At 61.9% G+C, this 103,430-nt stretch carries 90 protein-coding genes and 1 pseudogene (1 of these 91 cut by a window edge); 49 read left to right on the forward strand and 42 right to left on the reverse strand.

Features of this window, described 5'->3' with window-relative positions; all coding sequences use genetic code 11:
- The 3 genes from HHL24_RS19490 to HHL24_RS19500 form a co-directional block, all read left to right on the forward strand.
- Positions 1–647: the end of an NHL repeat-containing protein gene (locus HHL24_RS19490; RefSeq protein WP_169487057.1), read on the forward strand. The gene continues 1,555 nt to the left of window position 1, outside the view; the window shows 647 of its 2,202 coding nt (coding positions 1,556–2,202); its start codon lies off the left edge, out of view; its stop codon occupies positions 645–647.
- Between the two features lie 63 nt (positions 648–710).
- Entirely contained in the window at positions 711–2,177 is a 1,467-nt protein-coding gene (locus tag HHL24_RS19495) for a flippase (protein ID WP_169487058.1), read from the forward strand.
- On the forward strand, positions 2,174–4,621 hold the full coding sequence (locus HHL24_RS19500) for a glycosyltransferase family 4 protein (RefSeq protein WP_169487059.1): 2,448 nt from the start codon (positions 2,174–2,176) through the stop codon (positions 4,619–4,621). The genes HHL24_RS19495 and HHL24_RS19500 overlap by 4 nt, the downstream gene beginning before the upstream one ends.
- A 273-nt stretch (positions 4,622–4,894) precedes the next feature.
- Here HHL24_RS19500 and HHL24_RS19505 read toward each other — a convergent pair whose 3' ends face one another.
- Positions 4,895–6,106 carry an acyltransferase family protein gene (locus tag HHL24_RS19505; RefSeq protein WP_169487060.1) on the reverse strand — a complete coding sequence of 404 codons (1,212 nt, stop codon included), beginning with the start codon at positions 6,104–6,106 and terminating at the stop codon, positions 4,895–4,897.
- A 242-nt stretch (positions 6,107–6,348) separates the two neighbouring features.
- Between HHL24_RS19505 and HHL24_RS19510 the strand changes: the two genes are divergently transcribed.
- Both HHL24_RS19510 and galU read left to right on the forward strand, forming a co-directional pair.
- Positions 6,349–6,492: a hypothetical protein gene (locus tag HHL24_RS19510; RefSeq protein ID WP_167346791.1), complete on the forward strand. Its 144-nt coding sequence runs from the start codon at positions 6,349–6,351 to the stop codon at positions 6,490–6,492.
- 305 nt (positions 6,493–6,797) lie between these two features.
- Positions 6,798–7,715, forward strand: a complete 918-nt coding sequence (gene galU / locus HHL24_RS19515) for a UTP--glucose-1-phosphate uridylyltransferase GalU (RefSeq protein WP_169487061.1) — start codon at positions 6,798–6,800, stop codon at positions 7,713–7,715.
- A gap of 168 nt (positions 7,716–7,883) precedes the next feature.
- Here the strand turns inward: galU and HHL24_RS19520 are convergent, their stop codons facing one another.
- From HHL24_RS19520 to glcD, 5 genes are all read right to left on the reverse strand, one after another.
- Positions 7,884–10,055, reverse strand: a complete 2,172-nt coding sequence (locus HHL24_RS19520) for a malate synthase G (protein WP_169487062.1) — start codon at positions 10,053–10,055, stop codon at positions 7,884–7,886.
- A gap of 121 nt (positions 10,056–10,176) precedes the next feature.
- A complete protein-coding gene (locus tag HHL24_RS19525) occupies positions 10,177–10,581 on the reverse strand; it encodes a heme-binding protein (protein ID WP_169487063.1) in 405 nt (134 codons plus the stop codon).
- A 19-nt stretch (positions 10,582–10,600) separates the two neighbouring features.
- Complete coding sequence (gene glcF / locus HHL24_RS19530; RefSeq protein ID WP_169487064.1) at positions 10,601–11,857, reverse strand: glycolate oxidase subunit GlcF; 1,257 nt, start codon at positions 11,855–11,857, stop codon at positions 10,601–10,603.
- Positions 11,858–11,907: 50 nt separating this feature from the next.
- Positions 11,908–12,975 (reverse strand): glycolate oxidase subunit GlcE, encoded by a 1,068-nt coding sequence (gene glcE / locus HHL24_RS19535; protein WP_169487065.1) that lies wholly within the window; start codon positions 12,973–12,975, stop codon positions 11,908–11,910.
- Positions 12,975–14,474, reverse strand: a complete 1,500-nt coding sequence (gene glcD, locus HHL24_RS19540) for a glycolate oxidase subunit GlcD (RefSeq protein WP_169487066.1) — start codon at positions 14,472–14,474, stop codon at positions 12,975–12,977. Before glcD ends, glcE begins: the two co-directional genes overlap by 1 nt.
- A gap of 249 nt (positions 14,475–14,723) precedes the next feature.
- Here glcD and glcC point away from each other — a divergent pair, with 249 nt between their 5' ends.
- The 8 genes from glcC (at position 14,724) to HHL24_RS19580 (ending at position 27,153) form a co-directional block, all read left to right on the forward strand.
- Positions 14,724–15,491, forward strand: a complete 768-nt coding sequence (glcC, locus tag HHL24_RS19545) for a transcriptional regulator GlcC (RefSeq protein WP_169487067.1) — start codon at positions 14,724–14,726, stop codon at positions 15,489–15,491.
- Positions 15,492–15,651: 160 nt separating this feature from the next.
- Positions 15,652–16,527, forward strand: a complete 876-nt coding sequence (locus HHL24_RS19550; protein ID WP_169487068.1) for an MOSC domain-containing protein — start codon at positions 15,652–15,654, stop codon at positions 16,525–16,527.
- A gap of 187 nt (positions 16,528–16,714) precedes the next feature.
- A complete protein-coding gene (locus HHL24_RS19555) occupies positions 16,715–17,923 on the forward strand; it encodes a sensor histidine kinase (protein WP_169487069.1) in 1,209 nt (402 codons plus the stop codon).
- 382 nt (positions 17,924–18,305) lie between these two features.
- The gene (gene nirB, locus HHL24_RS19560) at positions 18,306–20,846 is read left to right on the forward strand and encodes a nitrite reductase large subunit NirB (protein WP_169487070.1); all 2,541 of its coding nucleotides are present in this window, start codon (positions 18,306–18,308) and stop codon (positions 20,844–20,846) included.
- A 30-nt stretch (positions 20,847–20,876) separates the two neighbouring features.
- The gene (nirD, locus tag HHL24_RS19565; protein WP_169487071.1) at positions 20,877–21,230 is read left to right on the forward strand and encodes a nitrite reductase small subunit NirD; all 354 of its coding nucleotides are present in this window, start codon (positions 20,877–20,879) and stop codon (positions 21,228–21,230) included.
- Positions 21,231–21,272: 42 nt separating this feature from the next.
- Entirely contained in the window at positions 21,273–25,475 is a 4,203-nt protein-coding gene (locus HHL24_RS19570; RefSeq protein WP_169487072.1) for a bifunctional nitrate reductase/sulfite reductase flavoprotein subunit alpha, read from the forward strand.
- A gap of 203 nt (positions 25,476–25,678) precedes the next feature.
- Positions 25,679–27,046, forward strand: a complete 1,368-nt coding sequence (locus HHL24_RS19575; protein ID WP_169487073.1) for an MFS transporter — start codon at positions 25,679–25,681, stop codon at positions 27,044–27,046.
- Positions 27,001–27,153 (forward strand): hypothetical protein, encoded by a 153-nt coding sequence (locus HHL24_RS19580; RefSeq protein ID WP_169487074.1) that lies wholly within the window; start codon positions 27,001–27,003, stop codon positions 27,151–27,153. The genes HHL24_RS19575 and HHL24_RS19580 overlap by 46 nt, the downstream gene beginning before the upstream one ends.
- 163 nt (positions 27,154–27,316) lie before the next feature.
- Here HHL24_RS19580 and HHL24_RS19585 read toward each other — a convergent pair whose 3' ends face one another.
- The 3 genes from HHL24_RS19585 to HHL24_RS19595 all read right to left on the reverse strand — a co-directional run bounded on the left by HHL24_RS19585 (position 27,317) and on the right by HHL24_RS19595 (position 30,574).
- On the reverse strand, positions 27,317–28,207 hold the full coding sequence (locus tag HHL24_RS19585; protein ID WP_329606710.1) for a nucleotidyl transferase AbiEii/AbiGii toxin family protein: 891 nt from the start codon (positions 28,205–28,207) through the stop codon (positions 27,317–27,319).
- Positions 28,185–29,051, reverse strand: coding sequence for a type IV toxin-antitoxin system AbiEi family antitoxin (locus HHL24_RS19590; protein WP_329606711.1), 867 nt, complete (start codon positions 29,049–29,051; stop codon positions 28,185–28,187). The genes HHL24_RS19585 and HHL24_RS19590 overlap by 23 nt, the downstream gene beginning before the upstream one ends.
- A gap of 365 nt (positions 29,052–29,416) precedes the next feature.
- Positions 29,417–30,574, reverse strand: a complete 1,158-nt coding sequence (locus HHL24_RS19595) for a porin (RefSeq protein WP_169487075.1) — start codon at positions 30,572–30,574, stop codon at positions 29,417–29,419.
- Between the two features lie 283 nt (positions 30,575–30,857).
- Between HHL24_RS19595 and aldA the strand changes: the two genes are divergently transcribed.
- The 4 genes from aldA (at position 30,858) to HHL24_RS19615 (ending at position 36,738) form a co-directional block, all read left to right on the forward strand.
- Complete coding sequence (gene aldA, locus HHL24_RS19600; RefSeq protein ID WP_169487076.1) at positions 30,858–32,282, forward strand: aldehyde dehydrogenase; 1,425 nt, start codon at positions 30,858–30,860, stop codon at positions 32,280–32,282.
- 151 nt (positions 32,283–32,433) lie between these two features.
- Positions 32,434–33,756, forward strand: coding sequence for an MFS transporter (locus HHL24_RS19605; RefSeq protein ID WP_169487077.1), 1,323 nt, complete (start codon positions 32,434–32,436; stop codon positions 33,754–33,756).
- The gene (locus tag HHL24_RS19610) at positions 33,757–34,974 is read left to right on the forward strand and encodes a mandelate racemase/muconate lactonizing enzyme family protein (RefSeq protein WP_169487078.1); all 1,218 of its coding nucleotides are present in this window, start codon (positions 33,757–33,759) and stop codon (positions 34,972–34,974) included.
- A 102-nt stretch (positions 34,975–35,076) separates the two neighbouring features.
- The gene (locus tag HHL24_RS19615) at positions 35,077–36,738 is read left to right on the forward strand and encodes a GMC family oxidoreductase (RefSeq protein ID WP_169487079.1); all 1,662 of its coding nucleotides are present in this window, start codon (positions 35,077–35,079) and stop codon (positions 36,736–36,738) included.
- Between the two features lie 136 nt (positions 36,739–36,874).
- Here the strand turns inward: HHL24_RS19615 and HHL24_RS19620 are convergent, their stop codons facing one another.
- The 4 genes from HHL24_RS19620 to HHL24_RS19635 all read right to left on the reverse strand — a co-directional run bounded on the left by HHL24_RS19620 (position 36,875) and on the right by HHL24_RS19635 (position 42,837).
- Entirely contained in the window at positions 36,875–37,801 is a 927-nt protein-coding gene (locus tag HHL24_RS19620; protein ID WP_169487145.1) for a LysR substrate-binding domain-containing protein, read from the reverse strand.
- Positions 37,802–37,946: 145 nt separating this feature from the next.
- The gene (styD, locus tag HHL24_RS19625) at positions 37,947–39,428 is read right to left on the reverse strand and encodes a phenylacetaldehyde dehydrogenase StyD (protein ID WP_169487080.1); all 1,482 of its coding nucleotides are present in this window, start codon (positions 39,426–39,428) and stop codon (positions 37,947–37,949) included.
- 306 nt (positions 39,429–39,734) lie between these two features.
- Positions 39,735–40,658, reverse strand: coding sequence for a hypothetical protein (locus tag HHL24_RS19630; RefSeq protein WP_169487081.1), 924 nt, complete (start codon positions 40,656–40,658; stop codon positions 39,735–39,737).
- 193 nt (positions 40,659–40,851) lie between these two features.
- Positions 40,852–42,837, reverse strand: coding sequence for a primary-amine oxidase (locus HHL24_RS19635; protein ID WP_169487082.1), 1,986 nt, complete (start codon positions 42,835–42,837; stop codon positions 40,852–40,854).
- A gap of 195 nt (positions 42,838–43,032) precedes the next feature.
- Here HHL24_RS19635 and HHL24_RS19640 point away from each other — a divergent pair, with 195 nt between their 5' ends.
- The 3 genes from HHL24_RS19640 to HHL24_RS19650 all read left to right on the forward strand — a co-directional run bounded on the left by HHL24_RS19640 (position 43,033) and on the right by HHL24_RS19650 (position 47,151).
- Complete coding sequence (locus tag HHL24_RS19640) at positions 43,033–44,031, forward strand: AraC family transcriptional regulator (protein ID WP_169487083.1); 999 nt, start codon at positions 43,033–43,035, stop codon at positions 44,029–44,031.
- A gap of 287 nt (positions 44,032–44,318) precedes the next feature.
- Positions 44,319–45,770, forward strand: a complete 1,452-nt coding sequence (locus tag HHL24_RS19645; RefSeq protein WP_169487084.1) for an APC family permease — start codon at positions 44,319–44,321, stop codon at positions 45,768–45,770.
- Positions 45,771–45,936: 166 nt separating this feature from the next.
- Positions 45,937–47,151, forward strand: a complete 1,215-nt coding sequence (locus HHL24_RS19650) for a porin (protein ID WP_169487085.1) — start codon at positions 45,937–45,939, stop codon at positions 47,149–47,151.
- A gap of 82 nt (positions 47,152–47,233) precedes the next feature.
- Here the strand turns inward: HHL24_RS19650 and HHL24_RS19655 are convergent, their stop codons facing one another.
- Positions 47,234–47,599, reverse strand: a complete 366-nt coding sequence (locus tag HHL24_RS19655; protein ID WP_169487086.1) for a hypothetical protein — start codon at positions 47,597–47,599, stop codon at positions 47,234–47,236.
- A gap of 181 nt (positions 47,600–47,780) precedes the next feature.
- Positions 47,781–48,557 (reverse strand): trans-aconitate 2-methyltransferase, encoded by a 777-nt coding sequence (gene tam / locus HHL24_RS19660; RefSeq protein WP_169487087.1) that lies wholly within the window; start codon positions 48,555–48,557, stop codon positions 47,781–47,783.
- A 145-nt stretch (positions 48,558–48,702) separates the two neighbouring features.
- Here tam and HHL24_RS19665 point away from each other — a divergent pair, with 145 nt between their 5' ends.
- Positions 48,703–49,599 carry a LysR family transcriptional regulator gene (locus HHL24_RS19665; RefSeq protein WP_169487088.1) on the forward strand — a complete coding sequence of 299 codons (897 nt, stop codon included), beginning with the start codon at positions 48,703–48,705 and terminating at the stop codon, positions 49,597–49,599.
- Positions 49,600–49,764: 165 nt separating this feature from the next.
- Here the strand turns inward: HHL24_RS19665 and HHL24_RS19670 are convergent, their stop codons facing one another.
- The 3 genes from HHL24_RS19670 to HHL24_RS19680 all read right to left on the reverse strand — a co-directional run bounded on the left by HHL24_RS19670 (position 49,765) and on the right by HHL24_RS19680 (position 53,286).
- Entirely contained in the window at positions 49,765–50,412 is a 648-nt protein-coding gene (locus tag HHL24_RS19670; RefSeq protein WP_169487089.1) for a GntR family transcriptional regulator, read from the reverse strand.
- A gap of 116 nt (positions 50,413–50,528) precedes the next feature.
- Positions 50,529–51,887: an aspartate aminotransferase family protein gene (locus HHL24_RS19675; RefSeq protein ID WP_169487146.1), complete on the reverse strand. Its 1,359-nt coding sequence runs from the start codon at positions 51,885–51,887 to the stop codon at positions 50,529–50,531.
- Between the two features lie 49 nt (positions 51,888–51,936).
- Positions 51,937–53,286: a glutamine synthetase family protein gene (locus tag HHL24_RS19680; protein WP_169487090.1), complete on the reverse strand. Its 1,350-nt coding sequence runs from the start codon at positions 53,284–53,286 to the stop codon at positions 51,937–51,939.
- 184 nt (positions 53,287–53,470) lie between these two features.
- Here HHL24_RS19680 and HHL24_RS19685 point away from each other — a divergent pair, with 184 nt between their 5' ends.
- From HHL24_RS19685 to HHL24_RS19705, 5 genes are all read left to right on the forward strand, one after another.
- Positions 53,471–54,508 (forward strand): AraC family transcriptional regulator, encoded by a 1,038-nt coding sequence (locus tag HHL24_RS19685; RefSeq protein WP_169487091.1) that lies wholly within the window; start codon positions 53,471–53,473, stop codon positions 54,506–54,508.
- A 196-nt stretch (positions 54,509–54,704) separates the two neighbouring features.
- The gene (aguB, locus tag HHL24_RS19690) at positions 54,705–55,598 is read left to right on the forward strand and encodes an N-carbamoylputrescine amidase (protein WP_169487092.1); all 894 of its coding nucleotides are present in this window, start codon (positions 54,705–54,707) and stop codon (positions 55,596–55,598) included.
- Positions 55,599–55,677: 79 nt separating this feature from the next.
- Entirely contained in the window at positions 55,678–56,709 is a 1,032-nt protein-coding gene (locus HHL24_RS19695) for a histone deacetylase family protein (RefSeq protein ID WP_169487093.1), read from the forward strand.
- A 257-nt stretch (positions 56,710–56,966) separates the two neighbouring features.
- Positions 56,967–57,590: a glutathione S-transferase family protein gene (locus HHL24_RS19700; protein ID WP_169487094.1), complete on the forward strand. Its 624-nt coding sequence runs from the start codon at positions 56,967–56,969 to the stop codon at positions 57,588–57,590.
- A 225-nt stretch (positions 57,591–57,815) separates the two neighbouring features.
- Positions 57,816–58,160 (forward strand): hypothetical protein, encoded by a 345-nt coding sequence (locus tag HHL24_RS19705; RefSeq protein ID WP_169487095.1) that lies wholly within the window; start codon positions 57,816–57,818, stop codon positions 58,158–58,160.
- Here the strand turns inward: HHL24_RS19705 and HHL24_RS44600 are convergent.
- Entirely contained in the window at positions 58,139–58,267 is a 129-nt protein-coding gene (locus tag HHL24_RS44600) for a hypothetical protein (protein ID WP_268966728.1), read from the reverse strand. The two genes, HHL24_RS19705 and HHL24_RS44600, sit on opposite strands and share 22 nt — an antisense overlap.
- Before the next feature lie 163 nt (positions 58,268–58,430).
- Positions 58,431–58,790 carry a darcynin family protein gene (locus tag HHL24_RS19710; protein ID WP_169487096.1) on the reverse strand — a complete coding sequence of 120 codons (360 nt, stop codon included), beginning with the start codon at positions 58,788–58,790 and terminating at the stop codon, positions 58,431–58,433.
- A gap of 99 nt (positions 58,791–58,889) precedes the next feature.
- Here HHL24_RS19710 and HHL24_RS19715 point away from each other — a divergent pair, with 99 nt between their 5' ends.
- Positions 58,890–59,528: a TetR/AcrR family transcriptional regulator gene (locus tag HHL24_RS19715; protein ID WP_169487097.1), complete on the forward strand. Its 639-nt coding sequence runs from the start codon at positions 58,890–58,892 to the stop codon at positions 59,526–59,528.
- A gap of 81 nt (positions 59,529–59,609) precedes the next feature.
- On the opposite strand, the gene fabV is transcribed toward HHL24_RS19715, so the two are convergent.
- The gene (gene fabV / locus HHL24_RS19720) at positions 59,610–60,806 is read right to left on the reverse strand and encodes an enoyl-ACP reductase FabV (RefSeq protein ID WP_169487098.1); all 1,197 of its coding nucleotides are present in this window, start codon (positions 60,804–60,806) and stop codon (positions 59,610–59,612) included.
- Between the two features lie 150 nt (positions 60,807–60,956).
- Between fabV and HHL24_RS19725 the strand changes: the two genes are divergently transcribed.
- Positions 60,957–63,461 carry a penicillin-binding protein 1A gene (locus HHL24_RS19725; protein ID WP_169487099.1) on the forward strand — a complete coding sequence of 835 codons (2,505 nt, stop codon included), beginning with the start codon at positions 60,957–60,959 and terminating at the stop codon, positions 63,459–63,461.
- Between the two features lie 176 nt (positions 63,462–63,637).
- Here the strand turns inward: HHL24_RS19725 and HHL24_RS19730 are convergent, their stop codons facing one another.
- Both HHL24_RS19730 and HHL24_RS19735 read right to left on the reverse strand, forming a co-directional pair.
- A complete protein-coding gene (locus tag HHL24_RS19730; protein WP_169487100.1) occupies positions 63,638–64,990 on the reverse strand; it encodes an MFS transporter in 1,353 nt (450 codons plus the stop codon).
- Positions 64,991–65,253: 263 nt separating this feature from the next.
- The gene (locus HHL24_RS19735; protein ID WP_169487101.1) at positions 65,254–66,372 is read right to left on the reverse strand and encodes a porin; all 1,119 of its coding nucleotides are present in this window, start codon (positions 66,370–66,372) and stop codon (positions 65,254–65,256) included.
- A gap of 398 nt (positions 66,373–66,770) precedes the next feature.
- On the opposite strand from HHL24_RS19735, the gene HHL24_RS19740 reads away from it, so the two are divergent.
- Positions 66,771–67,142, forward strand: coding sequence for a hypothetical protein (locus HHL24_RS19740; protein ID WP_169487102.1), 372 nt, complete (start codon positions 66,771–66,773; stop codon positions 67,140–67,142).
- Positions 67,143–67,277: 135 nt separating this feature from the next.
- Here HHL24_RS19740 and HHL24_RS19745 read toward each other — a convergent pair whose 3' ends face one another.
- From HHL24_RS19745 to HHL24_RS19775, 7 genes are all read right to left on the reverse strand, one after another.
- Positions 67,278–67,709 carry a cupin domain-containing protein gene (locus HHL24_RS19745; RefSeq protein ID WP_169487103.1) on the reverse strand — a complete coding sequence of 144 codons (432 nt, stop codon included), beginning with the start codon at positions 67,707–67,709 and terminating at the stop codon, positions 67,278–67,280.
- A 4-nt stretch (positions 67,710–67,713) separates the two neighbouring features.
- Positions 67,714–68,409, reverse strand: coding sequence for an FMN-dependent NADH-azoreductase (locus HHL24_RS19750; protein ID WP_169487104.1), 696 nt, complete (start codon positions 68,407–68,409; stop codon positions 67,714–67,716).
- 59 nt (positions 68,410–68,468) lie between these two features.
- A complete protein-coding gene (locus HHL24_RS19755) occupies positions 68,469–68,906 on the reverse strand; it encodes a carboxymuconolactone decarboxylase family protein (RefSeq protein WP_169487105.1) in 438 nt (145 codons plus the stop codon).
- A gap of 302 nt (positions 68,907–69,208) precedes the next feature.
- The gene (locus HHL24_RS19760; protein ID WP_169487106.1) at positions 69,209–70,648 is read right to left on the reverse strand and encodes an MFS transporter; all 1,440 of its coding nucleotides are present in this window, start codon (positions 70,646–70,648) and stop codon (positions 69,209–69,211) included.
- Between the two features lie 101 nt (positions 70,649–70,749).
- The gene (gene hppD / locus HHL24_RS19765; RefSeq protein WP_169487107.1) at positions 70,750–71,826 is read right to left on the reverse strand and encodes a 4-hydroxyphenylpyruvate dioxygenase; all 1,077 of its coding nucleotides are present in this window, start codon (positions 71,824–71,826) and stop codon (positions 70,750–70,752) included.
- Between the two features lie 93 nt (positions 71,827–71,919).
- The gene (locus HHL24_RS19770; RefSeq protein ID WP_169487108.1) at positions 71,920–73,068 is read right to left on the reverse strand and encodes a CaiB/BaiF CoA transferase family protein; all 1,149 of its coding nucleotides are present in this window, start codon (positions 73,066–73,068) and stop codon (positions 71,920–71,922) included.
- A gap of 7 nt (positions 73,069–73,075) precedes the next feature.
- Positions 73,076–74,023: a hydroxymethylglutaryl-CoA lyase gene (locus tag HHL24_RS19775; RefSeq protein WP_169487109.1), complete on the reverse strand. Its 948-nt coding sequence runs from the start codon at positions 74,021–74,023 to the stop codon at positions 73,076–73,078.
- 137 nt (positions 74,024–74,160) lie between these two features.
- Here HHL24_RS19775 and HHL24_RS19780 point away from each other — a divergent pair, with 137 nt between their 5' ends.
- Positions 74,161–75,066, forward strand: coding sequence for a LysR substrate-binding domain-containing protein (locus HHL24_RS19780; RefSeq protein WP_169487110.1), 906 nt, complete (start codon positions 74,161–74,163; stop codon positions 75,064–75,066).
- 78 nt (positions 75,067–75,144) lie between these two features.
- Here HHL24_RS19780 and HHL24_RS19785 read toward each other — a convergent pair whose 3' ends face one another.
- The 10 genes and pseudogenes from HHL24_RS19785 to HHL24_RS19825 form a co-directional block, all read right to left on the reverse strand.
- Positions 75,145–75,750 (reverse strand): acetate uptake transporter, encoded by a 606-nt coding sequence (locus HHL24_RS19785; RefSeq protein ID WP_169487111.1) that lies wholly within the window; start codon positions 75,748–75,750, stop codon positions 75,145–75,147.
- A gap of 115 nt (positions 75,751–75,865) precedes the next feature.
- Entirely contained in the window at positions 75,866–77,842 is a 1,977-nt protein-coding gene (gene acs, locus HHL24_RS19790; RefSeq protein ID WP_169487112.1) for an acetate--CoA ligase, read from the reverse strand.
- Between the two features lie 278 nt (positions 77,843–78,120).
- Positions 78,121–78,591 (reverse strand): hypothetical protein, encoded by a 471-nt coding sequence (locus HHL24_RS19795; protein WP_206002939.1) that lies wholly within the window; start codon positions 78,589–78,591, stop codon positions 78,121–78,123.
- Positions 78,592–78,633: 42 nt separating this feature from the next.
- Positions 78,634–79,008: a DUF3564 domain-containing protein gene (locus HHL24_RS19800; RefSeq protein ID WP_169487114.1), complete on the reverse strand. Its 375-nt coding sequence runs from the start codon at positions 79,006–79,008 to the stop codon at positions 78,634–78,636.
- A gap of 46 nt (positions 79,009–79,054) precedes the next feature.
- Positions 79,055–79,266, reverse strand: a pseudogene (locus tag HHL24_RS44085) (c-type cytochrome); the annotation flags it as partial.
- A 6-nt stretch (positions 79,267–79,272) separates the two neighbouring features.
- The gene (locus HHL24_RS19805) at positions 79,273–80,055 is read right to left on the reverse strand and encodes a helix-turn-helix domain-containing protein (protein WP_169487115.1); all 783 of its coding nucleotides are present in this window, start codon (positions 80,053–80,055) and stop codon (positions 79,273–79,275) included.
- Positions 80,048–80,479 carry a response regulator gene (locus HHL24_RS19810; RefSeq protein ID WP_169487116.1) on the reverse strand — a complete coding sequence of 144 codons (432 nt, stop codon included), beginning with the start codon at positions 80,477–80,479 and terminating at the stop codon, positions 80,048–80,050. Before HHL24_RS19810 ends, HHL24_RS19805 begins: the two co-directional genes overlap by 8 nt.
- A gap of 191 nt (positions 80,480–80,670) precedes the next feature.
- Entirely contained in the window at positions 80,671–81,318 is a 648-nt protein-coding gene (locus HHL24_RS19815) for a response regulator (protein ID WP_169487117.1), read from the reverse strand.
- Positions 81,315–83,411, reverse strand: a complete 2,097-nt coding sequence (locus tag HHL24_RS19820; protein ID WP_169487118.1) for a sensor histidine kinase — start codon at positions 83,409–83,411, stop codon at positions 81,315–81,317. Before HHL24_RS19820 ends, HHL24_RS19815 begins: the two co-directional genes overlap by 4 nt.
- 398 nt (positions 83,412–83,809) lie before the next feature.
- On the reverse strand, positions 83,810–84,646 hold the full coding sequence (locus HHL24_RS19825; RefSeq protein WP_169487119.1) for a universal stress protein: 837 nt from the start codon (positions 84,644–84,646) through the stop codon (positions 83,810–83,812).
- A gap of 551 nt (positions 84,647–85,197) precedes the next feature.
- On the opposite strand from HHL24_RS19825, the gene atpD reads away from it, so the two are divergent.
- Genes atpD through HHL24_RS19870 form a run of 9 tightly spaced genes read left to right on the forward strand, consistent with a single transcriptional unit; the run spans position 85,198 to position 91,812 of the window.
- The gene (gene atpD / locus HHL24_RS19830) at positions 85,198–86,676 is read left to right on the forward strand and encodes a F0F1 ATP synthase subunit beta (RefSeq protein ID WP_169487120.1); all 1,479 of its coding nucleotides are present in this window, start codon (positions 85,198–85,200) and stop codon (positions 86,674–86,676) included.
- Positions 86,673–87,131, forward strand: coding sequence for a F0F1 ATP synthase subunit epsilon (locus HHL24_RS19835; RefSeq protein WP_169487121.1), 459 nt, complete (start codon positions 86,673–86,675; stop codon positions 87,129–87,131). Before atpD ends, HHL24_RS19835 begins: the two co-directional genes overlap by 4 nt.
- Positions 87,128–87,445, forward strand: a complete 318-nt coding sequence (locus HHL24_RS19840) for an AtpZ/AtpI family protein (RefSeq protein WP_169487122.1) — start codon at positions 87,128–87,130, stop codon at positions 87,443–87,445. The genes HHL24_RS19835 and HHL24_RS19840 overlap by 4 nt, the downstream gene beginning before the upstream one ends.
- The gene (locus HHL24_RS19845) at positions 87,438–87,716 is read left to right on the forward strand and encodes an N-ATPase subunit AtpR (RefSeq protein WP_169487123.1); all 279 of its coding nucleotides are present in this window, start codon (positions 87,438–87,440) and stop codon (positions 87,714–87,716) included. The genes HHL24_RS19840 and HHL24_RS19845 overlap by 8 nt, the downstream gene beginning before the upstream one ends.
- Positions 87,713–88,411 carry a F0F1 ATP synthase subunit A gene (locus HHL24_RS19850; RefSeq protein ID WP_169487124.1) on the forward strand — a complete coding sequence of 233 codons (699 nt, stop codon included), beginning with the start codon at positions 87,713–87,715 and terminating at the stop codon, positions 88,409–88,411. Before HHL24_RS19845 ends, HHL24_RS19850 begins: the two co-directional genes overlap by 4 nt.
- The gene (locus tag HHL24_RS19855) at positions 88,408–88,656 is read left to right on the forward strand and encodes a F0F1 ATP synthase subunit C (RefSeq protein WP_012427417.1); all 249 of its coding nucleotides are present in this window, start codon (positions 88,408–88,410) and stop codon (positions 88,654–88,656) included. The genes HHL24_RS19850 and HHL24_RS19855 overlap by 4 nt, the downstream gene beginning before the upstream one ends.
- Before the next feature lie 9 nt (positions 88,657–88,665).
- The gene (locus tag HHL24_RS19860) at positions 88,666–89,415 is read left to right on the forward strand and encodes a F0F1 ATP synthase subunit delta (RefSeq protein ID WP_169487125.1); all 750 of its coding nucleotides are present in this window, start codon (positions 88,666–88,668) and stop codon (positions 89,413–89,415) included.
- Positions 89,402–90,970: a F0F1 ATP synthase subunit alpha gene (locus HHL24_RS19865; protein ID WP_230417515.1), complete on the forward strand. Its 1,569-nt coding sequence runs from the start codon at positions 89,402–89,404 to the stop codon at positions 90,968–90,970. The genes HHL24_RS19860 and HHL24_RS19865 overlap by 14 nt, the downstream gene beginning before the upstream one ends.
- On the forward strand, positions 90,967–91,812 hold the full coding sequence (locus HHL24_RS19870) for a F0F1 ATP synthase subunit gamma (protein WP_169487126.1): 846 nt from the start codon (positions 90,967–90,969) through the stop codon (positions 91,810–91,812). The genes HHL24_RS19865 and HHL24_RS19870 overlap by 4 nt, the downstream gene beginning before the upstream one ends.
- 60 nt (positions 91,813–91,872) lie before the next feature.
- On the opposite strand, the gene HHL24_RS19875 is transcribed toward HHL24_RS19870, so the two are convergent.
- Positions 91,873–93,495: an oleate hydratase gene (locus tag HHL24_RS19875; RefSeq protein ID WP_169487148.1), complete on the reverse strand. Its 1,623-nt coding sequence runs from the start codon at positions 93,493–93,495 to the stop codon at positions 91,873–91,875.
- Positions 93,496–93,870: 375 nt separating this feature from the next.
- Here HHL24_RS19875 and HHL24_RS19880 point away from each other — a divergent pair, with 375 nt between their 5' ends.
- The 4 genes from HHL24_RS19880 to HHL24_RS19895 all read left to right on the forward strand — a co-directional run bounded on the left by HHL24_RS19880 (position 93,871) and on the right by HHL24_RS19895 (position 96,792).
- Positions 93,871–94,911 (forward strand): zinc-dependent alcohol dehydrogenase family protein, encoded by a 1,041-nt coding sequence (locus HHL24_RS19880; protein WP_169487127.1) that lies wholly within the window; start codon positions 93,871–93,873, stop codon positions 94,909–94,911.
- A 152-nt stretch (positions 94,912–95,063) separates the two neighbouring features.
- Positions 95,064–95,300 (forward strand): UDP-glucose 4-epimerase, encoded by a 237-nt coding sequence (locus HHL24_RS19885; protein ID WP_169487128.1) that lies wholly within the window; start codon positions 95,064–95,066, stop codon positions 95,298–95,300.
- A gap of 224 nt (positions 95,301–95,524) precedes the next feature.
- On the forward strand, positions 95,525–96,466 hold the full coding sequence (locus tag HHL24_RS19890) for a DnaJ C-terminal domain-containing protein (protein WP_169487129.1): 942 nt from the start codon (positions 95,525–95,527) through the stop codon (positions 96,464–96,466).
- The gene (locus tag HHL24_RS19895) at positions 96,463–96,792 is read left to right on the forward strand and encodes a chaperone modulator CbpM (RefSeq protein WP_169487130.1); all 330 of its coding nucleotides are present in this window, start codon (positions 96,463–96,465) and stop codon (positions 96,790–96,792) included. Before HHL24_RS19890 ends, HHL24_RS19895 begins: the two co-directional genes overlap by 4 nt.
- Positions 96,793–96,832: 40 nt before the next feature.
- Here the strand turns inward: HHL24_RS19895 and HHL24_RS19900 are convergent, their stop codons facing one another.
- Positions 96,833–97,756, reverse strand: a complete 924-nt coding sequence (locus tag HHL24_RS19900; RefSeq protein WP_169487131.1) for a LysR family transcriptional regulator — start codon at positions 97,754–97,756, stop codon at positions 96,833–96,835.
- 174 nt (positions 97,757–97,930) lie between these two features.
- Here HHL24_RS19900 and catA point away from each other — a divergent pair, with 174 nt between their 5' ends.
- The 6 genes from catA to HHL24_RS19930 form a co-directional block, all read left to right on the forward strand.
- The gene (gene catA, locus HHL24_RS19905; RefSeq protein ID WP_169487132.1) at positions 97,931–98,866 is read left to right on the forward strand and encodes a catechol 1,2-dioxygenase; all 936 of its coding nucleotides are present in this window, start codon (positions 97,931–97,933) and stop codon (positions 98,864–98,866) included.
- A gap of 110 nt (positions 98,867–98,976) precedes the next feature.
- The gene (locus tag HHL24_RS19910) at positions 98,977–100,335 is read left to right on the forward strand and encodes a Rieske 2Fe-2S domain-containing protein (RefSeq protein WP_169487133.1); all 1,359 of its coding nucleotides are present in this window, start codon (positions 98,977–98,979) and stop codon (positions 100,333–100,335) included.
- Positions 100,332–100,820, forward strand: a complete 489-nt coding sequence (gene benB / locus HHL24_RS19915; protein ID WP_169487134.1) for a benzoate 1,2-dioxygenase small subunit — start codon at positions 100,332–100,334, stop codon at positions 100,818–100,820. Before HHL24_RS19910 ends, benB begins: the two co-directional genes overlap by 4 nt.
- A gap of 39 nt (positions 100,821–100,859) precedes the next feature.
- Positions 100,860–101,882 carry a benzoate 1,2-dioxygenase electron transfer component BenC gene (gene benC, locus HHL24_RS19920; protein ID WP_169487135.1) on the forward strand — a complete coding sequence of 341 codons (1,023 nt, stop codon included), beginning with the start codon at positions 100,860–100,862 and terminating at the stop codon, positions 101,880–101,882.
- The gene (gene benD, locus HHL24_RS19925; RefSeq protein WP_169487136.1) at positions 101,879–102,655 is read left to right on the forward strand and encodes a benzoate diol dehydrogenase BenD; all 777 of its coding nucleotides are present in this window, start codon (positions 101,879–101,881) and stop codon (positions 102,653–102,655) included. The genes benC and benD overlap by 4 nt, the downstream gene beginning before the upstream one ends.
- A 641-nt stretch (positions 102,656–103,296) precedes the next feature.
- The coding region (locus tag HHL24_RS19930; RefSeq protein ID WP_329606712.1) for a helix-turn-helix domain-containing protein at positions 103,297–103,430 on the forward strand (134 nt) is incomplete at its 3' end.

Below are 103,430 nucleotides of genomic sequence, written 5' to 3' on the forward strand. Positions count from 1 at the left end.
ACGAATTCACGCTCAACACGAGCGGCACGAAGCTCGCGGGCGGCTGGGGCTGGTGGGTCGATAGCGCCGGCGACATCTGGCGCACCCGCGATAACAAGGGCATTTACCGTTTCCGTTTCGGCGGACTCGATGCGAAGGGCAATCCCATCTACTCGTATTCGAACCTGACGCAGTACCCGGTGCCGCAGCCGTTCACCGAACTGCATCGCGCGATCTACGACCCCGACACCGACACGATGTATGTGACCGGCTATACGCCCGATACGCCGGCCGATCGCGGCTTCTGGAAAGAAGTGGGCCGCGTGCTGGTGCGCTACGACAAATGGTCGAGCGGCAATCCGGTGCAGCGCTATGCGATCACGCTGCCGTGGACCACGCAGACCAAACCCATCGCCACGATTATCGGCCTCACGGTCGAAGGGCAATACATCTTCGGCGTCGAGCCGGTCGGTGCGGTGCACGTGTGGGACAAGGACAGCGGTCGCGAGGTCGGGGTGATCCGCCCAGGCCCGGAGGTGGGCCGCGCGTCGGGCTGGGTCGACGTGCCCAACGGCATCAGCGCCGCGAAGCGCAGCAATGGTGAGTACCTCGTGTTCGTCGAAGAAGACGCACGCGGGAAAGTGATGATGTATCGCTGGAAGCCTTGATGACGTGCGCGTCGTGAAGGTTCCTTCGCAATACCAGGCAACTGATTTAACCCAAGGCATCCGATGGACAAAGGCATTCTCAAGAACGTAGCGATCAACTTCTTCGGGCTGGTGCTGCCGACTTTCGTCTCGCTTGTGACCGTGCCGTCGTATATCAAGCTGCTCGGTGTCGAGCGCTACGGCGTGATCAGTCTCGTGTGGACCTTGATCGGCTACTTCGGGATTCTCGATCTCGGCATGAGCATGGCCGCGCAGAACCACATCTCGAAGGCGCGCGCCTCGGGCGACAAGAGCGAGAGCGCACGCGTGTTCTGGAGTGCGACGTGGCTCAATCTCGCGACCGGCATCGTCGGCGGCCTGATCATCTATTTCGGCGCGTTTCTGTACACCGCGTACTTCACCAAGGTGTCGCCGGAGTTGCAGCATGAGGTCTATATGGCGCTGCCGTGGCTTGCGGTGGCGATTCCGATTGCCAACGTGTCGTGGGTGTTCGCTGGGGCGATCAACGGCGCGGAACGCTTTGGCGTCTACAACACCAATCAGACCATCGGCACCTTTCTGTTTCAGTTGCTGCCGCTTGGCGCTGCGCTGTGGATGGGGGCGACCTTGCAAAACGTGCTCGCCGCAGCGGTATTCGCACGGATTCTCGCCGCGATTCTGCTGGGCCGTTCCGCGCTGAAAGTACTGGAGATCCGCAGCATTCTTCCGCCGCAGCTCGGCGTGGCGAAGGGACTCTTCAACTTCGGCGGCTGGATGCTGATTGCGAGCGTCACCAACATGATCGCGGAATCGCTCGACCGCGTGATGCTCGGCACGAGTCTCGGCGCGCGCTTCGTCACGTATTACACGGTGCCGCAAAACCTCGTGACGCGGTTGAATATTGTGCCCACCGCACTGGTGCGCACGCTGTTTCCGCGTCTGTCTGCCGTGGGTCGCGCGGATGCAGACACCATTACGCAACAGTCGCTCGAGTTTCTTAACGGCGTGTTCACGCCGGTCGCGCTGGTCGCCATGCTCGTACTCGAGCCGTTCCTGCATCTGTGGGTCGGCAATGAGATCGCCACAGTGGCAGCGCCGGTAGGCCGGATCATGATCGTCGCCGTGTGGCTCGTCGGGCAGGCGAACGTTACGCGGATTCTGATCCAGTCGCAGGTCAATCCGGCCACTGCCGCGCGCGTCGGTTTGTTCGAATTACCCTTGTTTGCAGGGGCGTTGTGGCTTGGCATCACCCATTTCGGTTTGACCGGCGCGGCGATGGCCGTGGCCGGCCGGGCACTCTTTGATTACGCCGTGCTGCTGCGTCTGTCGGCGATTCGCGCGCGCCAGATCGCGCTCGACATGGTCGCCCACCTCACCTTTCTGCTGGGCAGCCTTTGGCTTGCCAGCTTCCTGCCGGGTCTCGCTTTGGCGATCGTCGCCGGCGTATTGATGGTCGGCGCGAACGTCGCCTGGTCAATCACGATGACACCCGCTTTGCGCGATCTTGCGCGTTCACTGCTGTTGCGACTGAATCCGAGGAAAAGCGCATGAACCACGAAGTCCTTGAAGAAGCCGTGCTGCAACCCACGACGCGCAGCGCACTGGCTGAACTCACCGCCGTTCCCGGTGATCAGGCGCCGCCGCGCCGCCCGGCGCAGCGCAGCGATAAGACGGTGCGTGTCGCGATCGTGCACGATTGGCTCGTCACCTATGCGGGCGCCGAGAAGGTGCTCGAACAGATTGTCGCGTGCTTTCCGGACGCGGACCTGTTCAGCCTCGTCGATTTTCTCGACGATCGCAGCTTTCTGCGCGGCAAGCCGGTCACGACCTCCTTCATCCAGAAACTGCCGCTCGCGCGCACGAAGTACCGCACGTATCTGCCGCTGATGCCGCTCGCGATCGAGCAGCTCGACGTGTCGGCCTACGACGTGGTGATCTCGAGCAGCCACGCGGTTGCAAAAGGGATTCTCACCGGCCCCGACCAGGTGCATATCAGCTACGTGCATTCGCCGATCCGCTATGCGTGGGATCTGCAGCATCAGTATCTGCAGCAGTCGAAGCTGACCGCCGGGCCTAAGTCGGCGATGGCGCGGCTGATTCTGCACTACATCCGCAACTGGGATATCCGCACATCGAATTCGGTGGACGGCTTTGTGGCGAACTCCGACTTCATCGCGCGGCGGATCAAGAAGGTCTATCAGCGCGAGGCGCAGGTGATCTTTCCGCCCGTGGATGTCGAAGCGTTTTCGCTGTGCACCGACAAGGATGATTTCTATCTGACCGCCTCGCGAATGGTGCCGTACAAGAAGATCGACCTGATCGTCGAAGCGTTCGCGAGGATGCCGGAGCGCAAGCTGGTAGTGATCGGCGACGGCCCCGACATGCAGAAGATCCGCGCGAAGGCGGGGCCCAATGTCGAGATCATGGGCTATCAACCGTTCAAGGTGCTCAAGGAAAAGATGAGCCGCGCGAAGGCTTTCGTGTTCGCCGCGGAAGAGGACTTCGGTATTTCAGTGGTCGAGGCGCAGGCGTGCGGCACGCCGGTGATCGCCTACGGCAAGGGCGGGGCGCTCGAAACCGTGCGCGATCTCTCTGAGTCGCGGCCCACCGGCATGTTCTTCGACGCGCAGAACGCTGAGTCGATCATCGCGGCGGTCGCGCGCTTCGACGATCACGTGAAGCGCTTTTCGCCGATGGATTGCCGCGCGAACGCCGAGCAGTTCTCCGCCGCCCATTTCCGCGAACGTTTCTTCGCCCATGTGCGGGCTTCGGTGCCGGCATTGCGCTCGGCGACGCTGCCGCCGTACGTCCCGTATAAAGCGGAGCCGGGTGCCAACGCGCCTCGCATTCTCGCAGTCGACCAGAGCGGCGTGCTCGGGGGCGCCGAGCTGTCGCTGCTGGAAATCGTTAAAGCCTTGCGCTCGCGCATCGAAGTCGTGTTGTTCGACGACGGCCCGTTCCGTACCGCGCTTGCCAAGGCCGGCGTGGCCGTCAACGTGCTGGACGCCGGCGCATTGCGCAAGGTCCGCAAGCAGGGTGGTTCCTTGCCGAAGGGCCAGGCGCTCAAGGGCTTGATGTCGCTCGTGCGCGCCACCGCGAAACGCGCGCGCGACGCCGAGGTGATCTATGCGAACACGCAGCGCGCGATGGTGATCGGCGCGATTGCCGGCAAGCTCGCGAGGCGGCCGGTGGTCTGGCATCTGCGCGATATCGTGAGTCCCGAGCATTTCGGCGGCAAGCAACTGGCGATCATCAAGTGGTGCGCGCGCCTCGGCCTCACGCACGTGATCGCCAATTCGGCGGCTTCCGCTCGTGCCTTCGCGGAGCTCACGCACTTCGACAAAAAGCGTATCGACGTCGTGTTCAACGGCATTTCCGCAGCACCGTTCGACGCCTTGCGCACGGTCCCGCAAGCGACGCTGCGCCGGCGCCTGAATTTGCCTCAGGACGCCTTTCTGGTCGGCTCGTTCAGCCGCCTCGCGCGCTGGAAGGGACAGCACGTGCTGCTCGAAGCGATGGTGCTCAATCCGCATATGCATGCGGTGTTGGTAGGCGCGCCGCTGTTCGGCGAGGACGCGTACGAGATCGAATTGCATGCCTTCGTCGCCGCGCACAACCTCGGCGGCCGGGTGCATTTCCTCGGTTTCCAGCACGACATACCGGCTTGCATGCGCGCGGTCGATGCAGTGGTTCATACGTCGATCACGCCGGAGCCGTTCGGCCGCGTGATCGTCGAGGGGATGCTGGCGCAGCGACCGGTGGTCGCGGCACGCGCAGGCGGCGTGCTGGAGATCATCGACGACTACGTGAATGGCGTGCTGTGCACCCCCGCTGACGCACATGGTCTCGCCGACGCGCTCGCTGAGTTGCGTTCGAACGACGACTTGCGCAACAGGCTCGTCAGGAACGGCTATCAGACGGCGTTGAGCCGGTTTGGGACATCAACGTATGTGGAAGGTGTCGAGCGGATTCTGAAGCGCGTGGCGGGGCGGTGAGGTGGCTTCGCGCGGGTGGATTGAGGCGGATGGTTGGCGTGGATGGTTAAACGCAGGGGTAGGCAGGGACTCGGCCGGTTCCTGTCGTTAGCGCAGCGGAGCGAAAGTCCTGAGGGCTTTCGCTCCGTTTTTTTCGTGCTGCGCGCCGCATGTGCAACGGGGTTGTACGACGCGGATCCTACGGCATGTTGTGTGCCCGCACACTTTTCCGAAGGAAGAAACCTGTTCCCGAACTGAACGTCGTGTTTCCCCGAGCCTTCTACCGCACCACTATCAAGCCTGCTTCACCGCAGCTTTCGGCTTGAAACTCGCCGACCACTTCATCGCCGGCAGCTCGACCAGCCGGTAGAACACGTAAGCCACCGGCACGGCCACCAGCATGTAGCCGAACGACGGCCAGATCGACATTTGCAGCGACGAGCGGAACAGGATCGACGATAGCAGCACGAAGATCGGCAGATGGATCAGGTATAGCGAGAAGCTGAAGTCGCCGAAGCGCGACAAAAAACGCACGCCGGGGGTATCGGCCTTATCAGCATTAGGGCGCTCAAGCGCCTTGTACAGGTAGAACGCGAAACCGACCGCCCAGAGCTGGAACGCACCGTACTGCCCGAAATGGAACGCCGCGCAACCGAGCGCGATGAACGCCGCAGCCAGCACGTAGAGCCAGGCCGACGAGCGCGCATCCGGAGTTGCACGGGCTTTCGCGTCGGCGATCCACGCGCCGAGCGTCCACGAAAACCAGTAGGACGTGAAGAACTGAATATCGTGGCGCTCGAGCACATAGGCGGACGCCACATTGATCACCGCGACGATCGCCAGCACGGACGTCATGCCCAGACGCCGGCGCAGCGCGAATAGCAGCGGGTAGATCGCGTAGAACTGCACTTCGAGCGATAGCGTCCAGAGCGCGCCGTTCGACCCATACGTCTTGCCGGCCACGCCTTGCAGCGAAAACAGGTTGACGAGGAACGCCTGCAGGCCGATCTCGCGGATCTTGTGATTGACCGGCGGCAACTGCAAGCTGACCCAGTCAAGTGCCAAAGTCAGCACGAGCGCCGCAAGCAGCACCGGATAAATGCGCGCAAAACGGCGCACCCAGAAATTGCCGGTGTCGAGCCGGTAGTCGGGATTTTTTGCGAGGCGCAGCGCGCCGCCACGATGTATGCAGTAACCGCTAATCACGAAGAAAATCGGCACACCGGCCGAGCCCCACGCAATCGGGAACGTCAGATAGGCAGCAATCGTACTGAGACTGAATGAATGGCCGACGCTTTGGTGAAAGGTCTGCATGCCGACCCATTCGACCTGGCGGCAGTGGAAATACGCGACCAGAAGCGCGGCGAAGCCCCGCATTGCGTCGATTACATGTTCCTTGCCGGCGCTGTCGGCGCGCGCTTCGCTCTGGGCGCGCGACGCGGCGGCCGGCCGTGATGGGGAGAGGGGCAGGGATGAGCCGGCGGCATCCAGTGCTGAGTCGCTCATGCGCGGTCCTTAATCTGAAGGAAGAAAAAGCTTATTCCCGGGCACGCCGTGCGCGCCCGCGGTGCATCACATGCTAGTGCACTGCGGCGGCAAAAAATCTATAAAAAATTGCGTACCGAATCGAATTAAATGGCGATTTTGTGACGAATTGTAATTGCGCATAAGCACTTGCTACGGCGAATTATTTGCCGGTTTTGTCGTGCTAATTTAAGGCATGGATTCTCTTGACCCGAGGTGAAGTCATGAACCTGCATTTACTCGCCGGCATTGCCGTGCTGCTGATCCTTGTCGCCGCCTCCGCCTACCGCGAGGCCCTGCGCAACGAGCCGATCCGCCGTTTTCGCATCAACCCGGGCAAACTGCCCCAACTCGACGAGAACGAATGAGCGGTGCCCGGGAGCGCCTGGACGCTTCCGCGATTCGCGTCCGGATTCGCTCGAGGCTCCCCGCTGTTCGCTGCGCCGGATGCGTAAAATTTTCGGAATTTCAGAAAATAATTTGTTCTCGATACGCAATTGTTTCCTGATGCATGTCAGGATCTGGGATATCGAAAGAGAATCGATTTATTTATTCGAATAAAAAATAATTCACGCATGAAATTGATTAATTTTTTTGTTAGTCTTTTCAGCGACATCGAGTGGCCGCCAGGCCCGCGACACACTAATTTCTAACCGATGTGGGAATGCCTACCATGCTGAAAGTCACCAAAGCCGTGTTTCCCGTAGCGGGCCTCGGGACACGATTCCTGCCGGCTACCAAAGCAAGCCCCAAGGAAATGCTGCCGATCGTCGACAAGCCGCTGATTCAGTATGCGGTTGAAGAAGCGATTGCCGCCGGCATCACCGAGATGATCTTCGTGACGGGCCGCAGCAAGCGCGCCATCGAAGATCATTTCGACAAGTCCTACGAGATCGAAGCGGAACTCGAGGCGCGCAACAAGCAGAAGCTGCTCGACCTCGTGCGCAGCATCAAGCCGGCCAACGTCGATTGCTTCTATGTGCGTCAGGCCGAAGCGCTTGGTCTGGGTCACGCGGTGCTGTGCGCCGAGAAACTGGTGGGCGAGAGCCCGTTCGCCGTGATTCTGGCTGATGACTTGCTGCACAGCTCGAAGCCGGTGATGAGCCAGCTCGTCGACACGTTCAACCACTATCACAGCTCGGTGATCGGCGTCGAAACCATCGCGCGCGAAGACAGCCGCTCGTACGGCGTGGTGGACGGCAAGGAGTGGGAAGACAATGTGATCAAACTGTCGGGCATCGTCGAAAAGCCGGCACCGGACAAGGCGCCGTCGAATCTCGGCGTAGTGGGCCGCTATGTGCTGATGCCGACCATCTTCAAGCATATCCGTGCGCTCAAGCCGGGTGCCGGCGGTGAGCTGCAATTGACCGACGCGGTGCAATCGCTGCTGACCGAAGAGCAGGTGCTCGCTTACCGCTACTTCGGCACGCGCTTCGATTGCGGCAGCAAGCTAGGTTATCTGAAGGCGACGGTGGAATTCGCGCTGCGTCATCCGGAAGTGAAGGCGGAGTTCGAAGCGTATCTGCAAACGTACATGCAGGCGAATATGCAGGCCAGCGTGCCGGCGCAGTACACGGCTGAAGCGGCTTAAAGCGGCTTAAAGCGGTTTCACGCAGAAGCAACGCGCAGCACTACCGCGCAAATTAAAACGGGCGCCACATCATGTGGCGCCCGTCTTTCTTATCGGCTTGGTTTTCAGGGCTATGACCCGGGTCCAAAAAATAGAGCACTTAGACCCGAGCCACGCCCCAAAAAGGCTTTACTGCGCCTTCTTTACTTCCAGCCGGAACTTGTGCAGCAACGGTTCCGTATAGCCGCTCGGTTGCTGACGTCCTTCGAACACCAGCGCCTGCGCGGCCTTGAACGCCAGCGTGTCGAAGCCCGGCGCCATCGGCTTGTAATGCGGGTCACCGGCGTTCTGCTCGTCGACCACCTTCGCCATGCGCCTGAAGGTCTCTTCGACCAGCTCACGCGTCACCACACCATGATGCAACCAGTTGGCGATGTGCTGGCTGGAAATACGCAGCGTCGCACGGTCTTCCATCAGGCCGACGTTGTGAATGTCCGGCACCTTCGAGCAGCCCACGCCTTGATCGACCCAGCGCACCACGTAGCCGAGAATGCCTTGCGCGTTGTTCTCAACCTCGCTGCGAATCTCGTCGGCGCTCCACTTCGCCTCGGCGACGACCGGAATCGTCAGCAGCCCGTCGAGCAGTTCATCGCGCACCTTCGCATAGTCCGTGCGTTCCAGTTCCTGCTGAACCGCTTGCACGTCGACCTGGTGATAGTGCAGCGCGTGCAGCGTCGCGGCGGTGGGCGAGGGCACCCATGCGGTGTTCGCGCCAGCCTTCGGATGCGCGATTTTCTGTTCGAGCATGGCGTGCATCAGGTCCGGCATGGCCCACATGCCCTTGCCGATCTGCGAGCGGCCACGCAGGCCCGCGCTCAAACCGACCAGCACGTTGCTGCGCTCGTACGCGGCAATCCATGCGCTCGACTTCATGTCGCCCTTGCGCATCATCGGGCCGGCTTCCATCGCCGTGTGCATTTCGTCGCCGGTGCGGTCGAGGAAACCCGTGTTGATGAACGCGACACGCTCGGACGCTTCGCCGATACAGGCGAGCAGGTTGACGCTGGTGCGGCGCTCCTCGTCCATGATGCCCATCTTGATCGTGTTGCGCGGCAGCTTCAGCAGGTCTTCGACGCGCGCGAACAGTTCGCTCGCGAACGCGACTTCGGCCGGGCCGTGCATCTTGGGCTTCACGATATAGATCGAGCCGGTGCGCGAATTCAGCTTGTGCTTGCGGTCGTGCAGCGCGCACAGCGTGGTGATCACGGCGTCGAGAATGCCTTCCGGAATCTCCTGACCGTCTTTGGTCAGCACGGCCGGATTCGTCATCAAATGACCGACGTTGCGAATGAACAGCAGCGAGCGGCCATGCAGCTTGACTGGCTTGCCGTCCGCGCCGGTGTATTCGCGATCGACATTCAGACGGCGCGTGAAGGTCTTGCCGCCCTTCGTGACTTCTTCCGTCAGGTCGCCGTTCATCAGGCCGAGCCAGTTGCGATAGAGCTGGACCTTGTCGTTAGCATCGACCGCGGCAACCGAGTCTTCGCAGTCGATGATCGTGCTCACCGCGGCTTCGACCAGCACGTCTTTCACGTGCGCCGAATCGGTCTTGCCGATCGAATCGTTCGCGTCGATCTGGATTTCGAAGTGCAGGCCGTTGTGCTTCAGCAGCACGGCGGACGGTGCACTCGCTTCGCCCTGATAGCCGATGAACTGTGCCGGCGTCTTCAGTTCGGTCTTGCCGTTCTTCAGCGTGACGACGAGCTTGCCGCCTTCGACGCTATAAAGCGTGGCATCGACGTGCGAGCCGTTCGCGAGCGGCGCGGCCTGATCGAGAAACTTGCGTGCATAAGCGATCACCGCGGCGCCGCGCACCGGGTTGAAGGCCTTCTGCTTTTCAGCGCCGTTGGTCTCGGGGATCGCGTCGGTGCCGTACAGCGCGTCGTACAGGCTGCCCCAGCGCGCGTTGGCAGCGTTGAGTGCATAGCGCTGATTCGACAGCGGCACCACGAGTTGCGGGCCGGCCTGTTCGGCGATTTCGGTGTCCACGTTGTCGGTCGTGGCTTTCACGCTAGCCGGCGACGGCACGATGTAACCGATGCCTTCGAGGAAGGCGCGGTACGCGCGCAGATCGCGCACCGGACCCGGATTGGCGCGATGCCAGGTGTCGAGTTCGGTTTGCAGGCGGTCGCGCTCGGCCAGCAGCGCACGGTTCTTGGGCGCCAGCTCGTGCACGAGGGCGTCGAAACCTGACCAGAATGCGGCGCTGTCGATACCGGTGCCGGGCAGGGCTTCGGTTTCGACGAACTGGTCGAGGTTGGCGGCGACTTGCAGTCCACCGCGCGTGTTCATCTGAGTCATCGACTGCTCCATCTCTGAATGGGACCGACGTGGGGGCATCGGTCCAAGTTGTGCTTCGTTTTTATTGCCGCCGCGTTGAACGGATTCCGAACGGACACCGAACTTAAGCGGCGATTGCTTGTTAAGCGGCGATCGCTTGAATACCCGCCTTGGCGATTTGTGCGTCCTGATCCGACTTGACGCCCGACACGCCGACCGCGCCGACCACCTGGCCGTCGACGATCACCGGCACGCCGCCTTCCAGCGTGCCTTGCAACGGCGCGCTCAGGAATGCCGTGCGGCCGTTGTTGATCATGTCTTCATATACCTTGGTTTCGCGGCGGCCGATCGCCGAAGTGCGGGCTTTTTCCGTCGCGATGTACGCGCTGGCTGGCGCGCTGCCGTCCAGACGCAGCATGCCGAGTTGATGGCCGCCATCGTCGACCACCACGATAGCGACGGCCCACTGGTTCTTCTCGGCTTCCGCGCGGGCGGCTTCGAGAATTCGGGTCGTTTCGGCAATGGTCAAGACGGGTTTGCTCAGCATAATGAATTTCCTGTTTCGTTTATGGTAGGGATGCTTCTACAAGTTCTATCCAGTGGCGCACCGGAGTGCGCCCGGCGCCGTTCAGATGTGTCTGGCAACCGATGTTGGCCGTGACGATCATCTCCGGCTTGCCGCTTTCCAGCGCATCGAGCCTGTTGCTCCGTAATCTTTCCGCAAGCTCCGGCTGGGTGATCGAATACGTGCCCGCCGATCCGCAGCACAGATGGGCGTCGGGCACGGCGGTGAGATCGAAGCCGAGCCGTTGCAGGATCGACTCGACCGCGCCGCCCAGCTTCTGCGCATGCTGCAACGTGCAGGGACAGTGAAACGCGATTTTCTGCTGCGCCTCACGTGGCAACTGCGGTGGCAACTGCCCTGGCAATTGATTCGCCTGTAACTGATCGAGCGGCTCGTTAGCCAATACCTCCACGAGGTCTCGCGTCAGCTCGCTGACCCGCTGCGCTTTTGACGCATAGCGAGGGTCGTGGCGCAATAGATGCCCATACTCCTTGACGAACGCGCCGCAGCCGCTCGCCGTTTGCACGATCGCTTCGGCGCCGGCCTCGATGGCGGGCCACCACGCGTCGATATTGCGCCGTGCCCGCGCGAGACCGGCCTCTTGCGCATTCAGATGATAATCGGTCGCTCCGCAGCAGCCGGCCCGCCGGGCATTCACGATGCTGATGCCTAGCCGGTCCAGCACGCGCGCGGCGGCCGCGTTGGTGTTCGGTGACAGCGCGGGTTGCACGCAGCCTTCCAGCATCAGCATTTTGCGCGGATGCCGCGGCGCCGGCCTCGGGTTTGTCCGAGCGCTTCGCTTGGGGATTTTACGTCCAAGCGCGGCCGGAAGAAACGGCCGCATGGCCCGGCCGGTTTTGAGCAGCGCGTCGAACACCGCCGGATTCGGGATCACCCGGCGCAAACCCTCGCGCAGCAGGCGTTCCGAGGCGGGCCGAACAATCCGCCGCTCCAGTTCGGCGCGGCCGATATCCAGCAGCGCATGGTAGGTGACACCCGACGGACAGGTGGTTTCACAGTTGCGGCAGCTCAGGCAGCGGTCGAGGTGCAACTGGGTTTTCTGCGTGACCGGCTCGCCTTCCAGCATCTGCTTGATCAGATAAATACGGCCGCGCGGGCCGTCGAGTTCATTGCCGAGCAGCTGATAGGTCGGGCAGGTTGCGTTGCAGAAACCGCAATGCACGCACGCGCGCAAGATCTGTTCGGCTTCGTCGGCGCGCGACAGGGTTTTGGCGGCGTCGCTGAGATTGGTTTGCATGGTGTCGTTCGCCTTCAGGGCTTCACAGGTCGAGGTTCACAGGCCGGCATTCACAGGCCGGCATAAAGGCGGCCGGGGTTGAAGAGGCCGCGCGGGTCGAGTTGCTGCTTCAACTGCTGATGAAAGCGCAGCAGCGCTTCCGGCAGCGGCGTGAACGGCTCGGCGTCCACACGCGGCGTGAAGCAGGTTGCGTGGCCGCCTGCGGCGTGCGCGATCTGGCGGATCGTTGCACCCGGGGCGTCGCTTTTGAGCCAGCGCTGCGCGCCAGCCCAGTCGAGCAGCGTGTCCCCTGGCAAGCGGGTCAGCGGCGAAGCATTCGGCAGCGAGAGGCGCCACAAGGGGCGCGGGTCGTCGAAAAACGCCAGACGGTGCTCGCGCAAGGCGTCCCAGAACCGCAGATCGAGTTCGGTGCCGCCGATGCGATCCACGGCCGAGGCCACTGACCCCATGCCACCTTCGAGCCGCACATGCAGACGGCCGTCGACGTGGCAGGCGCCGCTGACCGGCAACACGGCGCGGCGCCACGCCGACAGTTCACGAAGCGCTTCGTCCGCATCGAGATCGAGCGTGAGACTGCCGACCGCGCGCGGCTTCGGCAACACCTTGAGCGACACTTCGGTGATCAGGCCGAGGCAGCCGAAGCTGCCGGCAAGCAGACGCGAGACGTCGTAGCCAGCGACGTTCTTCATCACTTCGCCGCCGAAGCGCAGATGCTTCGCCTGCCCGGTGATGACGCGGCAACCCAGTACAAAGTCGCGTACCGCACCGGACCACGGCCGGCGCGGACCGGCGAGGCCGGCAGCGACCATCCCGCCGACGGTGGCCGTGCCGTCGAAGGTCGGCGGCTCACAGGGCAGCATCTGACCGGCCGCGTCGAGCACGGCATTCAGTTCAGCGACAGGCGTGCCGGCACGTGCGGTGATCACGAGTTCAGTCGGGTCATAGCTGACCACACCGCGATGCGAGCGTGTGTCGATCGGTGTGCCTTGCACCGGGCGGCCGAGGAATGCCTTGCTGTTGCCGCCGCGAATCCTCAGGGGCGTACCGCTTGCCCATGCTTGCGAGACTTCGGCGACGAGCCGTTCGCTATCGTCCATCGATATCGGTTCGATCAGCATCAGAAACGCTCCAGTTCAGGAAAGGGCAGTGCGCCGTGGTGGACATGCATCGAGCCGAATTCGGCGCAGCGGTGCAGGGTCGGCACGTTCTTGCCGGGGTTCAGGAGGCCGCCTGGATCGAAAGCGGCTTTCAGCGCGTGAAAGAAGCTCAGTTCGTCGCTATTGAACTGCGCGCACATCTGGTTGATCTTTTCGCGGCCCACGCCGTGTTCGCCGGTAATGCTGCCGCCCACCGCCACGCACAGTTCGAGGATCTTCGCGCCGAGGGTTTCGGCGCGTTCGGTCTCGCCGGGCGCGTTGGCGTCGAACAGGATCAGCGGATGCATGTTGCCGTCGCCGGCATGGAAGACGTTGGCCACGCGCAAGCCATATTCGTTTGAGAGATCCTCGATGCCTTTGAGCACGCGCGGTAACTCGCGGCGCGGGATCGTGCCGTCCATGCAGTAGTAGTCCGGCGAGATGCGGCCCACCGCCGGGAATGCGTTCTTGCGGCCGGCCCAGAAACGCTGGCGTTCGGCTTCGTCTTTCGCGAGCCGGATGTCGGTTGCGCCCGCCGCGCGCAGCAGCGCTTCGACGCATTCCACATCTTCCCGCACGTCGCTTTCCACCCCGTCGACTTCGCACAGCAGGATCGCTTCAGCATCGACCGGATAGCCGGCGTGGATGAAGTCTTCCGCGGCGCGGATCGTGAGGTTGTCCATCATTTCGAGGCCGCCGGGGATCACGCCCGCACCGATGATCTGTGCGACCGCGGCGCCCGCTTTCTCGACGTCGTCGAAACTGGCGAGCAGCACCTTTGCGCTTTGCGGCTTGGTGAGCAGCTTCACGGTGACTTCGGTGACGATGCCGAGCATGCCTTCCGAGCCCGTGAAAAGCGCGAGGAAGTCGAAGCCGGGTGCGTCCAACGCATCCGAGCCGAGCGTGATGCGCTCGCCGTCGATGGTAAGAATCTCGAGCTTCAGGATGTTGTTGACGGTCAGTCCGTACTTCAGGCAGTGCACGCCGCCCGCGTTTTCCGCGACGTTGCCGCCGATCGAGCACGCAATCTGCGACGAGGGGTCCGGCGCGTAATACATGCCATAGGGCGCGGCGGCCTGCGAGATCGCGAGGTTGCGCACGCCGGGTTGCACGCGGGCAATGCCGGCCTCGGGATCGACTTCGAGAATCCGGTTAAAGCGCGCCATCACCAGCAGAATGCCTTTCTCCAGCGGCAGTGCACCGCCCGACAAACCGGTGCCGGCGCCGCGCGCGACCACGGGAATCTTTTGGGCATTGGCGAATGTCAGCAGCGCCTCGACCTGTTCGACCTTGTCGGGCAGGGCGACCAGCATCGGCGTCGCGCGATAGGCGGCGAGGCCGTCGCATTCGAACGGACGCAAATCTTCCTGTTCATAAAGGAGTTGCAGATCGGGGATCAGCGTTTGCAGCTGCGCGACGACTGTGGATTTGTCGTGCGTCGCGAGCGCGCCGTCGATGCGTTCGTCGTAGTGATAGCTCATGGGGGGTCTCCTGGAGCCGCGCTAACCTGGCGGTCAGACCCGTGGGCACGGGCGCGCAAGCGTGTTTCAGGCTGGATTGTTGCGGCTGTGGGAGTCGCTGTCGACCGGTTCGGAAGGTGGTCGTACCAGTTTTTGATTTGATGGTTTCAGAGACGGTAGGCCGGATTGATTGATGTGTATGGGTTACAGCGGACGTATCTGGCTCCCGCGTGTTAGCATTCCAAGGTGGTCATACCAGTTGGAATTGAAATGCAGACAGTGGATCAGGAAAGCTCGCGGCAGGTGGCGGACGTCGTTGCCGAGCGTATCGAACGATTGATCGTCGACGGTGTGCTGAAAACGGGGCAGGCGCTGCCCTCTGAACGGCGCCTTACCGACAAGCTCGGCGTATCGCGCACGGCGCTGCGCGAAGGGCTCAAGCTCCTGCGGGCGCGCGGCATCATCGAGACCTCGCACGGCAAGGGCTCGTTTGTCGCCAGCCTCACCGCACAACCCACGCTCACGCCGATGATGCATCTGCTCGGCTCGCAGCCGCGCACGCTCTACGATCTGTTCGAAGTGCGCGCCTTGCTCGAAGCGGAATCCGCACGGCTTGCGGCGCTGCGCGGCACGCCCGCGGACTTCGTGCTGATCACGCGCCGCTATGAGGAAATGCTCGCGGCGCACGGCAAGGAGACGAGTGCGTCCACCCACGCGCGGCTCGATCATGCGTTTCACCTCGCGATCTGCGAGGCCTCGCACAACCCGGTGCTGGTGCATACCTTGAGTACCCTGACCGATCTGTTATTGAGTTCGGTGTTCGCGTCGGTGAACAATCTCTATCACCGCGAGCCGCAAAAACGGGTAATCGATCGTCAGCATGCGCGGCTCTACAACGCCGTGACCGGCAAGCTGCCTGAACAGGCGCGCAAGGCCGCGGCCGATCATATCGACAGCGTATGCGCGAACCTACGGGAAATCGAACAGGAAGAGCAGCGGCTCGTGCGCGCAACGCTGCGGCTGGAGGGCTGGGAATAGTGGCGCAGCGGTTTCCGCGTGAAGCCGCGAAGTAACCGGCGCAGCGTTTTCAGCGCAGGCAATGGAGACGGATGCCATAACGCCGCCGATATGACGCGCCGTATGCGCTTTACAATCGAGCATTAACACAAGAAATCGCGTGCTCCCCACGCGCCAAACCATGCCTATCATCAGCGAGCTTTTCGTCTATCCAATCAAATCCTGCGCCGGCATTGCGCTCAATGAAGCGCGCCTGCTAGCCACCGGCCTCGAATACGATCGATGCTGGATGGTCACCGACCCGAGCGGTGCAATGCTCACGCAGCGCGCGTATCCACGCATGGCGCTGATCAAGGTTGAGATCGGTGAACATGAACTCGTGATCCGCGCTCCGGGCATGAGCGAGTTGCGTACGCCGCTCGACGCCGCCGGACTCAGCGCGCCGCAAAAGGTGCAAACCGCGGTTTGGCGCGACGCGGCCTACGGGCTTGACACCGGCGAAGAAAGCGCCACATGGTTTTCAGCGTTTCTTGGCGTGCCGGCGCGGCTTCTGCGCTTCAATCCCGAACGCGAACGGATTGTCGATCCGGAGTACACCGGCAGCGTCGGCGGGGCCACCACGCATTTCGCCGATGGTTTTCCGCTGCTGGTGATCGGCCAGGCTTCGCTCGACGATCTGAATGTGCGTTTGAACAGCAAGGGCGCACCGTCGATTCCGATCGACCGGTTTCGCCCCAACGTCGTGCTGACGGGGCTCGAGGCTTACGAAGAGGATTATGTCGAGAGTCTGAGCGCCGACGGGACCGAGGATCAGGCGGTGCAGTTGCAACTGGTCAAGCCGTGCTCGCGCTGTCCGATGCCGACCATCGATCAGGCGAAGGGCGCGCCCGATCCCGATTGGCCGAACGAACCCACCGACACCATGAGCCTCTACCGGGCGAATCCGCAGCGAAACGGTGCGTTGACGTTCGGCAACAATGCAATTGTCGCGCGCGGTGCCGGGACGTGGCTGCGTGTCGGGCAAGCGGTCGAGGCCGAATTGGGCTTCGGCGATTAGGCTCAGGCTCAGGCCGGCACTGCGTTGCACGCCTGGATCGGCGCGCAGGGCGGCACGGCGCCCGGCTAAAGCCGGCGATCCCCGGTCAGCGCCGCGAAGATCACCGGCATCGGCACGGGCTTGACGATCGGGGCGCAATAGTTTGCTTTCTTCGGCCATTCCGGCAAGGTATCTGGCACCGCTTCTTATGAATAAATTACCGCTAGGGGATGATGAGGAAGCGCGAATCGCACGGGACATCGAAGCGGTCAGCCGTATCGACGCCGTGCCGGCGATCCTGCGCCTGATCTGCAAGAACACCGGGATGGGCTTTGCCGCCGTCGCTCGGGTCACGGAGCACAGCTGGACGGCCTGCGCGGTGCGGGACGAACTGAACTTCGGTCTGGTCGCGGGCGGCCAGCTCGATCTGCATAGCACGTTGTGTTTCGAGTCGCGCGCCGCGCGTGCGTCGATCGTGATCGACGATTTCAGCAAAGACCCGGTCTATCACGGCCATCACACAGCACGGATCTACAACCTGGGGAGTTATATTTCCGTACCGATCGCTTTGCCCGATGGCAGCTACTTCGGTAATCTTTGCGCGATCGATCCCAATCCGAATGAGGTCTCGGATGCGCGCACGCTGAGCATGTTCGAGGTATTCGCCGGCCTGATCGCGATCCAGCTCGTCACGGAAGAGCGCCAGCAGGCGGCTGAGGCGGCGTTGTTCGATGAACGGGAAAATTCCAGCTTGCGCGAACAGTTCATCGCGGTGCTCGGCCACGACCTGCGCAATCCGCTATCCGCGGTCAGCGCAACCGCCGAATTGCTGACGCTGCGCAAGAACGAGCCCGATCTCGTGAAAATCGGCCAGCGTCTGAAGACCACGACCTTGCGCATGGCGCACCTGATCGACGACGTAATGGATTTCGCCCGCGGCCGGCTCGGTTCCGGTATCGGCGTGTCGATCGAAGACGTTGACGATCTGGCGACCGCGTTACGGGTGGTAGTCGCCGAAGCGCGCGAGGCCAATCCGGAGCGGGTGCTGGCCGACGATATCGCGATCTCCACGCGGGTTCGTTGCGACCGCATGCGCGTGCAGCAACTGCTTTCGAATCTCCTCGGCAACGCGATGACGCATGGCGCGGCGGAGTTCCCGGTCGCGGTGAAGGCCCGGGTGGAGAACGGCGAGTTTGTGCTGACCGTATTGAACGGTGGCAACGTGATCGCACCGGATGTCTTGAACAAAGTCTTCGAGCCTTACTGGCGGCCGCCTACCAGCAAGCCGGGCGGTGGCCTGGGGCTCGGCCTGTATATCTGCAAGCAGATCGTCCGCGCACACAGCGGCACGCTGGAAGTCAGATCGTCCGCCGAAGATGGCACGGTGTTCGTGGCGAGATTGCCGATCGACGTTTAAGTTCGCGCGCCCCGCGTGCTCGCCGCTCGCACGCGCACAGTGCTGCGACGCACCATCCCTGTGCTTCGCTGCATCAAATCGTGACGCGCGCCCGGTTCGCCGCAAGCCCGTGTCATTCGCTGCAAAGGCCCACGCCACGGCGTTGAAGCCCACATTTCGCACGCTTGGCACAAGCTTTGCATTAAGCGTTGCCATCGGATCAACGTGGATCCGCCGCGAGTGCAACAACAAGGCACTCGCTGCAGCACAGGTCAGGACAACGGCGTCCCCCGAATTCAGTCATCGACTGGGTTCGCGGGACGCCGTTTTTATTTCCGGAATCGCTTTCGCACAGCAGCCAACCGGCAGCGATTCGAGCACAGCACATTGGGGAACCGCGGTCATGAAAATCATCGTTATCGGTCACGGGATGGTCGGCCACAAACTGGTCGAATGCCTGGCACTAGACGCGGCGCATGGCCTCGATATCACCGTGCTGTGCGAAGAATCCCGGCCGGCATACGACCGTGTGCATCTGTCCGAATTCTTCGCAGGCAAGACGGCGGACGACCTGTCGCTCGTCGAGCCGGGTTTCTTCGAGCGCCAGAACGTCTTGCTGAAGCTGAATGCGAAAGCAGTGGCGATCGATCGCGATGCGCGCACCGTGACGGTATCGACCGGCGAGACATTACCCTACGACAAGCTGGTGTTCGCTACGGGTTCCTATCCGTTCGTACCACCCGTGCAAGGGCGCGAGCGGGCCGACTGCTTCGTCTACCGTACGATCGACGACCTAGAAGCCATGCGGGAATGCGGCGCCCGCTCGAAGACCGGCACGGTGGTCGGCGGTGGACTGCTCGGCCTCGAATGCGCGAAGGCCTTGCGCGACCTGGGCCTGGAAACACACGTGGTCGAATTCGCGCCGCGCCTCATGGCGGTGCAGGTCGACGAAGGCGGCGGCCGCGTGCTGCGCACCAAGATCGAAGAACTCGGCGTGACGGTCCACACGCAGAAGAACACCTCGGCGATTGTCGACGGCGAGAACGGCAGGCACCGCATGCAGTTCGCCGACGGCAGCTTCCTCGACACTGACATGATCGTGTTCTCCGCGGGCATCCGTCCGCGTGACGATCTCGCACGCGAGAGCGGCCTCGCGCTCGGCGAACGCGGCGGCATCGTGATCGACAACGCTTGCCGCACCAGCGACCCGCACATCTATGCGATCGGCGAGTGCGCGCTGTGGAACGGTCAACTGTTCGGCCTCGTTGCGCCCGGTTATGACATGGCGCGCGCGGTGGCGAAGCAACTGCTTGGCGACTCGGCGGAATTCGCCGGCGCCGATATGAGCACCAAGTTGAAGCTGATGGGGGTGGACGTCGCCAGCATCGGCGACGCGCACGGCAAAACGCCGGGCAGCCGCGCGTATCAGTTCAGCGATGAACGCAAGCAGGTCTACAAGAAGCTGGTGGTGTCCGAGTGCGGCAAATATCTGCTCGGCGGCGTGATGGTGGGCGATGCGAGCGAATACGGCACGCTGTTGCAGATGATGCTGAACCGGATCGAGTTGCCGGCGTCGCCGGAATTCCTGATCCTGCCGTCGTCCGACGGTCAGGCGAAGCCGGCGCTCGGCGTCGAGGCATTGCCCGCCGGCGCGCAGATCTGCTCGTGCAACAACGTCTCGAAGGCCGACCTGTGCGCCGCCGTGTGCGCGGGCGCGACCGACATCGGCGCATTGAAATGCGCGACCCAGGCCGGCACCTCGTGCGGCGGCTGCGTGCCGCTCGTCACGCAGGTGATGAAAGCGGAGATGAAAAAGCAGGGCCTCGCGGTCAACAATCACCTGTGCGAGCACTTCTCGTATTCGCGCCAGGAGTTGTATCACATCGTGCGCGTAGAGGGCGTGCGCAGCTTCGGCGAATTGCTGGCGAAGCATGGACACGGCCTCGGTTGTGATATCTGTAAGCCGGCCGTGGCGAGCATCCTCGCCTCGTGCTGGAACGAATTCGTGCTGAAGAAGGAGCACGCGTCGCTGCAGGACACCAACGATTACTACCTCGCCAACATCCAGCGCGACGGCACCTATTCGGTCGTGCCACGCATGGCAGGTGGCGAAGTGACGCCTGACGGTTTGATTGCGGTCGGTCAGGTCGCGAAGAAATACGGCCTCTACACGAAGATCACCGGCGGCCAGCGGGTCGATCTGTTCGGCGCGCGAGTCGAGCAACTGCCGTTCATCTGGGAAGAACTGATCGCGGCTGGTTTCGAATCGGGCCATGCGTACGGCAAATCGTTGCGCACGGTGAAGTCGTGCGTCGGTTCAACGTGGTGCCGCTACGGCGTCGGCGATTCGGTAGGTCTCGCGGTCGAACTCGAGAACCGCTACAAAGGACTGCGCACGCCGCACAAGATCAAGTTCGGCGTGTCCGGCTGCACGCGCGAATGTGCGGAGGCGCAGGGCAAGGACGTCGGCATCATCGCTACCGAGAAGGGCTGGAATCTCTACGTCTGCGGCAACGGCGGCATGAAACCGCGCCATGCCGAATTGCTCGCCTCGGATCTCGATAAGGAAACGCTGGTGCGCTACATCGACCGCTTCCTGATGTTCTACGTGCGCACGGCCGACCGTCTGCAACGCACCAGCGTGTGGCGCGACAACCTCGAAGGCGGCCTTGAGTATCTGATTGACGTGGTCGTCAACGATCGCCTGGGCGTGACCGCCGAGCTCGAAGTGGAAATGCAGCACGTGGTCGAAACCTACGAGTGCGAATGGAAGAAAGCCGTCACCGATCCTGAAACGCGCAAGCGCTTCCGTCACTTCGTCAACAGCGGCGAGTCGGACAGTCATGTCGCCTTCGTCGAGGAACGCGGCCAGATCCGGCCCGCGACGCCGGCCGAGCGACGCTCGAAGCTCGCTTCGATTCCTGTGGTTGTCGAAACCGTTTGATTTTTGCGTCATTCACCGAGGACTTCCGCCATGAACCTTGACCGCCTTCCGCTTGCCTGGACGCCAATTTGCGCGCTCGACGACATCGTCCCAAACACGGGCGTGTGCGCGCTCGTCAACGGCGAACAAGTGGCGGTATTTCATGTGTACAACGGCGACGCGGACGCCGTCGTGTATGCGATCGAAAACTACGATCCGGGCTCGCAAGCGGCCGTGCTCTCGCGCGGGCTGATCGGCAATCTCGGCGAACGCCTCGTCGTCGCTTCGCCGATCTACAAGCATCACTTCGATCTGCGCACCGGCGAGTGCCTCGAAACACCGGCGTATTCCGTCAGCGCGTTTGCCGCGCGGGTGGAAAACGGGCAGGTGTGGGTCGCGATGTGAGTCACTGATTTTTATCAACCTCTTCGAACGATGTCGCCCGCCATGTCCCCTCGTAACGTAAAAACGGTGTGCCCCTACTGCGGCGTCGGCTGCGGAATGGTGCTGCACGTCGAGGACGGGCAGGTCGTGAAAATCTCCGGCGACAAGGAGCATCCGGCTAACTTCGGACGGCTCTGCACGAAGGGCCAGTCGGCGCACGTCGCGTTGCGCAAGTCGGGGCGTCTGGAAGGTGCGTTCGTGCGCCACGCACGCGACCAGGATCCGGCGCCGCTGCCGATGGCGCAGGCAATCAGCACCACGGCAGCGCGTCTGCGCGGCCTGCTCGACGCACACGGACCGGACGCTCTGTCGTTCTATGTGTCCGGGCAGATGTCGATTGAGGCGCAGTACCTCATCAACAAGCTCGCCAAGGGGTTTGTCGGCACCAACAACATCGAATCGAATTCGCGTCTTTGCATGGCGAGCGCGGGCAGCGGCTACAAGCTCTCACTCGGCGCGGACGGCCCGCCGGGATCGTACGAAGACATCGATCATGCCGACCTGTTCTTCGTGATCGGCGCGAATATGGCCGACTGTCACCCGATTCTGTTCCTGCGGATGATGGATCGCGTGAAGGCCGGTGCGAAACTGATCGTGGTCGATCCGCGTCGCAATACGACCGCTGATAAGGCCGATCTCTTTCTGCAGATCAAGCCGGGCACCGATCTGGCCTTGCTCAATGGCCTGCTGCATCTTTTGCACGAAAACGGCCATACGGATGCGTCTTTTATCGCCGAAGCGACGGAAGGCTGGGACGCGATGCCGGCTTTTCTCGCGGACTACACGCCGGAGAACGTTGCGCAGATCACCGGCCTCGCCGCTGAGGACATCCGCCAGGCCGCGCAAATGATCGGCGCCGCGCCGGAGTGGATAAGCTGCTGGACCATGGGCCTGAATCAGAGTACGCATGGCACGTGGCACACGAACGCGATCTGCAATCTGCATCTGGCGACGGGCAAGATCTGCCGCCGTGGCAGCGGACCGTTCTCGCTGACGGGCCAGCCGAATGCGATGGGCGGCCGCGAAATGGGCTACATGGGTCCCGGTTTGCCGGGGCAGCGTTCGGTGCTGGTCGAAACAGACCGCACGTTTATCGAAGACCTGTGGGGCATTCCGAAGGGCACGCTGCAGACAGAAGTCGGCAGCGGCACGATCGATATGTTCACCCGCATGGCTGCGGGCGAGATCAAGGCGTGCTGGATCATCTGCACGAATCCGGTGGCGAGCGTCGCGAACCGTCAAAACGCTATCGCTGGATTGCGCGCGGCTGAGCTCGTGATTTCACAGGATGCGTTCCTCGACACCGAGACCAACCGTTACGCCGATGTGCTGTTGCCCGGCGCGCTGTGGGCCGAGGCCGAAGGCGTGATGATCAACTCCGAGCGCAATCTGACGCTGATGCAAAAGGGCATCGAGCCGCCAGGCGCTGCGCTGCCGGACTGGCAGATCATCGCGCGCGTCGCTTGTGAAATGGGTTTCGCCCATGCGTTTACCTACGCAAGCGCCGAAGAAGTTTTTTCGGAAATCACCCGCGCGTCGAATCCGAAAACCGGCTACGACCTGCGCGGCGCGAGCCATCGCCGGCTGAGGGACACACCGCTGCAATGGCCGCTTGCGTCGGACGACGCTGTCGAGCGCAACCCAATTCGCTACATCAACGACGGCGTCAGCCAGACGCTGACGCAACGGCCCGACGGCAGCCGTCCGCGGCTCGTGTTTCCGACCGCAAGCGGCAAAGCCGTGTTCTTCGCCCGTGCCTTTGCAGCCCCCGCCGAATTGCCCGATCGGGAATTTCCGATCGTCTTGAATACGGGCCGCCTGCAGCATCAATGGCACACCATGACCAAGACCGGCAAGGTCGCGATGCTCAACAAGCTGAACCCGGGCCCGTTCGTCGAGATTCATCCCGAAGACGCCGCCATGCTCGGCATCAAGGCCAAGGATCCGGTCGAGATCCGTTCGCGGCGGGGGCGTGCCGTGTTGCCGGCGGTCCTCACGGAGCGCGTGCAAGCCGGGAACTGCTTTGCGCCGATGCACTGGAACGACGTCTTCGGCGACGACCTGTGTATCAACGCCGTCACCAGTAATGCAATCGATCCGGTCTCGCAGCAACCCGAACTCAAGTTCTGTGCGGTCGCGCTGAGCCCGGTTGCGCTCGACGCCATCGCGCCGGTTTCGAGTGCGGGTGACGAGACGCGCGCCGATGCGCCTGCCGTTGGCGTCGACGCGGCGACAGCAAGCGCGATATCGGCGAACACCAAGGAACTGGACATGCCCCGCATCAATGCACTGACTAGCCTGTTGCAGCTTCCACCGACACCCGCGCCGTCGTTCACGGAAACCGAGCGGGCGTATCTGGCTGGTTTCGTCAGTGGCCTGCGTTCGGCTGAAGGGCAGGGCATCGACAGCGTGCCGGTCCTCCCAGCCGGCGCACCGTTTGATCCGACGAACCGCTTATACGTGGACGGTTTGCTGGCCGGACTTTATAGCCGCAGTGGAACTCATGCGGCTGTGCCAGCTGGTGCGCCTGCCACGTCGCATTCCGACGCGGCGCATGCCTCCGGTGTACGTATCTTGCGCGTGCGACCCAAAGTGACCTTGCTGTGGGCCTCGCAAACCGGCAACACCGAATCGTTGACTGAACGTTATGCCACCCGTCTGATGGAGTCAGGCTTCGAAATCCGCACGTCATGCATGGCGGACTATCAGGCCTCGGCGCTCGCGAAAGCGCAATACGTGCTGCTGATGTCAAGCACCTTTGGCGACGGCGATCCACCCGATAACGCGCAGGCCTTCTGGTCACAACTGGCCAGCGACGCAGCGCCTCGTCTCGAAGGTCTGCGCTACGCGGTGCTCGCGCTGGGAGACCGCAACTACGATCAATTCTGCGGCCACGGCCGCCGTCTGGATGAACGTCTCGCCGCTCAAGGCGCGCGGCGTCTGATGGATCGCGTCGATTGTGACAGCGGGTATCAGGAGAATGCTGACGCGTGGCTCGAAAGCATCATCGTGCGCATCAAGGAAGAAGATGCGGCACTGCATGCGGTCCCGCCGGGCGGCATGATCAACGCTGTGGTGCCGGGCGGCGTGCCGACCAAAACACGTCCGGCCGCATCGCGGCTTGTCAGGAACCTGCAGTTGAACAAGCAGGGCGCAGCGAAAGATACGCGCTACTTCTCGCTGAGCACGGGCGACTCGGGCCTCGAGTACGAAGCCGGCGATGCGCTGGGCGTATGGCCGAGCAACTGCCCTGAACTGGTCGACGAATTGATCAGCCTGAGCGGATTGAGCGCCGACGCAGCGGTCAACGTGTCAGGCGCGGGTGAAATGCACCTCGCCGACGCGCTCGCCAAGCACTACGAGATCGCGCGTCCCAGCCCTGACGCGCTCGCGTTCATTGCCGCACGCAGCAATAACGGCGCGCTGCGCGATCTGCTTTCTACGGAGCGCAAGGCCGACCTCAAACAGTGGTTGTGGGGCCAGCAACTCGCCGACGTACTCCACGAATTTCCCGTCAGCCTGACGGCAACCGAATTGACCGGCATGCTCAAGCGCCTGCAACCGCGTTTATATTCGATTGCATCGAGCCCGAAGGCGCATCCCGGTGAAATTCATCTGACGGTTTCCGCGGTTCGCTACAGCAATGGCCGCCGTCATCGCAAGGGCGTGTCGTCGACGTTTCTCGCCGACCGCGCCAACGACGTGAACGTGCCGGTATTCGTGCAGCGATCTGAACACTTTCGGCCTCCTCATGTTTCTGATACGCCGATCATCATGGTCGGTCCGGGCACCGGCGTTGCACCATTTCGCGGCTTTCTGCACGAGCGGCGTGCGCGCGGTCATAAGGGGCGCAATTGGCTGTTCTTCGGCGAGCAACATGCGGCCACCGATTTCTACTATCGCGACGAACTTGAAGCGATGCGTGACAGCGGCGTGCTGACCCGGCTCGACGTCGCGTTCTCGCGCGATCAAACGGAAAAGATCTATGTGCAGAACCGCATGCGCGAGCAGGGTGCGCAATTGTGGGCATGGCTCGAAGAAGGTGCGCATTTCTACGTCTGCGGTGACGCAAGCCGGATGGCGAGAGACGTCGACGCGACGCTCAAGCATGTGGTTGCTCAGCACGGCGGCATGAGCGAAGAAAGAGCCGCTGAGTATGTGAGCCGTTTAGCGCGGGAAAAGCGCTACGTACGCGACGTTTATTGATTTTTGAAGCGGCCGGAACAGGCGCGGCATTACAGTTTCAGAGAGTACGCAGTCAAGGTTTGAAGAAGCGTCCGGATGGCGTGAAGGTTGCATGTTCATACCGGTATTCAACATCGTGATCATTCCTGTGCGCAGTGCTTCAGCGCAAAGTACCAGCGCCGCACACCAGGTTAGCAAACAGTCAGCATATTTGAGGATGCCTAATGAAAAACGTGATGAGCTCACTAAAGAGTGGAGACTGGCGCGCGCTAGTGGCGTGTTTTCTCTATTTCGACACCGGCTTCACCGTCTGGGTGCTGTATGGGCCGCTCGCGCCGTTCATCAGCAAGAGCGTTGCAATGACGCCTGCGCAGCAAGGTCTGCTGGTCGCCGTGCCGGTGCTGTCGGCGGCGATCCTGCGCGTGACGCTCGGTAACCTCTATCAATCGGCGCATGGCAAACGCATCGCGCTAATGGGCGTGCTGTTGTCGGCGGTGCCGACGATCGTGCTGCCGTTGTTGCCGTTCGTGCCGTCCTACACCTTGCTGCTGGTGCTTGGCGTCTTCCTCGGCGTGGGCGGTGCAAGCTTCGCGGTGGCGCTACCGATGGCCGGCAGCAACTATCCGCCGAAAGTGCAGGGCCTGGTGCTGGGTCTCGCCGCTGCCGGCAACATCGGTGCGGTGCTCGACGGCTTCCTGTTCCCGCAACTGGCGGCGCACTACGGGTGGCAAATGGCGACCGCCGGCGCACTGCCGTTGCTCACTATCGCTGCGATCACGCTGTACTTCTGGGCCAACGACTCCGGTATCAAATCGGGTAGCGTGCTGCGCGCGTTCGGCAGCTTTGCGATCACGCTCGTCGGTTTGATCGTGCTCGTGCTGCTGGTCGAAGCGGGCCTGTTCGGTTCGGGCAAGACCGGTGTGCTGCTGTTGCCGGTGATCGGTGCGCTGCTGGCGATTGCGGTGCTGCCCAAGCGCTATCGCGCGGTGCTGGGCGAGCGCGACACGTGGGCGATCATGCTGGTGTACAGCATCACGTTCGGTGGGTTTGTCGGCATGTCGTCGTATGTTTCGCTGCTGCTGACCAACCTGTATCAGCTGTCGAAGATCGACGCGGGTCTGTTCATGGCGTTGCTCGCCGCAACCGGCGCGATGGTGCGGCCGCTCGGTGGCCTGATAGCCGACAAGGTGTCCGGCGTGCGCGCGCTGACTTTCCTGCTCGCGATCATTTCGCTGTGCGACTTTGTCTTTGCTGCTGCGATGCCGTCGATGGTCGGCGGGATTGCGCTGCTGTTGTGCCTTTACGTAGCCTTCGGTCTGGGTAATGGCGCGACCTTCCAGTTGGTGCCGCATCGTTGGGCTGGCCGCACCGGGCTGATGTCGGGCATCGTCGGCGCCGCGGGCGGAGTAGGCGGCTTTTATCTGCCGGTCGTGATGGGCATCGCGAAGGAAAGCACGGGCAGCTATCAGATGGGCTTTGCGACCTTCGGCGCGCTGGCGGCTTGCGCATTCCTCGCGATCGTCGCACTGCGCCGTCCGTGGATGGCGTGGTCGATGCACACCAACGTGATGCACGCGCACGCAACGGAGTAGGCAAGCCGGTCGTCGATACGGCCTACGCATTTGACGAACTGCCGGCCGCGCTGGCACATCTCGAGCGCGGCGCGTTCGGCAAGCTGGTGGTCAAGGTCGGCGGTTGAGGTGGGCCGGAAAATACGCAGGCAAATACTTGCATGTCGCCGGTTGTGAACCCCATATGCAATCAGGACGCTGCGTATGAACGTCTCATCTGGCATATCAAAAGACGCATCCAGCGATCGCATCGAAAAACAGATTCTGCTGAAGGCGTCGCGCTCGTTCTGGTCAGTCAGGGTTGCCGAAACCCTTGCGAAACGCGTTGAATGCGGATTCGATGAACGCCGGCGTTTGCTCGAAAAACCGGGCCCGGTGGCCCATCATATGTTCGAGAATGCGAGGATAGTCCTCGCCGAATCCCAGTACCTGCGCAATCAATTTGCGGGTTTCCGCCGATGCGATCGCCGTGACGTCGCGCCCCAACAGCGCGGCGCCCGCGATTTCCAACTGATGTTCATATTGCTCGACGAGTTCATAGGCTTCGTCGTAAAGGCGTGCGTGGTTGCCTGCCGCGGCGTAGTTGCCGAGCAGAAACAGCAGATCCGTCGCATCCTTTCGCTCGACCGCATGACGGTCATGCCACGCGACGATTTTCAGCATGGCCTGGCCTGGCAAGGAGGCAACGGGTACAGCGAGATCCGCTTCGAGGCGCACAGTGACAGCGTCGGTCAGCGCTTCTGCGAAACCCGCTACATTCATTCGTATGGCGTGATCCGGCGGCCAGGCGATTTCACTCGCCTCAGCGCTACCGGCATTCCCCTCGATACCACCGAAAGGGACAATGTCCAGCCACATCAGCTCGCCGCTGCCGGGATCGCGGTAGTACAGCCGATGTGCCTCGCCGCGTTGTTCGAAAGCGCCCCCGGCGATCAGTGCCGCCTTGAGCGCGGCGTGGCCTGTCCAACTCTCGACACTCACGCCGATATCGACGTCGGCAGTTGCGCGTGTGGCCTCGATGCCGTGGACGTGGGTCAATATGATGTCGCGCGCAGTCGCGCCGCCGACGAACCATTCGACGTTCGAGACACGCGCTGTATCAGCGACGTGCCGCAGCAATTCGACGACTAGCGCAGGCAGTGGGCGGCTTTCGAGCATGTCAAGCGGAGAGGTATTGCTCACGTAGCATCCGTGCGGTTTCAATGTTGCGAGAGTCGCCCGTGGCGATCAGATCGGCATAGATCAGCACGGGATGCACGACCGATGGCGGCAGGTTCGTCGTCCCATCAGCCAGCACCGGCGTAACCGGTGGGATCGGCGCATGCAGTACTTCCACCTCGCCGTTAGGATCGAGCCGCAAGCGGGCGTCGACCAGCCATTTGCGCGGCATGGCCTGTTGACAATAGAGCGTCACGGCCGCCGGCTTGAGATATCCGGTGAGAAGCGCCGCGGCCACTTCACCGCCGAACTGGCATTGCTCGCTCTGCGGATCGATGTTGCGCCACCATGCCGGGTCTTCGGCGCGGTAGCGATTCACCATCAACTGGTTGCGAAGCCTGGACGGGTAGAGCGCGGCCCATTCGTCGAGCATGCGGGCGGCATTGGCCAACACGTAACCGTCTTTGCGTTGAACAATATCGCCCCGTTCGAGTAGATCGCGAAACGTCGACTGGGCCGTGCCCAGGCTGACCCCCGCGCGTTGGGCGATCACCCGTTGGCCCGCGTTGATGAGCGTTCGGTCGCAAAGCAGCGCCAGTACAACCTTCATGCCCTTGGCGGTCCAGGCCCGGTCTTTGATGCGACTCGCCGCGCTCGTGCGTTTTTCACCTGAGATCATGATCAGGTTGCCGTTGCTTTGCATGATGGCGTTGCCCGAGGTATCCAGCGCATCGAGGCCTAATTCCCGGCAATGCCGGAGCATGTTGGGCGACAGGTAGGGTGTGACGACCACGAACGGTTCGTCAGCACGGATGTGAGCAGTGGATTTGATCGCGGCGAGCGTGGCGAAACGGTCGACGTTTTCCACTAGCAGCACCGGCCGCGTCCAGCTTCTCGCCGGTGAGGCCTGAAACTGGATCTTCGCGGCATAGTGAGCGCGATGCGGCGGCCGGAGCAGTCTGGTGGACACGCCTGTCGCAGCGGAAAACGCTGCTGCGGCGGCCTGAACCGTCGGGTCGGGCACGAACGGCGGCTGGGATTTGCGTGGCATGATCCACCTTTGTTCAATTTTTACGAGTGTATACGCAACGTGAACAGCCTGCAAAATTGAACGCCTCCGGGAGGGACAATATTGTTCAGAAAATCTCGCTGTATACGTAACGTGAACATCGCGAAAAATTGAACAACCCATCGCACGACGCCGATTTCGAAGCGGCTTCGGCGTCATGGCGTTCAGAACTTGTGGCGCAGCGCGACGCGCACGGCGAGCTGATTCCCCGTCGATGAAGGCGCCTGCACGCCCGGAATGAACGCATTGTCGAGAATCGAGTGGGTCGAGTCGCCCGCGACCTTCTGGTATTCGCCCTGTACATACACATCCGTGCGCTTGGACAGGTTGTAATCCGCCATCAAACCGACTGAGTGAATCTTCGGCTTCACGCTGCCGGTTGACGCATCGTAGTTCTCCATCGTGTACACATACTGCGCGCCGATAAAGAAGGCCGGCGTGAACTGGTATTTGCCGTTCACTTCGAAATTCTGGTACTTCAGCGTGTTCAACCTGACGCCGGACGCCGCCAGCGGAATGCCGATATAGCCGTTGCCGGTCGGATCCTGATAGTTCGAGTTGGTGTAGGCAAAACCGGCGGTCGCCGAACCGAACGTATAGTTGATGCCACCGCCGAACACCCGCATGCGCCCGGCAATAAAGCTCGCGTCGTTCGCGGTGATCGCGCCGGTGGAACCCGAGCCCGGATTATTCGCCTGCAGGTACGCGGCTGCAATCAGCAGCCCGCCGTTCGCATACTGGCCACCAAAGCTATAGGCGCGGTTGTTCGCGAAGTTCGTGTCGTTGCTGAAGCTGTACACGCCGCCGAACTGGAATCCCGCGATTTCCGGGCTCGCGTACTTCACGCTGTTGCCGAGACGGAACGAGTTGTCCGTATTGTCGTTGTCGTACGGGTGCGCAAACAGGTAGCCGGCCCAGTTGCCGTTGGCCGTGGTCTGCGCGAGGTAGTCGACCACGGAGTCGTACTGGCGTCCGAGCGTGACCGTGCCGAACCGGCCGTCGCTCAAGCCGACGTAAGCCTGGCGGCCGAACATGCGGCCGCCCTGGCCGAGCCGCCCCGAGCTCACGTCGAAGCCGTTTTCCAGCTGGAATACCGCCTTCATGCCGCCGCCCAGGTCTTCCGAACCCTTCATGCCCCAACGGCTGCCTTGCGCATAGCCGCTCGCCATTTCCCAGACCGCGCCGCGCCCGGCGTTGTTGGTGTAGTCGATGCCTTCATCCAGCACGCCATACAGGGTCACGCTGCTTTGCGCGAAGGCGGACGGGGCCGCCAGCGAGGCGAGTGCGATGAAGGCTACGGCGGCGATGACATTCTTTTTCATTGTGAGCTCCAGACGTTGGTCATGAGCGGCCCGAATGGTTCAAGAGGGTTCGAACCGGTCCGGAAGGCCGCTGCTTTTGGCAAAGCCCGGATTCTGCTATTCGAGATGGGAATCGCGTATGAGGCACATCCCTGGATAAACGTGATTTTTTCGAATGTTTGTCACGCGAATTATTCGCTTGTGGGCAGCCGTGCCGCGGAGAAAAATTCCGTTCATGCACCTTTGGCATGAAAGCGATAGCCGAAGGCAATGCGCCACTGCACCCGCTTTTTCAGGAGACGACATGCGACTCGATCGGAATTTTGCTAACGGCTGCTTTATCGACGCGGCAAGCGACGAGCTCATCGCCGTCACCAACCCTGCCACCGAAGCCGTGATTGCTCACGTCACGGGTGCCACCCACGCCGAGGCCATCGCCGCTGTCGACGCCGCTGCAGCCGCGCAAAAGGGCTGGGGCAAGCTGCCTTCAGCCGAGCGCGCGGTCTATCTGCACAAGCTCGCCGACGCACTCACCGAATGCGCGCCCGCCATTGGCGCAGCGCTCGCGCTGGAGTCGGGCAAGAGCGTCGCCGACGCCACCAATGAAGCGATCTACGCCGGCCAGATCACCCGCTACCACGCCGAATGGGCGCGCCGCATCGAAGGCGAGGTGATTCCGAGCGACACGCCCGACGAAAACCTCGTGCTGCATCGCGAACCGATCGGCGTGGTGGCGTGCCTGATCCCGTTCAACTACCCGGTCTATACCTTCATGCGCAAGGTGGCGCCCGCGCTGATCGCCGGCAACACCGTCGTGGTGCGCCCGAGCAATAACACGCCGACCTCCGCGTTCGAGATCGCCAAGGCGGTTGAAAAGGCAGGGCTGCCGGCCGGCGTCGTGAACATTCTCGCAATGAATCATGCAACCGCCGAGGCGCTCTGCACGCATCCCAAGGTCGGCATGATTACGCTGACCGGCAGTGTCGGCGCGGGCCGCAAGGTGCTCGACTACTGCAAGGCGAACATCGCCAAACCGTCGCTCGAACTGGGCGGCAAGACGCCCGCCATCATCGAGGCGGATGCCGATCTCGAGAAAGCCGCGCGCGATCTGGTCGCATCCAAAACCACGCACTGTGGGCAGCTTTGTACAGCGATCGAACGTGTCTACGTGCAGGAAAGCGTGCATGACCGTTTCGTCGCACTGCTGAAAAAGCACATGAGCGCGGTGGAAAGCGGCGATCGCAGCGAACAGCCATCGCTGATGGGGCCGCTCGTTAACGACGCGTCGCGCCAGTCGATTCACGGCATGGTCGAGCGCGCGATTGCGGCTGGCGCCACGTTAGAAACCGGCGGCAGGCTACCGCAAGGCAAGGGCTTCTTCTATCCGGCTACGTTGCTGTCGAACTGCCGCCAGGACATGGAAATCATCCAGGAAGAAACCTTCGGTCCGATCATGCCGGTCGTCAAATACCGCACGCTCGACGAAGCCCTGGCGATGGCCAACGACCATCAGTTCGGTTTGTCGTCGGTGCTTTATACCGAGAACTACCGCAGCGCGATGAAGATCGCCAACGGCATCGAGGCAGGCGAGCTGTATGTGAACCGCACGCCGGCCGATCCGTATCAAGGTTTCCACGCCGGCTGGAAGCGTTCGGGTCTCGGCGGCGACGACGGCAAGCACGGCATGCTCGAATTCACGCAGACCCGTCTCGTGGTCATGAAGTACTGAAGCAGAACCGGCGCGTGCCGCGCGATTCGGAGTAGACGGCACGCGTCGCCTTGAAACCCGCAAAAACGCAGCAAACCCGCTGCACTTATAAAAAAATTTGGAGATCCGGCAGACCGGTGGGACCGGCGCTGTGTCTCTCAGGAGCCCTCACGTGTCATCTCAACCCGTTCAAACCGCCGCGTCGCTCGCCTCGAGCGACGTAGAAACCGCACTGCGAAACAGCAAGGCCCAGCGCTATATCCAGCTCATGTTGCTGGTGCTGGCGGCCGGCGCGATTTACCCGATTCTGTATCTTCGGCAGGTCTATCAGCCGACGATGCTCGAAGTGTTTCACATCACCGATAGCCAGCTCGGCTATCTGTATTCATCGCTCGGCACGATCTTTCTGCTGAGCTACCTGCCGAGCGGCTGGCTCGCCGACCGGATCGCACCGCGCCTGTTGATCTGCTTTTCGCTGATCGCGACCGGCGTGCTCGGCTTGTGGTATTCGACTGCGCCGTCGTTCCATGTACTGATGCTGATCTTCTGCGGCTGGGGTTTGTCGACCGGATTGACCTTTTGGGCCGCCGTCATCAAGCGCGTGACGATGATCGCCGGCACGCACGAGCAGGGCCGCTTCTTCGGTTTGCTCGACGGCGGACGCGGCTTGATCGAAGCCATGCTCGCGACCATTGCGATCACGCTGTTCGCGTGGTTCACGCAGACCAAAGGCGAGCCGGTGGCGGCCGGTTTCAAGCTGGTCGTCTACATGTACGCGTTTCTTTGCATTGCGCTCGGTGTGGTGCTCGCGCTCGTCAAAGACCCGCGAGGCGCTGCAGATGCCGCCGCTAACCGTGCCGCGAAGAAACGCAGCAACGTGCTGGTCGATCTGAAAACGCTCGCGTCGATTCCCGAATTGTGGCTGGTCGCGGCCATTGTGTTCTGCGGCTATCAGGTGTTCTGGGCGACGTACAGCTTCTCCGCGTATCTGCATGAAGGCGAGATCGGTTTGACGGTGGTGATGGCCGGCACGATTACCACGCTCAAGCTGTGGATGCGGCCGATCGGCGGCATCGGCGGCGGCTTTCTCGGCGACCGCTATTCGAAGGTCTCGGTGTTGGTGATTGCGCTCTTCCTCGCTGCATTGTCGCTGCTGGGTCTGATGGCGGCGCCGCGTATTTCAAGCCACGTACTGCTGGTGTTCCTCGTGCTCTTCATTGGCATTCTGACTTACGCGATTCGCGGTCTGTACTGGTCGCTGCTGGATCGCTGCAATATCCCGGTCGAAACGATGGGCCTCGCCATCGGCCTGATCTCAGTACTCGGCTATTCGCCCGACGTGTTCCTGCCGTTGATCAACGGCTATCTGACGCAGAACTTCCCGGGCGTCTTCGGTTATCAGCTTTACTTCGGCTATGTGGCCGGAATGGCGGTGCTCGGCGGCTTCGCCGGCCTGGCGCTGAGAAACATGCTTAAAAGGAAAGGGGTTGCGTAAATGAAAGTCGTCTCGCTCGAAACGCATATCGTCGCCGTACCGCCGCCGCACGTGGGCGGCATGTACTGGATTTTCGTCAAGCTCAAGACTGACTGCGGTATTGAAGGCGTCGGCGAAATCTATTCGGCGACGTTCCATCCGAAGGCGATGACTCACATCATCGACGATGTATTCGGCCGCTATCTGCTCGATAAAGATCCGCACCATATCGAGCGGCTCTGGCGCGAAGCGTATTCGAGCGGTTTCACGCAACGCCCCGATCTGACGATGATGGGCGTGGTCAGCGGGCTGGAAATGGCGTGCTGGGACATCATCGGCAAGGCGGCGAACAAGCCGGTGTACGAACTGCTCGGCGGCATGGTCAACCAGCGTTTGCGCTCGTACACGTATTTGTATCCGAAGAACAGCCGCGGCGAATACGACTACGACGATCCCGATCTCGCCGCCGAATGCGCCGTTGAAAACGTGAAGCGTGGCTTCACCGCGGTGAAGTTCGATCCGGCGGGGCCGTACACGGCTTACTCGGGCCATCAACTGTCGATGGAAGTGCTCGACCGTTGCGAGACTTTCTGCCGGCGTGTGCGCGAAGCGGTCGGCAGCAAGGCCGATCTGCTGTTCGGCACGCATGGGCAGATGGTGCCGTCGTCGGCAATCAGGCTTGCGAAGCGCCTTGAGAAATACGATCCGCTGTGGTTCGAAGAACCGGTGCCGCCGGGGCAGGAAGGCGCGATGGCGCAAGTCGCGCAACACACCAGCATTCCGATTGCAGCGGGCGAGCGCCTGACCACCAAGTATGAATTCTTCAAGCTGCTCGAAGCGGGCGCGGCATCGATCCTGCAACTGAACGTGGCGCGCGTGGGCGGCCTGCTCGAAGCGAAGAAGGTCGCGGCGATCGCCGAGGTGTATTACGCGCAGATTGCGCCGCATCTGTACAACGGGCCGATCGGCGCGGCTGCCAGCATCCAGCTCGCAGCCTGCACGCCGAACTTCCTGATTCAGGAAAGCATCGGCACGTGGGACGGTTTTCATGCGGCGGTGTTGAAGAAGCCGATTCAATGGGAAGACGGCTACATCGTTCCTTCGCAGGAACCGGGCTTGGGCGTGGAGTTGAACATGGAGGTCGTCCGGCAGCACACGCCGTACACCGGTGAGCGTCTGCATCTGCAAATGGCGGCGCTTCCCGCCGACGTGAAAGATCTCGCGCCGGCCAAGGGGTGACCTCCGGCTGAACCTGCCGGGTTCGACCTGCGGGTTTCAACCTGCGAGGTTCAACCTGTTTCTCGCATTCAATGGATTGGGCGCCGTCTGGCGACATAGAGCATGAACTACGATTACATCATCGTCGGCGCGGGTTCGGCGGGCTGCATTCTCGCCAATCGCCTTTCGGCGTCGGGCCAATATTCGGTACTGCTGCTCGAAGCAGGCGGCAAGGACAGCTCGTTCTGGTTCAAGATTCCGGTAGGTTTCACCAAGACGTACTACAACGAAACCTATAACTGGATGTACTACAGCGAGCCCGAAAAGGAACTCGACAACCGGCCGATTTATTGCCCGCGCGGCAAAGTGCAGGGCGGTTCCGGCTCGATCAACGCGATGATCTATGTGCGCGGCCAGCCGCATGATTTCGACGACTGGGCCGCGGCAGGCAACCAGGGCTGGGCGTTTCGCGACGTGCTGCCGTATTTCCGCGAGCTCGAATCACATCCGCTTGGCAACACCGAATATCACGGCGCTGACGGCCCGATCCGTATCTCGCCGATGAAGGATGCAGTCCATCCGATCTGCCACGTGTTCCTGAAAGGCTGCGACCAGGCGGGCTACAAGCGCAGCGACGACTTCAACGGCGCTCGATTCGAAGGCGCAGGTATCTACGACGTTAGTACGCGCAATGGGCAACGTTCGTCGAGCAGCTTCGAGTATCTGCATCCGGTGTTGACGCGCAAGAACCTGACGGTCGAGCGTGAAGTGCTGGCCAGCCGCGTGCTATTCGACGGCAACCAACGGGCAATTGGCGTGACCGTCACGCAGAACGGCACCACGCGGCAGTTCATGGCGAACCGTGAGGTGATCCTGTCGGCGGGCGCGGTCGATTCGCCCAAGCTGCTGCAACTGTCAGGCATAGGCGACAGCGCATTGCTGGCGAAGCATCGCATCGCGATGGTCAAGGAACTGCCCGCTGTGGGGCAAAATCTGCAGGACCATCTGTGCGTGAGCTTCTACTATCGCGCGAACGTGAAGACGCTGAACGATGAGATGCGGCCACTGCTCGGCAAGCTCAAACTCGGCTTGCAGTATCTGCTGACGCGCAAGGGGCCGCTTGCGATGAGCGTGAATCAGTCGGGCGGGTTCTTCAAGGGCAACGATCAGGAAGTGCAGCCGAATCTGCAGCTGTACTTCAATCCGCTGTCGTACCGGATCCCGAAGAGCAATAAGGCGAATCTCGAACCCGAGCCGTATTCGGGCTTCCTGCTGGCGTTCAATCCGTGCCGGCCGACGAGCCGCGGGTCGATCGAGATCGCGTCGAACCGTGCGGAAGATGCCGCGAAAATCCGCATCAACGCGTTGACCACCGAGAAGGACATCGACGAGGTGATCCAGGGTTGCGAACTCGTGCGCAAGGTGATGGCATCGCCGGCGTTGAAAGAGATCACGGTCGAGGAAATTTCGCCGGGGCCGCAGGTGAATACGCGTGAAGGCTTCCTGCAGTATTTCCGTGAGCAATCGGGTTCGATCTATCACCTGTGCGGTTCGTGTGCAATGGGCGACGATCCACGCACCTCGGTAGTCGATGCGCGTTTGCGAGTGCATGGAATCGCCGGCTTGCGCGTGGTCGATGCGTCGATCTTCCCGAACATCACTTCCGGCAATATCAATGCACCGACGATGATGGTGGCGGAGAAGGGCGCCGAGATGATTCTCATGGACGCCGCCACCGAAGCCGCCTTTGGACCGGAAGCGGCGGAGCTGGTTGCCGCGGCTTGACGGTTAGCGCTCAAGCTTTAAAGCTGTAAAAACTGCGCCGATGCGATGCCATCGGTGCAGTTTTTTATGTCATGCCAAACGCCGCATCTTGCCCGCTGCAAAGCGGCGCAATGGTGCATGGCGAGCATCAACCCTCTCAGCCTAGCTGCGCCGACTCCGACGAATCGAGCGCGCGCTCGGTCAGCCAGATTTCCTGCTGCAACCAGTCGCGGAAGAGCGCGACGTGTGGCAGTTCGTCCTGTTCCGCGCGGGTGACGAGCCAGTACGACTGATGTCCGTCGACGTGCACGTTCAGCACCTGCACGAGTTGACCTTCCGCGAGTTCACGCCCGATCATGTGCCGATCGGCGACGGTCACGCCGAGCCCGTCGACGGCCGCCCGGATCGCGTGATCGAGCAGATCGAATTCGTAGCCGCCGCGGGTGTCGACGTTTTCGATGCCGGCGGCCTTCAACCAATGCTGCCAGGTGAGATAGCGCTGATCGGCGTTCGCGAGCACGTGCAGCAGCGTGAACTGATTCAGGTCGATGGCCGCGCGGCCGGCCTGACGCGCGAGCAACGCGGGCGCGCAGACGGCGATATGCCGTTCGTTCATCAGCAGACGGTTGTCGAAGCCTTCCCACTCGCCGTTGCCGAAACGGATGGCGCAGTCGAGCACGCCCGATTCCGCTAGATTGTCGTCGACGCGGGTCGACAGGCTGAGTTCGAGATGCGGGTGCGCGTCACGCAGACGTCCGAGACGCGGCATCAGCCAGCGGCTCGTAAAGGTGGGTGGCGCATTGATACGCAGACGGTTGCGGTGGGTTTTCTCTTGCAGGCTGCGAACTGTGAGCTCGATCCGGTCGAATGATTGTTGCAGTGCTTGCAGGAGGATGCGGCCGGCGGCCGAGAGCTCCAGGTGGTGATGATAACGCTGAAGCAGCGTCTCGCCGAGTTGGGCCTCCAGTTGGCGGACCTGCCGGCTGACCGCACTTTGCGTCACGTTCAGCAGTTCCGCTGCGCGGGTGAAGCTGCCGGTGCGGCCAGCGACTTCGAAGGCTTTCAGCGCGTTCAGCGCGGGCATTTTGCGTTTCAAGATCTGACACCCAAGGGTAGGCTGACGCGCGGCGGCGCGGGTGCCTGGTATTTTACTGTGTTGCCCTTGAGGTGCTAAAGGTCTGTACGCTTGCGGCGACGCTGTCTTCGTGCCGCAAGCCGTGCATAACCCGTCAATAGGCGATACAGACCGACTTACTCTCGGTATAAGCGTCCACAATGGCCTTGCCGTGCTCGCGTCCGATCCCTGACGCTTTAAACCCGCCGAACGGCATGGCGGGATCGACCATGTTGTGCGTGTTGACCCAAACGGTTCCCGCTTCGATGCCGTCGACCAGCCGCAGTGCCTTATCGAGCTGATTCGTCCAGACACTCGCGCCAAGACCGTATTCCGACGCGTTGGCCTGAGTCAGCACCTCATCGATATCGTCATAAGGCATCGCTACGAGCACCGGTCCGAACACCTCTTCCCTGACAACGGAAAGTGGCTTGCATGCGCGATTGGCAATGACCGTCGGCCGGACAAAGAAGCCATCCGCCTCAACGGCCGCATCGCGCGACAGGATCTCGCCGCCTTCCTGCCTGCCTTGGGCAATCATTCCCATGACCTTGTCGCGGTGCCGTGCGGATACCATCGGTCCCATCTGCGTCGCGGCATCGAACCCGGAACCCAATGCAATGCTGTCGGCGACCGCCGCAATGCCTTGCACGACTTCGTCGTAAATCGAGCGCGCAACGTACAGGCGGGAACCCGCGGTACAGACCTGCCCATGGTTGAAGAAAATCGCGCCTGCAGCGCCTTCAATCGCTTTCTTCGGGTCGCAATCGTCCAGCACGATCACGGGGCTCTTGCCGCCCAGTTCCAGCGACGCCCGTTTCAGATCGTCAGCACACTGGCGGCCGATGATGCGGCCCACTTCGGTCGATCCTGTGAAGGTGACTTTGTTCACCAATGGATGCTTGACCAGCGCTGCACCGGCGGTTTCACCGCGGCCGGTGACGACGTTGAATACGCCCGGTGGGAAGCCGGCTTCGTGTGCCAGTTCGGCCAGACGGATCGCCGTTAAAGGCGTTTCTTCCGCCGGTTTCAGCACGACGGTGCAGCCGCATGCGAGTGCCGGAGCGATTTTCCAGACCGCCATCAACAGCGGGAAATTCCACGGGACAATTGCGGCGACTACGCCTGCCGGGACGCGTTTTGTCGAGGCGTTATAACGGGTGCCGGGAGGGAAAGGGATCGACAGGTCGAATGTCGTGCCCTCGATTTTGGTGGCCCAGCCAGCCATGTAGCGCAGCCATTGGACGCTGCCTGAGACTTCTAGCATCTTTGAAAATGCTATTAGTTTTCCCTGGTTCAGGGTTTCTAATGTGGCTAGTTCTTCTGTGTGTTGTTCTACCAGGTCGGCTAGTTTTAGCAGCAGGCGTTCGCGGGCGGCTGGCGGTATTCTGCGCCAAGTGTCGGATTCGAAGGCCGCTTTTGAGGTTTTGACCGCGTGGTCGATGTCGGTTTCTGATGCGTCCGGGATTTGGGTTAGTTCTTGTCCTGTGGCTGGGTTGTAGATGGGGAAGGTTTTGCCTGCGGCGCTTGGGGTTCTTTCGCCGTTGATGAACATTGTTTTTGGTAGCTTCATTGTCTGGTTTGTTTGTTCGGTCATTTTGCTGCGTCTCCGTTGGGGTGGGATTGGCGGTGCTGTCTTTCTGTTGTTGCTTTGGGGTTTTGCTTCGTATGCGTGCAGGCATTGCTTTGGGCTTTACCTTCGTATGCATGCATGCATGCGGTGGTGCTTTTCTTGTTTTGTTTGTGGTTTATTAGCGTCGCCCCTGTGCGGGGCGGCACCTACTTTTCTTTGCCTGCCGCAAAGAAAAGTAGGCAAAAGAAAGCGGCTCAAACCACTCCTGCTAAGCGGGTCTCCTAGCTCGGAAGAGGGAGTGGTGCATCTGGAATCTGTGCCCTCCCTCGTTCAACCCCCAGTGACAAAGGAGTCATACTTCCCGACTTGCACTTCGTGCTCGTCGGAAGAGTCTGCTTGGCGGTGGTGATGGTTTAAGTGCCTGAGGAACGGCTTTCTTTCGAACCTTTTGATTGCTAACGAGGCGGCGCATGTCAGGTTCGCCATCGCGCTTAGTGCATACAGCAATATGAATTCGTCGCCGAAAAAGTAGGGCGTCGTCCATAATGTCGCGCCCAATACCATTCCGATGTGGTGTGCCGCGCCAGGGCAGCCCGCGCTCATTGCGCTGCGCGATTTGCCCCGTAGTTTCATGAGCGCCGGAATCGTCAGGCAGTCGAGGACCAGAAATATCTTTGCTGCGAGAAGTGCAAGTGTCGGATTTTCTGCGGCTGCGAGCGTTCCTATTAGCGCCGCTCGTAGCATGTACAGCACAATCAACATCCGGTTGTTGTTGCCGGACCGGTCGGTGATGAGCGCCAGTGCGCAAACAGCACCCAGCGAAAACGCGATCTGCCAGATCGGTTGCGCGCCACTCATGCCGCAAATCGCATACAGTTGGAAACGCGCGAGACTGCCGCTCGATAAACCTGCAAGTAAAGCGAGCAGCGCCGTCGCACCGGTCGCGCGGATAGCTTTAGTCGACTCGTCCGCGCCCAGTCTCGGATATTTTTTTCGACTGGAGGCTTCTGCTGACGTGGCCGCCGCTGCGCCAACAAGGCGCCACCCGTAAAACAGCAATACGCCACCTATCGTCATAGCCAACGCGGCTAGCGCCGTGCGATGTTCCAACCCGCTCACATACGCCGGCACGACGCTCATCGCACTGATCGTGGCGATCAAAGTCACCGCCGTCGCAAATGTGGTGTGCCGCCTGGATATGCGCGACATCACAAGCGGCACGATCGTCATCGTTGCCAACGCCAGTGCGCTCATCCACAGCGCGTTAGCACGCTGACCAAGGCCGGCTTGCGTCACCAGGGTCGCGGCGCCGCCCACGAGCAGCACACAAGCCGCGCCGCCCACGCTCGCAATCGGCACGCATGCCGGGCCCGCAGCAATCGCGGGACGTACGCATGCCGTGCCGGCCCCGCGGACAACGGCGGCCCGCTTGCCGCGCGGCGTCGGATCAGCGCTTGCAGCAGCCATGATCCGTGGACTTGTCGTCTTCAACGCTGTTCTGGTCACGCTCGGACGGTAAGTCCATCGTCGGGTTCGCAGAGAAGAAGTTGTTCGGCTTGAGCATGAAGCCGGCGTATTCCACCGGCATCACCGGGAAGTCCTCGGGTTTGCACACGTGTGTGTGACCGAAGCTGTGCCACAAGACGATGTCTTCATTCTCAATGTTGCGGTTTGCCTCGATGTAGCGCGGCAAGCCGTCACCACCGGCATGCTGGTTCGGATAGTCGCCGCTCGCGTAGCGCTCGGTCGCGTCGAACGGTGTGACCCACACGTGACGGGTGGCAAAGCCGCCGCGTTGGCGGACCTTCGAGCGCTCGTCGGCCAGCATCAGCGGCGAGTCGTTCACGATCAGCTTGTAGCCGGGATTCGCACCGACAGCGTTCTTCACGTTAGGGTTGGTCACCTTCCAGTAACGTCCCGTGCTGCCGTTCGCAAGGCGCGCGGCTTCGCCCTCCGTCTTGAACACGCGCTTCGTCGTGTCGAAGACGTTGCCGTACGGATTCGTTTCGCCCATCGGACGTGGCACGAATTCATGTTCGGTCACCGTGTTGCGTTCACCGTCCACCATCATGTGCATCCGTGCATTGAAGAAGTGCTGGTGGGTCGGGCCGCCAAGATTCTCGGTGATCATGCCGCCCCACGGATATGTGTCGCCGTCGGCCACCGCGGACGTTTGTACGATGCCGGTGAGCTTGCATTCGAGTTGAATCGTGCCGTCCTGATACAGGTACCAGTAGAAGCCGTAGTCGTAGTTGCCGACCGTCGCGAAGAACGAGATGACGAGGCGGCGGGAACGGCGCATTTCGAAGACGCCGGTGCGAAACTCGTAGTGCTTCCACAGGGTGCCGTAGTCCTCTTCGTGCATGCACACGGCGTTCTTCATCACGAACGCATTGCCGAAATCGTCGGCGGACGGAATGTCGAAATAGCGGATCGTGCCGAGGCAATCGCAACCGAGTTCAAGTTGATTCGCCAGTTTGCCGAGGCCGTATTCGCCGGCATCGAATGCGCTCTTCCAGTAGTGATTCGTGCTCGGGTCGGAGTAGGGCACGCACATCTCCGTCACGCTCGCACGGTAGATGATCGGCCGCGTGTTCTTGCCGTCATCCCATGACAGTTGATGCAGCACCAGCCCTTCGCGCGGGGTGAAGCCGACGCGGAAGTTCCAGTTCTGCCAGCTCACATGCCAGCCGTCGATCTTGAAGCTCGGGCCCTCGGGTTGGCTGATCGACAGCGGCTTGAGCGTGCTGCGCGGCTCGCCAAGGCTCGGCGTGTCGTAGTTGTGTTTCGCGCGCGGAATCGGAATGATGCGGCCGTCGTCCACCAGTTCGATCACTTTCTTCTCAAGCAGATCGACCACCGCCACCACGCCCTCGATCGGATGCGCGTAGCCGTTATCGGTCACGGTCTCGCGGTAGTAGCTCACGCAACGTACAAGGCGCCGGCCATTCTCGTTCTCGCGGTCGAAGCAGCCGGCGGAAAACGGATCGACCTGGACGCGCTCCAGATCCTTCTCGGTGAGGCCGCGCTTCATTACCGCAACGCGCCATGCGTCGTCGTTCTTGACGATCTGCTCGGCGTTCATGAAGTCTTCGATCATGATCGGCGGCTGGCCGTAAGGCGCCTGACCGAACGGCAGCACGTTGCGCGAGGCGACTCTTTTCTCTCTAAGGTCCACGTTGAATTCAATGGTCGTCCCATTCGTGCGATCGATTGCCAGCACGAATGCAGCGCGCGAAAAATATTCGCCGGTCTTGAACGCGACCACTTCAGCCTTTGGCGGCTCGCGCAATTCGACCATCGGAAAGCGGACGTGCGCGTCGAGTTTTTCGGTGGCCTTCACGAGATCGCAGGCAAGCTGCATTTCGTCCGGACTCAGCGGATCGAGCGGATGAACCGGGGCGTGAGCGGCTTTCGTGGCATTCGTGTTCATAAGATTCCCGTAAGGAGTTTGCTGGACCGGACTGCGTGCGAGGCTGGGTTAAGCGCGACGAACGCTGAGTCGATGGCAAATCGTAGGAACCCAATAATATTTTCGCGCTTGCTTATCGCGCCAAATGAACGATAAAGTGCGCCAAGAGGAATAACACGCAGCACATCAGCGAAGACTTGAGAGGAGACGCTCAGCATGAAAAAAGTCACGCTCAACGGCAGTTTCCCGATGATCCGCGCCGCGGTCATGGGACCGGTTGTGCGCGCACTCGATGCATCAGGCGCCAATTGCGACGCACTGCTGGAGGAGTTCGGCATGAGCCGTAAGCTCCTGTCGAATCCGTACGAAATCCTGCCGCTCACGCGTTATGTGGCGGCATTCGAGCGCGCGGCCGAAGTACTCGGTGAACCGTCGCTCGGCTTGCGTCTGGGCAGCGAATTGCAATTGACGGAGCTGGGGCCGGCGGGTCTCGTGTTTCTATCGTCGCCGACCTTGAACGCGGCGATGCGCAAGTTCACGCTCGCACTCGCGTCGTGGCAGAACGCCACGGCCTGCGAGTTGCTGCGCGATGGCGAATGGCCGGTTTGGACCTATCAGATCGCCAATCCGCAGATCTGGCCGCGCCGGCAAGACGCGGAATACAGCCTGTCGACGATGTGCAATATGATCCGGCTGGTGCGCGGCGCGGCGTGGAGTCCCGTCGAACTGCATTTCGAACATGCCGCGCCCGCCGATCTCAAACTGTATACGCGCAATTTCCGCGCACCGGTGCGCTTTCAGCAGCCTTTCAATGGCGTGATTCTGCGTCCGCTGGATCTCGATGCGCCGCTCAAGAGCGCCGACACGCAAATGGCGCGCATGATGGAGCGCCATGCCACCGATCTGATTGCGCGCGATGCCGTGCCCCACAGCATCGTCGAACAGGTGCGCGATCTCGTCACGCGGCGGCTCGCGCACGAAAAGCTGATCGTCGCCGACATCGCGAAAGATCTCGGTCTCTCGCATCGTTCGCTGCAACGACACCTGACCGAGGCGGGGACTTCGGTGCGGCAAATCGTGCGCGAAGAGCGGCAGCGCAGTGTGGAAGGGCTGCTCGAGCGCGACGGACTGACCAATGCGGCGATCGCCCGGGCCGTGGGTTATGCCGACGCAACCGTACTGTGGCGCGCTACGCGCAACTGGAAAAAACAATAAACGGTGACAGCGTCGCAAATACTTTCATTCTGAAAGCACGCGCAATCGTCACACGAAAAGAAAAACTTCCGTTTCCTAAATATTCGCTGCGAACCGCCGTGCCTGACACGCTCACGAGCATTGGCGCAAATTATCGAAAATTTGGCGCAGTTCGCGAAGTCGCTTTATTTTTTAGCTACCTACCATGCGCTCACACCGAAACATCGAACGTCGTTCAACCGAGCGCCTTGGCCAGCATTTCCCGGGTTTAGGCGAGTTCCAGACTAGCCAACAAAATAGAGGCAGCGATGAATGAACCCTACTCTCCAACCCGTCTGATCGACGCGGAGAACCCTGTGGAACTGAAGGGCAATATGCTGGGCTTGTGGCAGATCGTGTTCCTCGTGATTTCCGCGGCCGCGCCGCTTACCGGCATGCTCGGTGCGGTGCCGCCCGCGATCAGCCTGGGTAATGGCGCGGGCATTCCGGGCGCGTTTGTGATTGCCGGCATCGTGCTGCTGATTTTCAGCGTGGGCTTTGCGTCGATGAGCCGGCACGTGGTGCGCGCCGGCGCGTTTTACGCGTACATCACCGCTGGACTCGGACGGCCGTTGGGCATGGCCGGCGCACTCGTCGCGCTGATGTCGTACACCTTCATCCAGATCGCGCTGTACGGGCTGTTTGGATTTTTTTGCACGGTGATTCTTTCTCCGCTACTGCACACCGCGATGCCGTGGTACGGCTATTCGCTGATCTGCGTGGCGGTGGTGCAATTCACCGGCATCCGCGGTATCGATCTGAATAGCCGGCTGCTCGGCGTGCTGATGTGTCTCGAACTGGGCATTCTGCTGCTGCTCGCAATTGCGATCGTCGTGCATGGCGGTGGCCCGAACGGCCTCACGCTCGCGCCGTTCACACCGGAGCATGTGTTCAGCGGCCACCTCGGCATTGCGGTGATGTTCGCTTTCGCGTCGTTTATCGGTTTCGAAGCGACGGCGATTTACGGCAAGGAATGCCGGGACCCGAAGGTGATCGTGCCACGCGCGACATACGTGTCGGTGATGCTGATTCTCGTGTTCTTCGCTTTCGTTACGTGGACGATTGTTTGCGCGTACGGACTGAACGACGTGGTCGCGGTCGCGACGAAGCAGCCGGGCGATTTCTGGTTCATTCAATCCGGCAAGTACCTGGGCGGTGCGGTGACGACGGTGATGAGCTTCCTGTTGCTCAGCAGTATCTTCGCGAGTCTGTTGTCGTTTCATAACACGCTGGTGCGCTATATCCACGCGCTGAGCCTCGAAGGCATACTGCCGCAAGCGCTCACTCGGGTGCACGAAAAATACCGTTCGCCGTATGTGGCGAGCTATCTGCAAACGCTCTCTGTGGCCGTCCTGCTCGGACTATTCATCGCGGCAGGCAGCGATGTGTTCAACATCGTTTTCAGCTGGAGTTCGGCGCTCGGCACGATCGGTATTGTGATGCTGCAAGCAGTGACGAGTTTTTCCGTCATCGCGTTCTTTCGCAAGACGCGCAAGGACACGCGCGTATGGCACTCGTTTGTCGCGCCCCTGGTCGGTGGTCTCGGCCTGCTGTATATCGGCGTGATTCTGGTGCGCAATCTCGATGCGCTCAGCGGCTCCGATAGCCCGATCGTCAAGTCTTTCCCCTGGATCGTATTCGCGGTGGCGCTCTTCGGCGTCGTGATCGGTCTCATCTTGCGTAAGAAGCGGCCGGATATCTACGCGCGCTTCGGGCAGTAATCGAACAGCGCGCACCGCACTCAGCGCGCACCGTCTCGTCACGTTCTAACGATCGACTGCTGCCGTTCATTCTCGAGCGGCAGCGGAGCGCTGTCGTTCGTCCGGTTCGTCCGATTCGTCCTGTTTGTTCTTGCTGAATTCACCACTCAACTCTCGACAAAAAAATATGGCAGACAAATTCGTCAAGCGCTCGGCGCTTGCGCTGGCCGCGTGCGGCCTCGCGATGGGCGCGCATGCGCAATCTTCGGTGACGCTCTATGGCACGGTCGACGCCGGCGTCGTCTATACGACCAACCAGCAGACAACGCTCGCCGACGGCAGCACCAACGGTCACGCGAATTACCAACTGGCGGGCGGCAACCTGGTGCCGTCGCGTTGGGGCTTGATGGGCACGGAGGATATCGGTGGCGGCACCACGGTGAACTACACTTTGGAGAACAGCTTTCTGATCGGCAACGGCGCGATGTTGCAATCGAACACGCTGTTCAACCGCAACGCGTGGGTCGGTTTGAACAACGGCACGTACGGCGCGCTGACATTCGGCCGTCAATACGATCCGTTCTCCGATTACATGGGCGCGTATGCATCGAGCAATAACTGGGCGACGCTATACGGCTCGCATTTCGGCGACGTCGACAATCTCAACGAAGCGTTCAACTTCAACAACTCGATCAAGTACATCAGCCCGAGCTTCGGTGGCTTGACGGTTGGCGGGTTGTTCAGCCTGGGTGGCGTGGCGGGGAATTTTTCGCAGAACAAGGGCTGGGCGCTGGCGGCGAATTACGCACAGGGTCCGTTGTCATTGAGCGCGGGGTATCTCGAGTTGAACCAGCCGTTGGAGGCGGCCTTAGGCGGTACTGCCGGGTACATCGGCGATTTCAGTTGCGCGAATGCCGACGCGTCGTATTGTCTGCTGCAGCAGGCGAGCAAGGTGAGGATTTTCGGAGCGGGGGGCTCGTATGCGTTCGGCAAGGCGAGTGTGGCGCTCACCTATACGCATACGCGTTTGTCGCAGAGCCAGTATTTCGCGAGTGCGGCGAGCCCTGGCGGGGCCGATATCTCGTTCGATATTGCCGAGTTGAATACGACCTATATGCTCGCGCCCGATTTGCAGCTCGGTCTGGCGTATATCTTCAACGACGCCAAACCGAGCAGCAGCGCGTCGACGCGCGTGCATCAGATCAACCTGGGTGCGGTGTACAGCCTGTCGAAGCGGACGGCGGTCTATGCGGTGGCGATCGGGCAGAAATCTTCAGGCGCCGGACTGGGGATCAATCCGTCGACCGGGCAGACGGAAAACCTGGCGCAGATTCCGAATATCGTCAATTCGGATACGGACAAACAACTCTCCGTGATCGTCGGCGTGCGGCACAATTTTTAATCTGTCTGCGCGCGCTGGCAAACCGATTAACGGGAGCCAACGCCGCGCAGCGAACGACCCAAAGTGCCACGCGGGGAAAAAACTAATCTGCCAGGCGTTTGTCCGCAAGCGCGTTCTGGCAATCCGCCAGCACCTGCTTTACCAGCCGCGCTTGGGGGTCAAGCTCGTCCGTATCGAGAATCTCCTCGACCGCATCCCGCGCCCAATCGGCGTCGACAAATTTCGCGTGTCGCCGCGCAATCTCCAGCGCGGTTGCCGACAACCTGGCGATACTCAACCAGTCTGCTTCCCGGGACCGATGGTCGAGCCACTTGTGGGCGGCCTGCACGTGAAACGCCGCGTCAGGCCAATCCTCATTCAGGTAATAAGCGCCAAGGCAACCGCATGTGAGCCAGCACAACAGCTCCAAACGGTCACGTGGACTCAGATGATGGCGTACATCACTCATGGCGACGCTCGCTGCTGTAATTTGCGTTCCGGTGAGGACGGCAGGCCGTCCCGCGCTTACGTTACACAATATCACGCAGAATTCACGAGCCGCAATGCCTGACTGACCCTGGCGACGCCGGCACCACAAACATCACGCGGCGGCAACTGACAACTGGCAACCGGCAGCCTGCCCGGACCCGCTAACGCGTAGCGACGATAAACAGCCGCGGGAACGGCAACAGCACGGTGCCGTCGGCCAGGGCCGGATAAGCCCGCGCGACCGCATCCCGGTAGCGTTCCAGGAAGACGCCTTGCTCGCTGTCGTCGAGCGCGGCCAGGAACGGTCTCAGCGCGCTGCCCTTGAACCATTCAACTACCGCGTCCGCGCCGCCCGCGAGCGGGTGATGGTAGACGGTGCGCCACACGTCGACCCGCGCGCACAGCGGCTTGAGCAGCGAGTAGTACCAGTCGGCGCCGTAGCGCATGGTGCGTTCCACGCCTTTGAGTTTGTTGGCCCAAGGGCCGTCCGCCGCGATTTCGCGCAGCAGACGGTGCGCGGGTTCGTCGAGGTTGTCCGGCATTTGCACGGCAAGGTTGCCGCCCGGCGCAAGTTTCTTCACCAGCGACGGAAATAGCTGCTCATGATTCGGCACCCACTGCAGCACGGCATTGGCGAGGATCAGATCGTAAGGGCCCGGCGCCTCCCACGTCGCAATGTCGCTCACCTCGAACTGGAATTGCGGCAGGCGCCTGGCGGCCGCCGCGATCATGTCGGCGGAACTGTCCAGACCGCTGACCGCCGCGCCGGGCAGGCGGGCCGCCAGTGCTTCGGTGGAGTTGCCAGGGCCGCAGCCGATGTCCACCGCCACTCGCACATCCGTTGCCGGGACCGCCGCCAGGAGATCCCTGACTGGACGCGTGCGCTCGTTTTCGAACAACACGTACTGCTTTGCAACCCAATTCGTCGATGAAGTCATCTCACGCTCCTTTATTCTGGCCGCTGGGCCGTGTTCGCTGACATCCGCTCGCCGCGTGATGCCACCCCGATCCAATCCGCTCATTCTGTGCGGCGGTGAAGGCGGAGTAAAATGAATTTATCATTCCAATTCCTTCATTTTTCTAATGAAAATCGACACGCTCGGCGTGCAGGCGTTCGTCGCGATTGCGGATCGCGGCAGCTTTCAAGGCGCCGCCGATTCACTGCACGTCACGCAAACGGCCATTACCCAACGCCTGCGTAAGCTCGAAACGTTTCTCGGCGTCACGCTTATCGAGCGGACCACCCGGTCCATGGCGCTGACCGAAATAGGGCGCAGTTTTTTGCCGCAGGCGCGCCGTTTGTTGGGCGAGCTTGCCGACGCGCTGGTGGAGATTCGGGAGACGGGCGTGGCCCGTCGCGGCGACGTGTCGATCGCCTGCGTGCCGACGGTGGGCGTGCAGTATCTGCCGCGTATTCTGCAGGCGTATGCCGCGCGCTATCCGCACAACCGCATCAAGATTCTCGATCACGCGTCGTCCGCGGTGGAGGAGGCGGTGCTGCGCCGGGAGGTGGAGTTCGGCATCAATATCGCCGGCGAGCATCATCCGGATCTCGCCAGCGTGCCGTTGACGGAAGACCGCTACGTGCTGATCTGCCATGAAGATCATCCTCTGGCAAAACGGCGGCGCATCGCGTGGCCGCAATTGCAACCGTATCCGCTGATCTTTGCCGGCGAGGTCAGCGGCAATCGCGCATTGCTCGATGTCGCACTGGAAAAGAGCGAACTGGCGTTGCGCTCCTTTTATGAAGTGCAACGCAGTTCGACGGCTGTCGGCCTGGTCGCTCAAGGAGTCGGCGCGGCCGTCGTGCCCGCGCTTGCCATTCAGAAGGGCGCGTATCCGACGGTTCGCACCGTCGAGCTCACGCATCCGGCGGTCTCGCGCACGCTGGTCCTAGTGGCGCGCAAGACGGCTCAGCTTTCGCCGGCGGCGCAGGCGCTGTACGACATGATTCTTGAACAGGCGACGTTGAAAGCGTGATGCTGGCGCCGAGTCGCAGGGTTTAATTTCCAGCGTCCGAAGCTCGAAACCGGAACGGAACCGAAACCGAAGCCGAAAGCCGAAAGCCGAAAGCCGAAAGCCGAAACCGGAAGCGTGAAGATCGTCGCCTGAGATCCTAAGCCTCGGCGCAGCCCCCAGCGCCAACTACAAACACTGCGCCCGCAAACAGCTCGCCGCATGGCTCAGATCGTGCTCGATCGCGCGTCGCACACCGGCCGCGTCGCGCGCCTTTGCGGCGTCCAGCAATTCGTCGTGCGCATCGTTGAGCGTGCCGGCAAACTGCGCGTCGTCAAACAACAGATTCGAAATCGGCCCGACCTGCAACCACACCGTTTCGATCAACTCGAGCAAAAGCGGTGAGCCGGCCGCGCGGTACAGAATCAGGTGGAACGCCTCGTTGGCATCGAGATAGCCCTTGGCGTCGGCAGTTCGCAGTGCCCGCGTCATCTCCGTGTTCAGTTTTTCCAGCGTTTCCAGATCGTGCGCGCTGAGATGCGGCGCGCCCAATTCGGCGGCCTGGCCCTCGAGAATCAGCCGCACACGCAGCACATCGTCAAATTGTTCTTTCGACAGACGTGGCACCGTCACGCCGCAATTGGGCACGTTCACCAGCGCCGATTCGGCCGCAAGCCGCTGCAGGGCGGAGCGCACCGGCATCTCGCCCACGCCGAGTTCGGCGGCGACGTGACGGATCTTGATGCGCTCGCCCGGCACGAAGCGCCCGATCGTCAACCATTGCCGCAGCGTTTCGTAAGTCTGATCCTGCAGCGTGTGATGGCGCGAAGTTTTCATAAAGCTCGATGCGAGGGCCGAAAAAGGACTGCAGAAGGACTGCAAAAAGGCTGAAAAAGCGGCCGACAGTTTAGCGGCGGCCGCGCTCGATCAACCTCCATCTGAGAACGCTCAGGTCAGGTCAGTTCGGCAAGGCAGGCGTCGAACGTGGAAACCAGTCTGTCGACGTCGGCCGCCGACGTGTCGGGGCACACCAGGATCATGTTGTGAAACGGTGTGATCAGCACGCCGCGATTGAGCAGGTACAGGTGCACGATATGTTCCAGGTCAGGATCGAGCTGGCGGCCGGCTTCGGTGCCGTTGCGCGGCGGTGTCGGCGTGAACTGGAATTCGGTGCGGGCGCCGACCCGCGTCACACACCACGCGAGGCCATGGCGCGCGATCGCGCTTTTCAGGCCGGCCTCGATCCGCTCGGCGAGCGCGAACATGTGATCGTAGGCGGCCTCGGTCATCACCTCGGCGAGCGTCGCGCGGATCGCGCTCATCGCCAGCATGTTCGCCGTGAGGGTCGTGCCGATACCGGAGTGGCCAGGCGGTGCGCTGCGCTTGGCCTGCTGCGCGCGGGCCGCCAGTTCTGCGCTGAAACCATACACCGCGCACGGAAAGCCGCCGCCCACCGGTTTGCCGAGGATGAACAGGTCGGGTTCGAGGCCGTACGCTCTCGTATAACCACCCGGCCCGCAGCTGATGGTGTGGGTTTCGTCGATGGCGAGCAGCGTGCCGTAGCGGCGCATCAGCGCTTGCGCTTGCCGCCAGTAGTCTGGTTCGGGCAGCACCATGCCGATGTTGGTCATCGCGGGTTCGGCCAGCACGCAGGCCACGTCACCGTCTTTCAGCGCGTTTTCCAGCGCGGTCAGGTCGTTGAATTCGATCACGCGCGTGCTCTCGAGCAGGTCGTGCACCTGGCCGATCAGGCTGTCGCGCTGTTGCGGCTTGCCGTCGACGAGATCGACGAACACGTCGTCCACGGTGCCGTGGTAGCAGCCGTTGAAGATCACAATCTGCCGGCGTCCGGTCGCCGCGCGCGCCCAGCGCAACGCAAAGCGGTTGGCGTCGCTTGCGGTCATCGCGAACTGCCAGTAGGGCAGCCCGAAACGGCGCGCGAGTTCTTCGCCGACCCACGCGGCATCCTCGCCCGGCAGCATGGTCGTCAGGCCTCGCTCGGCCTGGGTAGCGAGCGCACGTGCCACGGGGGCGGGCGAGTGGCCGAACATCGCGCCCGTGTCGCCGAGGCAGAAGTCCGCGTAGCGATGACCGTCCACGTCGGTAAACGCGGCGCCGCGCGCTTGATCGACGTAGAGCGAGAAGGGTGTCGACCAGTCGTTCATCCAGTGCAGCGGCACGCCGAACAACAGGTGGTGCGCGGCGCGTTCGGATAGTGCGCGAGATTTCGGCATGGCCTGGGCAAACGCGCGGCGTTCGCGTTCAACGAGCGCTTGCGCACGCCCCCAGTTGATGCCGCGGCGGGTAGTCAAATCATTCAAATCGAGCTTCTCCAATGATGCTTTCATAAACCACACGCCCTCAGACGAGCAGTTGCAGATGCTCGCGTTCCCACGCGGTAATGCCTTGCGAGAAAGTCTCGAATTCCTTCTCCTTGACCGAGCAATAGGCCTGCACGAAGTTATCGCCGAGCACGTCCGCGAGTTCGGCGCACTTCAGGAGCGCCTTGAGGGCATCTTCGAGACCGCGCGGCAATTCGTATTCGAGGTCGTAGGCGCTCTCGACCATCGGCGCCGACGCTTCCTGTTTTTCGACCATGCCGAGATAACCGCAGGCGAGGGTGGCCGCCATTGCCAGATACGGATTGACGTCGACACCCGGCACACGGTTTTCGAGCCGCCGGCCGTCCGGTCCGGAGTTCGGCACGCGGATGCCGCAGGTGCGGTTGTCGTAACCCCAGCGCACATTGATCGGCGCGGCGGTGAAGCGCGACAGGCGCCGATAGGAGTTCACGTAGGGCGCGAACATCGGCATGGCTTGCGGCATGTACTTCTGCAAGCCGCCGATGTAATTGAAAAACAGCGGGCTCGCCGACCCGTCGGGCAGCGAAAAAATGTTCTCGCCGGTTTTGCAATCGACAATGCTCTGATGAATATGCATCGCGCTGCCGGGCTCATGCTCCATCGGCTTGGCCATAAAGGTCGCGAAAATGCCATGACGGTAGGCGGTTTCGCGCACCGCGCGCTTGAAAAGGAACACGCGGTCGGCGAGATCGAGCGCATCACCATGAGAAAAATTGATTTCCATCTGGCCGGCGCCGACTTCGTGCACGAGCGTTTCGACGCCGAGATGCGTCATCTCGCAGAAGCGCGACAGGTCTTGGAAGAACGGATCGAATTCGTTGACGGCGTCGATCGAGAACGACTGGCGGCCGGCTTCATGACGCCCCGCGCGGCCGAGCGGCGGGCGCAACGGCTCATGCGGATTCTTGTTCTGCGCGATCAGGTAGAACTCCATCTCCGGCGCGACGACGGGACGCCAGCCTTTTTCCTCATAGAGCTTCAGCACGCGCCGCAACACCGCGCGCGGTGAGATGCCGATCGGCTTGCCGTCGAGCCCGACACAATCGTGGATCACCACCGCGACCTGCTCGATGGCCCACGGTACGAGCCGCACCGTGTTCGGATCGGGGATGCAGACCATGTCGGGATCGCTCGGCCCGACAAAGCGCTCGAAATCCGCGAACTCGCCGTTGACGGTGATCATCAGGAGCGCGTTCGACATGTGCATCTTGCCTTCCGAGAGAAACAGGTTCTTCGGCACGATCTTGCCGCGCGCGACGCCCGTCATGTCCGGTATCACGCATTCCACTTCATGGATGCGGTGATGTTCCAGGAATTCACGCAGGTCGTCGCGTAGGTCGCTTTGCAAGGCTGACTCCAGTCGGTTGATGAAGACGGCGCGAAGCGCGGCTGCAAACCGTGCGCGGACGAGCCTGTTCGGGAAAGCTGGGCGTTTTGCATGATGGGATTTGATCAAATCATCGCATGGATTTTTCCTTTTGGGAAATTTGATCAAATATCATCGACTCATCGAGGCAACCCGAGAGCCGCCCATGACCGATGCATCCTGTTCGCAACGCCCGTCGCCGGCCCAATGCGTCGCGACCCTGCATACGATTGCCGCAGTTGCCTCCTTGCTGGAGCGGCAGGGGATTGGCGCAGATGTGCTGCTGGCGGGAAGCGGCGTCAGCGAGGGCGATTTGCGGCAGCCGTCTGGGCTCGTCACGCACGCGCAGGAGCTGATCGTGTTCGCCAATGCGCTCAGCGCCTGCGGCGATACGCGCATCGGCCTCGATATCGGCCGCGCGATGCATATTTCGAGCTACGGCATCCTCGGTTACGCGATGCTGGTGAGTCCCACGCTCGGCGACGCGCTGCAATGTGCCCAGGACTTTCCCGTACTGCTCGGAAGCTACTTCAAGGTTTCGCTGCGCCGCAACGCAGACGAAGCAGCGATCGTCGCGGCCGATTATCACTACCGGCCGGATCTCACCGTGATCAATGCGGACATGTGCCTCGCGTCGATGTGGGCGATTGTCTGCGACGTGCTGTCAGCGCGGCGCGCGCCTTGCGCACTCAAGGTGACGTTCGGCGCGCCGGCTCACGCGGATGCCTACGAAGAGCGGATAGGCCGCCACGCCACCTTCGACGCAGACGAAAACGCGCTGATTTTTCCGGCCAGTTGGCTCGATGAACCGTTGCCCCTCGCCGAGCCGGTGAGCTATCTGATGTCGCGCCAGCAATGCGCGCAACTCGAGCGCGAATGGGCCACCGCGGCGGGCAACGACGTGACCGCACGGACCCTGCGCCTGCTGTATTCCGATCCATGCCGCTACGGTTCGCTGCGTGCGCTCGCCGATGCGCTGTGCGTGTCCGAACGCACGCTCAGACGGCGTCTGGCGGGCAGCGGCTCCGCCTTCCAGGCGCTGCTCGACCGTGTGCGCCACGATCTCGCACTCGATTACCTGGTGCGTACGCGCCTGTCGATGTCGGATATCGCCGAGCGGCTCGGCTATAGCGAAACGGCCGGCTTCCGGCACGCGTTCCGCCGTTGGACCGGCCATTGTCCGAGCGACTATCGCTGCGCGTAGGCAGCGGTTCTGTCGCGAGTCCTTTTAAACCCGCGGTGTTGGCGGCGCAGCCACGCGATGTTGGGGGTCGCGTCGCAACGTCATGTCGCGCCGGCCAGATTGGCCACATTTATCCCCTCGATGACCGCTTCTCCGTTCTCGCTCATCCGCGCACCTCGGGCAGAATTTTCCCAGACGAATACAGGGGAGACACGAGATGCGAGCAGTCAGTGTGGCGGCAATCCAGTTGGCCGTGCCGGGATGGGACCGAGCGGCGAATCTCGCCGAAGCCGAGCGCCTGGTGCGCGAAGCGGCGGCACAGGGCGCACAGGTGATTCTGTTGCCTGAGCTTTTCGAGCTACCGTACTTTTGCACCGAACAGGACGCGAAGCACTTCCGCCATGCGCTGCCGTACGAGGGCCATCCCGCGATCACGCGCTTTAGCCGCGTCGCGGCAGACTTGAACGTGGTCCTGCCGATCAGTTTCTTCGAACGGGCCGGCAACGTCTTCTACAACACGGTGGCGATGATCGACGCCGATGGCAGCGTGCTCGGCCGCTACCGCAAAACCCATATCCCCGACGGCCCAGGCTACAGCGAGAAGTACTACTTCACGCCCGGCGACACGGGTTTCCGTGTCTGGCCGACGCGTTACGGCATACTCGGCGTCGGTATCTGTTGGGACCAGTGGTTCCCGGAGACGGCCCGCGCGATGGCGCTTCTCGGCGCCGAACTGCTGTTCTATCCGACCGCGATCGGCAGCGAACCGCAAGACCCCTCGCTCGACAGCAGCGCGCACTGGCAGCGCGTGATGCAGGGTCACGCAGGCGCGAACCTCGTACCGCTGATCGCCGCGAACCGCACGGGCCGCGAGCAAGGCCGCGACTTCCCGCAGCGCTATTACGGCTCATCGTTCATCGCCGACCAGTATGGCGAGCAGGTACAGAAAGCGGGGCGCGACGAGCCCGCGATCCTGCTTCATCGTTTCGATCTGGATGCGGTCGCCGCGGCACGCCATGCATGGGGCGTGTTTCGCGACCGGCGTCCGGCCTGCTACGGCATTCTCGCGACGAGCGATGGCGAACACCGTACCCAGGAGGGTGCATTTTGAGCATCGGCTCCACGAGTGTGACCGGCGTCGGCGGGTTGAGTGACGGATTCGAGCAGCAAGCATCCTGAGGAGACATTGCATGTTGACTGTGTATAGCGATCGGCACCGGCTGCACCATGGCCATGCTGAATTGATCGACGGCGAAATGAAGCCTTGCTTCGAGATGCCGAGCCGCGCCGATTTCGTGCTGGAACAGGTGCGCGAAACGAAACTCGGCGAAGTGATTGCGCCCGCATCGTTCGGGCTCGATCCGGTACACCGGATTCACGACAAGGGCTTCATCGCGTTTCTTGGCAGCGCGTGGGACGAATGGAGCGCGCTCGGCCGTAAGCACGATGCGCTGCCGCTCGTGTGGCCGGTGCGCGGCATGCGGCAGGACCGCGTGCCGGAAGATATCGACGGCAAGCTTGGCTACTATTCGATGGATGCCGGTGTGCCGATTACCGCGGGCACCTGGACTGCCGTGAGCGATTCAGTGGATGTCGCGCTCACTGGCGCACGCCACGTGAGGGAGGGCGCGCGCAGCGCGTTCTCGTTGTGCCGGCCGCCTGGGCATCACGCCGCGGCGGACTATATGGGTGGCTACTGCTATATCAACAACGCGGCGGTGGCGGCGCAGTCATTGCTCGACGCAGGCGCGAAACGCGTGGCGATTCTCGACGTCGACTATCACCACGGCAATGGCACGCAGAGCATTTTCTATCACCGTTCGGACGTCTTGTTCGCTTCTCTGCATGGCGACCCGCGCACCGAGTATCCGTTCTTTCTCGGGCACGCCGACGAAACCGGCACGGGGGCCGGCCTCGGCTACAACGCGAATTTCCCGCTGCAACCGGGTACGGCGTGGGCGGACTATACGGTAGCGCTCGACGCGGCTTGCGCGCGTGTCGCTGATTACGCGCCGGATGCGCTGGTGGTGTCGCTCGGTGTCGATACTTTCGAAGAAGACCCGATTTCGCAGTTCAAGCTGCGCAGCGCTGACTATCTGCGCATCGGCGAGGCGATCGGACGAGTGGGGAAGCCGACTCTGTTCGTGATGGAGGGCGGCTACGCGGTCGCGGCGATTGGGGTGAATGCGGTGAATGTGCTGACGGGTTTTGAATCGGTTTAACTGACCGTCTGTGGCGACACCGGCTGACTGTGAGCGAAGGGGTTTGGCACAGTCAGCGCGGCGTTCATGGCTTTTTCATCGCAGTGAGTGCCAGAGCGCTTAGCCGATAAAGCAGCAAAAAAGGCATTGTTGACGGCGGCCCTGCGCGCAACGTGCAAAGTGTCTATGTCCGCTTTATCGCGCGATCGATACGCTACGATTCGAGCCGGATTCCCGGTGAGATTATCCATAGCCATTGAGCGAGCGGCCGCGATCCCATGCTTCAGATACTAGGCAAAGCCTCATCCATCAACGTCCGCAAAGTACTGTGGGCATGTGCTGAACTCGACTTGCCGTTTGAACGGGAGGACTGGGGTTCCGGATTCAGGACGACCAACGTGCCCGAATTCGTCGCTTTGAACCCGAACGCCATGGTTCCGGTGATCAGGGACGGCGAGTTCGTGCTGTGGGAATCCAACTCGATCATCCGTTACCTGGCCGGCCGCTATGACGGCGAGTTTCTCTATCCGAGCGATCCTTGCGAGCGTGCGAAGTGCGATCAATGGATCGACTGGCAGGCGAGCGAGCTGAACCGGGCATGGAGCTACGCGTTTCTTGCGCTGGTCCGGCACTCGCCGGCTCATCAGGACCGGCAGCAGATCGATCTGTCGTGCGCGAACTGGGCAACGCATATTGCAATCGTCGACAGGCAACTGGAGAAGACAGGTGCCTTCATCGCCGGGCCGTCGTTCTCGCTGGCGGATATTCCGATCGCGCTTTCGATCAACCGCTGGTTCGAAACGCCATTGCAACACGGTCACTTTCCGGCGCTGACCGCTTATATGGAGCGCCTCGCTCCGCGCGCGGGCTATGTGGAGTACTGTCGCAACGGCACGCCGTAAGCAGCATACTTGCTGCCTGCGTGATTCGTGAAAGTGAGCGCGGTGACTCCGGCCGCAGTGACTTCAGCCGAAGTGACTCCGACATAAGGGATTTGCACCGCGCTGGAACACTTACAAAAATATTCGCGCAATGTTTACGGATTCCTGATTGCCGGGTACTTCTGCGTACCACCACCCGACTCGCCTACAATGGCCGCTTTTGCGACACAGATTGAAGGTTTAAAGATGCGGGTATCGAAATTTGCGCTGGCCTTGCTGACGGCCTGTTTCACTCTCAATGCAAGCGCCGAGATGACGGCCTCGCAATACAAGCTCTGGGCTCATACCGACAACAACTCGGTCTACGCGGCATACATCACGGGCACGATCAACGCGCTGGGGTGGGCAAACGGCGATCTGGTGTCGAAGAAGCGTCCGCCCCTGTTCTGCCCGCCGGAAAACCTCGCCATCGGTAACCAGAACGTCTATCCGCTGCTCGATCGGTTTTTCGCCAACCATCCGGGTCTTTCAGACGACTTTCCAATCGGTCTCGCGATTCTGCGCACGCTTCAGGCGGCGTTTCCCTGCTGATCCGGGGTCGCTGCGGCATCGTCGGGAAATGCCGTCGAACCGGTGGTCTGCGCCATCGCGGCGAGAGCAGGCAGCATCATGACGGCAAGAACGAGCAGGGATTTCATCGAGTGTCTCCACGTTGTTAGGAACAACCGGTTTCCGGACGGTGTGGCATCGGTCCGTCGGCCGACGCTACACCGGTTGTGTGGATCGTGCGTGCTCTAACGAACAGACCGGCAGCGGTTCAGATGAAGCGCGCCGGGGCGTTCGTTCACTACGCCGTGCGGTTCAGGACGCCGAGAGCGCTTCCCGGTTGTAGTTCCTGGCAAAGGCGTTCTCCACGCCCGGCAGAATCTCGACGACTTCGAAGAAGCGGTCCCAGAACGGTGTCTCACGGAGCGCTTCGACCACCAATTCATATGCGTGATGGCTCGTCGCGTGCCACACCCAGATATCCGTCACGCGCGCCGAATAGAACTCGACGTCGTAGAAACGCATGCTGACCTCGTCGGCGTGGGTCTTGAGGATCGGCTCGACGTGTTCGCGCAGCAGGCGAAACCGTTCGTCGACAGAAAAGGCGAGCCATTCGGGCGTCGTTTTGACGAGCATGAATACGGTCAATACAGGTTCTTTCACAGATGCAGTCATGTTGTTCGATTCCAGTTGAATGATGAGTGGCTGATGAGGTTTCGCGAAACAGGTTTAGAATACGAGCGATCGCTCACATTTAAAACTCGCGTTTCGGCCATGTCCAAATCGACCGCTGCACAACGTCTGAAGCCCCGTAAGTCGCCCGTTCAGCGGCGTTCGGCGCAAACCGTCGAAACCGTGCTCGAAGCGGCGGCTCGCATTCTGGAGACACACGGTCTCGCTGCGTACACGACCAACGCGGTCGCGGAGCGTGCCGGCGTCAGTATCGGTTCGCTCTATCAATATTTTCCGAATCGCGATGCGTTGACGGTTGCGCTGATCGAGCGCGAAACCGCGCAGCTGGTGGCCGACATCGAATCGGCGAGCTTGGTGGAGAGTTCGCGTGGCTGCGTGCTCGCGATGGTGCGCGCGGCGGTCGCGCATCAGATGCGCAGGCCGGAGTTGGCCCGCATCATCGATTTCGAGGAACGCAGATTGCCGCTTGGCGAGCGCCACCAGCGGGTGGCCGACGTCATTCATGCGGCGCTTTTGAGGGCGCTGACCGACAAGCCCGAAGCGCCGGATCTGGAAGATGCGAGTCTGGTTGCGCACGATTTGCTGGCGATCGTGCGCGGCATGGTCGATGACGCGGGCGAGCGCGAGGAACGCGACGCCGCGGCGCTAGAAGTGCGTGTGATGCGCGCCGTAGATGGCTACGTGGCGCTGTCGAGGGGGGTGAGCGGCGAGTCCTTGTAGTGGTCGCGACCCTTGCGGGGCCCGCTGACGCACCATGGACGGAACAGGCAAAAGGCGGGGCCGCAAGGGCCCCGCGAACGCTCAGAGTTGCACGAGGTTGGGAATCTGCACGTCCGGGTTGACGTCGGCTTCATAATCCACGCCGGCGATCTCGAATCCGAAGAGACGCAGGAAGTCGGTCTTGTAGCCGCTGAAGTCGGTGAGTTCGTAAATATTGTCGTTAGTCACCTGAGTCCAGAGTTCCTGGACGCGGGCTTGCACTTCAGGATCAAGTTCCTTGTAGTCGGCGCGCAGACGGCCTTCTTCATCGATGTGCGGCGCTGTGCCGTACATGCTGTCTTTGTAGAGTCCGTAGACCTGCTCGATACAGCCTTCGTGCGTGCCTTTTTCCTTCATGACCTTGAAGAGCAGCGACAGGTACAGCGGCATCATCGGGATCGCGGAGCTAGCCTGCGTGACGACAGCCTTGAGCACCGAGACGCGGGCATCGCCGCCCTTGGCCGCGAGTTTCTCGCGGATACCGAGCACCTTCTGGTCGAGATCTTTCTTGGCCGCGCCGATCGAGCCGTTCCAGTAGATGTCGTGTGTAATCTTTTCGCCGAGATAGGTGAATGCGGTCGTCTTCGCGCCGTCGGCGAGCACGCCGGCGTCGAGCAGGGCGTCGATCCACATCTGCCAGTCTTCGCCGCCCATCACCGCGACGGTGTTGTCGATTTCGGCTTGCGTGGCGGGTTCGAGCACGGTTTCCTTGACGACTTCCTTGTCGGTGTCGATGCCGCGCAGATTGACGGCCTTGCCGATTGGCTTCAGGGTCGAGCTGAAAACTTCACCGGTTTTCGGATGCGTACGCTTGGGCGCGGCGAGGCTGTAGACCACCAGGTCGACCTGACCGAGATCGCGCTTGATGACCTCAATCGTGCGTTGCTTGACTTCATCGGAGAAAGCGTCACCGTTGATGCTGGTCGCGTACAGACCTTTTTCTGTAGCAAATTTCTCGAAGGCGGCGGTGTTGTACCAGCCCGCGGTGCCGGCTTTGGTCTCGCTGCCGGCGCGCTCGAAGAACACGCCGAGCGTGGCCGCGTCCGAGCCGAACGCGGCGCTGATGCGCGCGGCGAGGCCGTAGCCCGTGGAAGCGCCGATCACGAGCACTTTTTTCGGGCCATTGGCGATAGGGCCGCGTGCCTTGACGTATTCGATCTGTTCTTTGACGTTGGCTTCGCAGCCAACCGGATGGGTCGATACACAGATGAAGCCACGCACGCGCGGTTTGATGATCATGAAGCACCTCTTGTCAGAATTGCCGACATTATAGTGGGGTTGGGTTTTTGCCTGCGAGCGGCGGTTTGGGTTGCCTACCGCGGCGCAAAAATCGGCCGTCGCTCAGCATCTTGGTAGGATTCAGCCTTTTCAAGCAGACGGTAAGCAAGTGTGAAGCTGATCCCCTCATTCCTGGAGACCCTTGAAAAAGGGCTAACCCTGGCGAACCCGCTCATCGCCCAGGCCCTTTGGCACCTGCGCCATCCCACGCGCCGCGGCGTGGCATGGGCTTGCGCTGCGATCCCGGCGCTCTTCGTCGTGTATGTGCTGATCCTGATCCCGTTTACGCCCAGCATCGGCGACATTCGCAAGGCGAAAATCGAGCAGCCGGCGCAGATTCTCTCGGCGGACGGCAAACTGCTGGCCGAATTCAAGCCCTCGAACCGTGAGTGGGTGAAACTCAAGGACATCTCGCCGAACGTGGTGAACGCGCTGATCGCCACGGAAGATCACCGCTTCTACCAGCATTTCGGGCTGGATTGGCGCCGCACGGCATCGGCCGCGCTGCACACGTTCTCCGGCGACCGCCAGGGGGGCTCGACCATCACGCAGCAACTCGCCCGCAATCTTTATCCGGACGAGATCGGCCGCGCCCCCACGCTGACCCGCAAGATCAAGGAGGCGATCACAGCCTTCAAGATTGAAGCGCTCTACACCAAGGACGAGATCCTCGAGACCTACCTCAACACGGTGCCGTTCCTCTACAACGCCTATGGCATCGAGATGGCGGCGCGAACCTATTTCGACAAATCGGCCGGCGATCTGAACGTGCTGGAAAGCGCGACGCTCACCGGCATGCTCAAAGGCAATAGCTACTACAACCCGGTGCTCAACCCCGAACGCGCCCTGCAGCGGCGCAACACGGTGCTGGCGCAAATGGTCAAGTACGACAAGCTCACGCCCGCGGCCTACGCGACGCTCACGCGCCGTCCCTTGCGCATCGATTTCGAGCGGCAAACCGAGCCGCCCGGACCCGCGCCGCATTTTGCGCAGCAACTGCGCAAGTGGCTCGCGGCATGGGCTGATCGCAACGACTACAACATCTATTCCGACGGACTGGTGGTGCGCACCACCATCGATTCACACTTGCAGACCATGGCCACTCAGGCCGTGACCTTGCAGGGCAACCAGTTGCAGGGCATTGCCAACGCGGCGTGGGGCACGCGTGCGGGTTGTGCGAGCGGCCGCGACCTGCTGCAGACTTTCCTGCGTGAAACGCCCGACTATCGCGCCGCGAAAGACGCCGGCCTGACGGACGACGACGCGCTGAAACGCGTCTCGTCCGACCGCGACCTGGTGCAGTCGGTGTGCGAGTCCAAAACCCGCGTGCAGGCGGACTTTCTCGCGATGGATCCCCGTAATGGCCAGATCAAAGCCTGGGTCGGGAGCCGCGACTTCAGCCAGGACCCGTTCGACCATGTCCAGCAGGCGCGGCGTCAACCGGGTTCGACCTTCAAGCCGTTCGTCTACGCCGCGGCCTTCGAAGATGGCGCCAAACCCAGCGACACCTTTATCGACAAGCCCGTCGAAATTCCGCTGGCCGGCGGCGAAGTCTGGCGTCCGAGCGACGAGGATGAGCCGAGCGAGCGCGCCATCAGCCTGCGCGACGGCCTCGCTTATTCCCGCAACCGGATCACCGCCCAGTTGATGGAAACGGTCGGTCCGAACAAGGTCGCGAAACTGGCCCGCGCCATGGGCGTGCGCGACAGCGAACTCGACCCGGTGCCGTCACTCGCGCTTGGCACGAGCCCGGTCACGCTGAAGGAGATGGTGTCGGCCTACGGCACGATCGCCAACCTCGGCGGTTACGTGGAGCCGGTGATGGTCACGCGTATCGAAGATCGCAACGGCGAGGTGCTGGCCGACTTCGCGCCGGCGTCGCCCAAACAGGAGTTGCCGGTCGACGCCGCCCGCACGCTCGTCGATGTGATGCGCGATGTGGTGAGCCGAGGCACGGGTTCGAGCATTCGCAGCCGCTTCGGCGTTCGCGGCGATGTCGCGGGCAAGACGGGCACCACGCAAGGTAACGCGGACGGCTGGTTCATTCTGATCCAGCCGCAGCTTGTGGCAGGGGCGTGGGTCGGCTTCAACGACAGTCGGGTGACCTTACGCAGCGACTATTGGGGCCAGGGAGCGCACAGCGCGTTGCCGATCGTCGGCGACTTTTTCCAGCGTGCGCAACGCGCGAAGCTGGTCGACAGCCGCATCAGGTTCGCGACCGACCAGGAGCCGGGTTGGTTTGCGGAACGCTCGGGCCGGCTGCGCGAGTGGTTCCAGCATCTGTTTGCAGCGTCGCCCGCGAAAACTGAGGCACCGGTTGTCACGCGCAATACCGCGCGACACGCGCCTGCTGTTGCGGCGCCTGCGCCGGCATCTGCATCTGCGTCCACTGCGGATGTCGAACCAAAGCCGCTCCCGGCGCAGCCGCCGCTTCTTCAGGCGCCTGTGCCGGCGAGCGGGGCAGCGAACGCGGCAGTTGACGGTGAGGCGCATGGCAGCGGCGAACCGGCCTTGGCGCCGACGCCTACGCCGGACGACATGGTGTCGCCAGACGCAGGCGGCAGCGCGGCACGCCCGCCCCTGGGTGCGTCGGCGAGCGTCAGCGCATCGCCCTGAGGCTAATCACGTTGCGCCGCGTGGTTTACTCCGCGCGGCGGTCTGGCCAGTGGCCACGGCCACGTAGGACGCGGTAAGGCCGCGCGGCGTTCTTCCGGGCGGCCACGGCCACGCATCAAGCGGGCGCTGAGCGGGCAGGCAAATGGTCCCGAGTTACGCTGCCAGGCGAGGTGTCACTAGGACCTCGCCACCTTCGCTCGTCCTGCCTCGCCGGGATTCGGACGGCTGCACGATGCCTCGAGCGACGTGTCGTGATGCAGCAGAAGCACGGCCGCCACCCCGACGAGTCCCGCACCTGACAAACAAAGCAGGCCGGCGCCGAAGCCACCGGTGCTGTCCTTGATCCAGCCCATCGCGTAAGGCCCGAAGAATCCCGCCAGATTGCCGAGGGAATTGACGGCGGCGATGCCGCCCGCCGCCGCCGCGCCCGACAGGAACGCGGCCGGCAAGGTCCAGATCACCGGCAGGCAGCCGAAGATGCCGAAGCCGGCAATCGACAGCGCGATCATCTTCCCCACCGGATTGTCGAGCCCAGCCGCCGCCGCGATGCCGCCGGCCGCGACCAGCAATGCGATCGCCACGTGCCATTTGCGTTCGAGCTTGCGGTCTGAATGGCGGCCCCAAAAGATCATGCTGATCACGCCGACGATGTAAGGCAACGACGTCACGAAACCGGTCTGCAGGTTGGTGAGACCGAAGGACTTGACGATCTGCGGCAGAAAGAAACTCAGGCCATAGTTGGTTGCGTTCGCACCGAAATAGATGAGCGCGACGGCGAGCACGCGCGGATTGAACAGCGCTTCCTTCACGCTGAAGATATGCACGGCCTCGCGATGCTCGCGTTCCTGAGCCTGACGGGCGACTAGCCAGTCGCGTTCGTCATCGGCAAGCCAGGTGGCGTCCGCCGGTTTGTCGGTCAGATAGAACAGCACGGCGAACGCGAGCAGCAGCGCGGGCAGCGCCTCGATCAGATAGACCCACTGCCAGCCGGCCAGCCCGCCGTGTCCGTCCATTGACAGGAGGGCGCCGGAAATCGGGCCGCCGATCACCGTGGACAGCGGAATGGCCGCCATGAAATAGCCGACCACACGGGCGCGATAGGCGGCGGGAAACCACAGCGTCAGCAGGAAGATGATGCCGGGGAAGAAACCCGCTTCGGCCACGCCCAGCAGGATGCGCAAGCCGTAAAACACGTGCGCGGGCGAGAAGCCGGTGAAGCGGGCGATGTCCGGAATGTAGGCCATCGCGCCGGCGAGGATCCCCCATGTGAACATGATCCGGGCAATCCAGCGTCGCGCGCCGAATTTTTCGAGCAGAAGATTGGACGGGACTTCGAAGAAAAAATACGCAATGAAGAAGATGCCTGCACCGAAGCCGAATGCGCTGGCGGACAGGCCAAGCGCCTTGTTCATCTGCAGTGCAGCAAAGCCGACGTTGACCCGGTCGAGATAGGCAATGAAATAACAGACGATCAGGAACGGCACGAGCCGAACCGTCACGCGCGTTATGGTGCGTGCTTCGATATCCATCGACGTCTCCTCCGGTTCAGCGTCCGGTTAGTTGATTGATGTGGTTACAGACTAGTCGGTGGAGGGCGAATCTGAAAGTGTTTTGCCATGGCTGGGCCGCCATTCTCATGCTGGCAGAATTAACTCGAACACGCGGCGCCAGCGCGAGGGCGCGTTCATCGCAAAGCGCATCGTCACGGCGATAGCAATGGTTCGCGCGGGATTCTTCGGGAGCGCCCGCCGCCAGGCGAGGCTCCCGCGCCACCCGGCGGCAGCGGTTCGCCTTAGAACCGATGCGTCATACCCACCGTCGCAAGAATCTGCTTGGTTCCGGGCGCGGTCACGGTCACGCCCGGCCAGCTCACCGTGGCTGTGCCGTTGTTCTTCATGTAACCCGCCCGCATGTACAGACTCGTACGTTGGGATATCAAATGGTCTACGCCCAGTTCGAGGCCCGGCGTATTGTCATGCGCGCCGCGCACGTTGCGCTGAACGCCGGCAATCGCGATTACGTCGGCCGGGGTGGCCTGGATCGTCGCGCCCAACTCCGCAATGCTCAGTGAATGCCCGGTGCCCAGATGCGCGGCCAGCGAGCCTGCCGCCGGATCCTGCGCGCGGTTGTACGAATAGTTGAACTGGAAGTTCACGATGCCGATCCGGTAAGCGAGGGCGCCGATAAAGTGCTCGGTGCCCAGCAAGCTCAGCGAAGCGGGCAGGCCGGCAATCGTTTCCTGTCCCGGATGCTGGTTCACGTACGCAAGACCCGCGTAGAAACCGTAGCCCGAGTAAGTGGCCGCGACGTTCAGCATGTTGCCCGTCGTGGCCGGCACGGGCTGGCTCACCGTGGCGGCGAACGCATACATGCCGTAGAACTTCAGGCCTTTCAAATCCGGCGATGCATACATGATCGAATTGCTGGCGCGGCCGGAATCGTACTGCGTCGACAGCGTGTTCCGATCAACTGCGAGGACGGTGGCCGAAAATGGCGACAGCACTTCGTTCGCGCGAAACGGATCGGACGGATAGATCACCCGGAAGCTCGGATCGTACTGGCGTCCCATGGTCAATGAACCGTATTGGGCGTCGCTCAGACCGACCCATGCCTGACGATAGAAGAGCGCCGAGGTGTCGGCGAACAATCCGCCGTTGTTCACGTTAAAGCCCGTTTCGACGTTGAACTGCGCCTTCAGGCCGCCGCCCAGGTCTTCGGTGCCCTTCAGGCCAAACAGGGAGCCGGTCGAGCCGCCACTCTTTTCGGCATACGAATGGACGCCGCCGTTGTCCAGATACTGGATGTTCGCATCGACGACGCCGTACAAGGTCACGCTCGACTCGGCGGCCGCGGCGCCACCGGCGGCAAGAATCAGCGTGGCTCCGCAAACGCCATGATTGATAAAACGCATGCATGTCTCCTCTTTTTATATCCGCCTGTTGCGGACTTGATTGCACAGCCTTGCTGCGGGGCGAGTGCGGGCGGGGTTCATCGACCCCGTCCGGTCGCGGCAAAAATCGAATGGCCGTGCTAATTTCAAGTCAACTGGCGGGATAAAGCTAGTGCATTGTTTTTATGAGAAGAATGCAGACATTGCATGGTAGAGAAAGGCCGTGGAAACCTGCCTCAACCCGACGGGATCACGCTGTGCGTCCATCACGCCGCGGACTTGCGAAGTCCCGCCCAGGCACGGCCCGCCGCCGATTATTCGTTCGTATGCAACAGTGTTTTCAGATGACGAGGCTGATCTGGCGCGCCTGATTGCGCATAATTTCGAGATTAGTAAAACGGTTAAAAATGTAGGTGAATATGTCCAACCATGTTTCAGATCAGATGCTCGATCAGGAGCGGGCATCCGTAGCGCAGCAGCGCCGAAGCCCACTGGTCGGCCGGGCGCGTGCGCTCGTCGCGGCGATGGCCGCGTGCGCGAGCCTGGTGGGATGCGCATCGGCGACCGACGTTGTCGCCACCGACAAACCCGGCACTTACACGGTAGCGGCGAGCGCGACCGGCGGCCGGCTGGCCTGGGCTCGCGCGCACGAACACGCAGTCAGCGAGGCGCGCGACTACTGCGAGCGGCGCGGCATGCAGAGCAGTGTCACGACGGAAACGGTGAGCGGCGTGCAGACGATGACCGCGCATGCATCGGAAGTGAGTTTCGAATGTCATCCGACGTTCTAGAGGGACGGGGAAACTAACCACCGAAGCCGTGTCGTCGATCAGAGTGAACCATGCTCATGGCTGCCTTGACGGCGAAGCCACCGCGGGCAGTCCACGCGGGAAGCGCATGAACCACCTGCATCTGACGTTACGTGCTCACTGCTTGTCGAACGTGACCAGGTTCTTATCTTTCGTGTCCGCCACAAAAATGGCCAGCAGCTTCGCGGGTTCCGTATCGCTCGCGTTTTCGCTGACCCTATGATGCGCGCCGGGCTTCTCGGTCCAATATTCGCCCGCGTGAAAGACACGCGCCTCGCCGTCGTTGACACGGCTGCGGATCGCCCCCGACAGAACATAGCCGACCACAAAGGCCTGTCCGTGCCGATGCCATGGCGACTTGCCTCCGGGTGCATAGTCGACGACAAGTGCCGTCATCGTTTTGCCCGGCACGTTGGCGATCGCCTCAGTGAACGCGGGCGTAATCGTCTCCCGTGCAGCGGCAGTATCGGCAGCGAATACGGTTTGGGAGGTTCCCGCTACGGAGAGACCGGCGAGCGCTGCTGACGCGATAAGCGTACGAATTTTCATGCGATTACTCCTGGCTCAATGCCATGGCATCGTTGTTCAGTTCCAAAGCTGAGGCCGACGCGGGGTTAGCCGGGTTGGCCCAGTGCGCCGCCAGCGCGGCGAGTTCGGTGCGCGCGCGTTCGAGCGCTTCGATCCGCGCGGCCTGGTCTGAAAACTGCAGCGGCTGCGCGTCGACGAAAGATGGATCCGCCACGCCGAGAAATCCGAAAGCAGCCTTGAGCGCTGGCGTCAACGCATCCATCGACGCGTAGGGCGTGCCGGCGCGCAAGTCAGCACCGCGACTCGTGATGAAAATCACCTTCTGCCGCGCAAGCTGGCCTTCTATGCGCCCGTCTTCCGTGTTCACATAGGTCAGCCCGGTACGCGTGATGCTGTCGACGAACGCCTTGAACGCGGACGGCATCGACCAGTTGTACATGGGCATGGCAAAGACCAACGCGTCGGCTTCGAGGAGGCGCTTGCACAGCGCATCCGATGCCGCCAGCGTCGCTTTCATGGCGGGTGTGCGCTCGTGCAACGGTGTGTAGGTCGCGATGGCGAATGCTTCGTTCACATGCGGCGGCGTATCGACCGTGACGTCGAGGTAATCGACCTCGATATCCACACCTTCCTCACGCAGGCGCTCCAGAAAATACCGGCTTAGCGCGCGCGAGTTGGATCGCTCGCGTTTGGCGCTCGCGTCGACGTGCATGATTTTCATGGGTTCATTCCTTCAGGGTTTATGCGGAAATGGTTCGCAGGAGCACGGCTACGGTGCCCTCAGGACGGCATCTTGCGAAACGCGATCGCAAAGCGGTTCCACGCATTGATGGCGGAGATCAGCAGCGTCAGGTCGACCAGTTCCTCGTCGCTGAAGTGCGGGCGTACCGTTTGCCACACGGTGTCGGGTACGTGTTCTTGCGACACCAGCGTGAGCGCTTCGGTCCATTCGAGCGCGGCGCGTTCACGGTCGGTGAAGAAGGGCGTTTCACGCCACACCACGACGGTGGCCAGCCGCCGCTCGGATTCGCCGCCTTTGCGGGCGTCGGTGGTGTGCATATCGACGCAGAAAGCGCAGCCGTTGATCTGGGACGCGCGCAGGCGGACCAGCTCGGTCAGTGATTTTTCGAGGGCCGATTTGCCGATGCGCTCTTCGACGCCGACTAACGCCTTGATGGCGGCGGGATTGGCTTTGTAGAAGTCGAGACGTTGTTCCATGATTCACTCCTTGACGGGTTGGACCCACTCAGTGGTTCGGTGAGTGAAGATTAGGGGTTCAACTGGCCTTAGGAAATAACCGATTTTGACTAATTTTAGGTAACCACTTTTCGGAGAATGAATCTGCCCGGCGTATCAAGGCGGCGGGGGTATTGCGGCATCAAACCTGCGGCCCGTCAAAGCAGGTTCCAGGAATCCCGGCAGTCGGACATCGTGCGTACCGGCGTTACGGCAAAGCCATCAGGCGATCGACTCGCCGCGCAGCCGGCAACGTCTGCCAGCTCCTTGGATGCCGGAAGCGTTCAGTGGTTGATTTCTTCGAGTCGCAGTCCGTTGGTCTTTGGGCCGAACGCACCAATCGAGATCATCACCACCGCCATGCATCCCGTGATGCCGGTAAACACCCCGGCCACGCCGAAGTCGCGCAGCAGGAAGGCAATGATGAAGCCCGACATCATCGCGCCTACGCGGCTGGCCGAATACACGATCCCGTTGGCGCGGCAACGGACCGCGGTCGGGAACAGCTCCGACTGATAGGCGTGGTAGCACACCGAGATCGTCTGGCCGGCAAGGCTGATCAATACGCCCAGCACGATCAACGGTCCGGCCGATTTCATCTGACCGAACATCAGCCCGAAGATGATCACCGCCACGGCGGCGCCGACGATCAGCCATTTGCGCTGCACCTTGTCCGCATACAGCATGGTGATCATGGGCCCGACGGGAAGGGCAATCGCAATCACGAACGAGTACAGCAGGCTCTTCGTCACCGTGATGCCTTGCCCGATCAACAGCGTCGGCACCCAGTTAGCAAAGCCGTAGTAGCCGATCGCCTGGCAGAAGTTGAAAACGACCAGCATGATCAGGCGGGAGCGATAGGGCGGCTGCAGCAGCTCGGCGAGCGACGCGCGGCGGTGAGCCGGCAGTTCGACAGCAGGCGCAGGCGGCAGCAGCGGCCGGCCCAGTTGCTTCACAGCCTTCGCTTCCATCTTCTCGACAATGCGTTCAGCTTTCTCTTCGCGGCCATGCGACGCGAGCCAGCGCGGGCTTTCCGGCACGGCGCGGCGAATCACCCATACGAGCACGGCACCGATCGAACCCACCAGCACAACGCAACGCCAGCCGTCGATGCCGAAAACGGTCGTGGGCACCAGCCAGTAAGACAGGATGGCGGCCACCGGCGCGGCGGCGAACATGACCATCTGGTTGAAGGCCATCGCCCGGCCGCGCATATGCTGAGGGACGATCTCGGTGACGTAGCTGTCGATCGTGACGATCTCAATCCCCACGCCGATGCCGGTGATGAGGCGCCACAGGATCACGCCTTCGGGCGTGGTCTGGAAGGCCATGATGGCGGAGCCGATGGAATACCAGAGTAGCGAGAAGGTGAATACGGAACGGCGCCCGTAACGGTCAGGCAGCCAACCGAAACAGAACGTGCCGACAAAGAGACCGGCAAACGTCGCTGCGATGAACCCTGCGATCCCCTGAAAGCCGAAGAATGCTGAAGTGGTGGTTTTCAGCAGGCCGCTCTTCGCCATGCCCGGTGCGATATATCCCGTGAAGATCAGGTCATAGACTTCGAAGAAGCCGCCGAGGGATATGAGGAATACCAGCATCCAGATATAGCCTGTAGCGGGCAGGCGGTCCATCCGCGCCGAAAGCACTGCGGCGGTACGTGCTTGCACTCGGGTATCGGATGACGCGAGCGGCGGAATATCCGTAGTGATGACGCGTTGCATGATTGTCTCCTTGATGTGTCCCGCGGCCGATTTGTCTTATGAAAGCCTGACGGGATTTAATTCGCCGGATTCCGTTTGAGGCATACCGGCGATTTCACGAACTATTCTTTGGCTAGCACTCCACGACGAACCTGATCGCGTTCGATCGACTGGAACAGCGCCTTGAAATTACCTTCGCCGAATCCGTCGTCGCCCTTGCGTTGAATGAATTCGAAGAACACCGGGCCAAGCAGCGTGTCCGAGAAAATCTGCAGCAGGAGGCGAGGCTGCTCTCCCGAGGTATTACCGTCGAGCAGGATGCCGCGTGTCTGCAGTTCCGCCACCGGTTGGCCGTGCCCAGGAAGACGCTCTTCGAGCATCTCGTAGTAGGTTTCGCCCGGTGCCGTCATGAGCGGCACGCCGGCCATGGCAAGGCTGTCGATCGTCGCCAGCAGGTCGTCGCTCAACAGCGCGACGTGCTGGATGCCTTCGCCGTTGAACTTCATCAGGAATTCTTCGATTTGCCCTGCGCCTTTCGACGATTCTTCGTTCAGCGGGATGCGGATTTTGCCGTCGGGCGCTGTCATCGCTTTCGACGTCAGACCCGTATATTCGCCGGAGATATCGAAGTAGCGAATTTCACGGAAGTTGAACAGGCGCTCGTAAAAGTTCGCCCAGAACGACATGCGGCCGCGATAGACGTTGTGCGTCAGATGGTCGACCAGCTTCAGGCCGTGACCGGCCGGGTGACGATCCACACCGTCGACAAACTCGAAGTCGATGTCATAGATCGATTTGCCGTCTTCGAAACGGTCGATGAGATAGAGCGGCGCACCGCCGATGCCCTTGATCGCGGGCAATCGCAATTCCATCGGGCCGGTGGCCATCTCAACCGGCTGGGCGCCAAGTTCAAGAGCGCGGTCGTAGGCCTTGTGCGAGTCTTTCACGCGGAACGCAAGGCCACAGGCGGACGGGCCATGTTCGGCAGCAAAATACGCCGCCGGACTTTTTGGCTCGCGGTTGACGATGAAGTTGATGTCGCCTTGCCGGTACAGCACGACGTCTTTCGACCGATGACGTGCAACCAGCGTAAAACCCAGCTTCTCGAACACGGGTTCCAGCGTATTGGGAGTGGGTGAGGCGAATTCGACGAACTCGAATCCCATCAGGCCCATTGGGTTCTCAAATAGATCAGCCATCACATGCTCCGCAATTCAGGAAAACGTTGATCTCAGCGCTGAGCTCAGCCGACATGGCGAAGTTCACCGCGATACAGTTCCGCACGACGCGCATCAGGCAGCCGCACGGCCGGTCAGGCGAGCAAGAATTTCCTGCGTATGCTCGCCGACACGGGCCAGCGCCTGACGTACGCCAGGCCGGCGTCCGCCCATCAGCAGCGGCAGCAGCACGACCTGCGTCATGCCGTCCTCGGTGTCCATTTGCGCCAGGCCACCGCTTGCTTTCAGATGCGGGTCGTCGAGCAACTGGTCGGGGCGTACGATCGGCGCGTAAGGAATACCGGCGGCTTCGAGTTTTGGCGAGAGCTCGTCGGCACGGTGATGCTTGAGGATTTCACCGAGCCGGATCAGCAGTTCGGGTCGCAATGCAACACGCAGCGCGTTGTTGGCGAACTGCGGTTCTGCGGCGAGATCGGGCCGCTCGAGCAGGTCGCACAACGTGATGAACTGCTTGTCGCTTACGGCGCCGATGAAAAGCTGCTCGTCGTCGGCTAACGTGAAGACGTCGTAGACGCTCCATGCCGAGACGCGAGAAGGCATCGGCGGCGGCGGTTCGTTTGTCATCGCGTATTGCTGCATGTGCTGCCCGCTCAGGAATACGCAGTTCTCGAACAGCGCGCTTTGCACTTCCTGCCCGCGGCCGGTCGTGTCGCGCTCGCGTAGTGCCGCGAGCACGCCGATGGCGCCAAACATGCCGCCCATGATGTCGTTGACCGAGGTGCCCGCGCGCAGTGGACGGCCGACCGGTCCCGTCATATAGGAAAGACCGCCCATCATCTGCACGACTTCATCGAGTGCAAGGCGCTTTTCGTACGGGCCAGGCAGAAAGCCTTTGTGCGAGACGTAGATCAGCTTCGGATAAATCTTCGACAACGTTTTATGGTCGAGACCTAGCTTCGTCATCAGGCCCGGCCGGAAATTTTCCAGCATCACATCGCACTGGCCAATCAGTTCGACAGCGGCCGCGTGCCCGTCGGGGGTATTGATGTCGAGTACCACGCTCTTCTTGTTGCGATTGAATGAGCGGAAAAAGCCGATGCCGAGACCCGGCAGCTTGCGCGTCTTGTCGCCGCCCGGCGGCTCGATCTTGATGACTTCGGCACCTAGATCGGCGAGGATCATGCCGCAGGTCGGGCCCATGACCATATGCGTGAACTCGATGACGCGCACGCCTTCGAGGGGAAGCGGATTCGGGGTATTCATAGCGGCCTCAGGCGTTGAGTGTTGCGGTCGAAGCGTGCGCGAAGGTTTTCGGCAAACCCGAAAGCCACAAGGCGCCGTGAAGCGTTTCGCTGGAAAGCCATTGCGCGACTTTTTCCCGCAGAAGAAGCAGGCGAGGAATATCGATGCCGGTGGCGATGCCCATATCGGCGAGCATGAACGCGAGGTCTTCGCTCGACGCGTTACCGCTCGCGCCCGGTGCATGCGGGCAGCCGCCGATGCCGGCGAGCGTGGCGTCGAAGCGGGCCACGCCGGTTTCCAGCGCGGCGAAGACATTGGCGAGAGCAAGGCCGCGCGTGTCGTGGAAATGACCGCACCAGAATTTTTCGCCGGCGAGCGCACGGGCCTTGCCGAACAGTTCGCGCACGGCGGCAGGGCCGCCATAACCGACCGTGTCTGCGATGCTGACGCGATCCGCGCCCGCATCGAGCAGCCCTTGCATGCAGCGCAGTACTGCGGCCTGGTCGACGGCGCCCTGGATCGTGCAGCCGAACGCGGTACCGATGCCGCCTTCAATCAGCGTCTTCGAACCGGCGCTGTCACGTGCAGCGCGAATGCGCGCGACTTCGGCGATTACTTCGTCCGGGGTCTTGCGCAGGTTGGCGAGGCTGTGCGCATGGCTGGCGGACAGCGGCACCAGCATCAGATCGGCTTGCGACTCGATTGCGCGTTCGGCGCCTTTGAGGTTCGGCACGAGCACCGAAACGAGAAGACCGGGCAGGGTTTTCGCATAGGCGACCAGCTCGGCGGTATCCGCGAGTTGCGGCAGGAGTTTGGCGGGGACGTACGAGCCGACTTCGATTTCGCGCTGTCCGGCGGCATAGGCGTCGCCGATCCATTCGATCTTGCGTTCTGTCGGAAGCATGGTCTGAATGCTCTGGAGGCCGTCCCGCAGACCGACTTCGCGAATGACGACGTTCGAGGGGAACGAGGACATGTGTGTCTCCTGAATACCTGCCAGTCATGTGTGCTGGCGATGGTTTCACTTTAGACTTTCCACGTTTGCCATAAAGAGGTATTTTGGAACGGGTGAGATTCCGATCTGGAAACTAAAGGACGGGTGAGGAGACAAGAATGCGGGACATCGATCTCAAGACGCTGCGGCTCTACGTGGCCGTCTGTGAGCACCGCAACATGGGCCGCGCGGCTGAGGAAGAACACATCGAGCCGTCTGCGATCAGCAAGCGGATCGCTCAACTGGAGACCGACCTCGGCGTTCCTCTGCTGACGCGCTCTCGCCGCGGTGTCCAGCCGACGCCGGCGGGGCTGTCTCTATTGGAGCATGCGCGCAATGTCCTGTTCACGATGGACCGGATCGCGAGCGATGTCGCGGCCTTCGGCAGCGGTCTGAGAGGCAGCGTCAGCGTATGCGCGACGGCGTCGGCGATCGCTGAAGTACTGCTGGACGACATTGCATCCTTCATGCGCGAACCGGATAACCAGAACATTCGGGTGGATGTGGAGGAGCGCCTTTCCGTCGACCTTGTCCGCCAACTGCGGGAGGGGGCGGCCTCAGTCGGTGTCTGCTGGGACAGCGCGGACCTTGAGGGCCTGCAACATTTGCCATATCGTCAGGACCAGCTGGCGCTCGCCGTGTATCCCGGGCATCCGCTGGCCGGATTGAAGTCAGTGTGCTTTGAGCAGACGCTCGAGCATGACCACGTCGGCATGCCGCCCTCAACCGCGGTCCATGCGATGTTGCAGCGCGCGGCGGCCAAAGTGGGGCAGCGGGTGTCGTATCGCGTGATCGTGTCCAACCTCGATGCCGCGTTTCGGGTGGCCGCCGCCAAGCTCGGCATCAGCGTTGTGCCGCTCGAGGTGGGGGAGGCTTATAAACGCATTTTCGACGTCGAGACGATTCCGCTGACGGACTCGTGGGCGCTCCGCCAGTTCGTGGTGTGCTTCCGCGACCTGGAGGCGCTGCAGCCGGCTGCCCGGCGCATGGTCGAGCATCTTGCGAGTCATTCCGAGCGGCAATGAGCCGGAGCGTCGAAGATAGTCGATCGGCATGCCGAAATTTAATCCGTGTGAACGGCGGCGCGATGCCGCCGCTTGCTTTCAGGCGCCGCGGAGTCCCTCGGTGACCGTCACGCTCACGTCGAGTTTCCGACCGACGCTACCCACCGGCAGCACCATGCGCCCATGTGTTTCGTTGATGATTTCAGCCGCCGACAGGTAGAAAGCCAGCACCGCTGTCACCAGACCGAGGTAACCGCCGGCGTGGTGCAACCACACAAGACCGGTCCATTCGCTCGCTGCAAGCACGAAGAAAGTGATCCACAAAGACAGAAACACCAGTTGCAACGCGCGTGGCGCACGCCATGTCGCGACCCACATATAAAGCGTGAACGTGCCCCACAGGAACAGATACCAGCCGATGAACGCCGCGGGCACGGTGCCGTGCAGGAACAGTACGAAGAGGGCGAACGACCACCAGAACGCACCATAGCTCAGAAAGGCCGTTGCGCCGAACGCATTGCCGCGCGGTATTTCCATGAGTCCGGCTAGCATCTGCGCGGTGCCGCCATAAGCGAAAGCGACGGCTAGCACCATGCCCATCGAGTCGCCGCTGAACCAGCCGGCGTTGATCATGCTGAGCAACCAGGTCGTCAACGCGAAACCGGCGAGGCCGAGGGAAGCGGGATTAGGGGCTTTGATATTCATGATGAATTCCTCATGCAAACATTAGTAGACGTAGATTGCGCGACTGTCGTGAAGACCGGCGCCGCGCAAAGGTCGCATTGCAATTGAATGCCGGACCGCCGGACCACCGGACCGCTCAGATCGAATCCGCGAACTGGGAAATCACGGCGGGATTCTCGACGGTCGACGTGTCCTGTGAAATCGCCTCGCCTTTCGCGACTGAACGCAACAGGCGGCGCACGACCTTGCCGGAGCGCGTCTTGGGCATTGCGTCGCCGAAACGGATGTCTTTCGGTTTCGCTATCGGACCGATTTCCTTGCCGACCCACGCGCGCAACTCGTCCGCTACGCGCTTTGCCTCAGCGCCGGTGGGCCGCGCCGCTTTCAGAACGATGAAGGCGACGATGGCTTCTCCGAACGTTTCATCCGGACGCCCGACGACCGCGGCCTCGGCGACGAGCGGATTGGCCGCCAGCGCCGACTCGATTTCCATCGTGCCCATGCGGTGGCCGGACACGTTCAGCACGTCGTCGATACGACCCGTGATCGTGAAATAGCCTGTGTTCCGGTCGCGAATCGCACCGTCACCCGCGAGGTACAGCTTGCCGCCGAGTTCGTCCGGGTAATAGCCGTTGCGAAAGCGCTCAGGATTGCCCCAGATGGTGCGGATCATCGACGGCCACGGCTTGCGAATGACGAGCACGCCGCCTTGTCCGTTGGCCACTTCATGGCCGGTTTCATCGACGATCGCCGCATCGATGCCAGGCATCGGCAGCGTGCACGATCCCGCCACGAGCGGGGTGGCGCCCGGCAACGGTGAGATCATGTGGCCGCCTGTCTCGGTCTGCCAGAACGTGTCGAGCACCGGACAGCGGCCACCGCCGACATGTTCGGCGTACCAGTTCCATGCGCTTGGGTTGATCGGCTCGCCGACCGTGCCGAGAATGCGCAAGCTGCTCAGATCGAAGCTGCGTGGATGCACAGCGGTGTTAGCGTCGGCGCTCTTGATGAGAGACCGGATGGCGGTCGGCGCGGTGTAGAAGATGCTGACCTGATGGCGCTGGATCATGTCCCAGAAGCGGCCTGCATTCGGATAGGTGGGCACGCCTTCGAAGATCACCTGGGTTGCGCCGACGGCGGTAGGGCCATAGCAGATATACGTGTGACCGGTGATCCAGCCGATGTCGGCGGTACACCAGAAGACATCGGCCGGCTTGATGTCGAAGGTCCACTTCATCGTCACGGCCGCCCACAGCAGATAACCGGCGGTGCTGTGCTGAACGCCCTTGGGCACGCCGGTCGACCCTGATGTGTACAGCACGAATAGCGGATGTTCGGCGCCGACCCATTCCGGCTCACAGGTCTCAGGCTGGTTTCGTTCGAGCTCGTGCAGCCACGCGTCGCGTCCCGCGACCCAGGGGATCCGGCCCCCGGTACGCCGATAGATGACGACCGTCTTAACGGCTTCGGCGCCGCCCATCGCAAGGGCTTCGTCGACGATCGTCTTGAGTGGCAGTGTCTTGCCGCCGCGCGCCTGTTCGTCGGCCGTAATCACGGCCACCGCGCCGACGTCGACCATCCGTTCATGCAGGGATTTGGCGGAAAAACCGCCAAACACGACGGAATGCGGCGCGCCGATGCGTGCACACGCCAGCATGGCGGCGACGCCTTCCACCGACATCGGCATGTAAATCACCACCCGGTCGCCTTTCTTCACGCCGCGCGCACGCAGTGCGTTGGCGAGTCTGCACACGCGGTGATAGAGCGCCTGGTAAGTGATGCGCGTGACTTTGCCGTCGTCCGCCTCGAACACGATGGCCGTTTTATCGGCGAGTCCGTTCGCCAGGTTGCGATCGAGACAGTTGTACGAAGCGTTCAGCTCACCGTCTTCAAACCATTGATAGAAGGGTGCGTTGGTATCGTTGAGCACTTTCGTGAATGGTCGGCGCCACTCGAGATGCTCTCTGGCAAGGCGCGCCCAGAAGGCTTCGTGATCGCGTTCGGCCTCGGCCACGAGCGCATGGTAAGCCTCCATGCCGTCGATGCTTGCGTGCTGGAGCGCGGGGATCTGCGGCACCGTAGTGTTGAGTTGATTTAGCTCGATGGTAGACATCCAATGTCTCCTCACATGAAAGTCAAGGATAAGACGACGCCTGAAACGGCGAGTCGCCTGAAGGAAGGCTCTTGATGGCCGTGGTGCGGGTGCGTGCGTGTAGGTTGACTATGACCGCTCGGCCGATCGTGCGGTTGATACACATCAAGGGAATGAATGAGGGGAGAGCGGCCGGCGCTTGATGCAAATCAATCGCAATACCTCCGGCGAGGGGGCTGGGATAGCGTGCGGTGAGCCGGAATGATGTGGATAGTCGCGGTTTGTGCGTGTTGACCGCTTCAGGCTTTGACCGTGTTAGATGCGGGAGCCGGCGAATCTGATGACGCCGCGCGCTCACCTGGTTCGAGCCGCAAAGCGCCCCAGCCGAGCGGCGCAAAGACGTGACCACCCGCGAGTTCGACCTGCTCCACAAATGATTCGAGTGTGACGCCCGCCATGATATGAATCGGTGCATTGCCGACAAAATTTTGTGTACGCAGCCAGGGCATCTCGCCGCGATTGATTTCGTTGACGCTGCGTTCCTTGCCGTCGTAGCCGAGATCGGGCGTATACAGCGGACCATCGAAGGCGACAGTCAGGATCTGCTCGGGACCGTCGGTATAAGGGGCGCCGGCGAGTTGCTCATAAGGCGCGCGTTCCCAACCGTCGCCCCATTGCTGGTCGAGCTTCAAACGCGTGAAATAGGCCCAGGGCGCACGCACGAAGCACAGTCCATACGCGTGACGCGCGCCGTCAAGATTGGCAGTCATTCCCACAGTAGCACCTCATACTGGTGGCAGTGTCGACAACGTTCACGCGTTGTCGTCGGCTGCGAAGATGCCGTCTTCCGGCTCGGTGTTCTCGTTGTCGACACATTGCACATGCCAATGGCCCGTCTTCAGCGATCTGCCCGCATCGGAGCACCATTGTGCGCGTCCGGTTTCGCCCTCGAATGGTCCGGACGTAGCATTCAGGTCGAGCCCTTCCAGTACGCAGCAGGGCGTCAAATCGTGCGGCCCGCAGACGAGCGTGTTGCCGCAATCGACGTGCAACGCGCCCCATTCGGGCAGATCAAGCCCCATATGACCCTCGCGCGACCATTGACGTGTTTTATTGTCGAGCCACAGGATGGCAAATGCCATCGGATTGACACGATCGAACGTGTCGAGGTGGATGGTGAGGCGCATGAGGTTCTCCGTAGATTTCACGAACATGTGCATACAAACTGGGGGGCTATTGACTCAAAACCCACTGGATCAACGTGTGAGCATCTTCGGGTGTCAACGGCCGCCGCGATCCGCCGGCAGCGGCATTGCCATGTCGCCCCGGTGGGCTTTCCCGCCGAGTCGCAGCTTGTGCTCGAGCATTACGCTGGCGTTTGGCACGTCGCGATAACGATCCGCAATCTGCTGAAACGAAGGTGCGAGAAAAGGTGCGTCCCGTGTCTGGGACTACACGCGCGCGAGGCCTTCGAGGTCAAGAATCGTGATCTGCTTGCCACGCGTATCGACCAAACCGTCTTTCTGAAACTTCGAAAACATGCGGCTGACGGTTTCGAGTTTCATCCCGAGGTAGCTGCCGATCTCCTCGCGCGTCATGCGCAAATTGAATTCCGCCGGCGAGTAGCCGCGTGTCTTGAGCCTTCCTGACAGGTTCAACAGGAAGGCGGCGACCCGCTGGTCGGCGGACATCGTGCCAAGCAGCATCATAATTGTCGCCTCGCGAACGATCTCGCCGCCCATCAGACGATGGACGTGCTGCTGCACCACCTTCACCTCGCGGCACATGACTTCGAGCAGATGAAACGGGATGATGCAAACGTTGCTGTCCTCGGTGGCGATCGCGTCGCAGCTGTGCTTGCCTGAACATACGCCGTCGAGGCCGAGCGAATCGCCGGGCAGATGAAAGCCGGTGACCTGTTCGCGACCGTCGCGATGCATGACGATGGTCTTGAACGAACCGGCGCGGACCGCATAGATACTATGGAACGCATCGTTGGCGCGGTATAGCGATTCACCATGCTTGATCGTGCGCGAAACGCACATCAGCGACTCCATGCGCTCCAGTTCGGCCGGTGTCAAACCTTGTGGCATGCAGATCGCGCGCAGCGAGCAGCTCGAGCAGCGCGCGGCGGGGCGGCCCGAGGGTGACGATGCGAGCGCGGAATGGCCTGACGCCGGCAGTGGGGCACGTTGCAGCGGCATGATCTCAGCATATTCGGCAACGTCAGACATGATGTGCTCCTGTGTAATTGAGGCCACGTGCGCAACGCTCGTGGACAATCCGCTTGATCGTGTTGCATGCAAGATCGAATTCGCTCGTCTTGTCGAAGAAGTACTGCGCGCCGGCCGCGAGGCACGCCTGTCTGAACCACGCGCCTGAATGATTCGTCAGCACGATTGTGATTACCGGCGACGTGCTCCGCCCGAGGCTATGCAGCAGTTCCATACCGGTGCCGCCGGTCAGGCGAAAATCCACGACCACGACGTCGGCTCCGGTGCCGTCGATACCGGCGAGCGCGGTGCCTGCTTCCTCGGCTTCGCCGACAATCTCGACACCGTCAATTGCGCCGAAGCGCGCCGCCATCCGTTGTCTGATCGGGATCGTGTCTTCAACGAGGAAAACGCGCAGTGCTTGCTGGGACGGGCTTGAGTTCATGGCTCGAAGTATCGGCCGCGCCGTCTCAAAATAAAATCGGCGGCGAACGAACTTCGGGTAGGCGAGCGCGAAGGTGTGTAGGGGATTTCCTACACACGGCAAATGCGAAGCTGGAGGCAGCCGCGCGATCGGCGGATTGATGTGACGATTGAATCTAGCCCGGCGGCCTATGCGCCGCCCGGGATCCAGATCTAGATTTCGTCGTCTTCCCCAAGCAGTTTGTGGCGCAGCGCGTAACGCACCAGCGCAGCTTCGTGCGGCATCTGCATTTTTTCGAGGATGCGCGTTTTATAGGTACTCACCGTCTTGCTGCTGACACACAGCTCGGTGGCGATTTCGGTGAGGGTCTGGCCCGCGGCGATGCGGCGGAATACATCGAACTCACGGTCGGACAGGCGCTGATGGGGCAACGTGTCGGCGGGCTCGCCCAGGCTCTGTGCAAAACGTTCGGCCATCGCGAGACTCACATAGACGCCCCCAGATGCAACTTTGGTGACCGCGGCGACCAGTTCTGCGCTGGCACTTTCCTTGGTTAGATACCCGGATGCGCCCGCCTTGAAAGCGCGTACCGCGTACTGCTGCTCTGCATGCATGGTGAGCACGAGGATCCGCAGTGCCGGCTTTTCGTCCTTGATCTGCTTGATCAGTTCGACGCCGTTTCGGCCGGGCATCGACAGATCGAGCACGAGCACGTCGGCAGCGTTGGCGCGGGTCAGCGCAATTGTGCTGACGCCGTCATTGGCCTCGCCGACGACCTCGAAACCGCTTGCGCCTTGCAGGATATGCCGCAGGCCATCGCGCACCAACGTGTGGTCGTCAGCGATCAGCACTCGAATCATGTTTGCATCTCCTGCTGTTGCACCGCCAGTACCGGAAAGGTAACGGTCAGTGCAAAGCCCTTGTCATTGGACGTGTGGATTTCGACGGTGCCGCCCAGCATGTGCGCACGCTCGCGGATACCGAGCAGGCCAAACGATTTCTCGCCGGAGGCGGGCGAGCGGTTCGCACCACGGCCGTTGTCCGCGATTTGCAATACACAAACGCCCCTTTCGACGCGCACCGTCAGCGTGACGAGCGTCGCTTCCGCATGCCGGGCGACATTGGTCAGCGCTTCCTGCACGATACGAAATAGCGTCGTCGCGCCCGTCGGCGTAAAGCGGGTGTCGCCGGCTTCGATCCGGCGCTCCACATCAATGCCGTAGCGGTTTGTAAAGTCATTGGCGAGCCATTCGATCGCCGGAATCAGACCGAGATCGTCGAGCATGACCGGGCGCAGATCGGCAGCGATCCGGCGCACCGACGCGACTGTCGCATCGATCAGCCGACGCATCGCACGCAGTTGCTGCAGCAGACTCGGCTCAGCCGTGTTTTCAAGCTCGTGTTCGACAGACGAAATGTCCATCTTGAGGGCGGTCAACTGCTGCCCAAGGTCGTCGTGCAGCTCGCGTGCGATGCGGGTTTTTTCTTCCTCGCGAACGTTTTGCAGATTCGCCGAGAGTTCGCGTAGTTCCTCGCGCGATTGCCGCTGCGCATTTTCCGCTTTTACCCGTTCAGTGATGTCGCGCAGCATGACCGTATACAGCTTGCCATCACCGTCGCGGATCTGCGAGATCGACGCTTCGATAGGAAATTCTTCGCCATTGCTCCGTAAGCCGAACAGCACACGCTGCTTGCCCATCTGCCGGTCGGAAACACCGGTCACGCCGAACTGTTCGACATGCCGCTCGTGTCCCGCGCGAAAGCGCTCGGGAATGAAGCGCGAGAGCGAGGCGCCGACCGCTTCCATTGCGGTGCATCCAAAAACCCTTTCTGCCATTGGATTGAAGATGACGATGTTCTGCCGTTCGTCGACGGTAATGATGGCTTCCATCGACGACCGGATGATGCCCATCATGCGTGCCTCGTTCACGCTCGACTGGCTGCGCGCCTCGCTCGTCGCGGCAGATCCGGCGCGGCGCCTGCTGGCGATCAGGAACGCCATGGCGCTGAACAGGCATGCTGCCGCAACGCCGGCGATCAGCACCGTGGTTTCTGCAAATCCGTCCTCGGCGCGCAGATAGCGACCGCTCGCTGTGTAGGACAGCGTGATAGGTACACCGCCGATGCGCAAGGTATCGGTTTTACGGATCACAGGCGCCGTCTCCGCCAGGTCGTCGTCTGCCGCGGCGGACGAATAAAGCAGCGTGGCAGGGGTTCCGCTGAATACCTGCAGATCAATGCGCCGTTGCCGGGCGAGGGCGTTATCGAATACACGGCCGGTGTCCAGCGCCGCTACCAGCAGCCGCTTGATGCCCGCACGGCGCGCTTGTGGCGTCGACGGCAAGCCGGCGTCCGAATACATCGGTAAATAGAGGTAAAGACGAGGGTGGGGGCTCGAGCCGATATCGCCGAACGGCGCTGCGTCCGCGTCGAGCGCGCTTGCCCCTGTATCGATGGCGTGCAGCAACGCCGTACGGCTCGCGGGAGTGCTAGCCAGGTCGTAGTCGACTGGCATCGCATCGGCGGTGGCCGGCGCCATCTGGGTAACCGGCGCGACCGGTTGCGGCGCGGCGGCTTGCCCGGCCCGGTTACCGGTGCTGCCCGTCAGGCGGGCAACACCGGCGGCGTCAATTTCCGCATAGCCAAGCGCACGCACCACGGACGACGTTTCGTCCAGATCGAGTTGCGCGACATAGCGGCGCCAGGCATCGGCATCGGCTGCCGGCGCGGCGGAGAGCAAGCCGCGCGCGCCGCGCAGCAGCGATTCGCCGGTGGTGAACTCGCGCTGCAGATCAGCGGTGATATGCGCCGTATTCTGATCAAAGCGGCTGTTGGCAGCGCGCAATGACTGCTCGCCGACCCAGCGCCACGCACCGAGCGCAGCCACAAGAACGACAGCAAATGCGACTGCCGCGACAAGCGCGGGGCGCCGCTCAGGCGGGACAACCCGCATGGGCAAAGGCCATTTTTTAGCGAAGGGCGTCTCACCGCGAAAGGGCATGTGCGCCTCATTGGATGGTGGGCAATCCGCCACGCGGGCTGACGGTGCAGACGCGGTGCGGATCGGGAAACATCACCGTGATTTTTGTTACTTGCGGCCAGCCGGAACGACGCGTGCGTTGGCCATTGTGCGCGGTTTGCACGGATCGTGTCAGTATGCAGCCAACTCACCATGGAAGCCACGCCGTGCACGAATGTTGACGGACAGCGAGCTGTCAGCACTTGATCCGTATCAAGCGCATCCTGAGCTGCGAACCGGCGCGCCGGTGGCGTCAAAAAAAGAAGCGCCCCGACAACTGGGCGCTTTAAATTGCACGAGGGCTTTTTTCGCGCAATTCCTGAATTGTCAGATCAGTGCGACATCAGTACCGGCACGGTCATCGATTTGAGGATCGTGCGGGTCGCGCCGCCCATCACCAGTTCCTGCCAGCGGGCGTGCCCGTAAGCACCCGTCACGAGCAGATCCGCGCCGATCGCGGATGCCTGCGACAACAACGCGTCGCCGATCGACGCGCCGCTGCCGGCCTCGATATCTTTGACCTCGACGTTGACGCCGTGCCGGGCGATGAGCGTGGCGATATCCGCGCCCGGAATGCGCGGGCGCGATTCGCCCCGCGTACCGTTGACGGTGACGACCGTGGTGGTCTTCGCCACGCGCATGAACGGCAGCGCGTCGTGCACCGCGCGGGTGGCTTCGCGGCTACCGTCCCAACCGACCATCACGTGCGTACCGGGCGACGTGACGCTGCTGGCGTACGGCACCAGCAACACCGGCCGGCCTGCGGACATGATCAGGTTTTCAGGAAAAAAGTCGCCGACGTACGATTCCGAATCGTGCGGGTCGTCCTGGCTGGCGATGATCAGATCGGCGCATCGGCCGCGATGCGGCACGGCGAGGTTAGCCGGGGCGTCGACGGCGATCCACTCGCCAGCAACTTCCGCACGACTCAGTTCCGCATGAAAGAGCCGTTCGAGCGCGCCCCGGCGTTCCGCCCGCAGCTGTTCGTGCGTACCGTAGTATTCGGCGGTTCCGGCCATCACATAGAGCGAGCGCGGATCGGGCGTGAACACGGCAAACACGCCGGTCAGATGGGCGTCGAACTGCTTGGCGAGCCGCAGGGCGAGTTCGAGCCTGGGATGCGCGCGCTGACTCGTATCCAGGTGAACGACGATGCTCTTGTAGGTCATTGCAACGCTCCAGAAATGGATGAGTGGCGCATGAACGCGTGATGTGAGTCTAGGGGGCGGGTAGTCGCCGGCATTGATTCAGATCAACGGCGCAGCGGCGCGCGACACGTCATCTGGGTGCGGCGACGGCGATGCGGCTGAGCCTCGCGTAGGGTGTCCTGCGCGTTTGTCGGGAATTTCCTACACGTCATGGCGTGCTAATGACGCTCAAGTTCATCGCTTGACATGGATCATGAGAACGCGCCCAACCCCACCTATGCTCGTGGCAAGCACTGCGCGAATGCAAAGTCACGGCGAGCGAGGTTCATCACGGCGCACACACCGCGCTTTCGGCTTTTGTCAGTGGACTTAAGCGGCACCTCGCCAAATCCCGGAGTCTCGAATGGGCGTGCTGATTCGTCGAGGCTTCGAGACGATGGGCGGGGCGTAGTCGGCCTGCCCATCAGATATCGCGAGACGTCATTTCTCATACGTTTGATGGAAGTCACTTTATCGATCGATTGCGCCGGTATCGTGCGACTATCAAAAAAGCGGCCGCAGGAATCCTCGATATGTCGACTCATTCAACAGCACCGTCACCAGCAAGCCTGCCGGCCGTAGGCGACGGCTGTGTTGTTGCTGTGCGGGGTGCCGTCGTCGACGTCAGGTTCGCGGGTGATCAGCTTCCGGCCATCGACGACGCGCTCGTCATCCTGCCGGACGATCTCGCGCCGGTGCTGGCCGAAGTGCAGGCGCATCTGAGCGAAACCATGGTGCGCGCGCTGGCGCTGCAATCGACGGCGGGATTGCGGCGCGGCGCGCGCGTGCGGGCCTGCGGCGGTCCCGTCGAGGCGCCGGTCGGCGAGGCGGTGCTCGGCAGGCTGCTCGACGTCACGGGCGCGACCCGCGACGACGGCGTGGCGCTCCCCGCGCAGATCGCGCGCCGTCCGATTCATCGTGCCGCGCCACCGCTCGCCACGCAGACCGGCACCACGACGCTGTTTTCGACGGGCATCAAGGTAATCGACCTGCTTGCGCCGCTCGCCCAGGGTGGCAAGGCGGCGATGTTCGGCGGTGCGGGGGTCGGCAAGACCGTGCTGGTCATGGAACTGATCCATGCGATGGTAGAGCGCTATCAGGGAATCTCAGTGTTCGCCGGCGTAGGCGAACGCTCGCGCGAAGGCCACGAGATGCTGCTCGACATGCGCACGTCGGGCGTGCTGGCGCGCACGGTGCTGGTGTACGGGCAGATGAACGAGCCGCCGGGCGCACGCTGGCGCGTGCCGTTTACGGCATTGACGATCGCCGAGTATTTCCGCGACGAACGCCGCCAAAACGTGCTGCTGCTGATGGATAACGTGTTTCGCTTCGTGCAGGCGGGCGCCGAGGTGTCGGGCCTGCTGGGGCGCATGCCTTCGCGAGTCGGCTACCAGCCTACGCTGGCGAGCGAAGTCGCGAGTCTGCAGGAGCGCATCGTGTCGGTCGGCAATGTGTCGGTCACGGCCATCGAGGCCGTGTATGTGCCGGCCGACGATTTCACCGATCCCGCCGTCACCGCGATCGCCGCACATATCGACAGCATGGTCGTGCTGTCCCGTTCGATGGCCGCCGAAGGCATGTATCCCGCCATCGATCCGATCGCGTCGTCGTCGATCCTGCTCGATCCGCTCGTGGTCGGCGAGGAACACGCAGCGGTCGCGACCGAGGTGCGCCGGATCATCGAGCACTACCGCGAGCTGCAGGACGTTATTTCCTTGCTCGGTATCGAGGAACTGGGCGCTGAAGACCGCGCCCTCGTGGGACGTGCGCGACGCCTGCAGCGCTTCCTGACCCAGCCGTTTGCCGTGACCGAAGCCTTCACGGGCGAAGCAGGCCGTTCCGTGCCAGTCGCCGACACGATCGCCGGCTGCAAGGCGATTCTCGCCGGCGAGTGCGATACATGGCAGGAAAGCTCGCTATACATGATCGGCGCGCTCGACGAAGGCCGTCGCAAGGAAGAGGCTGCCGCCTCGCAGGACGTGGCGGCGCACGGCACGGAGCCGGTGCAATGAGCGCCGCGCCTTTGACGCTGACTGTGGCGACACCGTTGCGGGTGTGGTTCGACGCTGTCGAGATCGTCTCCCTGCGCGCGGAAGACGAAAGCGGCTCGTTCGGCATCCGCGCCGGACATGCCGATTTCGTGACGCTGCTGACGCCGTCGGTAGTCCGCTGGACCTGCGCGGACGGTACGGCGCGCTATTGCGCAGTGGATGGCGGCGTCCTGCTGGTATCGCGCGGCGTCCAGATATCCATCGCTTGCCGCGAAGCAATCTCCGGCGATTCGCTGGAAAGTCTGGAAGCGGGGGTCCGCAGCCGCCACGCCGAGGAGGACGATGCGGCGCGGCGTGCCCGTGTCGAGCAATTGCAACTGCATGCGCGCGCCGTGCGTCAGATGTTGCGCTATCTGCGTCCGCGCCCGGGCGTCGACGGCACCGACGGACCGGGTATGGGAGCCAACCCACGATGAATCCACACCAGATCGACCAGCGCAAACCGCCTGACGACAGGATGGCCGGCGCGGCCCGCCAGGCCGCCGAGCTCGATTCGCGCGGACGCGCTGAACCGGAGCCGTCGCTGGGTAGCAGGCTGGGCCAGATTGGCATCCTGGGGTGGGCCATTGTCCTGCCGACGCTGATGGGACTCGCGCTCGGACACTGGCTGGACCGGACCTTCGGCACGCGCGTGTTCTTTTCGGCACCGCTGCTGATGATCGGCGCCGCGATCGGTTTCTGGTCGGCATGGAAATGGATGCACCGTCAGCAACGGGGGCGCGATGATTAGTCCGCTGCCGTTGATCGCCCAGTTGTCCATGGGACTCGCGCTCGGCACGTTGGCCGGCGCGTGGCACTTCATGTCGCTGCGCTGGAACTGGCCGCTGTTTGCCGAGGGCCGCGCGGCAGCGGCGCTGGCGTTACAGCTTGCCCGCTTCGCGCTCACCGGTGCGCTGCTGTTCATGCTCGCGCACGTCGGCGCATTGGCGCTGCTTGCCGGCATGGCCGGCTTTCTGCTCGCACGCACTATCGCGATGCGCCGCCATGGAGGTCAACCATGATCGCTTCGCCGCTCGCTACCGCGCCGCTGCTGCATCTCGGTCCGCTTTCAATCACCGAGCCCGTTCTCGCGACCTGGGCAATCATCATCCTGATGGCCGCGGTGTCCGCCTGGCTGACCCGCAACCTCTCGCTCACGCCGGGCAAAGTGCAAACCGTGCTGGAACTGCTGGTCGACACGATCGATCAGCAGATCCGCGACACCATGCAAACCGGTCCCGCCACCTATCGCGCGTTGATCGGCACGCTGTTCCTTTTTGTGCTGATCGCCAACTGGTCCGCACTGGTGCCGGGTGTGACGCCGCCCACCGCGCACATCGAGACGGATGCCGCGCTCGCCCTGATCGTGCTGGGTGCGACGATTTTCTACGGCATTCGCACGCGTGGCACGGCGGGCTACTTCGCTGCTTTTGCCGAGCCGAGCTGGGTCATGATTCCGCTCAACGTCGTCGAGCAGATCACGCGGACGTTTTCTCTCGTGGTGCGCCTGTTCGGCAACGTGATGAGCGGGGTGTTCGTGATCGCCATCATTCTTTCGCTCGCCGGGCTGCTGGTCCCCATTCCGCTGATGGCATTGGACCTGCTTACGGGCGCCGTGCAAGCCTATATTTTTGCCGTTCTGTCGATGGTGTTCATCGGTGCGGCGATCAGCGATACCCATCATCCCGTTAGCGTCAAAAAGGGCGAAGCCTCATGAATAACCTCATTGAAATCGTCAGCATCGCCGCCGCGGCGCTTGCCGTGTCGTTCGGCGCGATTGGCCCGGCACTTGCCGAAGGCCGCGCCGTCGCAGCGGCGATGGACGCCATCGCGCGTCAGCCCGACTCGGCCGGCACTGTGTCGCGCACGCTCTTTGTCGGGCTGGCCATGATCGAGACGATGGCGATCTATTGCCTCGTGATCGCCTTGCTCCTGCTGTTTGCCAACCCGTTCGTGAAATAGGCGGCGGCCATGCGAATCGACTGGTCGACGCTCGCGCTGCAGACGATCAATGCGCTGGTCCTGATCTGGCTGCTGGCGCGCTTCCTGTTCCGCCCGGTTGCAGGGATCATCGCCGAGCGACAGAAGGCGGCGCAGACGCTGATCGCGGACGCCGACGCGGCGAAGCGCCAGGCGGTTCTCGAGCGCGACACAGCGGTTCGCGAGACGCAGCAGCTTGTTGCCGCTCGTGGCGACGCCATGAAAACGGTGGCCGCGGAAGCAGCAGCGGAAAAGGCCGCATTAATGGCCGCCGCGCAAGCCGATGCAGACAGGCGGCGCGTCGCAGCCGACACCGAGGCCGAGGCCGCGCGCGTCGAGCAGGACAAACTCGTCGCGGTCCGCGCCACCCAGCTCGCCGTCGACATCGCGGCAAAGCTGCTCGCGAAGCTGCCGGAAAACGTGCGCGTGAGCGGCTTCGTCGACGGTCTCGCCGAGGCCATTGCACAACTTCCCGAGCCGGTCCGCGCGCAACTCGGCGCAAACGGCGCGGCGCTCACGCTAGCCGCGCCGCGTGCACTGAGTCCGCAGGAGCTGGAGCATTGCCGCGCTGTGCTCACGGCTTGCCTGAACCGGACCGTGTCTCTTGAGATCGAGGTCGATGCGCGACTGATTGCCGGGCTGGAACTGCGGGCCGCCCACGCCGTGGTGCGCAATAACTTCGGGGCCGATCTCGCGCAGATCAGGGCGGCGCTGCTGGGTAGCGAGCATGTGCCCAGCTGACATGGCCGACGATCCGTGGCTCGCGGCGCAGCGCAACACGCTGGCCCGCACGGCTGTTACGCCCCATGCCAAGGCGCTCGGACGCGTCGAGCGGTGCGGTGACGGCATCGCGTTCGTCTCGGGACTGCCGGACGCGGCCCTCAATGAACTGCTGCATTTCGACAGCGGTGCGACGGGCTTTGCCCACACGCTGGACGCAGACCTCATTAGCGTCGTCCTGCTTGACGAGGGGACCGCGGTCGAAGCGGGCGCGCGTGTGACATGCACCGGCACCGTGCTCGAGGTGCCGGTCGGAGAAGGGCTGCTCGGGCGTGTGATCGACCCGCTCGGGCGGCCGCTCGACCGTGACGAGCCGATCGTGGCGGCAATGCGTATGGCAGTCGAACGGCCGGCGCCGGCGATCATCGAGCGTGACCTGGTCAGCGAGCCGGTCGAAACCGGTGTGCTCCTGGTCGACGCGCTGTTCGCGATCGGCCGTGGGCAGCGGGAACTGATCATCGGTGATCGCGCCACCGGCAAAACCGCCCTGGCCATCGATGCCATCGTCAATCAGAAGCAGTCGGACATGATCTGCGTGTATGTCGCGATCGGCCAGCGCACGACCGCCGTGCAGCGGGTGATCGAATCCGTCCGTCAGTACGGCGCCCCCGAGCGCTGCATCTTTGTTGTCGCCGCCGCGGCATCGGCGCCCGGGCTGCAATGGATCGCACCGTTCGCGGGTTTCACCATTGCCGAGTACTTTCGCGATCGTGGACAGCACGCGCTAATCGTCATTGACGATCTGACCAAACATGCCGCGACGCATCGGGAGCTGGCGCTTCTGACGCGCGAACCGCCGGGGCGCGAGGCCTATCCCGGCGACATCTTCTATGTTCACGCCCGGTTGCTTGAACGCGCAGCGAAGTTGTCGTCCAAACTGGGAGGCGGCTCGCTGACTGCGCTGCCGATTGCGGAAACCGACATGGGCAACCTGTCCGCGTATATCCCGACCAACCTCATTTCGATCACGGACGGTCAGATTGTGCTGGATGCCGGCCTGTTCGCCGCGAACCAGCGGCCGGCTGTCGATGTGGGCTTAAGCGTGAGCCGTGTCGGCGGAAAGGCGCAGCATCCAGCGTTACGCGAGGTGTCGGGCCGCCTGCGGCTCGACTACGCGCAGTTCCTCGAACTGGAAATGTTCAGCCGCTTCGGCGGTCTGACGGACGCGCGTGTCGCCGGCAAGATCGCTCGCGGGGAACGCATCCGCGCGCTGATTGCACAGCCGCGCTTCAGCGCTCTGCGCACCATCGACGAAATCGCGCTGCTCACCGCCCTGTCGGCGGGCGTATTCGATGCTGCGCCGGCCGGGATCGTTGCCCAGGTGCGCACGCAACTGGCGGCACGACTGCAGAGCCAGCATGTGCAGTCCGAACTGGCGAAAGCACGCGCGCGCTCGCCATCCGTACCGTTTGACGCCGATGTACAGGGCGTGCTGGTCGCCACGGTTCGCGAACTTGTTCAGCAGTTCACGCCCCCGGGCATTAGCGGCACGTCCGGCACAGGGAGCGCGCGATGAGCGGCAAACTCACCGAAATCGAATCGCGCAGTGCCACTGCCCGGCAACTCGACGCCGTGATTGGGGCAATGCGCGGTATTGCGGCAGCCCGCTCGCGCGAAGCGCAACGGCGGCTGCCCGGCATCCGCTCTTCGGCTTCGACAGTCGGTGCCGCGATCGGCGCCGTACTCGCGCACGGAGCTGACGTGCCAACGCGCGCGCCGGAGCACGGCACGCAGATTGTCATTGCACTGTGCGCGGAGCAGGGTTTTGTCGGCTCGTTCAATGAGCAGATCCTCGAGCGCGTACAGTCTCGCCTCGCGTCGGCGGCATGCGAGTGTCTGATCGTGGGCACACGCGGCGAGATCGCAGCAAACGAACGCCGCCTCACATTTGCCTGGCGTTCACCGGCTGCTTCCCATGCCGACGATGTGCCCGCACTCGCCAGCCGTATTACCGACGCGCTTTATCTACGTCTCGACCGGCGAGTGATAACCGAAGTCTCGGTCATCCACGCGGTGCCAGGCATCGCGGCCCATAGCGAGATCGTCGAGCATCGCCTGATTCCGTTTGATTTTTCGCGCTTTCAGATAGCGCGGCGCAGCCAGCCGCCGTTGCTCACCTTGCCTGCGGGCCGCCTGCTGGCCGGACTGGTCGAAGCCTATGTCTATGTCGAATTGTGCGAGGCGTTGATGCTCTCGTTCGCCGCTGAGAACGAAGCCCGAGTGCGTGCCATGCTGGCCGCGCGCGCCAACGTGAAGGAGACACTCCAGACGCTGACCCAAAGCTACCGCCAGGTCCGCCAGGATGAAATCACGGCGGATATCGTGGAACTGGCGGCGAGTGCAGGTACCGCCGTCTGAGCAGCGCTGCCTCCTGCGGCGCCGTGCGAGTCTCTTCAGCCGCGCGCCGCATGGCAGTGACTAACGGTCCCGCAGTGTCGAAAACGCCTTGTAGACAACCCGGGGATCATGCTGGCCTTTGTAGACATCGGGCGCCGCGAGATCGAGTTCGAGCAGTGCATACACCGCATCCTGCGCCGAGCGCACCGAGTATTCGACCGTGAACACGACGTCATTGGGCAGTTCGCAGAACTGCCCGGTGAAGGCGAGGTTCTGCCAGCCTTCCGGCACGACGGCAGGCCGGTCGCCACGGCTGCGCGGCAGGAACTGGCTCGTGATGAATGGCATCAGGCAGGGGATGCAGTTAGCGTGTTCGAGGATTCGGGCAGACTCCGCCTCCACCCGCAAATGGCCAAGCATCTCCGTCAGGATTTCCCGGCCGGTGCAGGCCTGCATCGGCTTGCCGACGAAATCGCCGGGCTCGTCAACCCGCAAGCCGTAGCCCCACAACACCTGCACGTCCGCGGGTTGGTCGATGAAATGCGGCTGATGCGGCAACACGATCGACGCCAGCCAGCTCGACTCCGGAAAGGTGATCAGGCCACCTTCGCCCGGCACATTGCCGGTCAGGTCGCGGATCAGCCGGAACAGCGTCGGGTCGCGCAAGGTCACGGTGAACGACAGCCACTTCGAGGCGTCGACGTGATCCGCGAAGACGCACGGGTGGCCGAACTCGGGGCGGCCCGTGGCGATGGATTTCCAGAGGCGCCAGGCGCCGGTGTCGTCGGTACTGCTCAAGGCCGCGGGGTGGTCCATGGCGCCCAGGCTGGAAGCGGCTGTCATGGAGCCGAGCGTGACGATGACCTTGTCCGCCGGCCCCACCGGCAGTTCACTACGCAGATGCGCGCTCTCGCAGACGATGCCGCACACCCGCTTTTCCTCACCGGTTTCGTCGAACAGCAGATCCGTGACCCGGGTGTCCGGCCGGAACACTACGCCGTGGTTGTCCAGCCAGCGGCGCAGTGGGCGGACCATCGAGTCGTACTGGTTGTAGACCGTACGCATGATGCCGTGCAACTGGTTGAACCCGGCCGACATATGCGCGAAGCGCAGCAGATAGCGCCGGAGTTCGACCGCGCTGTGCCACGGCTGAAAAGCAAAGGTCGTGCACCACATTAACCAGAAATTGGTCTCGAAGAAGGACGAATCGAAGTGGTCTGAAATCCGGCTATTGCCGAGCATCACTTCGGGTTCGATCGACAGGCGGCCCAGCGTCAGCAGATGTTCTTCGTCGAGCCCGTAGGCGGGCGTGTCTTCGCGTTTGCCGTTCCTGACGAGCCGCGACTTCGATGAGGTTCTGATTGTCTCGTTCCAGTCGAAGATCTCCTGCGTCACGCTCTTGCTGTCATCCAGCGTCGGGATCGACGAGAACAGGTCATAAGTGCACAGATACTTGCTTTCGAGCATGCGGCCGCCGCGCACGACGTAGCCGCCTTCCGCAGTGCCCGCGCCGTTCAGGCTGCCGCCGGGTTTGTCGAGCGCTTCCAGAATAGTGATGTCGCAGCCGCGCACGTGCCCGTCGCGGATCAGGAACGCCGCTGCCGCCAGCGAAGCGATGCCGCCGCCGACGAGATAGAACTGGCCGCTTGCAGGATCGTGGACGTCGAGGTCGGCGTCAACGCGCAGTGCTGTTGCGTGAATCAGGTCGGGGTTTTGCACGTCGATTTCCTTTTCATATTCGCCGCTATCCGAATGCAGTCGGACCGCTCCGAGGCGCACGGCGGACGTTGCTTCAACATACCCGCCGTGTCAGCTTTCCGATTGAGTTGGATCAAGTGGCGGTCGCGGCGACGCCTTTTTTATCGAGGCGACCGCTGGGCGTCGCCTCGTTTGTTGCGGCCGGTCATTCCCGTGAAATGTCGCGACATCAAAACCTTACAGGCGGAAATTGACCGAGCTCAGTCATTGCGCTGCGTGGCCGCCGATACGTATCGCTTGATACATGTCAACCGGTACTACGTGAGCCAGTCTACAGTCAGGGGTACAGCAGGCTCGTTTCGATCAACGGAGGCAGCACCCATGAAAGCACTCGTGTATCACGGTCCCGGTAAGAAATCGCTCGACGAACGGCCCATTCCCAAGCTCGCCGCACCTGGCGACGCGATCGTCAAGGTGACACGTACTACGATTTGCGGTACCGATCTGCATATTCTGAAGGGCGATGTGCCGACTTGTGAGCCGGGACGCATTCTCGGCCACGAGGGGGTTGGCGTCGTACAGGAGGTCGGCGCGGGGGTGTCGGCGTTCAAACCAGGCGACAGGGTGCTGATTTCATGCATCTCGTCGTGCGGCAAATGCGACTACTGCCGGCGCGGCATCTATTCGCATTGCACCACCGGCGGCTGGATTCTCGGTAACAAGATCGACGGCACCCAGGCCGAGTACGTGCGCATTCCCCACGCCGAGACGAGTCTGTATCCGATTCCGGCCGGCGCCGACGAAGAAGCGCTCGTGATGCTCTCGGACATCCTGCCGACCGGCTTCGAATGCGGCGTGCTGAACGGCAAGGTGCAGCCGGGTAGCACGGTGGCGATTGTCGGGGCTGGCCCGATCGGTCTCGCCGCACTGCTAACCGCACAGTTCTATTCGCCGGCGCAGATCGTGATGATCGACCACGATCCGAACCGTCTTGAAGTTGCGAAGCGCTTCGGCGCCACCGCATGCATCGATAACGGCCACGCCGATCCGGTTGCCGCTGTCATGAAGCTGACGGAGCAAACGGGCGTCGACTGCGCGATCGAGGCGGTTGGCATACCGGCTACGTTCGAGTTGTGCCAGGCGCTCATTGCACCCGGCGGCGTGATCGCGAATGTGGGCGTGCACGGTGTAAAAGCCGATCTGCACCTCGAAAAACTGTGGGATCGCAACATCGCGATTACGACGCGCCTCGTCGATACCGTGAGCACGCCGATGCTGCTCAAAACCGTACGCGCGGGCCGCATCGACCCCGCGCGGCTGATCACGCACCGCTTCAAGCTCGAAGATGTGGCAGGTGCTTACGACACCTTCGGCCGCGCGGCCGAGACGCATGCGCTGAAAGTCATCATCGAGGTGTCCTAGCCGGCGCGGCTGAAATCCCTTGCATGCCACCAAGGAGCGAGCAATGAATCGCGAGTCGACAACCTCACGGTGGGCTAACTGACGGCGAGAAGCCCGGACCGCCTTCTTCTGGGCGGTTCGGCTTCGCGCGGTCGAAGGATCAGGAACGGCTCATGACAATTTCGGGTAACGTGCGCGACAGCGACTGGTCGGTGTCGGTCGAGACGCATCAGGCATCGGGCGGCTACGACTGCTCGATCCAGCTCAGCCACGACACGCCGGAGGGCGTGTTCAAACACGGGTTCACTCACAGCAGCGTTTATCCGAACGAGCGTGAGGCGGTGTTGGCCGGTTTGCGCGAGGGGATGGTCTGGGTGCAGCTCAAGATGTCGAAGACGTTGTCGGTTTAGGGGTGCGCAGCCGTTTGAGCGTCGCGCGAGATACTCGCACCGGCCGAGCTTGCAATGTCGTGATTGAAACATCAACTGGCATGCAGTTAATTTTGCGGCGGATTGAAGCCGCATGCGGAACGTGCAATTTTGCCGGCCTATCCGGATTGGTATAAAGTCAATCCTTGACTGCCACGCGATCGATGCGCATTGCCGTATCCGTTCCTCATGGGTCTGCCGCCAGTATGAAATACAAAGACTATTACGAGACCTTGGGTCTCGAGCGCAGCGCGTCTCAGGAGGACGTCAAACGTTCGTATCGGAAACTCGCGCGCAAGTACCATCCGGACGTCAGCAAGCACGCCGACGCCGAAGATCGTTTCAAGGAACTGGGCGAAGCCTACGAGGTGCTCAAGGATCCGGAGAAGCGCGCGGCCTACGACCGCATGGGCAGCGAATGGCGCAACGGCCAGGACTTTCAGCCGCCGCCGAACTGGGACGAAGGCTTCGAATTCCGCGGCGCGGGCGACGAGGCCGGCGAACAAGCCGATCTCCACGATCTCTTCGAGAAGATGTTCGGCGGCGCGCGTGGCGCGCATCCGCGGCAGCGGCCTTTCGATGTGCGCGGCGAAGACCATCACGCGAAGGTGCTGATCGACCTCGAAGACACCTATCGCGGCGCCCAGCGCTCGATTTCGCTGCAAATGCCGGTGATCGACGCGCAAGGCCAAGTTTCGCTGGAAACGCGTACGCTCGACGTATCCATTCCAAAGGGGATTCGCGCGGGCCAGCACCTACGGCTCTCCGGGCAGGGAGCCGCAGGTACTACGCCCGGAACTGCCGGCGACCTCTACCTGGAAATTGCCTTTCGGGAACACCCGCGCTTTCGCGTGGACGGGCGCGACGTTTCGCTCGAGTTGCCGGTGGCACCGTGGGAAGCTGGCCTCGGCGCGCAGGTCAACGTGCCGACGCCTGACGGTTCGGTCGAGATGACGGTGCCGGCGGATTCTGCCGGCGGCAGGCGCTTGCGGCTCAAAGGCAAGGGCATTCCGGGCAACCCGCCAGGCGATCTGTATGTGATTCTGAACATCGTGCTGCCACCGGCGGATAGCGACGCTGCGAAGGCCGCTTACGATGCGATGCGGCAGGCGTTCAACTTCAATCCTCGCGCGCACTTCTATCGGTGATCATCGTGAAAGAGACGAGTACGACGACCTATTTGCAAGGGCAGATTGTCGATGAGAACGTCGAGTTCACCCTGGTTGAATTGAGCCGGGTGAGCGGGGCATCGGAGGAGGAATTGACGCTCTGGGTGTCTGAAGGCGTGTTTGAGGCCAGGGGCGAGCGGCCGCAGGAGTGGCGCTTCAGCGGCGCGGTGTTGCGGCGCGTGCGGACCGCGCAGCGGCTGGCGCACGACTTTCAGATCAACCCTCCCGGCGTCGCGCTAGCCCTCGATCTGCTCGACGAGATCGACTCATTGCGCTTGCGTGTGAAACGCCCTCGTGGAAGCTAGGCCTGAAAGTCTAGTGCCATCCCCCGGGGTATAGCGGGTATTACCGCCCGAAATCGTTACGGGGCGCATAGGGTACCCGTTCCTCCTCGTACAACCGATAGATGAGCTCAAGCATTTCCCGAAGGTCGCGCGACTCGTCGAGCGCACGCGTGCTCATGATGATTGGGGAAACCAGAGTAGGGTCGTCCAGTTCCTTGTAGCTCACATCGTCCCGCTTCAGGCCGTAGACGCTACTCGGAACGACAGAAATTCCTTCGCCCGCCGCTACGAGGCCTAGCGCAATCTGCAATTCTCGTACTTCGTATATCCGGCGAGGCTTGAGAGCACGGTCTTCGAATGCCGAAAGCACCTGGTCTGCATAACTGGGTCGCGGCGCCTTAGGGAAGATGATCAGGGTTTCGTTGACCAGGTCGCGCAGAGCGAGGACGGGCTTGGCTAGTGAGAGCGGATGGCCCTCTGGGAGGGCAACAATCATTTTCTCCTCACGAAGAATCACCCGGCGGATGTTCGCGTCCTCATGCCGGATACGCCCGAACCCGACATCAATCTGACCGTCCTTCAGCGCTCTGATCTGGTCCATCGTCGACATCTCATGGAGGCTGAGTTCGACTGTAGTGTTCTCATCGCGGAAGCGCCGGATGATTTTTGGCAGCATTCCGTACAACGTCGAACCCACGAAACCGACAGAGAGGCTGCGCTCGATGTTGCCCACGCGCCGCGTCATTGATTCGAGTTCGGACGTTTGGGCCAGCAATTGGACGGCATGAGCATAGAAGAACTTACCCGTCTCGGTTAGCTTCAACGGACGCGAGTCGCGCTGGAATAGCTGCACCTCAAGAATCTCTTCAAGCTGCTGTATCTGCCGGCTCAAAGGCGGTTGGGCCATGTTCAGTCGCTGTGCCGCGCGCGTGAAGTTGCGTTCCTCGGCTACGGCGACGAAATAGCGAAGATGCCGCAGTTCCATTTCGATACCTTGTGGATATAGACCGATACTAAATCAGTGTTGGACGGGGCCTTCCGGCGTCCATTATTCTGCATTCACACTCTGTTTCAGCACCCATTATACCTCTCAGGCATATTCAAGCGGGCGCTAAAGCGAGGGGTTACCCCAGCAAAAAATAGAGATTCAGGAGCAGACATGAGCGTCAAAGTGTTCGATACGAAGGAAGTGCAGGACCTGCTGAAGGCTGCTACTAACGTTGGCAGCCAGGACGGCAGTGCTCGCGCAAAGCAGATTGTCAATCGCCTGCTGGGCGACCTGTTCAAGGCCATCGACGACCTCGACATGACGCCCGACGAAATCTGGGCTGGCGTCCACTACTTCAACAAGCTCGGCCAGGACGGCGAAGCTGCGCTGCTTGCTGCCGGTCTCGGTCTGGAGAAATACCTCGACATCCGCATGGACGCGGAGGACAAGGCGGCTGAAATCACAGGTGGCACGCCGCGTACCATCGAAGGTCCGCTGTATGTCGCCGGTGCGCCGTTGCGCGATGGCGTGTCCAGGATTGACGTCAATCCCGACCAGGATGCAGGCCCGCTGGTCATCCGTGGCACGGTAACCGGTCCGGACGGCAAGCCCGTCGCAGGTGCGGTCGTGGAATGCTGGCACGCTAATTCGAAAGGCTTCTACTCGCACTTTGACCCGACCGGCGCGCAGAGCGAGTTCAATCTGCGCGGTGCAGTCAGTACTAGTGTCGACGGCAAATACGAATTCCGTACGCTCATGCCGGTCGGCTACGGCTGTCCGCCGCATGGCGCGACCCAACAGCTGTTGAACGTGCTCGCCCGCCATGGCGACCGTCCGGCGCATGTGCACTTCTTCGTCACCAGCGACAAGTACCGCAAGCTGACGACGCAAATCAACATTGAGGGTGACCCGTTGATTTGGGACGACTTTGCCTACGCCACCCGCGAGGATTTGATTCCACATGTGGTCGAAAAGACCGGCGGCACTGCGCTGGATATGAAGACCGACACATACAAGGAAATCGAGTTCAACATCGAGTTGACTCCGCTGGTGCAGGGCAAGGATAACCAGGTCGTCCACCGCCTGCGTGCGTCAGCCACGGCGTAAGCGCCCAACGCGGCGGCGCGTCATACCACCGCTGCCGCTCAATTCTCCGCAAGAATTTCTTTGACACCGATGCGCGTGCTCTGCCTGGAGCGCGCGTAGGGAGAGCACTCATGTCCGCCACTATCGACAAAGCCACGCAGCTGGATGAACTGCTGCACACCGCCGTTCAGGACGACAGGCAAAACGGTGTATTCCGTTGCCGCCGCGATATCTTTACCAACGTCGATTTGTTCGAGCTCGAGATGAAACACATCTTCGAGAGTAACTGGGTATATCTGGCGCACGAAAGCCAGGTTCCCAACAACAACGACTACTACACCACCTGGATTGGCCGCCAGCCCGTGGTTGTCACTCGCGACAAGAGCGGTGAACTGCACGCGGTCATTAACGCCTGCGCACACAAGGGCGCAATGTTGTGCAGGAAAAAGCACGGCAACAAGGGCACGTTCACATGCCCGTTCCACGGCTGGAGCTTCGCCAATACCGGCAAGCTGCTGAAAGTGAAGGATGTTAAGACTACCGAATATCCGGTGCAATTCAACACCAACGGCTCGCATGACCTGAAGAAAGTCGCGCGCTTTCAGAGCTATCGTGGCTTCCTGTTCGGCAGTCTCAACGCAGACGTGATTCCGCTCGAAGACTACCTCGGCGAGACCAAAGTCATCATCGATCAGATCGTCGACCAGGCACCAAATGGGCTGGAAGTGTTGCGCGGCAACTCCTCGTACATCTACGACGGCAACTGGAAGATGCAGATGGAAAACGGCTGCGACGGCTATCACGTCAGCACGGTGCACTGGAACTACGCCGCGACGATGGACCGGCGCAAGGTCGATGGGACCAAAGCGGTGGATGCGAATGGCTGGAGCAAGTCGGTCGCCGGCGTGTACGGGTTCGAACACGGTCACATCCTGCTGTGGACCAACACGATGAACCCGGAAGTGCGGCCGGTCTATCAATACCGTGAAGAAATCGAGGCACGCGTCGGCGAAGAAAAGGCGAAATTCATCGTCAACCAGACTCGAAACCTATGTTTGTATCCGAACGTGTTTCTGATGGACCAGTTCAGCACCCAGATTCGGGTGGTACGTCCGCTCAGCGTAGACCAGTCCGAAGTCAGCATTTTCTGCTTTGCTCCAAAGGGTGAGAGCGCAACCGACCGCGCGATTCGAATTCGCCAATATGAGGATTTCTTCAACGTCTCGGGAATGGGCACTGCGGACGATCTCGAAGAGTTCCGCGCCTGCCAGGCTGGCTATGCCGGCACCACCGCGTTGTGGAACGACCTTTCACGCGGGGCGCCGTTGTGGGTCGATGGCCCGGACGAGAACGCGAAGAGTATGGGGCTCAAGCCGGTGATCTCAGGCGAGCGCAGCGAAGACGAAGGGCTGTTCGTGTGCCAGCACGAGTACTGGCTGCGAGTGATGCGCGACGCACTTAAAAAAGAACAAGGGGAGGCCTTGGTATGAGCTTCGACTACCAGAAAATCTGCGCCATGCTGTACCGCGAAGGCCGCCTGCTCGATGACCGCCAGTGGGACGACTGGCTTGCCTGCTATACCGAGGACGTCACCTACTGGATGCCGGCGTGGGATGACGACGACCAGCTCACCGACGATCACGAGAGTCAGATTTCGCTGATGTATTACCCGGACCGTGGCGGCCTGGAAGACCGTGTGTTCCGCATCAGGACCGAGCGCAGCAGCGCCTCGATGCCTGAACCGCGAACCAGTCACAACGTCACCAATGTGGAAGTGCTGGCCGAGCGCGAGAACGAAGTGGACGTGCGCTACAACTTCAACACGCTCAGCCACCGTTACAGAACCACCGACCAGTTTTTCGGCACGATGTTCGTCACTTTGCGCAAGGTCAACGATGAACTGTTGATTTGCTACAAGCGCATCGTGTTGAAGGACGACTACATCCGCCAGGTGCTCGACGTTTATCACGTTTGAGTGCATACATCCGCGGAAATGAGAAGACCAGGAGGCAAGATGTCCAGCTACAACATTGCACTGAATTTTGAAGACGGCGTGACCCGCTTCGTTACATGCAAGGCGGGCGAGAAGGTGCTTGATGCCGCCTTTCGCGCAAAGATTAACCTGCCAATGGATTGCTCCGATGGCGTGTGCGGTACCTGCAAGTGCCGCGCCGAGAGCGGAAGCTACGACCTGGGCGACGATTACATCGAAGACGCGCTGACCGAGGATGAGAAGGGCAGTGGCCTGGTATTGACCTGCCAGATGGTGCCGGAAAGCGATTGTGTGATTGCAGTGCCGGCGTCTTCTACTGCATGCAAGACTGAGCAGAGCAAATTTGCCGCGACGGTATCGAGGGTGGAACCGCACAACGATGCGGCCATCGTGCTCGAACTGGATGTGGAGGCGACCGCGCCGGTATTCCTGCCGGGCCAGTACGTCAACATTGATGTTCCAGGCAGCGGCCAGCACCGTTCGTATTCGTTTTCATCGGCGCCGGGTGAATCGAAAATCAGCTTTCTGATCAAGAAGATTCCCGGTGGTGTGATGAGCACCTGGCTTGAATCCGCGCAGGCAGGCAACAAGGTGGAGTTGACCGGCCCGCTCGGTAGTTTCTATCTGCGTGCGGTGGAGCGGCCCTTGCTGTTCCTCGCTGGCGGCACGGGCCTGGCACCATTCCTGTCGATGCTGGAAGTGCTGGCTCACGCTAATTCGCAGCAGAAGATCCACCTGATTTATGGTGTAACGCGAAACCTCGACCTCGTCCAGGTCGATGCAATCGATGCCTACGTGGCGAAGTTGCCGAATTTCAGCTACGCCACCGTCGTGGCCGAAGCGGATTCGAATCACCCCCGCAAGGGTTGGGTGACCCAGCATATGCCGGCCGAAGCCTTGAATGACGGGGACGTCGACGTCTACTTGTGCGGGCCGCCACCGATGGTCGATGCAGTGCTCAAGTATTTCGACGACAAGGGCGTTAAGCCCAACAGCTTCCACTACGAGAAATTCACGCCCAACGCCGCACCGAGGACCGCATGAACACGCAACGATTTGCTGGCAAGGTCCTGGTCGTCACCGGCGCTGCACAGGGCATCGGTCGCGTCGTAGCGCTGCGCGCGGCGGCCGAAGGCGGCAAAGTGCTATTCGTCGACCGAGCCGACTTCGTCTCCGAAGTTGCCGCCGAAGCAAGCGACGCAGACACGGCAGGATTCGTCGCCGACCTCGAGACGTACGAAGGCGCGGCATCGGCGATGGCTTTTGCAGTGAGCAGGTTTGGTGGCATCGACATACTGATCAATGGTGTCGGTGGCGCGATTCGCATGCGCCCATTCGCTGAGTTCGAGCCTGCGCAGATTGACGCGGAAATTCGCCGTTCACTCATGCCCACGTTGTACGCCTGCCATGCTGTGTTGCCGCACCTGCTTAAGCGCGGTAGCGGAGTCATCGTCAATGTTTCCTCGAATGCCACGCGCGGTATCCGCCGCGTGCCCTATTCAGCGGCTAAGGGCGGGGTCAACGCGATTACGCAGTCGCTGGCGATGGAATACGCGGAGCACAACATTCGCGTGGTCGCCACCGCGCCGGGCGGGACCGACGCACCTCCGCGACGCGTCCCTCGCAATACTGCCGGCGACAGCGAGCAAGAAAAAGTCTGGATGGGCGACGCGGTGAAGCAGGTCACCGAATCAACCTTTTTCAAGCGCTACGGCAGCATCGACGAACAGGTCGCTCCAATTCTGTTCCTCGCTTCGGATGAGGCAAGCTATATCACCGGCACGGTGCTGCCGGTCGCCGGCGGAGACACGGGCTGACCCTTGCATGCTGCCACGCGCCATCGAGCTTTGTAGGAGGGGCATTCGGTGAACTGCCGGTCCAGTGCCGCAACGAGTTTGCTGCCGTAAAGCTCGGCACCGGCAAGCGACGACACTTCTCGCGTGCAGTGCGGGAGGAGTGTGTCCAAAACCGTCGGCGGGAGCATGGTCGGGTCGAACAGGCGCGTGGTTTGCAGCGTATAGGGCATATGTTCGCGCACCCAATCCGGCATGACGTAGGGGCGTTCAGCCCACAGCACGATGCGCTCGCGAAGCGCTGAAACGCGCATGCGTTCAGACAGCTATTTGGGTCGAAGGTCCTTTGAGCCGCGCCGACCGCGTTGGTTTGCATAATTTTGTCAGCGGTACGCATCGCCGCGCGCAGGGAACGGTTTACACGGAAATCGAGAACAAAATTATGCAAACCGACGCGACAGGGATCTCGACCGCTTCCCGTGTTTATAATTTGACATAAGATAAATTATCAACATATTGGGTGTCAGGGCTTTTTGATAATGTCCGATTCTGGCTCATTCGAAATGTCCGGTTTCACTCCCTGAGCCACGCACTACGCGCATGCTGCGCCATGGTAGTCGCCCAGGGAGCCGGACATGAACGCACGTGGATTCGTCACGATCAGCATGCACGAGCTTGAGCGGGTCAAGATCATTGAGGCGGTTGTCGAACACCGGCTGAAGGTTTTTCAGGCAGCCGAGCGTCTGCAGCTGTGCGAGCGCCAGGTCAACCGGCTGGTGCATCGCTATCAGGCCGGTGG

It is taken from the genome of Paraburkholderia polaris, assembly GCF_012927345.1.
In the GTDB taxonomy this organism is placed as follows: Bacteria; Pseudomonadota; Gammaproteobacteria; order Burkholderiales; family Burkholderiaceae; genus Paraburkholderia; species Paraburkholderia polaris.

What these genes read in the sequence shown, in the direction of transcription:
- HHL24_RS19750 (WP_169487104.1), bottom strand. Translation starts at nt 68,409, where the DNA reads ATGAAAATCATGCACGTCGACGCGAGCGCCAAACGCGAGCGATCCAAC.
- acs (WP_169487112.1), bottom strand. Translation starts at nt 77,842, where the DNA reads ATGTCTACCATCGAGCTAAATCAACTCAACACTACGGTGCCGCAGATC.
- HHL24_RS19860 (WP_169487125.1), top strand. Translation starts at nt 88,666, where the DNA reads ATGCGAATCGACTGGTCGACGCTCGCGCTGCAGACGATCAATGCGCTG.
- HHL24_RS19780 (WP_169487110.1), top strand. Translation starts at nt 74,161, where the DNA reads ATGCGGGACATCGATCTCAAGACGCTGCGGCTCTACGTGGCCGTCTGT.
- HHL24_RS19555 (WP_169487069.1), top strand. Translation starts at nt 16,715, where the DNA reads ATGAATAAATTACCGCTAGGGGATGATGAGGAAGCGCGAATCGCACGG.
- HHL24_RS19815 (WP_169487117.1), bottom strand. Translation starts at nt 81,318, where the DNA reads ATGATTCGAGTGCTGATCGCTGACGACCACACGTTGGTGCGCGATGGC.
- HHL24_RS19610 (WP_169487078.1), top strand. Translation starts at nt 33,757, where the DNA reads ATGAAAGTCGTCTCGCTCGAAACGCATATCGTCGCCGTACCGCCGCCG.
- HHL24_RS19500 (WP_169487059.1), top strand. Translation starts at nt 2,174, where the DNA reads ATGAACCACGAAGTCCTTGAAGAAGCCGTGCTGCAACCCACGACGCGC.
- HHL24_RS19745 (WP_169487103.1), bottom strand. Translation starts at nt 67,709, where the DNA reads ATGAAAATTCGTACGCTTATCGCGTCAGCAGCGCTCGCCGGTCTCTCC.
- galU (WP_169487061.1), top strand. Translation starts at nt 6,798, where the DNA reads ATGCTGAAAGTCACCAAAGCCGTGTTTCCCGTAGCGGGCCTCGGGACA.
- HHL24_RS19595 (WP_169487075.1), bottom strand. Translation starts at nt 30,574, where the DNA reads ATGAAAAAGAATGTCATCGCCGCCGTAGCCTTCATCGCACTCGCCTCG.
- HHL24_RS19755 (WP_169487105.1), bottom strand. Translation starts at nt 68,906, where the DNA reads ATGGAACAACGTCTCGACTTCTACAAAGCCAATCCCGCCGCCATCAAG.
- HHL24_RS19885 (WP_169487128.1), top strand. Translation starts at nt 95,064, where the DNA reads ATGACAATTTCGGGTAACGTGCGCGACAGCGACTGGTCGGTGTCGGTC.
- HHL24_RS19505 (WP_169487060.1), bottom strand. Translation starts at nt 6,106, where the DNA reads ATGAGCGACTCAGCACTGGATGCCGCCGGCTCATCCCTGCCCCTCTCC.
- HHL24_RS19645 (WP_169487084.1), top strand. Translation starts at nt 44,319, where the DNA reads ATGAATGAACCCTACTCTCCAACCCGTCTGATCGACGCGGAGAACCCT.
- HHL24_RS19855 (WP_012427417.1), top strand. Translation starts at nt 88,408, where the DNA reads ATGAATAACCTCATTGAAATCGTCAGCATCGCCGCCGCGGCGCTTGCC.
- HHL24_RS19880 (WP_169487127.1), top strand. Translation starts at nt 93,871, where the DNA reads ATGAAAGCACTCGTGTATCACGGTCCCGGTAAGAAATCGCTCGACGAA.
- HHL24_RS19705 (WP_169487095.1), top strand. Translation starts at nt 57,816, where the DNA reads ATGCGGGTATCGAAATTTGCGCTGGCCTTGCTGACGGCCTGTTTCACT.
- benC (WP_169487135.1), top strand. Translation starts at nt 100,860, where the DNA reads ATGTCCAGCTACAACATTGCACTGAATTTTGAAGACGGCGTGACCCGC.
- HHL24_RS44600 (WP_268966728.1), bottom strand. Translation starts at nt 58,267, where the DNA reads ATGAAATCCCTGCTCGTTCTTGCCGTCATGATGCTGCCTGCTCTCGCC.
- HHL24_RS19770 (WP_169487108.1), bottom strand. Translation starts at nt 73,068, where the DNA reads ATGAATACCCCGAATCCGCTTCCCCTCGAAGGCGTGCGCGTCATCGAG.
- HHL24_RS19650 (WP_169487085.1), top strand. Translation starts at nt 45,937, where the DNA reads ATGGCAGACAAATTCGTCAAGCGCTCGGCGCTTGCGCTGGCCGCGTGC.
- fabV (WP_169487098.1), bottom strand. Translation starts at nt 60,806, where the DNA reads ATGATCATCAAACCGCGCGTGCGTGGCTTCATCTGTGTATCGACCCAT.
- nirD (WP_169487071.1), top strand. Translation starts at nt 20,877, where the DNA reads ATGAACCTTGACCGCCTTCCGCTTGCCTGGACGCCAATTTGCGCGCTC.
- HHL24_RS19785 (WP_169487111.1), bottom strand. Translation starts at nt 75,750, where the DNA reads ATGAATATCAAAGCCCCTAATCCCGCTTCCCTCGGCCTCGCCGGTTTC.
- benD (WP_169487136.1), top strand. Translation starts at nt 101,879, where the DNA reads ATGAACACGCAACGATTTGCTGGCAAGGTCCTGGTCGTCACCGGCGCT.
- HHL24_RS19735 (WP_169487101.1), bottom strand. Translation starts at nt 66,372, where the DNA reads ATGCGTTTTATCAATCATGGCGTTTGCGGAGCCACGCTGATTCTTGCC.
- HHL24_RS19665 (WP_169487088.1), top strand. Translation starts at nt 48,703, where the DNA reads ATGAAAATCGACACGCTCGGCGTGCAGGCGTTCGTCGCGATTGCGGAT.
- HHL24_RS19900 (WP_169487131.1), bottom strand. Translation starts at nt 97,756, where the DNA reads ATGGAACTGCGGCATCTTCGCTATTTCGTCGCCGTAGCCGAGGAACGC.
- HHL24_RS19550 (WP_169487068.1), top strand. Translation starts at nt 15,652, where the DNA reads ATGCCTATCATCAGCGAGCTTTTCGTCTATCCAATCAAATCCTGCGCC.
- HHL24_RS19685 (WP_169487091.1), top strand. Translation starts at nt 53,471, where the DNA reads ATGACCGATGCATCCTGTTCGCAACGCCCGTCGCCGGCCCAATGCGTC.
- HHL24_RS19775 (WP_169487109.1), bottom strand. Translation starts at nt 74,023, where the DNA reads ATGTCCTCGTTCCCCTCGAACGTCGTCATTCGCGAAGTCGGTCTGCGG.
- glcF (WP_169487064.1), bottom strand. Translation starts at nt 11,857, where the DNA reads ATGCAAACCAATCTCAGCGACGCCGCCAAAACCCTGTCGCGCGCCGAC.
- HHL24_RS19800 (WP_169487114.1), bottom strand. Translation starts at nt 79,008, where the DNA reads ATGCGCCTCACCATCCACCTCGACACGTTCGATCGTGTCAATCCGATG.
- HHL24_RS19840 (WP_169487122.1), top strand. Translation starts at nt 87,128, where the DNA reads ATGAATCCACACCAGATCGACCAGCGCAAACCGCCTGACGACAGGATG.
- HHL24_RS19810 (WP_169487116.1), bottom strand. Translation starts at nt 80,479, where the DNA reads ATGAACTCAAGCCCGTCCCAGCAAGCACTGCGCGTTTTCCTCGTTGAA.
- HHL24_RS19570 (WP_169487072.1), top strand. Translation starts at nt 21,273, where the DNA reads ATGTCCCCTCGTAACGTAAAAACGGTGTGCCCCTACTGCGGCGTCGGC.
- HHL24_RS19700 (WP_169487094.1), top strand. Translation starts at nt 56,967, where the DNA reads ATGCTTCAGATACTAGGCAAAGCCTCATCCATCAACGTCCGCAAAGTA.
- glcE (WP_169487065.1), bottom strand. Translation starts at nt 12,975, where the DNA reads ATGCTGATCGAACCGATATCGATGGACGATAGCGAACGGCTCGTCGCC.
- HHL24_RS19710 (WP_169487096.1), bottom strand. Translation starts at nt 58,790, where the DNA reads ATGACTGCATCTGTGAAAGAACCTGTATTGACCGTATTCATGCTCGTC.
- tam (WP_169487087.1), bottom strand. Translation starts at nt 48,557, where the DNA reads ATGACTTCATCGACGAATTGGGTTGCAAAGCAGTACGTGTTGTTCGAA.
- HHL24_RS19850 (WP_169487124.1), top strand. Translation starts at nt 87,713, where the DNA reads ATGATCGCTTCGCCGCTCGCTACCGCGCCGCTGCTGCATCTCGGTCCG.
- aguB (WP_169487092.1), top strand. Translation starts at nt 54,705, where the DNA reads ATGCGAGCAGTCAGTGTGGCGGCAATCCAGTTGGCCGTGCCGGGATGG.
- HHL24_RS19520 (WP_169487062.1), bottom strand. Translation starts at nt 10,055, where the DNA reads ATGACTCAGATGAACACGCGCGGTGGACTGCAAGTCGCCGCCAACCTC.
- HHL24_RS19865 (WP_230417515.1), top strand. Translation starts at nt 89,402, where the DNA reads ATGTGCCCAGCTGACATGGCCGACGATCCGTGGCTCGCGGCGCAGCGC.
- HHL24_RS19630 (WP_169487081.1), bottom strand. Translation starts at nt 40,658, where the DNA reads ATGAGCGCACTGGCGTTGGCAACGATGACGATCGTGCCGCTTGTGATG.
- HHL24_RS19835 (WP_169487121.1), top strand. Translation starts at nt 86,673, where the DNA reads ATGAGCGCCGCGCCTTTGACGCTGACTGTGGCGACACCGTTGCGGGTG.
- HHL24_RS19635 (WP_169487082.1), bottom strand. Translation starts at nt 42,837, where the DNA reads ATGAACACGAATGCCACGAAAGCCGCTCACGCCCCGGTTCATCCGCTC.
- benB (WP_169487134.1), top strand. Translation starts at nt 100,332, where the DNA reads ATGAGCTTCGACTACCAGAAAATCTGCGCCATGCTGTACCGCGAAGGC.
- nirB (WP_169487070.1), top strand. Translation starts at nt 18,306, where the DNA reads ATGAAAATCATCGTTATCGGTCACGGGATGGTCGGCCACAAACTGGTC.
- HHL24_RS19760 (WP_169487106.1), bottom strand. Translation starts at nt 70,648, where the DNA reads ATGCAACGCGTCATCACTACGGATATTCCGCCGCTCGCGTCATCCGAT.
- HHL24_RS19655 (WP_169487086.1), bottom strand. Translation starts at nt 47,599, where the DNA reads ATGAGTGATGTACGCCATCATCTGAGTCCACGTGACCGTTTGGAGCTG.
- HHL24_RS19640 (WP_169487083.1), top strand. Translation starts at nt 43,033, where the DNA reads ATGAAAAAAGTCACGCTCAACGGCAGTTTCCCGATGATCCGCGCCGCG.
- HHL24_RS19795 (WP_206002939.1), bottom strand. Translation starts at nt 78,591, where the DNA reads ATGACTGCCAATCTTGACGGCGCGCGTCACGCGTATGGACTGTGCTTC.
- HHL24_RS19670 (WP_169487089.1), bottom strand. Translation starts at nt 50,412, where the DNA reads ATGAAAACTTCGCGCCATCACACGCTGCAGGATCAGACTTACGAAACG.
- styD (WP_169487080.1), bottom strand. Translation starts at nt 39,428, where the DNA reads ATGACCGAACAAACAAACCAGACAATGAAGCTACCAAAAACAATGTTC.
- HHL24_RS19495 (WP_169487058.1), top strand. Translation starts at nt 711, where the DNA reads ATGGACAAAGGCATTCTCAAGAACGTAGCGATCAACTTCTTCGGGCTG.
- HHL24_RS19510 (WP_167346791.1), top strand. Translation starts at nt 6,349, where the DNA reads ATGAACCTGCATTTACTCGCCGGCATTGCCGTGCTGCTGATCCTTGTC.
- HHL24_RS19730 (WP_169487100.1), bottom strand. Translation starts at nt 64,990, where the DNA reads ATGGATATCGAAGCACGCACCATAACGCGCGTGACGGTTCGGCTCGTG.
- glcD (WP_169487066.1), bottom strand. Translation starts at nt 14,474, where the DNA reads ATGAGCTATCACTACGACGAACGCATCGACGGCGCGCTCGCGACGCAC.
- HHL24_RS19910 (WP_169487133.1), top strand. Translation starts at nt 98,977, where the DNA reads ATGTCCGCCACTATCGACAAAGCCACGCAGCTGGATGAACTGCTGCAC.
- HHL24_RS19525 (WP_169487063.1), bottom strand. Translation starts at nt 10,581, where the DNA reads ATGCTGAGCAAACCCGTCTTGACCATTGCCGAAACGACCCGAATTCTC.
- HHL24_RS19740 (WP_169487102.1), top strand. Translation starts at nt 66,771, where the DNA reads ATGTCCAACCATGTTTCAGATCAGATGCTCGATCAGGAGCGGGCATCC.
- HHL24_RS19845 (WP_169487123.1), top strand. Translation starts at nt 87,438, where the DNA reads ATGATTAGTCCGCTGCCGTTGATCGCCCAGTTGTCCATGGGACTCGCG.
- HHL24_RS19575 (WP_169487073.1), top strand. Translation starts at nt 25,679, where the DNA reads ATGAAAAACGTGATGAGCTCACTAAAGAGTGGAGACTGGCGCGCGCTA.
- HHL24_RS19890 (WP_169487129.1), top strand. Translation starts at nt 95,525, where the DNA reads ATGAAATACAAAGACTATTACGAGACCTTGGGTCTCGAGCGCAGCGCG.
- HHL24_RS19615 (WP_169487079.1), top strand. Translation starts at nt 35,077, where the DNA reads ATGAACTACGATTACATCATCGTCGGCGCGGGTTCGGCGGGCTGCATT.
- HHL24_RS19805 (WP_169487115.1), bottom strand. Translation starts at nt 80,055, where the DNA reads ATGTCTGACGTTGCCGAATATGCTGAGATCATGCCGCTGCAACGTGCC.
- HHL24_RS19620 (WP_169487145.1), bottom strand. Translation starts at nt 37,801, where the DNA reads ATGCCCGCGCTGAACGCGCTGAAAGCCTTCGAAGTCGCTGGCCGCACC.
- glcC (WP_169487067.1), top strand. Translation starts at nt 14,724, where the DNA reads ATGCAGACAGTGGATCAGGAAAGCTCGCGGCAGGTGGCGGACGTCGTT.
- HHL24_RS19825 (WP_169487119.1), bottom strand. Translation starts at nt 84,646, where the DNA reads ATGACCTACAAGAGCATCGTCGTTCACCTGGATACGAGTCAGCGCGCG.
- HHL24_RS19820 (WP_169487118.1), bottom strand. Translation starts at nt 83,411, where the DNA reads ATGCGGGTTGTCCCGCCTGAGCGGCGCCCCGCGCTTGTCGCGGCAGTC.
- atpD (WP_169487120.1), top strand. Translation starts at nt 85,198, where the DNA reads ATGTCGACTCATTCAACAGCACCGTCACCAGCAAGCCTGCCGGCCGTA.
- HHL24_RS19715 (WP_169487097.1), top strand. Translation starts at nt 58,890, where the DNA reads ATGTCCAAATCGACCGCTGCACAACGTCTGAAGCCCCGTAAGTCGCCC.
- HHL24_RS19870 (WP_169487126.1), top strand. Translation starts at nt 90,967, where the DNA reads ATGAGCGGCAAACTCACCGAAATCGAATCGCGCAGTGCCACTGCCCGG.
- catA (WP_169487132.1), top strand. Translation starts at nt 97,931, where the DNA reads ATGAGCGTCAAAGTGTTCGATACGAAGGAAGTGCAGGACCTGCTGAAG.
- aldA (WP_169487076.1), top strand. Translation starts at nt 30,858, where the DNA reads ATGCGACTCGATCGGAATTTTGCTAACGGCTGCTTTATCGACGCGGCA.
- hppD (WP_169487107.1), bottom strand. Translation starts at nt 71,826, where the DNA reads ATGGCTGATCTATTTGAGAACCCAATGGGCCTGATGGGATTCGAGTTC.
- HHL24_RS19695 (WP_169487093.1), top strand. Translation starts at nt 55,678, where the DNA reads ATGTTGACTGTGTATAGCGATCGGCACCGGCTGCACCATGGCCATGCT.